This window comes from Ciceribacter sp. T2.26MG-112.2, from assembly GCF_900492205.1.
GTDB classification, from domain to species: Bacteria; Pseudomonadota; Alphaproteobacteria; order Rhizobiales; family Rhizobiaceae; genus Allorhizobium; species Allorhizobium naphthalenivorans_A.
The window spans coordinates 1-111,266 of the sequence record NZ_UEYQ01000009.1 but is presented as its reverse complement, the minus strand read 5'-3'; the positions used below and the strand labels follow the sequence as shown (position 1 = coordinate 111,266).

The 111,266-nt window shown below is 63.7% G+C and carries 110 protein-coding genes and 2 pseudogenes (1 of these 112 running past the window's edge); 64 read left to right on the top strand and 48 right to left on the bottom strand.

Annotation, left to right across the window (positions count from 1 at the left end; translation table 11 throughout):
- The 11 genes from DYZ14_RS14795 to DYZ14_RS14745 all read right to left on the bottom strand — a co-directional run.
- Window positions 1-1,238 carry the 5' portion of a glutamate--cysteine ligase gene (locus DYZ14_RS14795; protein WP_154721388.1) on the bottom strand. It extends 136 nt beyond the left edge of the window, so only the first 1,238 of its 1,374 coding nucleotides appear in the window; its start codon is at window positions 1,236-1,238; its stop codon lies off the left edge, out of view.
- Between the two features lie 165 nt (window positions 1,239-1,403).
- Window positions 1,404-2,141 carry a 16S rRNA (uracil(1498)-N(3))-methyltransferase gene (locus tag DYZ14_RS14790; protein WP_154721387.1) on the bottom strand — a complete coding sequence of 246 codons (738 nt, stop codon included), beginning with the start codon at window positions 2,139-2,141 and terminating at the stop codon, window positions 1,404-1,406.
- Window positions 2,142-2,154: 13 nt separating this feature from the next.
- Window positions 2,155-3,660, bottom strand: coding sequence for an inorganic phosphate transporter (locus DYZ14_RS14785; protein ID WP_154721386.1), 1,506 nt, complete (start codon window positions 3,658-3,660; stop codon window positions 2,155-2,157).
- Window positions 3,661-3,796: 136 nt separating this feature from the next.
- Window positions 3,797-4,306: an NUDIX hydrolase gene (locus DYZ14_RS14780; RefSeq protein WP_154721385.1), complete on the bottom strand. Its 510-nt coding sequence runs from the start codon at window positions 4,304-4,306 to the stop codon at window positions 3,797-3,799.
- A gap of 150 nt (window positions 4,307-4,456) precedes the next feature.
- On the bottom strand, window positions 4,457-5,212 hold the full coding sequence (locus tag DYZ14_RS14775) for an HAD-IIB family hydrolase (protein WP_232365559.1): 756 nt from the start codon (window positions 5,210-5,212) through the stop codon (window positions 4,457-4,459).
- Window positions 5,209-6,546, bottom strand: coding sequence for a glycosyltransferase family 4 protein (locus DYZ14_RS14770; RefSeq protein ID WP_154721383.1), 1,338 nt, complete (start codon window positions 6,544-6,546; stop codon window positions 5,209-5,211). The genes DYZ14_RS14775 and DYZ14_RS14770 overlap by 4 nt, the downstream gene beginning before the upstream one ends.
- Window positions 6,547-6,668: 122 nt before the next feature.
- Window positions 6,669-7,343 carry a LutC/YkgG family protein gene (locus DYZ14_RS14765; RefSeq protein ID WP_154721382.1) on the bottom strand — a complete coding sequence of 225 codons (675 nt, stop codon included), beginning with the start codon at window positions 7,341-7,343 and terminating at the stop codon, window positions 6,669-6,671.
- A 2-nt stretch (window positions 7,344-7,345) separates the two neighbouring features.
- Window positions 7,346-8,776, bottom strand: coding sequence for a LutB/LldF family L-lactate oxidation iron-sulfur protein (locus DYZ14_RS14760; protein ID WP_154721381.1), 1,431 nt, complete (start codon window positions 8,774-8,776; stop codon window positions 7,346-7,348).
- A 13-nt stretch (window positions 8,777-8,789) separates the two neighbouring features.
- Window positions 8,790-9,563 (bottom strand): (Fe-S)-binding protein, encoded by a 774-nt coding sequence (locus DYZ14_RS14755; protein WP_154721380.1) that lies wholly within the window; start codon window positions 9,561-9,563, stop codon window positions 8,790-8,792.
- Window positions 9,560-10,402 carry a FadR/GntR family transcriptional regulator gene (locus DYZ14_RS14750; protein ID WP_154721379.1) on the bottom strand — a complete coding sequence of 281 codons (843 nt, stop codon included), beginning with the start codon at window positions 10,400-10,402 and terminating at the stop codon, window positions 9,560-9,562. Before DYZ14_RS14750 ends, DYZ14_RS14755 begins: the two co-directional genes overlap by 4 nt.
- Before the next feature lie 125 nt (window positions 10,403-10,527).
- On the bottom strand, window positions 10,528-11,208 hold the full coding sequence (locus DYZ14_RS14745; protein WP_154721378.1) for a hypothetical protein: 681 nt from the start codon (window positions 11,206-11,208) through the stop codon (window positions 10,528-10,530).
- Window positions 11,209-11,509: 301 nt separating this feature from the next.
- Here DYZ14_RS14745 and DYZ14_RS14740 point away from each other — a divergent pair, with 301 nt between their 5' ends.
- A complete protein-coding gene (locus tag DYZ14_RS14740) occupies window positions 11,510-12,781 on the top strand; it encodes a DUF3422 family protein (RefSeq protein WP_154721377.1) in 1,272 nt (423 codons plus the stop codon).
- Here the strand turns inward: DYZ14_RS14740 and DYZ14_RS24405 are convergent.
- Both DYZ14_RS24405 and DYZ14_RS14730 read right to left on the bottom strand, forming a co-directional pair.
- Window positions 12,753-12,950: a type II toxin-antitoxin system RelE/ParE family toxin gene (locus DYZ14_RS24405; RefSeq protein WP_232365558.1), complete on the bottom strand. Its 198-nt coding sequence runs from the start codon at window positions 12,948-12,950 to the stop codon at window positions 12,753-12,755. The two genes, DYZ14_RS14740 and DYZ14_RS24405, sit on opposite strands and share 29 nt — an antisense overlap.
- A gap of 131 nt (window positions 12,951-13,081) precedes the next feature.
- Window positions 13,082-13,339 (bottom strand): ribbon-helix-helix domain-containing protein, encoded by a 258-nt coding sequence (locus DYZ14_RS14730; protein ID WP_154721376.1) that lies wholly within the window; start codon window positions 13,337-13,339, stop codon window positions 13,082-13,084.
- A gap of 142 nt (window positions 13,340-13,481) precedes the next feature.
- Here DYZ14_RS14730 and DYZ14_RS14725 point away from each other — a divergent pair, with 142 nt between their 5' ends.
- The gene (locus DYZ14_RS14725) at window positions 13,482-14,891 is read left to right on the top strand and encodes a DUF6880 family protein (protein ID WP_154721375.1); all 1,410 of its coding nucleotides are present in this window, start codon (window positions 13,482-13,484) and stop codon (window positions 14,889-14,891) included.
- Window positions 14,892-14,900: 9 nt separating this feature from the next.
- On the opposite strand, the gene DYZ14_RS14720 is transcribed toward DYZ14_RS14725, so the two are convergent.
- Entirely contained in the window at window positions 14,901-15,797 is an 897-nt protein-coding gene (locus DYZ14_RS14720) for a LysR family transcriptional regulator (protein WP_154721374.1), read from the bottom strand.
- 141 nt (window positions 15,798-15,938) lie between these two features.
- Here DYZ14_RS14720 and DYZ14_RS14715 point away from each other — a divergent pair, with 141 nt between their 5' ends.
- The 5 genes from DYZ14_RS14715 to DYZ14_RS14695 all read left to right on the top strand — a co-directional run bounded on the left by DYZ14_RS14715 (window position 15,939) and on the right by DYZ14_RS14695 (window position 20,932).
- Complete coding sequence (locus DYZ14_RS14715) at window positions 15,939-17,378, top strand: FAD-binding oxidoreductase (protein WP_154721373.1); 1,440 nt, start codon at window positions 15,939-15,941, stop codon at window positions 17,376-17,378.
- Complete coding sequence (gene glcE, locus DYZ14_RS14710) at window positions 17,375-18,595, top strand: glycolate oxidase subunit GlcE (protein ID WP_232365557.1); 1,221 nt, start codon at window positions 17,375-17,377, stop codon at window positions 18,593-18,595. Before DYZ14_RS14715 ends, glcE begins: the two co-directional genes overlap by 4 nt.
- Window positions 18,592-18,969 carry a DUF4870 family protein gene (locus tag DYZ14_RS14705; RefSeq protein ID WP_154721371.1) on the top strand — a complete coding sequence of 126 codons (378 nt, stop codon included), beginning with the start codon at window positions 18,592-18,594 and terminating at the stop codon, window positions 18,967-18,969. Before glcE ends, DYZ14_RS14705 begins: the two co-directional genes overlap by 4 nt.
- A gap of 57 nt (window positions 18,970-19,026) precedes the next feature.
- Window positions 19,027-20,328: a glycolate oxidase subunit GlcF gene (glcF, locus tag DYZ14_RS14700; RefSeq protein WP_154721370.1), complete on the top strand. Its 1,302-nt coding sequence runs from the start codon at window positions 19,027-19,029 to the stop codon at window positions 20,326-20,328.
- A 136-nt stretch (window positions 20,329-20,464) separates the two neighbouring features.
- The gene (locus DYZ14_RS14695) at window positions 20,465-20,932 is read left to right on the top strand and encodes a hypothetical protein (RefSeq protein ID WP_154721369.1); all 468 of its coding nucleotides are present in this window, start codon (window positions 20,465-20,467) and stop codon (window positions 20,930-20,932) included.
- Window positions 20,933-20,954: 22 nt separating this feature from the next.
- Here DYZ14_RS14695 and DYZ14_RS14690 read toward each other — a convergent pair whose 3' ends face one another.
- The 3 genes from DYZ14_RS14690 to DYZ14_RS14680 all read right to left on the bottom strand — a co-directional run bounded on the left by DYZ14_RS14690 (window position 20,955) and on the right by DYZ14_RS14680 (window position 23,399).
- Window positions 20,955-21,623, bottom strand: coding sequence for an outer membrane protein (locus tag DYZ14_RS14690; RefSeq protein ID WP_154721368.1), 669 nt, complete (start codon window positions 21,621-21,623; stop codon window positions 20,955-20,957).
- Window positions 21,624-21,821: 198 nt separating this feature from the next.
- Window positions 21,822-22,511 carry a L,D-transpeptidase gene (locus DYZ14_RS14685; RefSeq protein ID WP_115671599.1) on the bottom strand — a complete coding sequence of 230 codons (690 nt, stop codon included), beginning with the start codon at window positions 22,509-22,511 and terminating at the stop codon, window positions 21,822-21,824.
- A gap of 132 nt (window positions 22,512-22,643) precedes the next feature.
- Window positions 22,644-23,399, bottom strand: a complete 756-nt coding sequence (locus DYZ14_RS14680; protein WP_154721367.1) for a L,D-transpeptidase — start codon at window positions 23,397-23,399, stop codon at window positions 22,644-22,646.
- 207 nt (window positions 23,400-23,606) lie between these two features.
- Between DYZ14_RS14680 and DYZ14_RS14675 the strand changes: the two genes are divergently transcribed.
- Window positions 23,607-24,239 (top strand): DNA-3-methyladenine glycosylase I, encoded by a 633-nt coding sequence (locus DYZ14_RS14675; protein ID WP_154721366.1) that lies wholly within the window; start codon window positions 23,607-23,609, stop codon window positions 24,237-24,239.
- A 108-nt stretch (window positions 24,240-24,347) separates the two neighbouring features.
- Here the strand turns inward: DYZ14_RS14675 and DYZ14_RS14670 are convergent, their stop codons facing one another.
- Window positions 24,348-24,884: an RrF2 family transcriptional regulator gene (locus DYZ14_RS14670; RefSeq protein WP_154721365.1), complete on the bottom strand. Its 537-nt coding sequence runs from the start codon at window positions 24,882-24,884 to the stop codon at window positions 24,348-24,350.
- Window positions 24,885-25,076: 192 nt separating this feature from the next.
- On the opposite strand from DYZ14_RS14670, the gene cydD reads away from it, so the two are divergent.
- The 8 genes from cydD to DYZ14_RS14630 all read left to right on the top strand — a co-directional run bounded on the left by cydD (window position 25,077) and on the right by DYZ14_RS14630 (window position 34,886).
- Window positions 25,077-26,720, top strand: a complete 1,644-nt coding sequence (cydD, locus tag DYZ14_RS14665) for a thiol reductant ABC exporter subunit CydD (RefSeq protein ID WP_210209295.1) — start codon at window positions 25,077-25,079, stop codon at window positions 26,718-26,720.
- Window positions 26,717-28,378 carry a thiol reductant ABC exporter subunit CydC gene (gene cydC, locus DYZ14_RS14660; RefSeq protein WP_154721364.1) on the top strand — a complete coding sequence of 554 codons (1,662 nt, stop codon included), beginning with the start codon at window positions 26,717-26,719 and terminating at the stop codon, window positions 28,376-28,378. The genes cydD and cydC overlap by 4 nt, the downstream gene beginning before the upstream one ends.
- Window positions 28,379-28,494: 116 nt before the next feature.
- Window positions 28,495-30,096: a cytochrome ubiquinol oxidase subunit I gene (locus DYZ14_RS14655; RefSeq protein ID WP_154721363.1), complete on the top strand. Its 1,602-nt coding sequence runs from the start codon at window positions 28,495-28,497 to the stop codon at window positions 30,094-30,096.
- Between the two features lie 5 nt (window positions 30,097-30,101).
- The gene (cydB, locus tag DYZ14_RS14650; RefSeq protein ID WP_154721362.1) at window positions 30,102-31,253 is read left to right on the top strand and encodes a cytochrome d ubiquinol oxidase subunit II; all 1,152 of its coding nucleotides are present in this window, start codon (window positions 30,102-30,104) and stop codon (window positions 31,251-31,253) included.
- A 14-nt stretch (window positions 31,254-31,267) separates the two neighbouring features.
- A complete protein-coding gene (gene cydX, locus DYZ14_RS14645; protein WP_115671548.1) occupies window positions 31,268-31,390 on the top strand; it encodes a cytochrome bd-I oxidase subunit CydX in 123 nt (40 codons plus the stop codon).
- A gap of 517 nt (window positions 31,391-31,907) precedes the next feature.
- Entirely contained in the window at window positions 31,908-33,053 is a 1,146-nt protein-coding gene (locus DYZ14_RS14640) for an efflux RND transporter periplasmic adaptor subunit (protein WP_232365556.1), read from the top strand.
- Complete coding sequence (locus DYZ14_RS14635) at window positions 33,050-34,183, top strand: ABC transporter permease (RefSeq protein WP_154721361.1); 1,134 nt, start codon at window positions 33,050-33,052, stop codon at window positions 34,181-34,183. The genes DYZ14_RS14640 and DYZ14_RS14635 overlap by 4 nt, the downstream gene beginning before the upstream one ends.
- 1 nt (window position 34,184) lies before the next feature.
- Entirely contained in the window at window positions 34,185-34,886 is a 702-nt protein-coding gene (locus tag DYZ14_RS14630; protein ID WP_232365555.1) for an ABC transporter ATP-binding protein, read from the top strand.
- An 84-nt stretch (window positions 34,887-34,970) separates the two neighbouring features.
- On the opposite strand, the gene DYZ14_RS14625 is transcribed toward DYZ14_RS14630, so the two are convergent.
- From DYZ14_RS14625 to DYZ14_RS14610, 4 genes and pseudogenes are all read right to left on the bottom strand, one after another.
- A complete protein-coding gene (locus DYZ14_RS14625) occupies window positions 34,971-35,603 on the bottom strand; it encodes a class I SAM-dependent methyltransferase (RefSeq protein WP_154721360.1) in 633 nt (210 codons plus the stop codon).
- A 13-nt stretch (window positions 35,604-35,616) separates the two neighbouring features.
- On the bottom strand, window positions 35,617-36,408 hold the full coding sequence (locus DYZ14_RS14620; protein ID WP_154721359.1) for a sulfite exporter TauE/SafE family protein: 792 nt from the start codon (window positions 36,406-36,408) through the stop codon (window positions 35,617-35,619).
- Window positions 36,405-37,274 (bottom strand): annotated as a pseudogene (locus DYZ14_RS14615) (MBL fold metallo-hydrolase); the annotation flags it as partial. The pseudogene DYZ14_RS14615 and the gene DYZ14_RS14620, both read right to left, overlap by 4 nt.
- 141 nt (window positions 37,275-37,415) lie before the next feature.
- On the bottom strand, window positions 37,416-38,039 hold the full coding sequence (locus DYZ14_RS14610; protein WP_445292491.1) for a peroxiredoxin: 624 nt from the start codon (window positions 38,037-38,039) through the stop codon (window positions 37,416-37,418).
- Window positions 38,040-38,385: 346 nt separating this feature from the next.
- Between DYZ14_RS14610 and DYZ14_RS14605 the strand changes: the two genes are divergently transcribed.
- Window positions 38,386-39,306: a hydrogen peroxide-inducible genes activator gene (locus DYZ14_RS14605; protein ID WP_154721356.1), complete on the top strand. Its 921-nt coding sequence runs from the start codon at window positions 38,386-38,388 to the stop codon at window positions 39,304-39,306.
- 140 nt (window positions 39,307-39,446) lie between these two features.
- Here the strand turns inward: DYZ14_RS14605 and DYZ14_RS14600 are convergent, their stop codons facing one another.
- The 3 genes from DYZ14_RS14600 to DYZ14_RS14590 form a co-directional block, all read right to left on the bottom strand.
- The gene (locus DYZ14_RS14600) at window positions 39,447-40,115 is read right to left on the bottom strand and encodes a DNA-3-methyladenine glycosylase I (protein ID WP_154721408.1); all 669 of its coding nucleotides are present in this window, start codon (window positions 40,113-40,115) and stop codon (window positions 39,447-39,449) included.
- A 14-nt stretch (window positions 40,116-40,129) separates the two neighbouring features.
- Entirely contained in the window at window positions 40,130-40,837 is a 708-nt protein-coding gene (locus tag DYZ14_RS14595; protein WP_154721355.1) for an HAD family hydrolase, read from the bottom strand.
- Between the two features lie 71 nt (window positions 40,838-40,908).
- Window positions 40,909-41,916: a YeiH family protein gene (locus DYZ14_RS14590; RefSeq protein ID WP_232365554.1), complete on the bottom strand. Its 1,008-nt coding sequence runs from the start codon at window positions 41,914-41,916 to the stop codon at window positions 40,909-40,911.
- 103 nt (window positions 41,917-42,019) lie between these two features.
- On the opposite strand from DYZ14_RS14590, the gene DYZ14_RS14585 reads away from it, so the two are divergent.
- A complete protein-coding gene (locus DYZ14_RS14585; RefSeq protein ID WP_154721353.1) occupies window positions 42,020-42,925 on the top strand; it encodes a LysR family transcriptional regulator in 906 nt (301 codons plus the stop codon).
- 19 nt (window positions 42,926-42,944) lie between these two features.
- Here DYZ14_RS14585 and copM read toward each other — a convergent pair whose 3' ends face one another.
- The 4 genes from copM to DYZ14_RS14565 all read right to left on the bottom strand — a co-directional run bounded on the left by copM (window position 42,945) and on the right by DYZ14_RS14565 (window position 44,851).
- A complete protein-coding gene (gene copM, locus DYZ14_RS14580) occupies window positions 42,945-43,325 on the bottom strand; it encodes a CopM family metallochaperone (protein ID WP_154721352.1) in 381 nt (126 codons plus the stop codon).
- Window positions 43,326-43,396: 71 nt separating this feature from the next.
- Window positions 43,397-43,801, bottom strand: coding sequence for a hypothetical protein (locus tag DYZ14_RS14575; RefSeq protein WP_154721351.1), 405 nt, complete (start codon window positions 43,799-43,801; stop codon window positions 43,397-43,399).
- 66 nt (window positions 43,802-43,867) lie between these two features.
- On the bottom strand, window positions 43,868-44,623 hold the full coding sequence (locus DYZ14_RS14570; RefSeq protein WP_154721350.1) for a hypothetical protein: 756 nt from the start codon (window positions 44,621-44,623) through the stop codon (window positions 43,868-43,870).
- 33 nt (window positions 44,624-44,656) lie between these two features.
- Window positions 44,657-44,851 carry a hypothetical protein gene (locus DYZ14_RS14565; RefSeq protein WP_154721349.1) on the bottom strand — a complete coding sequence of 65 codons (195 nt, stop codon included), beginning with the start codon at window positions 44,849-44,851 and terminating at the stop codon, window positions 44,657-44,659.
- A 132-nt stretch (window positions 44,852-44,983) separates the two neighbouring features.
- Between DYZ14_RS14565 and hisS the strand changes: the two genes are divergently transcribed.
- The 4 genes from hisS to DYZ14_RS14545 all read left to right on the top strand — a co-directional run bounded on the left by hisS (window position 44,984) and on the right by DYZ14_RS14545 (window position 49,198).
- Complete coding sequence (gene hisS, locus DYZ14_RS14560; protein WP_154721348.1) at window positions 44,984-46,582, top strand: histidine--tRNA ligase; 1,599 nt, start codon at window positions 44,984-44,986, stop codon at window positions 46,580-46,582.
- A gap of 198 nt (window positions 46,583-46,780) precedes the next feature.
- Entirely contained in the window at window positions 46,781-47,902 is a 1,122-nt protein-coding gene (locus DYZ14_RS14555) for an ATP phosphoribosyltransferase regulatory subunit (protein WP_154721347.1), read from the top strand.
- Window positions 47,899-48,591 (top strand): ATP phosphoribosyltransferase, encoded by a 693-nt coding sequence (gene hisG / locus DYZ14_RS14550; RefSeq protein ID WP_154721346.1) that lies wholly within the window; start codon window positions 47,899-47,901, stop codon window positions 48,589-48,591. The genes DYZ14_RS14555 and hisG overlap by 4 nt, the downstream gene beginning before the upstream one ends.
- 7 nt (window positions 48,592-48,598) lie before the next feature.
- Window positions 48,599-49,198, top strand: coding sequence for a class I SAM-dependent DNA methyltransferase (locus DYZ14_RS14545; protein WP_154721345.1), 600 nt, complete (start codon window positions 48,599-48,601; stop codon window positions 49,196-49,198).
- 284 nt (window positions 49,199-49,482) lie between these two features.
- Here the strand turns inward: DYZ14_RS14545 and DYZ14_RS14540 are convergent, their stop codons facing one another.
- From DYZ14_RS14540 to groES, 4 genes are all read right to left on the bottom strand, one after another.
- Window positions 49,483-49,926: a DoxX family protein gene (locus tag DYZ14_RS14540; RefSeq protein ID WP_154721344.1), complete on the bottom strand. Its 444-nt coding sequence runs from the start codon at window positions 49,924-49,926 to the stop codon at window positions 49,483-49,485.
- A gap of 200 nt (window positions 49,927-50,126) precedes the next feature.
- Window positions 50,127-50,573 carry a hypothetical protein gene (locus tag DYZ14_RS14535; protein WP_154721343.1) on the bottom strand — a complete coding sequence of 149 codons (447 nt, stop codon included), beginning with the start codon at window positions 50,571-50,573 and terminating at the stop codon, window positions 50,127-50,129.
- An 864-nt stretch (window positions 50,574-51,437) separates the two neighbouring features.
- Complete coding sequence (groL, locus tag DYZ14_RS14530; RefSeq protein ID WP_154721342.1) at window positions 51,438-53,078, bottom strand: chaperonin GroEL; 1,641 nt, start codon at window positions 53,076-53,078, stop codon at window positions 51,438-51,440.
- Window positions 53,079-53,144: 66 nt separating this feature from the next.
- Window positions 53,145-53,441, bottom strand: coding sequence for a co-chaperone GroES (gene groES / locus DYZ14_RS14525; protein WP_154721341.1), 297 nt, complete (start codon window positions 53,439-53,441; stop codon window positions 53,145-53,147).
- 168 nt (window positions 53,442-53,609) lie between these two features.
- Here groES and chrA point away from each other — a divergent pair, with 168 nt between their 5' ends.
- The 9 genes from chrA to DYZ14_RS14480 all read left to right on the top strand — a co-directional run bounded on the left by chrA (window position 53,610) and on the right by DYZ14_RS14480 (window position 63,399).
- Complete coding sequence (chrA, locus tag DYZ14_RS14520) at window positions 53,610-54,998, top strand: chromate efflux transporter (protein WP_154721340.1); 1,389 nt, start codon at window positions 53,610-53,612, stop codon at window positions 54,996-54,998.
- 105 nt (window positions 54,999-55,103) lie between these two features.
- A complete protein-coding gene (locus tag DYZ14_RS14515) occupies window positions 55,104-55,952 on the top strand; it encodes a TIGR01459 family HAD-type hydrolase (protein WP_154721339.1) in 849 nt (282 codons plus the stop codon).
- Between the two features lie 14 nt (window positions 55,953-55,966).
- Window positions 55,967-56,947, top strand: coding sequence for a bifunctional riboflavin kinase/FAD synthetase (locus DYZ14_RS14510; protein WP_154721338.1), 981 nt, complete (start codon window positions 55,967-55,969; stop codon window positions 56,945-56,947).
- Window positions 56,948-57,120: 173 nt separating this feature from the next.
- A complete protein-coding gene (locus DYZ14_RS14505; protein ID WP_154721337.1) occupies window positions 57,121-57,537 on the top strand; it encodes a YeeE/YedE family protein in 417 nt (138 codons plus the stop codon).
- Between the two features lie 13 nt (window positions 57,538-57,550).
- Window positions 57,551-57,994 carry a YeeE/YedE family protein gene (locus tag DYZ14_RS14500; protein WP_154721336.1) on the top strand — a complete coding sequence of 148 codons (444 nt, stop codon included), beginning with the start codon at window positions 57,551-57,553 and terminating at the stop codon, window positions 57,992-57,994.
- Between the two features lie 230 nt (window positions 57,995-58,224).
- Window positions 58,225-61,194: an isoleucine--tRNA ligase gene (gene ileS, locus DYZ14_RS14495; RefSeq protein WP_154721335.1), complete on the top strand. Its 2,970-nt coding sequence runs from the start codon at window positions 58,225-58,227 to the stop codon at window positions 61,192-61,194.
- Between the two features lie 135 nt (window positions 61,195-61,329).
- Window positions 61,330-61,956, top strand: a complete 627-nt coding sequence (locus DYZ14_RS14490) for a hypothetical protein (protein ID WP_154721334.1) — start codon at window positions 61,330-61,332, stop codon at window positions 61,954-61,956.
- 86 nt (window positions 61,957-62,042) lie between these two features.
- Window positions 62,043-62,522, top strand: a complete 480-nt coding sequence (locus tag DYZ14_RS14485) for a GNAT family N-acetyltransferase (RefSeq protein ID WP_154721333.1) — start codon at window positions 62,043-62,045, stop codon at window positions 62,520-62,522.
- A 76-nt stretch (window positions 62,523-62,598) separates the two neighbouring features.
- Window positions 62,599-63,399: a GGDEF domain-containing protein gene (locus tag DYZ14_RS14480; protein ID WP_154721332.1), complete on the top strand. Its 801-nt coding sequence runs from the start codon at window positions 62,599-62,601 to the stop codon at window positions 63,397-63,399.
- Between the two features lie 7 nt (window positions 63,400-63,406).
- Here DYZ14_RS14480 and DYZ14_RS14475 read toward each other — a convergent pair whose 3' ends face one another.
- The gene (locus DYZ14_RS14475) at window positions 63,407-63,856 is read right to left on the bottom strand and encodes a nucleoside deaminase (protein WP_154721331.1); all 450 of its coding nucleotides are present in this window, start codon (window positions 63,854-63,856) and stop codon (window positions 63,407-63,409) included.
- A 70-nt stretch (window positions 63,857-63,926) separates the two neighbouring features.
- Between DYZ14_RS14475 and DYZ14_RS14470 the strand changes: the two genes are divergently transcribed.
- The 3 genes from DYZ14_RS14470 to DYZ14_RS14460 are packed head-to-tail and all read left to right on the top strand — an operon-like array spanning window position 63,927 to window position 67,450.
- A complete protein-coding gene (locus tag DYZ14_RS14470) occupies window positions 63,927-65,963 on the top strand; it encodes a pseudouridine synthase (protein ID WP_154721330.1) in 2,037 nt (678 codons plus the stop codon).
- Between the two features lie 6 nt (window positions 65,964-65,969).
- A complete protein-coding gene (rsmD, locus tag DYZ14_RS14465) occupies window positions 65,970-66,530 on the top strand; it encodes a 16S rRNA (guanine(966)-N(2))-methyltransferase RsmD (RefSeq protein WP_154721329.1) in 561 nt (186 codons plus the stop codon).
- A gap of 23 nt (window positions 66,531-66,553) precedes the next feature.
- The gene (locus tag DYZ14_RS14460; RefSeq protein WP_154721328.1) at window positions 66,554-67,450 is read left to right on the top strand and encodes a patatin-like phospholipase family protein; all 897 of its coding nucleotides are present in this window, start codon (window positions 66,554-66,556) and stop codon (window positions 67,448-67,450) included.
- A gap of 8 nt (window positions 67,451-67,458) precedes the next feature.
- Here DYZ14_RS14460 and DYZ14_RS14455 read toward each other — a convergent pair whose 3' ends face one another.
- Entirely contained in the window at window positions 67,459-69,270 is a 1,812-nt protein-coding gene (locus tag DYZ14_RS14455; RefSeq protein WP_154721327.1) for a monovalent cation:proton antiporter-2 (CPA2) family protein, read from the bottom strand.
- Window positions 69,271-69,378: 108 nt separating this feature from the next.
- Between DYZ14_RS14455 and DYZ14_RS14450 the strand changes: the two genes are divergently transcribed.
- The 6 genes from DYZ14_RS14450 (at window position 69,379) to lpxK (ending at window position 75,244) form a co-directional block, all read left to right on the top strand.
- A complete protein-coding gene (locus DYZ14_RS14450; protein WP_154721407.1) occupies window positions 69,379-70,725 on the top strand; it encodes a TldD/PmbA family protein in 1,347 nt (448 codons plus the stop codon).
- 39 nt (window positions 70,726-70,764) lie between these two features.
- Window positions 70,765-71,574: a 3'(2'),5'-bisphosphate nucleotidase CysQ gene (locus DYZ14_RS14445; protein ID WP_154721326.1), complete on the top strand. Its 810-nt coding sequence runs from the start codon at window positions 70,765-70,767 to the stop codon at window positions 71,572-71,574.
- 61 nt (window positions 71,575-71,635) lie between these two features.
- Window positions 71,636-71,884 (top strand): DUF4170 domain-containing protein, encoded by a 249-nt coding sequence (locus DYZ14_RS14440; RefSeq protein ID WP_115671516.1) that lies wholly within the window; start codon window positions 71,636-71,638, stop codon window positions 71,882-71,884.
- Window positions 71,885-72,041: 157 nt separating this feature from the next.
- The gene (gene waaA, locus DYZ14_RS14435; protein ID WP_154721325.1) at window positions 72,042-73,361 is read left to right on the top strand and encodes a lipid IV(A) 3-deoxy-D-manno-octulosonic acid transferase; all 1,320 of its coding nucleotides are present in this window, start codon (window positions 72,042-72,044) and stop codon (window positions 73,359-73,361) included.
- Between the two features lie 23 nt (window positions 73,362-73,384).
- Window positions 73,385-74,092 (top strand): HAD family hydrolase, encoded by a 708-nt coding sequence (locus tag DYZ14_RS14430; protein ID WP_154721324.1) that lies wholly within the window; start codon window positions 73,385-73,387, stop codon window positions 74,090-74,092.
- A gap of 114 nt (window positions 74,093-74,206) precedes the next feature.
- Window positions 74,207-75,244: a tetraacyldisaccharide 4'-kinase gene (gene lpxK / locus DYZ14_RS14425; RefSeq protein ID WP_154721323.1), complete on the top strand. Its 1,038-nt coding sequence runs from the start codon at window positions 74,207-74,209 to the stop codon at window positions 75,242-75,244.
- A gap of 16 nt (window positions 75,245-75,260) precedes the next feature.
- Here lpxK and DYZ14_RS14420 read toward each other — a convergent pair whose 3' ends face one another.
- Both DYZ14_RS14420 and mutL read right to left on the bottom strand, forming a co-directional pair.
- A complete protein-coding gene (locus DYZ14_RS14420) occupies window positions 75,261-75,488 on the bottom strand; it encodes a DUF2093 domain-containing protein (RefSeq protein ID WP_115671513.1) in 228 nt (75 codons plus the stop codon).
- A gap of 65 nt (window positions 75,489-75,553) precedes the next feature.
- Window positions 75,554-77,404, bottom strand: a complete 1,851-nt coding sequence (gene mutL / locus DYZ14_RS14415) for a DNA mismatch repair endonuclease MutL (RefSeq protein WP_154721322.1) — start codon at window positions 77,402-77,404, stop codon at window positions 75,554-75,556.
- A gap of 379 nt (window positions 77,405-77,783) precedes the next feature.
- Between mutL and DYZ14_RS14410 the strand changes: the two genes are divergently transcribed.
- Window positions 77,784-79,412: a response regulator gene (locus DYZ14_RS14410; protein ID WP_232365553.1), complete on the top strand. Its 1,629-nt coding sequence runs from the start codon at window positions 77,784-77,786 to the stop codon at window positions 79,410-79,412.
- Window positions 79,413-79,539: 127 nt separating this feature from the next.
- Window positions 79,540-80,901, top strand: a complete 1,362-nt coding sequence (locus DYZ14_RS14405; RefSeq protein WP_154721320.1) for a putative bifunctional diguanylate cyclase/phosphodiesterase — start codon at window positions 79,540-79,542, stop codon at window positions 80,899-80,901.
- Between the two features lie 95 nt (window positions 80,902-80,996).
- Here the strand turns inward: DYZ14_RS14405 and DYZ14_RS14400 are convergent, their stop codons facing one another.
- Together DYZ14_RS14400 and DYZ14_RS14395 are read right to left on the bottom strand one after the other, a co-directional pair.
- Window positions 80,997-81,605: a PRC-barrel domain-containing protein gene (locus DYZ14_RS14400; RefSeq protein ID WP_154721319.1), complete on the bottom strand. Its 609-nt coding sequence runs from the start codon at window positions 81,603-81,605 to the stop codon at window positions 80,997-80,999.
- Window positions 81,606-81,826: 221 nt separating this feature from the next.
- Window positions 81,827-82,714: an SMP-30/gluconolactonase/LRE family protein gene (locus DYZ14_RS14395; RefSeq protein ID WP_154721318.1), complete on the bottom strand. Its 888-nt coding sequence runs from the start codon at window positions 82,712-82,714 to the stop codon at window positions 81,827-81,829.
- 391 nt (window positions 82,715-83,105) lie between these two features.
- On the opposite strand from DYZ14_RS14395, the gene DYZ14_RS14390 reads away from it, so the two are divergent.
- Together DYZ14_RS14390 and DYZ14_RS14385 are read left to right on the top strand one after the other, a co-directional pair.
- On the top strand, window positions 83,106-83,843 hold the full coding sequence (locus DYZ14_RS14390; RefSeq protein WP_419178306.1) for a LuxR family transcriptional regulator: 738 nt from the start codon (window positions 83,106-83,108) through the stop codon (window positions 83,841-83,843).
- A gap of 492 nt (window positions 83,844-84,335) precedes the next feature.
- Entirely contained in the window at window positions 84,336-85,487 is a 1,152-nt protein-coding gene (locus DYZ14_RS14385) for an Mrp/NBP35 family ATP-binding protein (RefSeq protein WP_154721317.1), read from the top strand.
- A 71-nt stretch (window positions 85,488-85,558) separates the two neighbouring features.
- Here DYZ14_RS14385 and DYZ14_RS14380 read toward each other — a convergent pair whose 3' ends face one another.
- Window positions 85,559-86,278, bottom strand: a complete 720-nt coding sequence (locus DYZ14_RS14380) for an Hsp20/alpha crystallin family protein (RefSeq protein ID WP_154721316.1) — start codon at window positions 86,276-86,278, stop codon at window positions 85,559-85,561.
- A 15-nt stretch (window positions 86,279-86,293) separates the two neighbouring features.
- On the opposite strand from DYZ14_RS14380, the gene DYZ14_RS14375 reads away from it, so the two are divergent.
- From DYZ14_RS14375 to DYZ14_RS14340, 8 genes are all read left to right on the top strand, one after another.
- Entirely contained in the window at window positions 86,294-87,271 is a 978-nt protein-coding gene (locus DYZ14_RS14375) for a magnesium transporter CorA family protein (RefSeq protein WP_232365552.1), read from the top strand.
- A gap of 16 nt (window positions 87,272-87,287) precedes the next feature.
- Entirely contained in the window at window positions 87,288-89,189 is a 1,902-nt protein-coding gene (locus DYZ14_RS14370) for a potassium transporter Kup (protein WP_154721314.1), read from the top strand.
- A 168-nt stretch (window positions 89,190-89,357) separates the two neighbouring features.
- On the top strand, window positions 89,358-90,512 hold the full coding sequence (locus DYZ14_RS14365; RefSeq protein ID WP_195949958.1) for a cell wall hydrolase: 1,155 nt from the start codon (window positions 89,358-89,360) through the stop codon (window positions 90,510-90,512).
- A gap of 271 nt (window positions 90,513-90,783) precedes the next feature.
- Window positions 90,784-91,146 carry an AtpZ/AtpI family protein gene (locus tag DYZ14_RS14360; protein ID WP_154721312.1) on the top strand — a complete coding sequence of 121 codons (363 nt, stop codon included), beginning with the start codon at window positions 90,784-90,786 and terminating at the stop codon, window positions 91,144-91,146.
- Between the two features lie 69 nt (window positions 91,147-91,215).
- Window positions 91,216-91,968 carry a F0F1 ATP synthase subunit A gene (locus DYZ14_RS14355; RefSeq protein WP_154721311.1) on the top strand — a complete coding sequence of 251 codons (753 nt, stop codon included), beginning with the start codon at window positions 91,216-91,218 and terminating at the stop codon, window positions 91,966-91,968.
- Window positions 91,969-92,037: 69 nt separating this feature from the next.
- The gene (locus DYZ14_RS14350; RefSeq protein ID WP_006466154.1) at window positions 92,038-92,265 is read left to right on the top strand and encodes a F0F1 ATP synthase subunit C; all 228 of its coding nucleotides are present in this window, start codon (window positions 92,038-92,040) and stop codon (window positions 92,263-92,265) included.
- Window positions 92,266-92,346: 81 nt separating this feature from the next.
- Window positions 92,347-93,006 (top strand): F0F1 ATP synthase subunit B, encoded by a 660-nt coding sequence (locus DYZ14_RS14345; RefSeq protein ID WP_154721310.1) that lies wholly within the window; start codon window positions 92,347-92,349, stop codon window positions 93,004-93,006.
- 2 nt (window positions 93,007-93,008) lie between these two features.
- The gene (locus DYZ14_RS14340; RefSeq protein ID WP_154721309.1) at window positions 93,009-93,494 is read left to right on the top strand and encodes a F0F1 ATP synthase subunit B; all 486 of its coding nucleotides are present in this window, start codon (window positions 93,009-93,011) and stop codon (window positions 93,492-93,494) included.
- A gap of 200 nt (window positions 93,495-93,694) precedes the next feature.
- Here DYZ14_RS14340 and DYZ14_RS14335 read toward each other — a convergent pair whose 3' ends face one another.
- Together DYZ14_RS14335 and DYZ14_RS14330 are read right to left on the bottom strand one after the other, a co-directional pair.
- Window positions 93,695-94,366 (bottom strand): ribonuclease HII, encoded by a 672-nt coding sequence (locus DYZ14_RS14335; protein WP_154721308.1) that lies wholly within the window; start codon window positions 94,364-94,366, stop codon window positions 93,695-93,697.
- A 237-nt stretch (window positions 94,367-94,603) separates the two neighbouring features.
- Window positions 94,604-95,761 carry a PA0069 family radical SAM protein gene (locus DYZ14_RS14330; RefSeq protein ID WP_154721307.1) on the bottom strand — a complete coding sequence of 386 codons (1,158 nt, stop codon included), beginning with the start codon at window positions 95,759-95,761 and terminating at the stop codon, window positions 94,604-94,606.
- A 130-nt stretch (window positions 95,762-95,891) separates the two neighbouring features.
- Here DYZ14_RS14330 and DYZ14_RS14325 point away from each other — a divergent pair, with 130 nt between their 5' ends.
- Window positions 95,892-96,413, top strand: coding sequence for a glycosyl transferase (locus tag DYZ14_RS14325; protein WP_154721306.1), 522 nt, complete (start codon window positions 95,892-95,894; stop codon window positions 96,411-96,413).
- A gap of 72 nt (window positions 96,414-96,485) precedes the next feature.
- On the opposite strand, the gene DYZ14_RS14320 is transcribed toward DYZ14_RS14325, so the two are convergent.
- The 3 genes and pseudogenes from DYZ14_RS14320 to DYZ14_RS14310 form a co-directional block, all read right to left on the bottom strand.
- Window positions 96,486-97,376, bottom strand: a complete 891-nt coding sequence (locus DYZ14_RS14320) for a 4-(cytidine 5'-diphospho)-2-C-methyl-D-erythritol kinase (RefSeq protein WP_154721305.1) — start codon at window positions 97,374-97,376, stop codon at window positions 96,486-96,488.
- A 212-nt stretch (window positions 97,377-97,588) separates the two neighbouring features.
- Window positions 97,589-99,391, bottom strand: a pseudogene (locus tag DYZ14_RS14315) (tetratricopeptide repeat protein); the annotation flags it as partial.
- Window positions 99,392-99,514: 123 nt separating this feature from the next.
- The gene (locus DYZ14_RS14310) at window positions 99,515-100,531 is read right to left on the bottom strand and encodes a polyprenyl synthetase family protein (RefSeq protein WP_154721303.1); all 1,017 of its coding nucleotides are present in this window, start codon (window positions 100,529-100,531) and stop codon (window positions 99,515-99,517) included.
- A 107-nt stretch (window positions 100,532-100,638) separates the two neighbouring features.
- Here DYZ14_RS14310 and DYZ14_RS14305 point away from each other — a divergent pair, with 107 nt between their 5' ends.
- Both DYZ14_RS14305 and DYZ14_RS14300 read left to right on the top strand, forming a co-directional pair.
- Window positions 100,639-100,869: a putative signal transducing protein gene (locus tag DYZ14_RS14305; RefSeq protein ID WP_115671493.1), complete on the top strand. Its 231-nt coding sequence runs from the start codon at window positions 100,639-100,641 to the stop codon at window positions 100,867-100,869.
- A gap of 3 nt (window positions 100,870-100,872) precedes the next feature.
- Window positions 100,873-101,658, top strand: coding sequence for a tRNA1(Val) (adenine(37)-N6)-methyltransferase (locus tag DYZ14_RS14300; RefSeq protein ID WP_232365551.1), 786 nt, complete (start codon window positions 100,873-100,875; stop codon window positions 101,656-101,658).
- A gap of 19 nt (window positions 101,659-101,677) precedes the next feature.
- Here DYZ14_RS14300 and DYZ14_RS14295 read toward each other — a convergent pair whose 3' ends face one another.
- On the bottom strand, window positions 101,678-103,024 hold the full coding sequence (locus tag DYZ14_RS14295) for an Nramp family divalent metal transporter (RefSeq protein ID WP_154721302.1): 1,347 nt from the start codon (window positions 103,022-103,024) through the stop codon (window positions 101,678-101,680).
- A 176-nt stretch (window positions 103,025-103,200) separates the two neighbouring features.
- On the opposite strand from DYZ14_RS14295, the gene DYZ14_RS14290 reads away from it, so the two are divergent.
- The 4 genes from DYZ14_RS14290 to DYZ14_RS14275 all read left to right on the top strand — a co-directional run bounded on the left by DYZ14_RS14290 (window position 103,201) and on the right by DYZ14_RS14275 (window position 104,971).
- Window positions 103,201-104,067 carry a S49 family peptidase gene (locus DYZ14_RS14290; protein ID WP_154721301.1) on the top strand — a complete coding sequence of 289 codons (867 nt, stop codon included), beginning with the start codon at window positions 103,201-103,203 and terminating at the stop codon, window positions 104,065-104,067.
- 14 nt (window positions 104,068-104,081) lie between these two features.
- Window positions 104,082-104,276, top strand: a complete 195-nt coding sequence (locus DYZ14_RS14285; RefSeq protein WP_154721300.1) for a hypothetical protein — start codon at window positions 104,082-104,084, stop codon at window positions 104,274-104,276.
- A 63-nt stretch (window positions 104,277-104,339) separates the two neighbouring features.
- The gene (locus DYZ14_RS14280; RefSeq protein ID WP_154721299.1) at window positions 104,340-104,576 is read left to right on the top strand and encodes an AbrB/MazE/SpoVT family DNA-binding domain-containing protein; all 237 of its coding nucleotides are present in this window, start codon (window positions 104,340-104,342) and stop codon (window positions 104,574-104,576) included.
- The gene (locus tag DYZ14_RS14275) at window positions 104,573-104,971 is read left to right on the top strand and encodes a PIN domain-containing protein (RefSeq protein WP_154721298.1); all 399 of its coding nucleotides are present in this window, start codon (window positions 104,573-104,575) and stop codon (window positions 104,969-104,971) included. Before DYZ14_RS14280 ends, DYZ14_RS14275 begins: the two co-directional genes overlap by 4 nt.
- Window positions 104,972-105,000: 29 nt before the next feature.
- Here DYZ14_RS14275 and DYZ14_RS14270 read toward each other — a convergent pair whose 3' ends face one another.
- Window positions 105,001-105,234 (bottom strand): hypothetical protein, encoded by a 234-nt coding sequence (locus tag DYZ14_RS14270; RefSeq protein ID WP_210209294.1) that lies wholly within the window; start codon window positions 105,232-105,234, stop codon window positions 105,001-105,003.
- An 84-nt stretch (window positions 105,235-105,318) separates the two neighbouring features.
- A complete protein-coding gene (locus tag DYZ14_RS14265; protein ID WP_154721297.1) occupies window positions 105,319-105,594 on the bottom strand; it encodes a hypothetical protein in 276 nt (91 codons plus the stop codon).
- A gap of 181 nt (window positions 105,595-105,775) precedes the next feature.
- On the opposite strand from DYZ14_RS14265, the gene DYZ14_RS14260 reads away from it, so the two are divergent.
- From DYZ14_RS14260 to DYZ14_RS14240, 5 genes are all read left to right on the top strand, one after another.
- Window positions 105,776-106,708 carry a glycine--tRNA ligase subunit alpha gene (locus DYZ14_RS14260; RefSeq protein WP_115671590.1) on the top strand — a complete coding sequence of 311 codons (933 nt, stop codon included), beginning with the start codon at window positions 105,776-105,778 and terminating at the stop codon, window positions 106,706-106,708.
- Window positions 106,705-107,442, top strand: coding sequence for a DUF4328 domain-containing protein (locus DYZ14_RS14255; protein WP_154721296.1), 738 nt, complete (start codon window positions 106,705-106,707; stop codon window positions 107,440-107,442). The genes DYZ14_RS14260 and DYZ14_RS14255 overlap by 4 nt, the downstream gene beginning before the upstream one ends.
- Window positions 107,443-107,510: 68 nt before the next feature.
- Window positions 107,511-108,062: a LemA family protein gene (locus DYZ14_RS14250; RefSeq protein WP_154721295.1), complete on the top strand. Its 552-nt coding sequence runs from the start codon at window positions 107,511-107,513 to the stop codon at window positions 108,060-108,062.
- Between the two features lie 34 nt (window positions 108,063-108,096).
- Window positions 108,097-109,353, top strand: a complete 1,257-nt coding sequence (locus tag DYZ14_RS14245) for a 3-phosphoshikimate 1-carboxyvinyltransferase (RefSeq protein WP_154721294.1) — start codon at window positions 108,097-108,099, stop codon at window positions 109,351-109,353.
- 5 nt (window positions 109,354-109,358) lie between these two features.
- Window positions 109,359-111,266: DUF2207 domain-containing protein (locus DYZ14_RS14240; protein WP_154721293.1), on the top strand; the 1,908-nt coding region annotated here is incomplete at its 3' end.

Here is a 111,266-nt window from a genome sequence, read left to right as displayed (position 1 = left end):
TGGCCTTCGCCGTTGAGGCGGGCGCGGCTTTTGAGCCCCTGGCGTGACAGCGAGACCACGTCGCGGGCCACGTCGAGAAGCGAACGGCCGGCGATCTCGGCCTTGAGGCCCTGGGCCGGCACGGCATCGCGAAGTGCATTGACTTCGGCGAAGCTCCAGCCGGCAGTCATCTGGTCGGCGGCTTCGAGCGCAGCGTCGTCATACAGTAGGCCGACCCAGAAGGCGGGCAGCGCACAGATGCGCCGCCATGGCCCGCCGTCGGCGCCCCGCATTTCGAGGAAGCGCTTGAGCCGCACGTCGGGGAAGAGCGTCGAAAGATGATTGGTCCAGTCGCCCAGCGTCGGTTCCCAGGCCGTCACTTCGCCCTTCAGCGCGCCGGCCATGAACTGGCGGAACGTCACGTGGGTGCAGTCGTGATAGCGACCGTCGCGCACGATGAAATACATCGGCACATCGAGCGCCCATTCGACATAGTCGGCAAAGCCGAAATCGTCATCGAGCGTAAAGGGCAGGATGCCGGCACGGGCATTGTCCGTGTCGCGCCAGATCTCGCCGCGCCAGGACAGGAGACCGTTCGGCTTGCCCTCGGTGAAGGGCGAGGCGGCGAAGAGCGCGGTGGCAAGCGGCTGCAGCCGCATGCCGACCCGCATCTTGCGGCGCATGTCGGCTTCGGAGGAGAAGTCGAGGTTCACCTGAATGGTGCAGGTGCGGTACATCATGTCGAGGCCGTGGCTGCCGACCTTCGGCATGTAGCGCGTCATGATCTCATAGCGCGATTTCGGCATGCGCGGTGTCTCGGCGAGCGTCCATTTCGGGCTGCCGCCGATGCCGAGGAAGCGGATGCCCATCGGCTCGGCTACTTCGCGCACTGCCGCCAGATGCTGGTTCGATTCTCGGCAGGTGTCGTGCAGCGTCTCGAGCGGCGCGCCGGAAAGCTCGAACTGTCCGCCCGGTTCGATCGAGATGGCGCCCATGCCGTGGGCCTCGGCAAGCCCGATGATGTTTTCGCCGTCCATGATCGGCTCCCAGCCGGTCTTCTCCTGCATGCCGAGCAGCAGCGCGCGGATGCCGGCCTCGCCGAAATAGGGGACGGGGCTGTTGTCGGCGCGGAAGAAGGCGAACTTCTCGTGCTCGGTACCGATGCGGAACGCCTCTTTCGGCTTGCAGCCGCCTGCAAGGTAATCCGCCATTTGCGCGACGGAGGTGAGGGGCGTATCGTCGGTGGTATCACGAGCCATGGAAGAGACCTTGGTTGGCGTTGCCGGCACGCGCACCGGCCCATTGTGCAAGGTGATTGGACCGGATTTGGGGGCGGCGCAAGTGAAAAACTCTTAAACGCGGGTCAAAAAAACGCCACATGCGCAAGACCGACACCATTGTCTGAATGGACAGAATGAGAGCCTTCAGCGCCAGTCGCCGATCGCCGCCTGGACCACCGCAAGTGCTGCCACTGCGGCGGTATCCGCCCTGAGAATGCGCGGGCCGAGCGGTATCGGAGTGACGAAGGGAAGGGACCGCAGCAGGAGACGTTCCTCGTCGGAAAAGCCGCCCTCCGGCCCGACCAGCAGGGCCAGCTGTCGTTCCTCGATGCGCGACAAGGCTGGCAGGGGATTGTTCGTCTCGCTGTCCTCGTCGCAGAAGATGATGCACCGCTCCGCGGGCCAGCGCTCCAGCAAGTCTTTGAGCTTCTGCGGCGGCGCCACCTTCGGGATCGCCAGCACGCCGCATTGCTCCGCTGCCTCGATCGCATTGGCTTGCAGCCGCTCCAGGCTGGTGATCTTGCCCTGCACGTGCTGCGTCATCACCGGCTGCAGCAGGCCGGCCCCCATCTCGACCGCCTTCTGCACCAGATAGTCCATCCGGCCGACCTTGAGCGGCGCGAACAGGAAATGCAGGTCGCAGTCCTTGGGCTGTGGGCGGGTCTGCTCGATCGGCGTGAGCAGGATCTTCTTGCGGGTCGGAAAGGAAAGCGCCGTCTTCCATTCGCCGTCGCGGCCGTTGAACGCCAGGATCTCGGCGCCATCCTGCAGACGCAGCACATTGGCGAGGTAGTTGAACTGGTCCGCGCTGGCCTCGACCGCCGCATTCGGTCCGAGGTCAGTCTCGATGTAGAGCCTTTGCATCCGGTAGTTCGCGCGCATGTCCGTCTTGGCCTTAAAGGAAGAGCAAGTACATAGCCCAGTAGAGAAACGCCGCAAGTGCGGCCGAGGCCGGAACGGTAATGATCCAGGCGCCGACGATGGTCATGAAGTGCGAGCGGCGGACGAGATAGCGCCGGCGCAGCTCGTCGGGATTGCGCTCGCGCGTGTCCTCGATCTGCCAGTGGTCGGCCTTCATGCGCATATAGGCGATGCGCCGCTTCGAATTGCGCGTGTACCACTCGCGGAAAAAGCCGACGCCGAACACGGCCCCGACGGCGATATGCGTGGAACTGACCGGCAGGCCGAACCACGAGGCAATGATCACGGTCACGGCGGCGGAGAGAGCGACGCTGAAGGCGCGCATCGGATTGAGCTTGGTGATCTGCGAGCCGACCAGCCGGATCAGCTTGGGGCCGAACAGCAGGAGACCGGCGGAAATGCCGAGCGCACCGATGATCGTCACCCAGGTCGGTGCCGCGACGACCGTCCCGACCGTCTCCGCGCGCGCCGCCTGAACGATCGCGGCCAGCGGCCCGATCGCGTTGGCGACGTCGTTGGCGCCATGGGCGAAGGAGAGCAGCGCGGCCGAAAAGACCAGCGGAAGGCGAAACAGCTTGCGCAGCGACTGGTTGCGGTTTTCAAGCCCTTCCGACTGCCGCCGGATCAGCGGGACGCTGCCGATCCAGGTGAGGAGCCCGACCCCGAGACCGCTCAACATGGCCGTCGTCATGCCGACTTCGAACACCTGTCCGATGCCCTTCATGGTCAGGTAGCTGGTGAAGGCGCCGGCCATGACGGCGATCAGGACGGGAAGCCAGCGCCGCGCCGCCACGATCTTGTCGGGGCGATAGACGATGAAGTCCTTGATGAAATAGAGGATCAGGGCGGCAATCGCCCCGCCGAGCAGCGGCGACAGCATCCAGCTGGCGGTGATGCTCGCCATGATACTCCAGTTGACGGATGAAAGCCCGGCGGCCGCGATGCCGGCACCCATGACGGCGCCGACGATCGAATGGGTCGTCGATACGGGCGAGTTGGTCCAGGTGGCGAAGTTGAGCCAAAGCGAGGAGGCGAGCAGCGCCGCCATCATCGCCAACGAGAAGACTTGCGGATGGCTGACGATGTCGGGATCGAGGATGCCTTCCGAAATGGTATCGATGACGTCGCCGCCGGCGATCAGGGCGCCGGCGATCTCGAAGACGGCGGCGAGCATCAGTGCGACGGGCATGGAGATGGCCCGCGCCCCGACCGCCGCGCCGACATTGTTGGTCACGTCATTGGCGCCGATGTTCATCGCCATGTAGGCGCCGACGGCCGCTGCGGTGATGATCACGATCGCGCCCGGCTGGTTGCTGACGTAGAAGCTGGCAAACAGCGTGGCGAGGATGAGAAAGACCAATCCGATGCCGACCGGCAGCGCCCCGCGCCAGACCTGCTGCGCCGCGGCCTCGGCATAGGCGATCTTGTCCAGGTCCTTGTCGAGCGTCGGCTTGACCAGGGTCGGTGGCGGTTTTGCCATGACGGCAACGTCTCCTGCTGCGACAGGCGCGGCCGTCGAGCCAAGGGTTTTCGTGAACGGTAGGCGTTTGAAGCCAAATCCGTTTAGGGCCAATGGCCACGGCATTCAAGACGGAAGGATGCGAGGGCCGGTGGAACTAGGGGGATTCCGGCAATTGGCCGGGCGCGAGCGCGCCATTCAGCAATTTCTGGGCGAAGGCATGGAACAGCACCTTCAGTTCCGGCTCCTGCACCCGGGCGGCGGCCTCCTCGCAACTGACCCATTCCAGCCGACGGGTTCCCTTCTCCGGGAATTCCTTCAGCAGTTCCTTCACCTCCAGTGCGTGCACCTGGACGCGACAGGCGACCTTCAGCCCGTCGTTCATGCCCTTGTGGTAGGTGTAATAGCCGATCGGCTCGCGTGAGACATTGCCCTTGACGCCCGCCTCTTCGTAAGCCTCGCGCTCGGCGACCAGATGGGACTTCTTGCCCCGCATCGGCCACCCCTTCGGAATGACCCAGCGGCCGGTGTCCCGGCTGGTGACGAGCAGGACCTCCGGAGCGGCCTGTTTCTTGCGCTTGCGAAAGCACAGGGCCGCATATTGCTGGCGGGGTGGACGCCGCAGCATCAGTTGAACATCGGACGCGATCCGGCTCATGATTGTCAAGGTTGAAGACGCCTCCCACTTGCGTGTTGAATTAGACTACGCTGATTCGCGGCCGAGCCGACAGCTTATCCACGACAGCACCGCATTCCCGTCAATTTTGTGAGCCGGTTCGATTGCGTCAAGCATTTCGCCGGAAATTGTCAATATTGGTCAGGCCGAGCCCGGCTGATGGCCGAGCCAGTGGCGCAGGCCCTCGATCACCCCATCGGCTTCACGGCCGATTGCCTGGTAGACCCGATCGTCGGCGGCAAAGCGCAATCTCAGTTCGTCACGCCCGTTCGCCGGGATGATGCCACGCACCCCGTCGAGCACGAACATGTCGGTATCATTGCCGGTATCGCCGGCGACGACGATCTCATCCAGTCTGACACCGAGCTTGCGGCTGAGCCAGACAAGCGCATTGCCCTTGTCGGCATTGGCAGGGAGAATGTCGAGATCGCGGTCGCTCGAATAGACGATCTTGACCTGATGGCCGGCGACGACGATGCGTTCTTCGAGTTCTGCCAGTCGCTCTCGTGTGGCGTCGTGCAGATACCAGCTGGACTTGTGATCATGCTGATAGCGGTCAGGCTGCCGTTCCAATCCTGGAAAGTCGCTCACCAGGCCCGCTATGCCGGCCGCGTCGTAATCGCCGCCGATGAAGTCGGCATATTCGGCCTCCAATCCACCCGAGGCGTCAGTTGCCATCATCGTACCAACGCCGCCGATCAGCAGGTCGGCCGGCGGAAGACCTTCCTCATCGATGAACGACAGGATGTCATCGACCAGACGACCGCTATTATAGACCAGCAGCGGCCGGGTCCTGACGTCAAGCCCCTGCCAGAACGCCGCGAAACGCCGCGACGCGTCGCGATTGCCCGCGAGCGTCCCGTCAAGGTCGGAGGAGAACAGCCTGACCGGTTTCAATCGCCGTCGTTCCATGGTTCCGCCCAATCGGACTCTTCGAGCGCCTGTGCTACCGGCCGGCCTTCGACCAGCGCGACCAGTTGCTGCGCGATGCCGGTCCAGGTGAACAGGCTGCGGGCCTTGTGGGCCCCCATGCGCGACAGCCGGTCCCGCAAACGCGGATGGCGGAACGGCTTCATCATGGTGATGCCGAGATCCTCCTTGTCGAAGGGATCGGCATAGAGTGCGTGACGGCCGTAGCTGACCGCGCGGAACAGTCCCCCATGGATCGTGACAATGGTTGGTGTGCCGCTCGCCATGGCCTCGATCGCCGTCATGCCGAACGGCTCATAGCGGCTCGACAGCACGAAGAGATCGGCGGCGCGGTAGTAATCCGGCAGTTCCTCGTCCGCTATGAAGCCGGTGAATTCGACGCGGTCGGCAAGGCCGAGATCGGCGACCTGCCTCTTCAGCCCGTCGAGAATGCCCTGCTCCTGCGGGTCGAGGTTCTCGCCGCCGAGCGCGAGCCGCAGGCGGGCATCTGGCACACGGCTGGCCAGTACGGAAAAGCCGTCGATCAACAGGTCGTAGCCCTTGTTGGTGGCAAGCCGGCCGAGCGCCATCACCACCTTGCCCTCGAAGCCGAGCCGCTGGCGGATCATCTGGCGCGAGGCTTCCGATACGGGATAGAAACGGTTGTCGTCATAGCCGGGCGGGATCATGTGCACCCGATTGCGGCTGAGGCCATAGTCCTCGATCAGCATGTCGAGCTGGATCGGCGTCGTCGCGACCACCAGCTGGCAGCTGCGGTAGACGATCAGCTCGTGCTGGATGCGTTCCTTGAAGTTGAACTCCGCCTCGAACCGGTCGGCGCGCTCGGGATAGTCGGTTTCCATCTGCCGCTTCTTCCACAGCCCGAGCGAATGGGGCGTGTGGATGTGCGGAATGTTGAGCGCTTCCGACAGCCTCTGGCCGGCGACGCCCGCGTCCCAGTAGTGACTGTTGATGAAGAGATAGGAGAGGCCTTCCCGCTTGATATAGCGGAGAGCCTTCTCGTTCCACTCGTTGAGATGGCGATGCAGGTATTCCTTCGGGATGAAGTCCCGGCCGCCGCAGGGAATGCGGATGACCCTAACGTCGGCATCGACCTCGTCGATTTCCGGCTGGTCTTCGAACCGGCGCGTGAAGATGTCGACCTTGTGGCCGAGCTGGGCGAGTTTCTTCGCCAGTTCAAGGACATAAACGACCTGACCGCCGGTATCCGCCGCGCCGAGAGGCGGCTGGGCAGCCACATAGCCATGGGTGGAGACGAGCGCAATTCGCGGCGCTGCATACACGTCATTGTAGCTTGTCATATCGCTCACAATAGAAAAACGGTTCGGAAAATGCAAATCGCAAACGCGAAATTCCGAAGTTTGTTCCATTGTGAGGGCATTTTATTCCCGCCTTGTCTTGCGGCGAAGCATCTTCGATGCAGTCAGGGGTTGCCGGCAATGACAATGTGCAGCGCCCGTGGGCCGTGGGCGCCGAGCAGCAAGGTCTGTTCGATGTCGGCCGAGCGCGACGGCCCGGTGATGAAGTTGACCGTGCGCGGCATGGACCCGCCTTGCGCGGCGCGCAGCCTTGCCCAGATCGTCTCCATGTCGCCGGCGATCTCTTCGGCCCTGACGACGACGATGTGATGCTCGGGCAGGAAGTTGAGCGTCACCGGATTGTCTGGGCCGGACAGCAGCGCAAGCGTGCCGGTTTCGGCGACGGCGCCGAAGGCATGGCTGACGGCGGCAAGATCCTGGCCGTCGGAGGCGCCGTGACGGATCTCAAGGGTCGCCTCTGCGGTCCAGGGCGCCGTGGCAAGGCGCGGATCATTGCCGATGCGGATCGCGGCCGGCAGGTTGCGGCTCTTGAGGTAGGCCGATACCGAGGCGGGCAGCGCTGCGAGACCGTCGATGTGCTCCGTGGTCGCATTGTATTTTTCCGCCATGGCACGGAAAAGCGCGACCCGCTCGGGCGGCGGCAACTGGCCACGCGCGGGTATGATGCCCTTGGGCGCCTGCGCCAGACGCGCGGCGACGACGGAACGTCGGTCGTCGTCGTCGGTCGGCGCCTTCAGCGAGGCGCGGATCTTCGCAAGGATCGCGGATTTGCCGTTCATGGTCATGCTCCCGGCCGCTTCGCCTGGCGTGCCGCCCAGGCTTTCGTGAAGGTCTGCCCCTCGGGTGCGGGCAGGTCGCGATACTTCGTCCAGCCGCCGGCGAGCGGCAGCGCGGCGATCCGCTTGTTGGCGCCGCCGAACAGCGATAGCGTCGATGCGGCGAGCGTGGTCGCCATGCGGTAGAGCTTCGGCCGCTTGGCGAAGAAGGCCCAGACCGACAGCCCGTAGCGGGCAGAAGCCGGCGTCAGATGCCGCTCGAATTCCCGCTCGCGCCAATGGCGCATCATCTTCGGCAGCGGAATGCGCATCGGGCACACACTTTCGCAACGGCCGCAGAAGGTCGAGGCATTGGGCAGGTGAGCCGACTGCTCCACACCGAACAGCGATGGCGTCAATACCGCGCCCATCGGCCCCGGATAGACCGAGCCATAGGCATGGCCGCCGATAGCGTGGTAGACGGGACAGTGGTTCATGCAGGCGCCGCAGCGGATGCAGCGCAGCATTTCCTGGAACTCGGTGCCGAGCATCGAGGTGCGGCCGTTGTCGAGCAGGACCACATGGTATTCGTCCGGACCGTCCGGATCCTCCGCCCGCTTAGGGCCGGTCGAAAACGTCGTGTAGACCGACATGTCCTGGCCGGTCGCCGAGCGGGCGAGCAGGCGCAGGATCTGCGAACAGTCCTCCAGCGTCGGCACGATCTTTTCGATCGAGGCGACCACGACATGCACCTTGCCGAGCGTCTGGGTGAGATCGCCATTGCCCTCGTTGGTGACGATCACCGATGAGCCGGTCTCAGCAATCAGGAAGTTGGCGCCGGTGATACCGACATCGGCCTGGAAATAGCGCTTGCGCAGCACCTCGCGCGCTTCCGACAAAAGCGTTTCCGGTGCCGTCAGGTCACGATTGACGTCGAGATGGGTGTGGACCCGGCGAAAATCTTCCTCCACCTGTTCCTTGTTGAGATGCACGGCGGGCGCGATGATATGGCTCGGATGCTCGCCGCGCAGCTGGATGATGTATTCGCCAAGGTCCGTCTCGACCGGCTCCACACCGTTGGCCTCGAGGAATTCGTTGAGGTTGATCTCCTCGGTGATCATCGATTTGCCCTTGGTGACGGTCTTCGCCTTCACCCGCCGGCAGATGTCCATGACGATGCGGCGCGCATCCTCGGCGCTTTCGGCCCAATGCACATGCCCGCCGGCGGCGGTCACCTTCCGCTCATAGGCTTCCAGATAGAGGTCGAGATGGGCGAGCGTATGGTTCTTGATGTCACGGGCATTGTCGCGCAGGGCGTCGAATTCCGGTAGCGCCGCCGCCGCGGCCGCGCGCTTGGCGATGAAGCCCGTCTCGACATTCCGCAAGGCCTTTTGCAACTGCGGATCGATCAGCGCGCGAGCGGCGTTTTCCTTGAACTGGGGAGAGGTGAACTGCATGGCGCTCAATCCCTCACTTGGCCGAGCCGGCGATCGGTTTCGTATCGGTCATGCCGGCCAGCACCTCGGCGACATGGCGGACCTCGACGGTCGATCCCTCGCGCCTCAGCTTGCCGGCCATGTTCATCAGGCAGCCCATGTCGCCAGCGAGAAGCATGTCGGCACCGGTCTCCATAATGTTCGCCGTCTTCTTGGACACGATTGTGCCGGATATGTCGGAGTACTTGACGCAGAACGTGCCGCCGAAGCCGCAGCAGACGTCGCTGCCGGCCATTTCCTTGAGTTCCAGCCCATCCACCGTGGCCAGAAGCTTGCGCGGCTGCTTCTCCACGCCGAGTTCGCGAAGCCCCGAACAGCTGTCGTGATAGGTGACGCTGCCCTGGAAGGCCGCATCCACTCTGGGCACGAACATCACGTCGGTGAGGAAGGAAACGAGTTCGAACACCTTGTCCGAGAAGCGCCGACAGCGCTCTTCCCATTTGACGTCGCCCTTGAAGACTTCGGGATAGTGGTGCTTCAGCATGGCAGCGCATGAGCCGGACGGCGCCACGACATAGTCATAGCCCTCGAACAGTTCGATCACCTGGATCGCCAGTGCGCGTGTATCCTTGCGGTCGCCGGAATTATAGGCCGGCTGGCCGCAGCAGGTCTGCGCCATCGGAACATGCACCTCGCAGCCCGAATCCTCGATCAGCTTTGCGGCGGAAAAGCCGACGTTCGGGCGGAAGAGGTCGACCAGACAGGTGGCGAACAGGCCGACGCGCGGGCGCGATCGAGGTGCAGTCATCGGGATGTCTCCGTCTTGTCCAGGCCGCTGCCGCGGGAGGTTCGTGAACCTTGGGGATTGTTGTCGCGGCGAATGAGCCTAAGCTTCGCCACCCGGCCCCATTCGTCGGCGCGGGTCGCTTCGTCGACCGCCTGCATGACGAAATCGATATGCGCCTGGGCGGCACGCTTCGCTGCCTCGCCGTCGCCGGAAAGAATCGCATCGTGGATGGCGACATGCTGCTCCAGCAGGCGCTCGCGCGCATTGGCAAGCGCGAACACCGCCTTGCGGTTAAAGAAGATGCCCTCCGACAGCAGGCGATAACATGCCCGCAGGGTATGCAGGAGGATGATGTTGTGGGCCGCTTCGCCGATCGCGTTGTGAAACTCGACGTCGGCGGCGAGCTCCTCTTCCGGATTGCCGCCCTCATGCGCTTGTCTCATGTCGGCGATGATGCGGGTCAGCAGCGCCCGGTCGGTGTCGGTGGCGCGCTTGGCGGCAAGTTCAGCCGTCAGCCCTTCAAGTTCGCGGCGATATTCGAGATAGTCGCGCGTGGCCCGGGCATGGCGGGAGATGAGTTCGGTGATCGGCTTGGAAAATACCTGCCCGATAATGTCGGCGACATAAGTACCGCCGCCATGATGGGAAACCAGCAGGCCGCGGGCCTCGAGTTCCTTCAACGCCTCACGGAGAATCGGTCGCGACACGTCGAGATCCTGGGCGAGATCGCGTTCGCCCGGCAGCCGGTCTCCGTCGCGCAAGACGCCGTCGAGGATCAGCATTTCGATCTGCTGAACCACTTCGCTCGCGGTGCGGCTATGGCTGATCTGGGCGAAAAGCCCTTCGTCCTTGTCCGTCACGACGTCCTCCCTCGGCGGCCTTTTAGCAAGCCGTCGAGGGATTGGTCAATTAATTTGTCCAGTTGCGTTTCGTCAGTCGCGAAACGGGCGCGGTGCGCGGGGACGAGTAGCCCCGGTCGCCGCGATCAGCCGAACTTGAGGAACAGCTTGGAATAGGGAGCCTTGAGCCCGTCGATGGCAGCCTTGATCGCTGCGGCATCGCCGCTTTTGGAGGCGCCCTCCAGCTTCGCCACGCTCGCCTCGACGGCGCCGAGCAGTTCCTTATAGCTCGCATCGGCCTCCTTCGGCGGATGGGCGACCACGTCGCCGAGCAGGTATTTCAGGACGGCCGCCTCGGCATGCACGCCGGAAGCGTCCGCTGGGTCGAGCGCGATTACCTCCTCCATGCGGGCGTGATAGGCGTTCATCCGGTCGGAAAAGCTGTAGATGTCGTTGCGGATATGCAGGTCGCCGATCTGGTCGCGAATGCCTTCCAGCGTGTCGTGCGCCTTCGTAAGTTCTCCGGCCGCGACTTCGGCGGTCGCGGCTTCGGTGATCTTGGTCACGGCGGCCAGCGTTTCGGCATATTTGCCATCGTCCGCATAGTGCGGCGGCGCGGGCTCGGCGGCGATCGCGGACCAGGCCTTGGCGAATTTGCCCAGCGATGCCGTCGATTCCGGGGCCTTGCCCATATTGGTGGCGAAGAGGGCGGTTCGGTAGTCGCCATAGGCGGCGCGCAGTTTCGTTTCGAAGTCGCCGACCTCGCCGGCAAAGGCGGGCAGGCCGATCGCAAGCGCAAGCAGGGTTGCCGGAATAAGTCGCTTCATGGGGTTTCTCCATTGCTCGGCAGGCAGGACAGGTGCTGCCGATATCGTAATTGGCATCGACGCGCCGACCAGCCGCGTTGAGGATGGCGATTGCGTTCTCAAGAATCATTCTTGTCGACTCCGCGATCGCCAGCAATAGACAAATATCAGAATTGCTATGTTTTAATGAGTGACTTCTGGGTCCCGCTTTGCGAAATGCCGCAGACACGGGCCACCTCTACGCTTTGCGTCAACCGGCCCCCTGCCGCTTGCGCCGCGCATTTGCTAGGAAGGCAGCCATGATAAAAGGGAGACGGACTTGATGGGGAAGGGTAGTTTCGCATTTCCGGTGTCGCCGGAGCGGGCTCTGGCGCTGGGTGAGATCCATGCGCGGCCCTATGCGCTGGTGAAATCGGAACGCGTGATCGTGCAACTCGCCTTCATGATGGACGGCGGCTCTGCGGTGCATCACAGCGCGCTCGCCGAATTGTCGCGTGCTCGCGGCGTGACCGTGCCCGATCGCAATGCCCGTCACCACGCCATGCCCTGGGGCCAGGGAACGCTGCGCTGGGAGCGCCACACCGAATTTTCCACCTGGTTCTGGGACGGGCCGCTGCCCGATGCCTTCGGCGGTGAAATCCTCGTTCATCCCTTCGGCGACGGCTTTTCCGCGCCTGGTCCGCTGATGTCGGGCATCCGGCTGGAGATCCGCCGCGACGGTACCGAGATCGAGGCGGCGATGCAGCTCTTCGATCTGACCAGCCTCTGCTACAGCGACGTCAAGAACGGCCAGGCGACGGTGATGACCGATTTTCGCCAGGACGGCGACGGGTTGACGCGCATTCTCGTTGTCGACCGCAGCCTTTCCGAAGCCGGGCGTGGCGCGCTCGTCCAGCGCCTGCTCGACATCGAGACCTATCGCACGCTCGCCATGCTCGGCCTGCCGCTGGCACAGACACTCTCGCCGGACATACGTCGCATCGAGGACGGGCTGACCGCGGTGACCCAGAGCATGAAGGCCCATGCACGCGAGGAAGCCGACACCATGCTGGCCGAACTGACCCGGCTGGCCGCCGAATTGGAGGCCAATGCGGCGCTCAGCCTTTATCGCTTCGGTGCGAGCCGCGCCTATGACGGCATCGTGCGCGAGCGCGTCAAGGCGCTCGATGAAGCCCCGAAGCCGGGATACGAAATGCTGGGCGCCTTCCTTGAACGTCGCCTGGCGCCGGCCATGCGCACCTGCCAGTCGGTCGAGGAGCGGCTGGCCAACCTGTCGCGCAAGCTGTCGCGCGCCACCAGCCTCGTTCGAAGCTGGATCGACGTCGAACTCGAGCGCCAGAATTCGGCCCTGCTCGCCACCATGAACCGCCGCGCCGAGATGCAGTTGCGCCTGCAGCAGACGGTCGAAGGCCTCTCGGTCGCGGCGATCTCCTATTACATCGTCGGGCTGATCGGCTATGGCGCCAAGGCCATCAGCCACGATCTCCTGCCCGTCGATCCGGCGGTGATCACCGGGCTGTCCGTGCCGCTGGCAGTGCTGGGCGTCTGGTGGGTGGTGAGGCGGATCAGGAAGAGCCACGGCGAGGGGCATTGAAGTCCTGGCGGCTCGTCGCCGGATCGCGTGCGCCATCGACAACCCTGGCGATGTGGACATTTCCATCGTCTGCGATGAGATAGAGAACGAGCCAGCGGTCGCAGACGAGCATCCGGGCGTTGTCCGCAATGTCCTTGCGGGCTGGGCCGAGCATCGGATGGGTGGCCAACGCCGACTTCGCGTGGTGATCCGGTCCAGTTTGTCATCTGCGATTGCCGGACTTGCGGTTTCGGCAAGCCATAGCCAGATGTCTGACACATCGCTCCGGGCCCTTGATGACCAGAGGATGTGTACCATTGCCTAACCCTTGGATTGATACTGTCGACGTGCTTCGGCTTTCAATGCGGTCAGGTCGAGCGGTCTGAAATCTCCGCTCGTAACACCTTCCGTCCACGCAAGCTTCAGCGCTTCCGTCGAAAAAGCGTCCAGATTGTCGCGCTCCTGAAGGAGTGTCAGAGCCGCCGCCAGAACGTCGCCAGGCGAGGCGAACTCACCAGAAGCCACCTTCTTTTCGACGAAGTCCTCTAGCTCAGCGCTCAGCGATACGGTGACGGTCATTGGCGTACTCCTGGCGTGTAGATTAGAGCGTGATCGTGCGGAGTGCAATCTTGGCTCGCGTGCGCGCGAAATGCCCTTGCTCGCCTTCGCTGTCCGCCTGATATAAGCGATCGAAGACAATAAACGGCATAAGCGGAACGGAATGGCCCGGCAGAAGCGTGCGAAACTCGACAAAAAGGGCCTGAGCGGTCTTGGCCTCGACAAGCTGGTCGAGATCCTGCTGGAGGAAGCCTCGGCCAACAAGGCCCTGAAGGGCAGGCTGGAGGCGGCCTTGGCCGGCGAGGCGGGGCCGGCGGAAATGGCGCGGCTGATCGACCGCCGGCTGGATACGCACGAGCAGGCGAGGACGCGGATCAACAACGCCCGCGCCAAGGATCTCGCCATCGAGTTTTCCGGCCTGGTGCGTACCATTCTCTCGGAGTTGGGCGGGGTGGATGCGGCGGGCGGCGCCGAGCGCATTCTGCGGTTCCTCGCCCTGCGCTTTCCGATTTCGGCGCGGCTGGTGTCCGACAATGCCCGGCTGTGGAAGGTGTTCGATGAAGCCGAAACGGCGGCGGCCGAATTGATCCGCTCGGTTCCGGCGGAAGATCAGGCGTTGCTGGTGCCGCAGTTCGAAATGTTGCGCCGACGCGACCGGTATGGCGAGCATACGGGTTTCCTGCATAAACTGACCGGCGTGATCGGCGCGCCCGCCGCGACGGCCTGGAAGATCCTGCTCGCCGAGGCCATGCCGAAGGAGCCGGGCAAGCTCGGCGCGCTCGATCTCCTCCAGGCGATCGCGCTCCGCCAGGGCGACGTCGATGCCTATATGGCGCTCGAAGAGGGCAAGGCGGAGAACCGTCGAGATACGCTGACGGTCGCGGCCCTGCTGCACGGTGCGGGTCGCCATGAAGAGGCGTTGGAGTGGGTTCGCCGCCGCCCGACGGGTATGCGGCTTTTGCCGGTCGGCGGCGAGTTGACCTCCGTCGGTCCGGAATATGGCGCCCGGGAGCGCCGCATGCTGGAAGCCGAAATCCTCGACAAGCTGAAGCGGCGCGGTGATGCGCAGGAAATGCGCTGGCGGGAATTTGCCGAGACGCTCGATCCAGCCGTTCTGAGGCTCTACCTGTCGAAGCTCGACGATTTCGCCGAATTCGACGAAATGGACCGGGCATTCGCGTTGGTCGACGACGCCGAAGATATCTATGGCGCGCTCGATTTCTTCGTCACCTGGCCAAGGCTCGATCGCGCGGCGGCGCTTGTGCTGCGCCACAAGGACGACTGGGAAGGCCGCTATTATGAGGATCTGGCGCCGGCGGCCGAGGCCCTGTCCGACGATCAGCCGCTGGCCGCGACCGTGCTCTATCGTGTGCTGATCAGCGACATCCTGCGCCGCGGCATCGGCGTCGCCTATCCGCATGCGGCGCGCTACCTCGAGGAACTGGTCCGTCTTGTGCCGCATCTGCCGGCCGATGCGCGGCTGCAGCACCACGGCGACTTCGTCGCCGACCTGCGTCGCACCCATCCGAAGAAATTCGGTTTCTGGAGCAATGTGTCTGAAGCGCTGCGATGATCCGCAGGCTCAGCGCTCCCAATAGGGAACCGGCCCGTAAAGCTCGGCGAGGTAGTCGATGAACAGCCGCACCTTGGCCGGCAGGAACTGGCGGCTCGGATAGACAGCCGAGAGCGAGACATTGCGCGAGCCCTCATAGGCCGGCAATACCTGGACCAGTTTGCCCGCCTTCAATTCGGGGCCAATGTCCCAGGTCGAGCGCAAGGCGATGCCGAGGCCTCCGATCACCGCCTCGCGGATGACCTCGCTGGAATTGGTGATCAGCATGCCGTCGGGGCGAATGCTGAGCGTGCCCTGCGGTCCTTCCAGCTTCCAGGCATCGTAATTGTGCGCCGGAAGGCAGTGATGTCGTTTCAGGTCCTCGATCGTTTCCGGCATGCCGTGGACCCCGATATAGTCGGGCGAGGCGCAGAGGATGCGGCGCACAGGTGCCAGACGCCGCGCCACCAGCGTCGAATCCGTCAGTTCGGCAATGCGGATGGCCAGATCGAAGCCGCCGCCGACGATGTCTGTAAATTCGTCCGACAACACCAGATGGATGGTGAGATCCGGATGGGCTTCCATGAAGGTTTTAAGATGCGGCGCGATGTGCAGGCGGCCGAACGAGGTCGGCGCGGAGATCTTCAGTGTGCCGGCCACTTCCGACGAGCGCCCCGAAGCATAGGCCTCCGCCTCCTCCAACCCCGCAAGCACGGCGATCACCCGCTCGTGAAACCCCTGTCCGGCCTCGGTCAGCGAGATCTGCCGCGTGGTCCTTTGCAGGAGCCGCGTGCCGAGCCGGTCCTCCAGCCGCTTGATCCGCTTCGACACGACCGCCGGCGAGAGCCCCAGATCCCGCGCCGCCGTCGACATGCTGCCGACCGCAATCACCCGTACGAAGACTTCCAGATCGCCGAGATTGGTCATGGCCCAAATCCACTCTTTCCAATTTTGTCATAAGTCCATAGCATTTGCGCGACTTTGGTTGAAGTGGTAAAGAAACAATACCAATTGATGGCCGAGGCCACCCGGTGTATGCCGAAGGAGCCTGAGCCAGGGGAGGGAGCCATGTCCGAAGCCATCCAGTTTCTGGAGCCGAATGCCGCGATCCTGTCGCGCTGCAAGGAGATCCTCGCCGATCTCGCGGAGCTCGTGCCGGCTGAGCGTCTGGTGCAAGAGCCGAACGAACTCGTTCCCTTCGAGACCGACGGTTTCATCGCCTATCGCCGCCGGCCGCTCGCGGTCGTCCTGCCGGAAACCACGGCCCAGGTCGCGGCGGTGATGAAATACTGCAATAAATACGGCATTCCGGTCGTGCCGCGCGGCGCCGGCACCTCTTTGTCGGGTGGTGCCATCCCCCAGGAAGATGCGGTCGTGCTCGGCCTCTCGGCGATGACCAGGATCCTCGACATCGACTATGCCAATCGTTGCGCCACCGTCCAGGCGGGCGTCACCAACCTTTCCATTTCCGATGCCGTCGGCGGAGACGGCTTTTTCTACGCGCCCGATCCGAGTTCGCAGCTCGCCTGTACGATCGGCGGCAATATCGGCATGAACTCCGGCGGTGCTCACTGTCTGAAATATGGTGTCACCACCAACAACTTGCTCGGCGTCAAGCTGGTCCTGGTTGATGGTACTGTGATCGAGCTGGGCGGCAAGTTGCTCGACAGCGCCGGCTATGACCTCCTGGGCCTCGTCTGTGGCTCCGAAGGCCAGCTCGGCATCGTCACCGAAGCGACGGTCCGGCTGATCGCCAAGCCCGAGGGCGCGCGCCCCGTGCTGTTCGGCTTCGACAGCGCGGAATCCGCCGGCACTTGCGTCGCCGATGTCATCGGCGCCGGCATCGTTCCGGTCGCCATCGAATTCATGGACAAGCAGGCGATCGAGATCTGCGAGGCCTTCGCCCATGCCGGTTATCCGCTCGATGTCGAAGCCTTGCTGATCGTCGAGGTCGAGGGATCCGAGGCCGAGATGGAGGCCATGCTCGCCTCGATCGTCGAGATCGCCAAGCGGCACGGAGTGAAGACCGTGCGCGAAAGCCAATCGGCGATGGAATCGGCACTGATCTGGAAGGGCCGCAAATCGGCCTTCGGCGCGACGGGCCGCATCGCCGACTATATCTGCATGGACGGCACCGTGCCCCTGAGCCAGCTTGCCTATGTCTTGAAGAAGACCTCAGAGATCACCGACCGCTATGGCCTGCGCGTCGCCAACGTCTTCCACGCCGGCGACGGCAACATGCACCCGCTGATCCTCTACAACATCAACGATCCGGAAGATGCGGCAAAGGCGGAAGCCGCCGGCATGGAAATCCTCAAGCTCTGCGTCGATGCCGGCGGCTGCCTGACCGGCGAACACGGCGTCGGCATCGAGAAGCGCGACCTGATGCGCCACCAGTATGCCGAGGCCGATCTCGCCCAGCAGATGGCGGTCCGCGCCGCCTTCGATCCGAAATGGACGCTCAATCCTTCCAAGGTGTTTCCGCTCGACGGGAGGACGGCCGCGTGACCGCGTTTCTGCTTCCAGCAACAGAAGTCGAGGCCGTGGGCCTCATCCGCGAACATGCCGAACGCTCGGCGCCCCTCGCAATCTCGGGCGGCGGAACGCGTGCCGGTTTCGGCAATGCCCTGACCGCCAATGCGACGGCCCTCAGTTCGTCCGGCCTTTCCGGCATAGTCGCCTATAATCCGGCCGAGATGGTGCTCACCGCCCGCGCCGGCACGCCGGTTGCGGAGATTGAGGCCGCCGTTGCAGTCAACGGCCAGTCTCTCGCCTTCGAGCCGGCGGATCACCGAGGCATGATGGGTACGTCCGGTGAGCCGACCATCGGCGGCCTGTTTGCCGTCAATGCGTCGGGTCCGCGCCGCTTCACCGCCGGTGCCGCGCGCGATCATCTGCTCGGCGTGCGCTTCGTCAACGGCCATGGCGAAATCGTCAAGGCTGGCGGGCGGGTGATGAAGAACGTTACCGGCCTCGACCTAATCAAGGTCCTTGCGGGCTCCTACGGCACGCTAGGCTTCCTGACCGAAGTGACCTTCAAGGTCCTGCCGGCACCGAAGACGGCCGTTACCATCGTGTTGTCCGGGCTTGAGGACGAACAGGCGGTCCAGGCCATGGCGGCCGCCATGGCCATGTCTGTCGAGGTCTCGGGCGCCGCCCACCTGCCGGAGAGCGTGCGCGGCCGGTTCATCGGGGGCAGGCTGCCGGACGGTGCCGCGACCGTGCTGCGTCTCGAAGGGCTGGAGGCATCGGTCGGCGTGCGCGCTGAAAAGCTGGCATCCGCAATGTCGGCCTTCGGTCCTGTCTCGCGGCTGGAAAATGCCGATACGCTGTCGCTCTGGAGCGAAATCCGCGACGTCCACCCTTACGCAGACAGCACGATGCGGCCGCTCTGGCGCGTGTCCGTCGCCCCGTCCGAAGGCTGGAAGCTGGTCGCCGCCCTTCGCCTGGAAGCCGGCATCGACGCCTTTTATGACTGGCAGGGCGGGTTGGTCTGGATGCGCCTCGAAGGCGATCCGGAAGCCGAGCTGCTGCGGCGCTTCATCAAGGTGGCCGGTGGTGGCCATGCCACGCTGGTACGGGCGCCGGATGCTGTGCGGGCCCAGGTCCCGGCCTTCGAGCCGCAATCGCCGGCCGTCGCCTTGCTTTCGCAGCGGGTCAAGGAGAAGTTCGATCCGCGCGGCATCTTCAATCCCGGCCGCATGACAAGAGGAGACGCCGCATGAGCGATCCGATGATCTCCCCCGATCCGCGTAAGGCAGACAACTGGCTGGAGCCCGGCAAGCTGAACGTCCAGCTGGTCTACGCGCTCTATCTCTTGAGTTTCCTGATCGGCATCTCCGGCCTGATCGGTCTTGTCTTCGCCTATCTCAATCGCGGCAAGGCGGGTGGCTGGGTCGACAGCCATTACACCTATGCCATCCGCACCTTCTGGATTGCCCTGCTGTACGGCCTCGTCTCGGCCATCCTGTCGCTTGCCTTGATCGGCGTGCTGCTGGCCGCTGCCACCGTGGTCTGGGTCGTCGCCCGCTGCATCATCGGTCTGCAGAAGGCCACCGCCGGCGAACCGATCGCCAAGCCCGAGACCTGGTGGGTGTGAGCCTTCGAATTTCATGGCCGCGACGGAAATCGTGCGCCCCCCTTCGGGAGAACTGACGTGCAGACCAATTTCACCGCCGAACAGCTCGCCGATCCGCACGTCGCGGAGGCAGAGAGCATTCTTCGCAAATGCGTGCATTGCGGCTTCTGCACAGCCACCTGTCCGACCTATGTCACGCTCGGCAACGAGCTCGACAGCCCGCGCGGGCGCATCTACCTGATCAAGGACATGCTGGAGAACGGGCGGCCGGCCGACAAGCAGATCGTCACCCATATCGACCGCTGTCTCTCCTGCCTCGCCTGCATGACCACCTGTCCCTCGGGCGTTGACTACATGCATCTGGTCGATCATGCCCGCATCCATATCGAAAAGACCTACAAGCGGCCGCTGATGAACCGGCTGACGCGCGCCATTCTCGCGGTGACGCTGCCCTATCCGGCCCGCTTCCGCGCAGCACTTGGCCTTGCCCGTCTCGGGCGCCCCTTCGCTGGCCTTTTCAAGCGCATCCCGGCGCTGAAGCCGATGGGCGCCATGCTCGATCTCGCGCCACGCAGCATTCCGGCCGCCGGCGACAGTGCCCGTCCGGCGACCCATGCCCCGAAGGCCGAGAAGCGCGGTCGCGTGGCGATCCTTACCGGTTGCGCGCAGCCCGTGCTCGACCCCGGCATCAACGCCGCGACCATCCGGCTGTTGACCCGTTTCGGCGTCGAGGTGGTGGTGCCGCAAGGTGAGGGGTGCTGCGGCGCGCTGGTCCATCATATGGGCCGCGAGGGCCAGGCGCTCGACAGCGCGAGGCGGAATGTCGATGTCTGGACCCGCGAGATCGACAAGGGCGGGCTCGACGCGATCGTCATCACGGCGTCCGGCTGCGGCACGACCATCAAGGATTATGGTCACATGCTGCGGCTCGATCCGGCCTATGCGGAGAAGGCTAAGCGTGTGTCGGCGCTCGCCAAGGACGTCACCGAATACCTCTCCACGCTCGACTTGCCCGTGCAGGAGAAAAAGAACCTGACCGTGACCTATCACTCGGCCTGCTCGATGCAGCATGGCCAGAAGATCACCATGGCGCCGAAGATCCTCTTGAAGAATGCCGGTTTCACCGTGCGCGACCCGGCCGAGGGGCATCTGTGCTGCGGTTCTGCCGGCACCTACAACATCATGCAGCCGGAAATCTCGGAAAAGCTGAAAGCCCGCAAGGTGAAGAACCTCGAGGCGACGAAGCCGGACGTCATCGCCGCCGGCAATATCGGCTGCATGACGCAGATCGGTTCGGGCACGGCCGTTCCGATCGTCCACACGGTCGAACTGCTCGACTGGGCCTATGGCGGAGAGCGTCCCGCAAGGCTTGGCGTTTGATATTGCCTGGGTGAAAATTGGCCGGAAACGGCACAGTTCGCCGTCGAAGCTTCGGCTTATGGGTCGGAAAACTTTAAGACACTGCTGATAAAGTGCTTCCTGCAATAGGTCGGTCGGGCCTGCGAGGAGGAATTCGATGTCCGTCAGGGCAATCATTGCCGCCGTCTTGTCGACGGCAAGCGCCATGCCGGCGGCGGCGGCCGAACGCATTTACTGCGCGGCCTCAGACCCTATGGTCAAGATGTCGATCGAAAGTGCTTTTGCCGCCCGCGACGGCAAGCGGCTGGTCCATTTTCGCGGCATTACCGACATCAAGGACGACAAGACGCCACAAGCCTTTGCCAACCTCAAGCTGAATTCTGCCATGTTGAAGCAGGCCTGGATGGACGGCGACGAACTGCGTCTGCAGATCTACACCGACAATCGCGATGCAAGGCCGTTCCAGACCTTCGAAATGTCGATCGTCACCCGTTCCACGGCGAACAACCCGGACCGCTTTGCCGGCCGTTATGTCCTGACGGTCGAGAGCGCCCACGGAAAGACAAAGGCCCCGCGCGACATGGTCTTGTTGCACGAGGCCGCGATTTCCTGCGAGATCAAGTAGCCCGCGATCGGGCGCTATCGCGTTAGAAGTGGAAGCTGATGCCGGCGTTGACCGCATTGGTCATGATGTCGGTCTTGAGCGTCGCACCGCTGTCGATGTCGACGTCGACCCAAGAATAGTTGCCCTTGTATTCGACAAAGCCGGACCACCGGTCGGTGAACTCGTAGGCCACACCGACCTGTGCCTGAACGGTCGCGCCACCGAGCTGGTACTCGAAAGTCTCACCCGTGCCGCGCGTCACTTCGACATGCGGCACGTTGATGCCGGCGCCGGCGCCGATGTAGGGAACGAACTTGGTGCCTTCGATCGGCATGCGGTAGAGCGCGTTGAGCGTCAGAAGATTGATGCCGTCGGAAAACTCGAAGTGATCCCATCCGGCTTCTGCCAGCGTGTCGCTGTCGGCATAGACCTTCGCATGGGTGAAATCGAGCGAGACGCCGATGTTCGGCTGGCCGAGCTCTTCCATCCACCAGGTACCGCGCACGCCGTAATAGGGCGGCATTTCGAAGGAACGGCCGTCCCAGCCGGCGGTGAAGTCCGCTTGGTCGGAGACTTCGACATCGCTGTGCGGCGCCGTCTGGAAGCCGCCGTAGACGGAGATCGCCATTTCGGCCTGGGCCAGGGATGCCGACAGGCCGATGAAGCTGGCCGCGACAGCGGTGCTGAACAGGAGGCGAAGCTTGGAGTTCATGGGTAGGGTCCGCGAATCTGGTTATGTTTGATATGTATGTAAGCGATTTGCCGCGCCAAGTCTGTTTCCAATTTGCATCACCATGAGCGGAACGACCAAAGTCGGGGCCAATTCCTTGGCGATCGTCAAGTCGGGCGGCACGAAAATAGGCGCGGGAGGTCTCGCTTCCCGCGCCTATTTTCAAGGAGGTTGGATCAATCAGCCGCCGAACATGGTCCGCAGCAGGTCGATGCCCTTGTCCTGGAAGCTGACATCGCCCTGGCGGTTGCCCGGACCGACGACGATGACCTTGGAACCGACGCCCGCGCGATCATAGAGATGCTCGACGTCCTTGTTCATCATGCGGATACAGCCGGAAGACATGTTGAGGCCGATGGTCCAGGGCTGGTTGGTGCCGTGGATGCGGAAGATCGTGTCGCGGCCACCCTTGTAGAGATACATGGCGCGTGCGCCGAGCGGATTGTCGACGCCACCCTTCTGCACGACCGGCAGGATATGGCCCTTGGCGGCTTCGCGGCGGCGCATTTCGGCGGGTGGGCGCCATTCCGGCCATTCGGCCTTGCGGCCGATCTTGACCACGCCCGACCAGCCGAAGCCGTCGCGGCCGACGCCGACGCCGTAACGGGTCGCGCGGTTATTGCCCTCGACATAGTAGAGGAACTTGTTGTTGGTATCGATGATGATCGTGCCCGGCTTCTCGTCGGTGATCAGCCGCACGACGCGGCGCTTGAACTTTTCCGCGACCTGCTTCTTCTGCGGCTGGGCGACAAGCGTCACGTCGCTCAAGGCGGCGGGATGGTTGGCGCTCATCGTGCCGGCGATGGCGGGCACGGAAAAACTGCCGATGGCGATGGATGCGGCCGCCAGTGCGGCCAGATACGTCTTCATGATGAAATCCCCCAAAACGTAAGGGATGGGAGCCTAGCCGACTCCCATCCCGATGCAAGTGCTTAAGCAATGCCTCATTGAAAATTGATGAAATCGAACCGCCGGTCAGTCCGGCGGTACCTGCGGCATATGTCAAAGGACGATGACGCTCGTTCCGACATTGACGCGCTCGTAAAGGTCGACCACATCCTCGTTGCGCATGCGGATGCAGCCTGACGACACACCGCTGCCGATCGTCCATGGCGCATTGGTGCCATGGATGCGGTAAAGCGTCGAGCCGAGATACATGGCGCGCGCGCCGAGCGGATTTTCCGGTCCGCCTTCCATGCGGGCCGGGAGATAATGCCCCTTCGCCGCTTCCCTGGAAATCATCTCCTTCGGCGGGACCCAGTCGGGCCATTCGCGCTTGGCGGTGATCTTGTGCTTGCCGGCCCATTCGAAGCCCGGCTTGCCGACGCCCACGCCATAGCGGCGCGCCTGACCATTGCCGGTGACGAGATAGAGGAAGCGATTATTGGTGTCGATGACGATGGTGCCCGGCTTGTGCGGGCTATCGTAAGCAACCATCTGCGGCAAGAAGACCGGGTCGATCTGGCTGCGCACCGGCTTGTTGGGGCGAGCGGTGGCCGGCTGGACGAGCGTTGCCTGCGGCGCTCGCCGCTGGACCTGGCGCTGATAGGTGCGCATCTGCGGCTGTGCGGCGCGCGGCGCGTAGACGACCGGCCGCTGGGCGCCGCCGAGCTGCATCACCCAGGGGGCGGAAAGATCGGGGCTGACGATCACCGGCGGGCGGCTCTGGTAACGATCGTTCGCGCTGGCGGGCTGGACCGCGGGCAAGGCGACAGAAAGGCCGACAAGCGCGGCCAGGAAATAGGATTTCTCGAACATCGGACAACTCGCTACATGGGACCGAGGAGGCAAGCCCTTATTGGCTTTCATTGCGATCGTGCCAGCGCCGTCGCGACAATTGGTAAATGCCCGTTGATGAAAAGGCCGCAGACCCCGTAAACCTTTCATCAGGGTTAGCGCAGCGTTTGGAAAAATAGTGAACAAATGGTAAACGGACTTCCGCCAAGGTTAAGGGAATCATCGCGCATGGAAAAGACGGGGCTGATTCCCGGTGAGGATGGACTGGATCGCTGCTTCTGGCATGGCGGTCTTGACGACTACCGCCGCTATCACGACGAGGAATGGGGACGGCCGGTCACCGACGATCGCCGCCTGTTCGAGAAGATCTGCCTCGAGGGCTTCCAGTCAGGCCTGTCCTGGCTGACCATTCTTCGCAAGCGCGAGAATTTCCGCGCCGCCTTCGCCGGCTTCGATTTCCATAAAGTCGCCCTGTTCGACGATGCCGACATCGCGCGTTGTCTTTCGGACACCGGCATCGTGCGCCACCGCGGCAAGATCGTTTCGACGATCAACAATGCCCGGCATGCCGTCGATCTTGCAACCGAGTTCGGTTCGCTCGCGCGTTATTTCTGGAGCTTCGAGCCGAGCCCGCAGGAGCGTCCGCAGCGTATGGATTATGCGACACTCAGAGCCAATCCCACCTCGCCGACGTCCATTCGCCTGTCGAAGGATCTAAAGAAGCGCGGCTGGTCCTTCGTCGGCCCGACCACCGTCTATGCCTTCATGCAGGCCATGGGCCTGGTCAACGACCATATCGAGGGCTGCTGCTGCCGCGAGCCGGTGGAAGCGATGCGCGCGCAGTTCGTCCGGCCTGCTTGAACGGCGTATTTCCCGCTTGCCCTGAAGGCCCTCACGGCCGGCGTGGATGCGTGGTGCCTCACACCGAAAGGGCGACGCTGTCCTGCGACAATCCCGGGATTGTGCGCGTCACGACGTCTCGATGTCTTCTTGAAGGACTCGAGCGGTCCTTTCCGCCGAGGTCAGGCGCGGGACGGCCGCAGGTCTTTGTCCCATGCTGGAACATCTGGGCGGGGCTTGAAAATGCAGCAAGGCGGCAAGTCCGGCATTGCCCTCGACCAGATCGGACAGGCGCACCTTGTCGAGCGAAGCATAAAAAGCCTCCACCGCGTCGCGGATCGCATTGCGTAGCCAGCAGACTTCGACCAGAGGACAGGTGTTGGTGATACTGAAGCATTCCGCAAAGGGCAGATCGGCCTCGAAAACGCGGAAGACGGCGCCGATATTGATTTCCGAAGGCGCGCGCATCAGTTGCAGGCCGCCATGCCGCCCGCGGGTCGCGTCGATGAAATCGTGCTGGCCGAGGACACGGATCACCTGGCCAAGGTGGTTTTCCGAGGCGTTGCAGGCAGCGGCGATGTCGCTCTTGCGCACCGTGATTTGCGCATTGACGGCACAGAACATCAAAGTCCTGATGGCCAGATTGGTCCGTGTGGTGAGCCGCATTATTCAGTTTTCCGGTCAACGGGCGAACTTGCACTGCCTCTCTCTTACGACAGCGCGACAATTTGGAATTTGATCAAGATCAGCTACGCCGTTAGTCTCGGCCAAAACCTGCATCAAAAATCTCCCTTTAGGCTCGCCTTGTCCAGAACGAAGAAGATTGAAAGCGATCCCGCGCGCCGCAGGCTCGGTGCCATGGCACGGCAAGATGGCCGGCCCATGGCGGTGGCTGCGAGCTTCGCGGTCCTTTCGGCGCTTTTGTGGATTCCCCAGGCCTGGCTGGTCGCGCAGCTTCTGGCAGCGCTCGTGGAAACGCGCCCGCCGGCCCTTGCGCCGGTGCCGACCGTCCTGGCATTCGTCGGCCTCGGTCTTGCGCGCCACCTGGGCGAAGCCCTGGCCGGGCGAATGGCCTTTCATGTTGCACAGCGGATCGTCACACGCGAACGCACCGACCTGATCGCCCGGGAAAGCCTCACCTCGCCCTTTGGCGAGGGCCGGCAGACATCGGCGGCGCTTGCCACGCTCCTGGCCAGCAAGCTGGACGCCCTGATGCCGTTTGCAACACGCTATCGGCTGGCCGCAATCAAGGTGGCGATCGTGCCTGCCGCCCTGTTGATCGTCGTGACGTCGATCTCCTGGGTAGCCGGCCTCGTGCTTCTGGTCGCCGGTCCGCTCATTCCGGTCTTCATGGCACTGATCGGCATGGCCGCACGCGACGCCAGTGAAAAACACATGGTCGCGACCGGAACGCTCAATTCGGTCCTGCTGGAATGGCTGAACGCCGCCGCCGACATCCGCCTGCTGAACGCCGAGCAAAGAACGGTCGACCGGTTCCGCCAGTCGGCGGAGACCTTGCGCGCCAGGACGATGGAGGTACTTCGCATCGCCTTCCTTTCCTCGACGGTGCTCGAGCTCTTCTCCGCCATCGGCATTGCCATGGTCGCCGTCTATGTCGGCTTCAGCCTGCTCGGCACGTTCACCTTTGGGGCCTATACAACACCGCTGTCGATCGCCGAGGGCATCTTCATCCTGCTGCTCGTGCCGGATTTCTTCCAGCCGCTCAGGGACCTCGCTTCCGCCTGGCACGACAAGGCCGCCGCCCTTGCCGTGGCCGGCGAACTGGCCGAGCGCGAGAGAGAGCCGCGGCAGACGATTCTTGGCCGGGGCGGAAAGGCGCCGGCGGGTCTTTCGGGCAGCCTGACGGTCGCGACGACCGGATTGCGCTGTTCGACCGGCGGCCGGGAGATTGCTTTTCCGGACATACGCATCATGCCGGGGGAAAAAGTGGCGATCGTCGGGCCGAGCGGAGCCGGCAAGACGACCCTGATCGCCTTGCTTGCAGGCCTCGTCCGGCCATCGGGCGGCCAGATCGAGGTCGCCGGTCAGCCGCTCGACGATGACCATGCCGACGCCTGGAGAAGCATGATCGGTTTCGTCGGCCAGCATCCGCACATGCTCAATGCCAGCCTGCGCGCCAATATCTCCCTCGTGGACGGGCGGGCGGATGCTATCCGGCTCGAGGCGGCCCTTCATGCCGCCTCGGCCGAGGGGGTCGTAACGGCACTTCCGCGTGGCGTCGAAACCCGTCTCGGCGAAAACGGTAGCGGCGTCTCAGGCGGCGAGGCGCGGCGGTTGATGATCGCGCGCGCCATCTATGCCGACGCCCGGGTGATCTTCGCGGACGAGCCGACGGCGGATCTCGATGCCGCAACCGCTGATCGCGTGATCGGGGCCCTGGAGGCGGCAGGCCGGCAGGGGGCGACGCTGGTGATCGCGACCCACGACCCGCGCCTGATCGCGCGGCTTGATCGCGTCATTCGTCTGGGGGATGCCGCATGAAGGCGCTTTGGCGGGTTTTCCTGCGTGTCTGGCGCCGGCGCTTCGGCGCCCTTGCCATCGGTATCCTTTTGTCCGTCTCCGTTCTTGGCGCCGGCCTTGCGTTGCTGGGCCTGTCCGGCTGGTTCATCACCGCCGCCGGCATGGCGGGCCTTGCGGGCGCCGGCCTCACCTTCGACGTCTTTCGCCCCAGCGCCGGCGTCCGGTTTCTCGCCCTTGGCCGGGCCGCCGCCCGTTATGGCGAGCGGCTGGCGACCCATGACGCAACGCTGAAAGGGCTTGCCGAATTGCGCGTCGCACTGCTGAGCGCGATGTTGCAGAAGCCGGTCGTGCTGCTTGCGCGCCTGCGCGGTTCGGAGCGGCTCAATCACCTGACGATCGATGTCGATGCGCTCGACGGCGTCGCCTTGCGTCTCGTCATGCCGGCCATCGCCGCGACCCTGGTTCTGGCCGCCGCCCTTGTGTTGATCGGCTGGCTCGTCCTCCCCTCCGTCGCCTTTTGGGAGATCGGCAGCTATGTTTGCGGTCTGGGGGCGGCGCTCGTCTTTGCCGCGCGCTTTTCCCGGCAGCCGTCGCGCTTTGCTCAAAGGGCGATGCAGGCCTTGCGCATGCGGTTCATCGATATGATGCGCGGACAGACCGAGCTTGCCGTCGCCGGCCGGCTGGAAGACCATCGCCAGTCCATCCTCGATGCGCATCGCCGGCTGCAAAGGGCGCAGGCAAGGATCGATGCGGTCGAACGGGTCTCGGCCATTCTCCTCGGCCTTGCCGGCACGATCGCCGCCGGCGGTGGATTGCTGATCGGCGGGCTTGCGGTCGCCGACGGAACAATCGATCCGGCCAGTGCCGCGCTTGGTTTCTTCGCCGCGCTGGCGCTGGTCGAGACCGCGGCACCCCTGGCGCGAGGCATTGCCGAACTGGGCAAGATGACGGATGCCGCACGCCGGATCGAGGCCCAGTTCGACGATCCGGCTGGCCCCGCACCGGGAAACCCGATGGCGGCGTCTCCTCTTCCTGCCGACCATCCGCTGCTGAGTGTCTCGGACCTGGCCTGCCGACAGCAGAGCCGCGTCCTGTTCCAGGGCATCGCATTTTCCGTCCGCGCTCGCGAGACCCTTTCACTGGTCGGGCCGAGCGGTTCGGGCAAGACAACGCTTCTGAATGTCGTGCGCGGATTGATGACGCCGGCCCAAGGCTCGGTCATCGTCGAGGGCCGACCGCTCGATGCCCTTGGCGAGGCGGAGCGTGCCGCTTGCATCGGCTATCTGCCACAACGCACGGCGCTGGTCAGTGGTACGATCGCAGACAATCTGCGCGTCGCCGACCCCGCAGCCTCAAATGATATGCTCTGGCACAGCCTGAAGATTGCCTGCCTCGATAGGGTGGTCGAAGAAAGAGGGGGACTCGATTGCCAACTCGGCGAGGCCGGTCTCGGCCTGTCGGGCGGCGAAAGAAGACGGCTGGCGCTCGCCCGGATGTTGCTGCGCCGGCCTCGCATCATCCTTCTCGACGAGCCGACGGAAGGTCTCGACGAGGAAACGGCGCGGATGCTTCTCGAGCGCTTGCGTCAGGGTTTTCCCGAGGCGGCGATCCTGGTTGCGGCCCACCGCGACGCAGAGCGTGCCTGGGCCAATGGGGAGATCGCGATCGGTCATCGGTAAAGGTGCATACTTGATATACGATATTGATCCACATCAAGGACGATGTCGCTCGGTTGATACATATAAAAAATATTATGCGTCGTGGATGCATGTTTTAACCAACCGAGAGCAAGACCATGGAACTCGATATTGTCGAGCTGTCACGCCTGCAATTCGCGATGACGGCGATGTATCACTTTCTCTTCGTCCCCTTGACGCTCGGCCTTTCCATCATCATTGCGATCATGGAAACGGTCTATGTCATGACGGATCGTCCCATCTGGCGACAGATGACGAAATTCTGGGGCACCCTGTTCGGCATCAACTTCGTGCTGGGTGTGGCCACCGGCATCACCATGGAATTCCAGTTCGGCATGAACTGGAGCTATTACAGTCACTACGTCGGTGACATCTTCGGCGCGCCGCTCGCGGTCGAGGGGCTCATGGCCTTCTTCCTCGAGGCGACCTTCGTCGGGCTGTTCTTCTTCGGTTGGGACAAGCTCTCCAAGCGCGCGCACATGATCGTCACCTGGCTGGTGGCGATCGGCTCGAACTTCTCGGCGCTGTGGATCCTGATTGCCAATGGCTGGATGCAGAATCCGGTCGGCGCGCAGTTCAATCCGATGTCGATGCGCATGGAGATGACCTCTTTCTTCGACGTGGTCTTCAATGAAGTCGCCCAGGCCAAGTTCGTCCACACGGTGTCGGCCGGCTATGTCACGGCCTCGGTCTTCGTGCTCGGGGTGTCTGCCTGGTACCTGCTGAAGAACCGCCATACCGACCTTGCCCGCCGCTCGATCGCGGTTGCCGCCAGCTTCGGCCTGGCATCGGCCCTTTCGGTCGTCGTCCTCGGCGACGAATCCGGCTACTCGGTCACGCATTCGCAGAAGATGAAGCTCGCCGCGATCGAAGGCATGTGGGAAACGCTTCCCGCGCCGGCCTCCTTCACACTGGTTGGCTTTCCCGATCAGGAGGCCCGCGAGACGCATTATGCCCTGCATATCCCCTATGTCATGGGCCTGATCGGTACGCGTTCGCTCACCCACGAGATTCCCGGCATCGCCGATCTGGTCCAGCAGGCCGAAGAGCGGATCCGCTCCGGCCAGATCGCCTATGACGCGCTGATGACTTACCGCGCCGAAAAGGGCCAGGTTTCCGACGAAGTTCGCACAACTTTCGAGGCGCACAGCAAGGATCTCGGCTTCGCCCTGCTCCTGAAGCGCTATGTCGACGATCCGCGACTGGCGAGCGACGACCAGATCAAGATGGCTGCCAATAACACGGTTCCGACCGTCTGGCCGCTGTTCTGGGCGTTCCGCCTGATGGTGGCGCTCGGCTTCTCCTTCATCGCGGTCATGGCCTGGTTCTTCTGGATGGCATCTTTCCGCAGGATGCAGTTCCCCCGCCTGGCGCTGTGGCTCGCCGTCATCATCATCCCGACGCCGTGGATCGCCGCCGAACTCGGCTGGTTCGTCGCCGAATTCGGCCGTCAGCCCTGGACTGTGGACGGCGTCCTGCCGACCGCGCTGTCGGCCTCGCAACTGTCCGTCACCGATTTGGCGATTACGCTGGCCGGCTTCGTAATGTTCTACACCGTGCTCTTCGTCATCGAGATGGGGCTGATGCTCAAATATATCCGCAAGGGTCCGCACGTAGACGTGTCCGAGACCGATCAATGGCAGAAGCAGCATCGTGACCGGCTGAGTGCACCCTCGCCGTTTGCCCAACCCGCGGAGTAACGATCATGATCCTTCATCAATTCCTGGACTTCGAACTGCTGCGGGTCGTCTGGTGGCTGCTGCTCGGCGTGTTGCTCACCGGCTTTGCCCTGACCGATGGCTTTGACCTGGGCGTCGGTACCCTGCTTCCCTTCGTCGGCAAGACCGACGTGGAGCGCCGTGTCGCCATCAACACGATCGGTCCGGTCTGGGAAGGCAACCAGGTCTGGTTTATCCTCGGGGGCGGGGCGATCTTCGCCGCCTGGCCGCCGCTCTATGCCGTCAGCTTCTCCGGCTTCTATCTCGCCATGTTCGCGGTTCTGGCAGCCCTCATCTTGCGTCCGGTTGGCTTCAAGTATCGTTCGAAGCGCGACAGTGCCCTGTGGCGCTCCGCCTGGGACTGGGCGCTGTTCGTCGGCGGCGCCGTGCCGGCGCTGATCTTCGGCGTGGCCATGGGCAATGTCCTTCAAGGGGCCCCCTTCCGCTTCAACGAAGACTTGATGATCTTCTATGACGGCACCTTCTTCGGCCTGCTCAATCCCTTCGCGCTCCTTGCCGGCCTGGTCTCCATTGCCATGCTGACGATGCATGGTGCGGCCTGGCTTCAGCTGAAGTCGGAGGGGCCGGTTCAGATTCGGGCCCGCAAAATCGGCTCGGTCGCCGCTCTGGTGACCATCGTCGCCTATCTTCTGGCCGGTGTCTGGTTGGCAACGGGGATTTCCGGCTACGCGATCCCGGGAACCGTCGTCACCGACGGTCCGTCCAATCCGCTGCTCGGCGAGGTCATGCGTACGCCCTCCTGGTTTGCCGCCTATTCCGAGCGTCCATGGATCGCCGTGGCTCCGGTTCTCGGCGTCATCGGCGCGGTTCTGGCCTTCTTCGGCCTCAGGGCCGGTCGCGAAGTCTCGACGTTGCTCTACTCCAAGCTCGCGATCACCGGCATCATCTCATCGGTCGGGCTGACGATGTTCCCCTTCATCCTGCCGTCGTCGGTTGATCCCAAATCGTCGCTGACAGTGTGGAATTCCTCGTCCTCGCACCAGACGCTGTTCGTCATGCTGGTCATGGCCGTCATCTTCGTGCCGATCATCCTCGCCTACACCGCCTGGGTCTACAAGGTCCTGTGGGGCAAGGTGACCGAGGCCGATATCAATGCCGACAGCGGCACCGTTTACTGAAGGAGACAAGAACGATGTGGTATTTTGCCTGGCTCTTGGGCCTGCCGCTCGCCGCGATCTTTGCCGTCGTCAATGCCATGTGGCTGGAGATGCAGGAGGATCGCAGGATCATGAATCCAGCGGAAGGCGAACATTGAGGTGCATCCGGGGGGGGGGCTACAGCGGGGCTTGGATGATGCTTCGCAGTCCTCTAGTCCGCACTGCTCGGTCCCTGCTTCATCCCCCGGCTGGAGACTGACGCCAGCACGGGGCGGCAACCGCATGTGTTGCCGCCCCGTCGGCAATTCAGCCCTGCAACATTGAAGGATCCCATTGCCTGCGGGATTCGGCAAAACGATTCTCTCGACGCAACAGCGAAGGCCGGTCCGCCTCTGTCGATGACAGGGTGGGGCGGGCGCCGCCTGCCGAATGACGGGCTTTTCAGGAGTCCCAGCCGGTACCGCAAGAACGCGCCACGGATTTCGCAGAGCGAAAATTTTCCCATGACATTCTTCGCCATCGGACGTGACATAAGTCATATTGTAATAATACTATATTGCGATAGGTCGGTCCGGTTTGATCCGAAGCCCGACCTCCCGACCCAATCGGCCCCATCCCTGGATGGACTACAGTCCTTGTCACGCCTCACGCCGGAGTTGCTGCATGAAAGCTCGTTTGAAGTTCGCTCTGGGGGTCGTCCTGATCGGGACGGTCGCCGCGGGGGGCTACCTCTTCCTGCAGAACCGACCTTTGAAAGTCGAGGTCGTCAGGCCGTCGGAGACCGTCCCGATCAGGGTTTTCGGTCTCGGAACGGTGGAAGCCAGGGTGTTGTCGAAGATTGGCTTCGAGGTCCCGGGCACGTTGATCGAACTTCATGCGGATCACGGTGACACGGTCGCCAAGGGCACGGTGCTGGCCAAGCTGAATTCGGCGGAACAGGAAGCCCGCCTCGCGCAGGCAAAAGCCACCCGCCTGGCGGCAGAGATGTACGTCCTGAAGGCCAAGGCGAACGTATCGCGTGCCGAGGCAGTCTACGCGCAGCGACGCGATGACAGCGCACGCAAAAAGTCCCTCGCCAGCCGCAACGCCACGACGCAGCAGGAGGCGGAGGAGGCGCTGCGAGACGAAAAGGTCGCAGCAGCGGATTTGTCGGTTGCACAGAGCGAGGTCAATGTGTCCGAAGCGCAATTGACCGACGCCCAGGCCAAGGTGAGCTACGAAGAGACGATCCTGGAGCAGCACATCCTGCGCGCGCCGTATGATGCGGTGGTGATCGACCGACAGAGGGAAGTGGGGTCGGTCATCGGCTCGGGCGAGGTCATTTTCACGCTCATCGAGCCGGACAGCATCTGGACCCTCGCCTATGTCGACGAAGAACAGGCCGGTCCGCTCGAGGTGGGACAGCCGGCGGAAATCCGCCTGCGGTCGCTTCCGAACAGCGTCATAGAAGGACACATCGCTCGCATTGGCCTCGAAAGCGACCGCGCCAACGAGGAACGCAAGGTTTGGATCGTCTGCGAGGACTGTCCCACGCAACCTTATCTCGGAGAGCAGGCAGAAGTCTGGATCACCGTGAAAACGCTGTCGAAATCCCTGATGGTGCCGCAGAACGCCATCTACGAATTCGATGGCTCCTCAGGCAAAGCCTGGGTGATTGAAGACGGCGTGTTGCGGAAAAGGCCCCTGTCCTTCGGCACTCGTTCCGAGGACGCGCGTTACGAGATGACCGGCGGCTTGCCTGAGGGAGCCTCTGTCGTCACCTCCCGAGGACCCGGCCTGAAGGACGGGCGGTCCGCATCAGCATTGCCGGTCAAGCCATGAACCTTGCTTATCGCGATGTCCGCCACAATCTCTTCCGCTTCGTGCTGACCTGCCTTGGACTGAGCCTCCTCATGGCCGTGGTTCTCGCCATGATGGGAATTTACAATGGTGCCGTGATCGATGCCTTGACCATCGCCCGCGCGCCCAAAGTCGATGTATGGGTCGTCGAAGCCGAAACCAAAGGCCCGTTTGCGGAATCCTCTCGCATTCCCGGATCGACGCGCGAGGCGGTTGCCCGCCTGCAGGGTGTGGCGGACGCGGGCAGCGTCACCTACCAGAATGCCGATGGCGAGTATAATGGTACATCCCGCCGCCTCTACATCATCGGCTACGAGCCTTCGCGTCTCGGGGGACCGCAGGATCTTATCGCCGGTCGGCCGATCACACGGACCCATTTCGAAATGATCGCCGATACCCGCACGGGTCTGTCACTCGGCGACAGGGTTCGCCTGGGCCGCAACCATTTCGAGGTGGTCGGCCTTGTGCGCAATCACGTCAATTCGGGTGGGGATCCCGCAGTCTACATTTCTCTGCTCGACGCCCAGACGCTGCAATTCGAGATCGACCCTGCCGCGGTACGTGTCAAACGCGCCAAAGGGGAGGTGAGCGAAAGCCAGGATAGCGTGAATGCGGTGATTGCGCGACTTCATCCCCAAGCCGACCCGGAACAGGTAACGGCATCTGTCCGGCGATGGAAGCATCTGTCCGGCATGACGCAAGTCCAGGAGGAAACCCTCCTCACACGGTCGGTGATCGAAAGGCAACGCCGCCAGCTCGGCCTTTTCATGGCTATCCTCATGGCTGTGTCGGCGGTGGTGATCGCGCTGATCATCTACATGATGACCATCGAAAAGCTGAAACAGATCGCCACCCTGAAACTCATAGGCGCCCCGGACCGCACCATCGTTTGGCTGATCATGCAACAATCGCTCGCGCTCGGCGTCACCGGCTGGTTCTTCGGCCTCGGCATATTGTCCCTGGTCAAGGATTTCTTCCCCAGGCGCGTGGTTCTTGATGTCCCGGATGCCCTTGTGATGGGCGGCATCATCGCTCTGGTCTGCGTCGTTGCCAGTGGTCTCGGTATCCGCGCCGCGCTCAAGGCCGATCCGGCCACGGCCTTGGGAGGCTAGAATGATGACGGCAGAACAACGTGACATACTCGTCGAGGTCAGCAATGTTTCGAAGCATTTCGGTGAAGGCCAGGCCCGCGTCGATGCGCTGCGGAGTGTCAGTCTGAAAATTCACTCCGGCGAGGTCGTCGCCCTTCTCGGTCCCTCCGGCTCGGGAAAGACCACACTGCTCAATGCGATCGGCTGCATCATGGAGCCGACGAGCGGGCGGATCAGCCTCGATGGCGATGTGGTATTCGACGGCCGCTGGCTGAAGGATGATTTGAGACGGCTTCGGCTCGACAAGATCGGCTTTATTTTCCAGTTCCACAATCTCCTTCCCTTTCTCAATGCCGTCGACAATGTCGCGCTGGTGCTGGAACTGGCCGGACGTGATTCGTCCGAAGCGCGACGCGAAGCGGTGCGCCTGCTCGACTATCTCGAAGTCGGGCATCGTCGTGACGCAATGCCTGCGAAGCTCTCGGGCGGGGAGGCGCAACGGGTGGCGATTGCACGCGCTCTCGCCAACAAGCCGCGCATCATCCTGGCCGACGAGCCGACGGCGGCACTCGATTCCAAGCGCGCCGGCATCGTCATGGATCTCTTGCGCAAGCTCGCCGTGGACAATGATGCCTGCATCATCGCGGTGACCCATGACGAGAAGATCTTCAACCGCTTCGACCGCATCTTCTCGCTCAGGGATGGCGAGTTGATCCAGGATTGATTCGCGCTGCCTCGCCTGACACGCATGCCCTTAAGCGCGTCGGCGATATCGGTGTCCGCGCCATGGCGCAGAGATTGGCGGAATTTACGGGTCTGCCAATTCCGGTCTGCGGGCGACGATGTAGGGGTTCTGCGGATACTTGCCGAAGATCCGCTCTTCGGCAATCTCGAAGCCGGCCTGCACAATGGCCTGGCGAAGCTGGGAGACGGTCAGCGCGGTTGCTGCCGGAAACATGCCGACCACCCGCAGCAGTGAAAACAGGGCGCGGAGTCTCAATGGCATGTCGGCGAAGCACCAGGTCTTGGTGATCAGCAGGCCGCCGGGCTTCAGATTGGCGAAAATCCGGGCCAACGCGGCTGGGTGATCTTCTACCAGGTGCAGCACATTGAATGCACAAATCGCGTCGAACGGGCCGCCGTCGAAAGCACTGCCGGCGTCGGCGACAACGAAGCTGATGTTATCTCCCGCGGGCTTGGCCCGCGCGATGTCGATCATTTCCGAAGAGAAGTCGGTGGCCGTCCAGTGCGCGACACCGACGGCCAGTCGAATTGCGGTACCTCCGGTGCCACAACCGAGCTCAAGGACGCGGTCCGAAGGTTTGAGATGGGACGCAACATCGGCCAGCATGGCTTCGTAGGCGGCCACGTCCTTGAGCGGCCGCGCCGCGTAACGCCCGGCTATCCTGTTCCAGAACTTCTGCTGCTTGGAATGTGTCATATTGCGCCCGTCATCAAAGAGGTAAGGCCGCGGCGCTGTTCTTGTACAACACGTAGAGCGCCACGACGATGATCAGTGCCGCAAAGATCTGATTTAGCAGGTTCCGTTTCGTAGCAAGCCGGGTCGCAAGCAACATGCCGCCAAGGCCGCCGATCACGCCGCCGCCGATGAACTCGGCCGCGATCGGCCAGTCGATGAGGCCCGAGACGGCATAGTTGATCGCGGTCGCCAGGCCGAAGGTGCCGACCGCGAGCAATGACGAACCGACCGCACTGATCATCGGCATGCCGGTCGAAAGCATCAGACCGGGGACGATCAGAAAGCCACCGCCAATGCCGAAAAAGCCGGAGGCGGCGCCGGCGCCAAGCGCGACGGCGGCCGTCTTCCAGCAGGTGAGCCGATCCGTCTTGACGATGCTTGAGGTAAGCGTGGTCCGCGGCCTCAGCATCAGGGCGGCAACGGCCAGCATCAACAGTCCGAACAGAAAAAGCAGTTTTTGTCCATCGAACGCCTTGCCGAGGCTCGAGCCGGCCAGCGCCCCGACGGTGCCCGTCGCGGCAAAGACAATCGCGCAACGCCACCAGACATGCCCTTTGCGGGCATGGCCGATGAGATTGGCATAGGCATTGATCGACACGGCCAGGGCGCCGGTGCCGATCGCTATATGCGGCTGGGATATGCCGACGACATAAAGGAGCAGCGGCGTGGCGAGGATGGAGCCGCCGCCGCCGATCAGGCCGAGGGTGAACCCCACCAGCCCGCCCGAACCGATTGCCGCGATGGCCTGGGGAATGACATCGATCATTCCCAGGCCGCTCCCGACAAGGCATCCAGAGGGATCTTCAGGTAGCGCTTGCCATTGGCTTCCGGCTCCGGAAGGCGTCCGCCGCGGATGTTGACCTGCAGCGCATGCAGGATGAGCTTCGGCATGGGAAGGGTCTTGTCACGCTTGTTGCGCAGCGCGACGAAGGCGGCTTCATCCTTGCCGGCAATATGCGGATTGCTGCGCTTCTGTTCGGCGACGGTGGTTTCCCACAGCGGTTCGCGGCCGTCAGGCTGATAGTCGTGGCCGGTGAACAGGCGCGTCTCGTCGGGCAGGGACAGGATCTCCTGGATCGAGGCCCACAGTCGCTTGGCGCTGCCGCCGGGAAAATCAGCCCGCGCGGTGCCGCTGTCGGGCATGAACAGCGTGTCGTGCACGAAGGCCGCATCGCCGATCACATAGGTGATGGAAGCCAAGGTGTGACCGGGGGAAAACAATACCCTTCCTTGCAGTTCGCCGATCGAGAAACTGTCGCCGGCTGCGAACAGGCGGTCCCAGTGCGAACCGTCGGCGGGGAAGTCGGGCCAGTTGTAGATGCCTTTCCACAGCTCCTGCACATCGACGACATGCGCGCCGATTGCGGTTGGCGCGCCGGTCTTGCCCTTGAGATAATGGGCGGCGGAAAAATGGTCGGCATGCGGATGGGTGTCGAGGATCCATTCCACCGTCAGGCTTTTCTCGGCGACATAATCGAGCAGCGCATCGGCATTGTGGGTCGCGGTCGCTCCGGACTTCTCGTCATAGTCGAGCACCGGGTCGATGATGGCGCATTTGCCGGTTGCCGGGTCGCTGACGACATACTGGACGCTGAACGTGCGCTTGTCGAAGAAGCCTTTCACCTCGGGCTTTGCAGTCATGCTGGGTTCCTTCCCTGTTGAATGAATGATGTTTCCGCGATGCTCAACCCCACTCAAGGGAAGCGAGTTCCCTTACATCGGTCGGGGAGAGGCCGATGCCCCGGCGCCGGTCGGACGCCGGGGCAGCTTGGATCAGGCGAGGTTCTTGACGGTGAAGTACCAGTCGGTGGTTTCAAGGCCTTCAGAGAGGCGCTTTTCCACTTCTGCCACGGTCTTCGGTGAACTAACCAGGACCTTGTCGCCTGGCTGCCAGTTTTCCGGCGTAGCGACGCCGTGCTTGAGGCTGGTCTGCAGGGCCTTGACCAGGCGAAGCACCTCAGGGACGCTACGGCCGTTGGTCATCGGGTAGTAAATCATCGCGCGCAGGATGCCCTTGTCGTCGATGATGAAGGTGGCACGCACGGCCGAAGTGTCGGAGGCGCCGGGATGGATCATGCCGTAGGCCGTTGCCACCCGCATCGAGAGATCCTCGATGATTGGGAAGGTGATCTCGGTGCCGAACTTTTCCTTGATGTTCTGCACCCAGGCGAGATGGGAATAGATGCTGTCGATCGACAGACCGAGAAGTTCGCAATTCATCGCCTTGAATTCTTCAGAGGCGTTGGCGAAACCGATAAATTCCGTGGTGCAGACCGGCGTGAAGTCCGCCGGATGGGAGAATAGCACCAGCCATTTGCCCTTGTAGTCTTCCAGGCTGCGGTCGCCATGGGTCCTCTTGGCAGAAAAGGCCGGTGCCGGCTCGTTGATGCGCGGCATGGCCGCGACAGGTGCGGGGGCCGCCACCGCGATCGCGGGAGCAAGGGCCGGTGCGACGGCGGCCGGGGCCTGCTGTGTCGGGGTGATGGGGGTGGTTTCGGAGCAGCTCATGTCTTCATTCCTTCTTTGCTGGCGCGGCGGGCTGGGGTAAGCCTCGAGCCTTTATGATCGTTTTAGGCACTTTGAGCCTTGGGAGCGGTGACCCGACGGAGCCTCAATGTCGCTCCGCAGTGCCTCACGGGATTGGTCCAAGGGATAACCGATCCCGACGACAGATATATACGTTATTGCGAAGCAACGAAGAAATGAATTATATGGGCTACAGTGATCGAAGGAACCGATTTGTATGGTGCCGCTACCGAGCCTGAGACAGTTGCGCTATCTGGTGGCGCTTGCCGATACGCTGCATTTCGGCAAGGCAGCCGATGCCTGTGCCGTCACGCAATCCACGCTGAGTTCGGGTATCCGCGAACTTGAGGCGCTGCTCGGCGTACCGGTCGCCGAGCGGACCAAACGCTCGGTGCTGATTACTCCGCTCGGCCAGCAGGTGGTGGATCGGGCGCGGCGCCTGCTGCAGGATGCCGAAGCGATCGTCGAACTCGGAACCCATGCGGCCAGGCCCATGTCGCGCCTGATCGAGCTCGGCGTCATCCCGACAATCGGCCCCTTCCTCCTGCCGCGCCTCTTGCCGCAGATCAACGCCCGGTTTCCCGAACTGAAGCTCGCCCTGCGCGAGGACAGGACAGAGGCCCTGCTCGAGCGACTGGCCGACGGAAGGCTCGATCTCCTGCTGATGGCCCTTCCCTATGCAACAGAGGGCTGCGAGGTCTTTCCGCTGTTCTCCGACCCTTACGTTTTTGCCTGCGATGCGGCCAATGGCCACTCCACGTCCGACAGCATCGGGATCGACGAGATCGAGCGAGAGCCGCTGCTCCTGCTCGAACGCGACCATTGCCTGCACAGCCATGCCTTGCCGCTTCTGGAGAGCATGGCCGGCAAGGCGCAGAACAGCTTCTCCGCGACCAGCCTGCATACGCTGGTGGCCATGGTCGCCGAAGGCATGGGCACAACCTTGCTGCCGCAGCTTGCGGTGCGAGCGGGCATCCTGCAGTCGAGTTCCGTTTCGGCGATCCCGGTCGAGGGAGAGGCGGGCGCACGCATGATCAGCCTGGTGTGGCGCAAGCAGTCTTCGAGAGCGGAGGAGTTCCGCAGGCTGGGTTCATTCGTGAGGGATTGGGCGGCCGTTCAATTCGCCGATCGCAACTGACGCCGCCGCCACCTTCCGACAGCAGACCGGAATGGACCGGCCTGCGCGGTCTCCTGCTGTCCTGCGGGTAGGTGTCGCCGGAAGGGCGAACGGGGGGAACCGTTTCACTTCGTTATTGAACAAGGAGCGGACAGGCCGCCTCAATCGATGCTGAGCCCCAGAATCCGGCTGATCTCCGTCAGCGAGCGCCCGGATTGCGCCCGCCAGATGTTGAACGCGGCCTGTACGGCGGCCTTGTCCTTGGCCGAGGAGGGCTGTCTGTCGACCACGCCCTCGGCGATCAGCCGGTTCACCACGCTCTGCGACAGGATGAAGCTGTCGATCCCGGAAAAACGCAGGAAGTACTGACCGGTATTGCCGCCGAGCCGGGAGCCGCGCTTCTTCAGCAGGTCGAGAAGTCCCATATAATTGTCGGCCGGCCAGTCCGCGAAGAAGCGGGCGGCGCTGCCGTGCTCGCGCGCCAGTTCCGACAGAAAGACGGCGTTCTCCTGCACCGAGCGGATCTTCTGTCCGTGCCTGACGATGCGGCTGTCCGAGACCAGCCGTTCGAAATCCTCGTCATGCAACATGCTGCACCGGCCGATGTCGAAGCCGTCGAACGCCGCCTCGAAACCGGGCCACATGGCCTCGACGACCTTCCAGTTGAAGCCGGACTGGAAGATACATTTGGTCATGGTGGCGAGGAAACGATCGTCCGGCGTGGCGGCGATCTCGTCCCTGGCGTTCGGGTATTGCAGCGCCGCTTCCACCGCGGCGACCCCGCCCTTGCGATCAGCGGCAATTTGCCAGATCTCGTCGAACAAATGCATCTTCGACACCGCCTCTATCTGCCGATTTCGTCAAGGAGCGGAAGCAGTTCGCCGAGATGGGCGATCTCGCGGAAGCGCGGCGCCTCCGTCGGCTTTTCCACGCGCTCCAGAACCCAGGTGAGTTCGTGCGGCACGAACACGCCCCAGGCGCCGGTGGCGATCGCCGGCACGATGTCGGATTTCAACGAATTGCCGATCATCATCGCCTGCTCCGGCCCGTCCGCCGCCTTGCCGAAGATGCGGCGATAGGTCGTCGCCGACTTGTCCGAGACGATCTCCACCGCGTCGAAATAGTCGCCGAGCCCCGATTGGGCCAGCTTGCGCTCCTGGTCGAACAGGTCGCCCTTGGTGATCAGCACCAGGTAATAGTCGCCGGCCAGCGCTTCCAGCGTATCGCGGGCATGCGGCATGGTCTCGACCGGATGGCTGAGCAGATCCCGGCCGATCGACAGGATCTCGCCGATGATCTGCGTCGGCACGCGACCCTCGGTCACCTCCAGCGCCGTCTCGATCATCGACAGGGTGAAGCCCTTGATCCCGAAACCGTAATGCGAAAGGTTGCGCTTTTCCGCCTCGAGCAGGCGCTGCGATATGTGCTCGCCCTCGGCGAAATCTGCCAGCAGGCCACGGAAATGCTCTTCCGTCAGCCGGTAGAACTGTTCGTTCTGCCAGAGCGTGTCGTCGGCGTCGAAGCCGATCACGGTGAGGGGGCGGATGCTCATGCACGTCTCTCTCTTGCGACCACACCCTGGCAAAATAGCGCCTTCGTTGGGCGATGGCGAGGCCGCGGCGTTCAAACGATGCCGATCAGGGTGATCATCGCCATGCTGATGCAGCAGAGCGCGAGAAGCGAGCCGAGCGCCGCCATCACCACGCGGCCGCCGGCCTGCCTGAGGCTGCGCACGTCGACGGAGAGCCCGAGACCCGCCATGGCCACGGTGGTGAGCAGGCTGGAGGTCGAGGTGAGCAGCGCGACCGTGTCGGGCGCAAGCAGATCGGCCGACCGGAGCGCCGCCATGATGGCAAAGCCGACGATGAACCAGGGCAGCACATGGGCGAGGGACAAACGCCGGCCGCCTAGGCCCCGCGCAAGGCCGACGATGAAGAGCAGTGGACCGAGCATCAGCACGCGGATGAGCTTCACCAGCGTCCCGGTCTGCAGGCTGACCGCACCGATCGGTGCCGTCGCCGCGAGCACCTGCGGTACGGCATAGACGGTGAGCCCGGCAAAGACGCCGTATTGAACCGCCGAGAGATGGACCACGATGCTCATCAGCGGCATGGCCAGCACGGCGACCACGCCGAGCACGGCGGTAAAGGCGATCGAGGCCGCCACGTCCTCGGCACTGGCTTCGATCACGGGAGCCGACGCGGCAATGGCGGAGTTTCCGCAGATCGAATTGCCGAAGGCAATGAGGAAAGCGAGCCTGGGCGAAAGGCCGATAAGTCGGCCGATGGAAAAGCTGGTGGCGATCGACAGCAGCACGACCACGGCAATGCCGGCCACGAGCTGTGGTCCCGCCTCGCGAATGGCCGTGAAGCTGACCGAGGCACCAAGCGCGACGATCGCGCATTCCAGGAGAAAATGCGCTGAGAGAGTGATACCGGGGGTGAAGGCGGGCGACAGCCTGAACCCGGAGCGCAGGGCCGTGCCGATGACAATGGCGAGGACCAGGCTCTCGATCGGACGTGCGCCCGACAGTGCGAGTTCGGCTCTTTCGAGGAGCAGGCCGGCGACCGCGACCGCGCTGGAGAGGGCAAGGCCGGGAAGATATGAGATCAGGCGGGAGGAGGAGATCATGACGGCGGGGACCAGTGGGAGACGGTCTATTGTTCTCCGTGCAACCGTCGACTTCCATCGCATAATTGCGTATGAATCATTCGCTTCAAGTGAATGATTGGCCATGACATTCGAACAGCTATCCATTTTCGTCGCGGTCGCCGAACGCGAGCACCTGACCCGCGCCGCCGCCGCGATCGGCCTGACGCCGTCGGCAGTGAGCGCCGCGATCCGCACTCTCGAGGCCTATTATCGGGTGGCGCTGTTTCATCGTGTCGGCCGCCGCATCGAACTGACCGGGGAGGGCCGGCTGTTCCTCGACGAGGCGCGCGCGACGCTCGCCCGGGCGCGGGCCGCCGAACTGATGCTGTCGGAACTGGGCGGGTTGTCGCGTGGGCGACTTGCCGTCCATGCCAGCCAGACGGTGGCCAGCTATTGGCTGCCGCCCGTGCTGATGCGGTTTCACGCCGACTATCCGGGCGTCGAACTCGAACTGACCATCGGCAACACCCGCTCTGTCGCCCAGGCGGTGAACGCGGGGACCGCCGATATCGGCTTCGTCGAGGGAACGGTGCTGGATCCGGCCCTTGCCGTTGCCAAGGTGGCGGATGATGCGCTTCTGGTTGCAACGGCGCCCGACCATCCCTTTGCCGACGGGCGGGCGCTGTCGCCCCGTCAACTGGTCGAGGATACCGGCTGGGTGATGCGCGAAGTAGGTTCGGGAACCCGCTCGACCTTCGAGGAAACCCTGCGACGGCTCGGCGAAGATCCGGCGCGCCTGCGCACGGTGCTGACGCTGCCATCCAACGAAGCGGTGCTTTCGGCCGTGGTCGCCGGCCCCTGCGCGGCAGTCGTCTCGGGGATCGCCGCGGCCTGCAGGATGCGTGACGGTAATCTCGTCGCGGCGAATTTCGCTTTGCCGGCCCGGCAGTTCTCCATTCTGCGGCACAAGGAACGCCGCCCGAGCCGGGCGGCGTCCATGCTGGAGAAGATGAGCCGGGATGTGCCGTCAGTGGGGGTCAAGCGTTAGGCTTGGCCGTTCCGGCGGATCACTGGCCTTGCTTGGCCAGCCATCCCTTCATCATGGCGATCTCGCCTTCCTGGGCCTTGATGATCTCTTCGGCGAGTTTGCGGATTTCCGGATCCTTGCCGTATTGCAGCTGGATCTTCGCCATGTCGATCGCCCCCTGGTGATGGGCAATCATGCCGCGGACGAAATCGACATCGGTATCGCCGGAAAATTCTATCGCCATGTCGGCGTGCATTTTTGCGTTGGCCTCCGCGAAGGCCTTGCTGGACGGGCCCTGGTCGCCGACCGGTTGGCTCATGTCCATGGTCGCGGTGTGGCCTTCGTGGCTGGTGCTGTCCTGGGCCCAGGCAGCGGTCGAAAGCAGGACGGCGGATGCAGTGAAGAGTGCCTTGATAGTCATGGTTTTTCCTTTGTCTTTGAGACGGAATTCATGGTTTGGCGACAGGCGCCATTGAAAATGAATCGATGTCGTCAGACGCGGGGAGGGGGATCGAGAGGGGCGGTCGGCCAGGAGGACAAGGCGACGATGATCGCCGATGCTTCGGCAGCGCGCGGCTGCTTGCCGGAGGCGGCGATCTCGAGAGCGGCCGGCAGCGTCAGGCAGGCCGCGCAATGCGGCGTCCGGTCCGTCTTGCCAGGATGCGGGCAATCGGCATTGGCCGTGGCGGTTGCCGATATCCCCTTGGCCGCAGGCTGCATCGCGTGGCCATGCGGGGCGTGGCCCCTTGTTGCTGGCTCTGCAACCGCACTTGCGACGCTCATATCCCCCGAAGCCATCGCGGCTACGCCGGTCAGCGGCATGGCGCCATAGGCCAGCGCGGCGAGGACAAGGAGGGTGCGGATCAGCAGCGTCATGGCCTGGAAATTAAGCCGCATTTCGTCGAAAGCAAGGCCGGTCCGTCCGCCATGCCGGTTTCGTGATGTGATCTGTTCTGAACGGGGTCAGACCGCGATGACCTTGTGCAAAATGCGGTAGTCCCGGCTCTCCTCGCCGAGCGGCGCGACAGGCCAGTCCCATTCGGCCGCGTGCGAAGGAACAGCCACGCCATGCAGCAGGTCGCCCTCTTCGCTAAGCCGTCCGGTCCGGTCGATCACCGCATAGCCAATGTCGGTGACGAGGCAGGTCTGAACCGGAAGGGCGCCCAGTCCGTCGAGATGGGCGCGGATCAATCGCGGCAGCGTGTCGGCGGGCATGCCGTGTCCGCCCTCCTTTTCCAGTCGCCGCTTCGCGCCCTGTCCGATCTGCGACAGGAGATTGGCCGAAACGACGAAGTCGAGATAGGGCACCTGCCGCAGGAAGCCGAGCGGATCGGCCGCGCCGCCGGCTCTCAGGTCCTCATAGCCGGAAAGATCGCGCTCGATCAGCCGGACGTTCTTCAGCCCCTTCATGCCAAGCCAGGCCCTGACGTTCGCTAGATGGACGAGATCGACGAGAACGACCGTGTCGAAGGCGCGGGAGAGTTCGATGATCGGCACGTCGCGCAGCAGGCCCGAGCCGAGCACCACGGCGGTGCGGCGCTGCCGACACTTTGCCATCGCCGCAAGAACCGCCGCCTTGCTGTTCTCCTCATGCTCCCGCCAGTCGGCGGCACAGCGCCCGGCGCGCGACCAGAGATTGACGGACGAGCGCATGAAGGGACGGTGACCGGGCGCGGTCAGCGGCCAGGTCGCGGCATAGTTCAGGGCTTCGAGGATCATGGGCTACCGGTAGATTTGCGAGCGGTGGCGCATTCATGGCGCTCCTTCGCCGAGTTGTGTTTCCTCAGCCTTGCCCGCGTTTTTCTGTCGCAAACTTTCTTCGCGCGAAATCCGGGCGATGAGGACGTCCACCAGATAGGCCTCAAGACTCATGCCTGCCGCGGCCGCATGCCGCTCAAGTTCGGCATGCATTTCGTCCGGCATGTCGATCGTCAATTGCCTGTTCATCGGCCGACCCCTCGTTTGGCCAAGAATATACCACCCGTTCGCCCTGCCTTCCAGCCTTCGCCCTTGCCGCCAAAACCTTGATCCTCTAAGACACCGACACATTTGAAAACGAAGAAATCCGGTGCCCGCATCATGAGCGAAAAGACCAAGAAGCCGCAGAAACTGAGAGCCCGCCTGCCGCGCGGCTTCGTCGATCGCGAGGCGGCCGACATTCGTGCGGTCAACGAGATGACGGCGAAGATCCGCGAAGTCTACGAGCGCTACGGCTTCGACCCGGTCGAAACCCCGCTGTTCGAATATACCGATGCGCTCGGAAAATTCCTGCCCGATGCCGACCGGCCGAACGAGGGCGTCTTCTCGCTGATGGACGACGACGAGCAGTGGATGTCGCTGCGCTACGACCTCACGGCCCCGCTCGCCCGCCATGTGGCGGAGAACTTCCAGGAAATCCAGCTTCCCTATCGCACCTACCGCGCTGGCTATGTCTTCCGCAACGAAAAGCCCGGTCCGGGCCGCTTCCGCCAGTTCATGCAGTTCGACGCGGATTCCGTCGGCGCACCGGGCGTCCAGTCGGATGCCGAAATGTGCATGATGATGGCGGATACGATGGAAGCGCTTGGCATCAAGCGCGGCGACTACGTGATCCGGGTGAACAACCGCAAGGTTCTCGACGGGGTGATGGAGGCGATCGGTCTTGGTGGCGAGGAGAACGCCGGCCGCCGGCTGAACGTGCTGCGGGCGATTGATAAGCTGGATAAGTTTGGCGTCGAGGGCGTGAAGCTGCTGCTTGGTGCAGGACGCAAGGACGAGTCTGGCGACTTCACCAAAGGCGCGGGCTTGAATGACCAGCAAATCACAACGTTGTTGGCGTTGATTCTAACGAAGCCGGCGGTCGCGGCAGATCCGAAATCAGTCGGTGTTGACGCAGGATTTCAAGTTGAGATGATTTCACCGGAATTGGGTCTCTCGGCCAGCGAGATTGGCCAACTGGGGGCGGTTTCCACTGCGAAACTTGAGGAAGGGCTCGAAGAGCTGGTCACCATGCAGAAGCTATTTGTTTCAGCTGGTTATGAGGCGGATCGAATCAGAATCGATCAAAGCGTCGTCCGCGGCCTCGAATACTACACCGGCCCCGTTTACGAAGCCGAACTGACCTTCGACGTTACCAACGAGAAGGGCGAAAAGGTCGTCTTTGGCTCGGTCGGCGGCGGCGGGCGTTATGACGGTCTCGTCTCCCGCTTCATGGGCCAGCCGGTTCCGGCCACCGGTTTCTCCATCGGCGTCTCGCGCCTGATGACGGCGCTGAAGAACCTCGGCAAGCTCGGCGCGGACGAGGTCCTGGCGCCGGTGCTCGTCACCGTCATGGACGGCGATGTCGAGAGCATGGGCCGCTACCAGCGCTTCACGCAGGCGCTTCGCAACGAGGGCATCCGCGCCGAAATGTACCAGGGCAACTGGAAGAAGTTCGGCAACCAGCTGAAATATGCCGACCGCCGCGGCTCACCCATCGCCATCATCCAGGGCGGCGACGAGCGCGCCCAAGGCGTGGTGCAGATCAAGGACCTGATCGAGGGCAAGCGCCTCTCCGGCGAGATCACCGACAATGCCGAATGGCGCGAGGCCCGCGTCGCGCAGGACGTCGTGCCGGAAGCCGACCTCGTCGCCAAGGTCCGGGAAATCCTCGAGGCCCAGGCGGAAGACCGTCGGCGGGCGAAGCAGGCCGATGTCTGAGATTGCGGCTTTTCCCCTCCCCAACCCTCCCCACAAGGGGGAGGGGGCCGGTCGGCGCTTGCCGCGAATGTCGGGGATAACCTCCTCACTGAGCCTGGCTGGTGGAGCGGGGATTTGCCCCGAGTCCTCTCCCCCCTTGTGGGGGAGATGGGCGGCAGCCCAGAGGGGGTCTTTTTCCTCGACTGCCGGAGCCGCCCCATGCCGCTGATCAACATGCCCGACTTCGCCGGTACTCTGCTCGACGAATTTGCCGCCCGCGCGACGGAGAGGGTCGACACGCCGGTGATCCAGCCCGCCGAGCCGTTTCTCGACATGGCCGGCGAGGATCTGCGCCGCCGCATCTTTATGACCGAGAACGAGCGGGGAACAAGCCTCTGCCTGCGTCCCGAATTCACCATTCCCGTCTGCCTGCGCCATATCGAGACTGCGACCGGCACGCCGAAGCGCTATGCCTATCTCGGCGAGGTGTTTCGCCAGCGCCGCGACGGTGCCAATGAATTCTACCAGGCCGGCATCGAGGATCTCGGCGATACCGGCATTGCCAGCGCCGACGCCCGCGCCATCGGCGACGCCCACGCCATTCTTGCCCGACTGCTCCCCGGCCGCACGCTCGTCGTGACGCTCGGCGATCAGGCGGTGTTCGAGGCGGTGGTCAAGGCGCTCGGCCTGCCCGCCGGCTGGCAGAAGCGGCTGATTCAGGCCTTTGGCAATCCCGAACAGATCGACCAGCTTCTGAAGAAACTCGCCAGCCCCAACCCTGTGCAGGGCCTTGATCCCGACATTGTCGCAATGGTCTCGAGCGGCAATGAACGGGCGCTGATCGCCCGGATCGACGAGACCATGCAGGCGACCGGCTATTCCACCAATGCCAGCCGCTCGCCGGCCGAAATCGCCATGCGCCTGAAGGAAAAGCTGGAACTGGCCGAGACCCGGCTCGATGGCGCGGCCCTGCTGCTGCTGCGCGAGTTTCTCTCGCTCGAACTGCCGCTGTCGGAGGCCTCAGCCGCGCTCGCCGGCTTTGCCGATGCGGCTGGCCTCAAGCTCGGTCCGGCACTGTCGCGCTTTGACGAACGGGTCGCCGCCCTTGCCAATATCGGCCTCGATCTCTCCCGGATCAATTATCGTGCCGCCTTCGGCCGTCCGCTCGATTATTATACCGGCCTTGTCTACGAGATCGGTGTCGAGGATGTGCCTGCGGTGCTGGCCGGCGGCGGCCGCTTCGACCGGCTGCTGACCCTGCTCGGTGCGGAAAACCATATTCCGGCCGTCGGCTTTTCGCTCTGGCTCGACCGGATCGACACGGAAAGGGCGCGCACATGATCACAATCGGGCTGCCCTCCAAGGGCCGGATGAAGGACGATTGCCAGGCGATCTTCGAACGCGCCGGCATGAAGATCGTCGCCGTCGGCAATGACCGCTCCTATCGCGGTCGCGTCGAAGGCATGGACGATATCGAGATCGCCTTCCTGTCGGCCTCCGAAATCGCCCGCGAGATCGGCGCCGGCACGGTCGACTTCGGCGTGACCGGCGAAGACCTGATCCGCGAAGGGCTGGCGGAAGCCGACAAGCGCGTCGAGATCTGCGCCCGCCTCGGCTTCGGCCATGCCGACGTGGTCGTCGCCGTGCCGGAAATCTGGCTCGACGTCGATACCATGGCCGACCTTGGCGACGTCGCCGCCGATTTCCGCGCCCGCCACGGCCGCCGTCTGGCGATCGCGACGAAATACTGGCGCCTCACCCAGCAGTTCTTCTCCAGCCAGCACGGCATCCAGCTCTACCGCATCGTCGAAAGCCTCGGCGCGACGGAAGGGGCGCCCGCCGCCGGCCAGGCCGATATCATCGTCGATATCACCTCGACCGGCTCGACGCTCAGGGCCAATCACCTGAAGATCCTGTCCGACGGCGTCATCCTCAAGTCCGAGGCCGGCCTCGTGCGGGCCCGCAAGCCCGAGCACGAGGGCGATCCCCGGGTGGCCGAGATCGTCGCGGCGGTCCGCGCGGCCCTGTGAGGCGACCATGAGCGAAGCGGAGCGGGTGATCAGTCTCTACGAGCGCCACGCCCTCGCCTTCGACGGCATCCGCTCGAAACACCTGTTTGAAAAGCCTTGGCTCGATCGCTTTGCGGCAAACCTACCGACAGGGGCTTCCGTGCTCGACATCGGCTGCGGCTCCGGCGAACCGATGGCGGCCGACCTCATTCGCCGCGGCCTTGCCGTCACGGGCGTCGATTCCTCCGAAACGCTGATCGGCCTTTGCCGCGAGCGATTTCCCTTCGACGACTGGCGTGTGGCCGACATGCGGGGTCTCGCGCTTGGCCGGACCTTCGATGCCCTCCTCGCCTGGCACAGCTTTTTTCATCTGACGCCCAACGAGCAGCGAGCTATGTTTCCGCTCTTCGCCGCCCATGCGGCCGATGGCGCCATGCTGATGTTCACCTCGGGCCCGGGCAAAGGCGTGGCGATCGGCAGCTTCGAGGGCGAGCCGCTCTATCACGCGAGCCTTGGCCCTGAGGAATACCGGCGGCTTCTTGGGGAGAACGGTTTCACGGTGGTCGACCACGTCACTGACGATCCGGACTGCGGCGGCGCGACCATCTGGCTGGCCCGCAGGGACTGAGCGGGACGCACAAAAACCGCCGGGTCGCTCCGGCGGTCAACGGATGGCAGAGGTCAGCCTGTCCAAGAAATAACCGTCGCCATGATCGTTCCTGGCAAGGCGAGCGATATCCGTTCCGCTTCTCCCCGGCGGGGAGAAGGTGGCGCGTAGCGCCGGATGAGGGGGTGGCGAAGCCGCGCCACGGGTTCGGCTACCGAATTGCCGAGGAATGCTATCTCTATCTTTGCCAGCAAAAAAAACCGCCGGATCGCTCCGGCGGTTCTGGGGCAGGGAACTGAGTTCGTTCAGGCGGCGACGGCCACACCGCGGCGGGCGTCGAGCGAATAGGCGCCCGGGCCGAAGGCGGCGAGCAGGATGTAAGCGCCGGCCAGCGTGATGTTTTTCATCATCATGATCTGGTTGAGCACGCTCAGCCAGCCGTTTGCGGCAGCCGGGAAGTCCGGCACGTTGATGGCCGAGCCGTGGAAGACGACGCCGGTGAACACGCAGAACAGGGCGAGCAGCCAGCCGGTGATCTTGGTCTGGAAGCCGACGAGGACGAACAGGCCGGCGGCCAGCTCGAACAGGCCGGCGAGATAGGCGAGCGCGGTGGCGGCGGGCAGGCCGGCGCCGGTGATCATGCCGGCGGTACCGGCCGGGTCGATCAGTTTGCCATAGCCGGAATAGATGAAGATGAAGGAGAGAAGCACGCGGGCGATAAGGATGAGGGCATTGTTGCTGTTGGACATGGTTTGCTCCTGGGAGAGGGCTTGCGGGTCGGTCCCAAGCCCTGCGGTTTGAATTTCCTGGGAGCCTTGTCTCACCTCTTGTGCGTCCGCGATAGATGGACGAACCTTGACTGATCGTTCAGTAAAATGAAACGATGCTGCCGCGCCGCCGGCAGAACCGCCGGCCACGGGTCAAGGAAAGCTGATGCCGATGGGGGATGTCAGGAAAGGGCGCGCAGCGGCGAAGCGGCCGCCAGCTTGAAACGCGGAAAGACGAAGATGCCGAGCATGCTGCCGGCGCTTGTCTCCTCGAGCCCGTCCGATTCGCCGATGCAGAACACCGGCTGGCGGTGGCCGTTCGGCAGGGCGATCGTCGTCGAATAGCAGAAATGCGACGACGAGGTCGCAGCCTGCTCGAACAGTTCGAGGATATGGGCCCGATCATTGGCGTCGTAGCAGCGCATCATGCTCAGCAGGCCGCATTCCGGGTTCTTCAGCCCGTGCAGCAGGGTCGCGCGTTCGCCAAGCTTGATGACGCCGTTGGAGAGGTCGCCGACCCAGCCCTCCGAAACGGTCAACTGGGTGCAAATATCGCTGATGCTGTCATCAGCTTCGGGAAATCCCGCGCTGAACGATGCTGCAAGACTGGCTCTGGCAATCTTAAACAAGGCGGTCCCCCGGCATGTCCCGACATATACGTGTCGTCGCTCTTGAATGCGTTTATTCCCGGTCGCCGGACGGCGGCCGTCGTCTCCACTTGCTCGGCGATCCGGTCGAGGCCTCAAACGCGCCGTGGACGCACGCCATCGGATAGGGCGCCAAGTACAGTTAACTATATACTAACGTATGCTGTAGAGTAGGCGCTTCGCGCATAGGTTACAACCACCCCATTCCCCATTGATGTCCGGCTCGCTGGCCGTTTACCATTGGTGGTGCCACCCCCGTAGCGTTCACCCTGGCATTTCAATCATCCGCCGAACCGTTATAAATATTTCACGCGGTCCGCAATGCGATTTTTAGCGTTCCAGAATGTTTTTTGAATACCGCGAATATCTGACCTGCGAACCGATCCTCCCCCTATGGAACTAGGGGCAATCATTGCAGATAGCACGCTTGCCAAAAAGTGAGAACGCCTCATTTTGACCTGTAAGTTCTAAAAATCGCCGGGTCGACGCAATTTTGCGACACCCTGGACTTTCCTCGTCTTCCGCCGCCAAGCCTGGATCTAAGCAAAATGGAGCATAGCCGTTGCCGTGCCGGAGTAAATCGGAAGTTTCATTATCATCTCCGAATGTGCGTACGAACGGATGGGCGGAGGTGATTTGGGGTTGCGAAAACTGTCTCCTGGCACAAACAGAAAGGGCGGTCCGAAGACCGCCCTTCCAAGAAGACTGAACCGGTTGGATCAGTATGACAGGCTTTTCGCCTATCACATCATGTCCATGCCGCCCCTTCAGCGCGCTTGGCGCGCTGAAGCACTTTGAGTGCATGGGCGAAGCTTTATGACCATGGCTGCGATAGGCTGGCGCCTATCACATCATGTCCATGCCGCCCATGCCGCCCATGCCGCCCGGCATGCCGCCGGCTGCTTCCTTCTTCGGAAGTTCGGCGATCATGGCTTCGGTGGTGACCAGCAGGCCGGCAACCGAGGCTGCGTCCTGCAGGGCGGTGCGAACAACCTTGACCGGGTCGACGATACCCATGGCGATCATGTCGCCATATTCGCCGGTCTGGGCGTTGTAACCCCAGTTGTCCTGATCCTTTTCGAGGATCTTGCCAACGACGATGGAAGCTTCGTCACCGGCGTTCTCGGCGATCTGACGGGCCGGAGCCTGCAGGGCGCGACGAACGATGTTGATGCCGGCTTCCTGGTCCTGGTTGACACCCTTGACGGTGATCTTGACCGACGAACGGAGCAGGGCAACGCCGCCGCCCGGTACGATGCCTTCCTGAACGGCCGCACGGGTCGCGTTCAGCGCGTCGTCGATGCGGTCCTTCTTTTCCTTGACTTCGATTTCCGTCGAACCGCCGACGCGGATCACGGCAACGCCGCCGGCCAGCTTGGCCAGACGTTCCTGCAGCTTTTCGCGGTCGTAGTCAGAGGTGGTTTCTTCGATCTGGGCCTTGATCTGGGCAACGCGGCCTTCGATGTCCGACTTCTGGCCGGCACCGTCGACAACCGTGGTGTTTTCCTTGGTGATCGAGACCTTCTTGGCGCGGCCGAGCATGTCGAGCGTGACATTTTCGAGCTTGATGCCGAGATCTTCGGAGATGACGGTACCGCCGGTCAGGATGGCGATGTCTTCCAGCATGGCCTTGCGGCGATCGCCGAAGCCCGGAGCCTTGACGGCGGCGATCTTCAGGCCGCCACGCAGCTTGTTGACGACGAGCGTTGCAAGAGCTTCGCCTTCGACGTCTTCAGCGATGATGACGAGCGGCTTGCCCGACTGAACGACGGCTTCGAGAACCGGCAGCATGGCCTGGAGGTTCGAGAGCTTCTTTTCGTGCAGGAGGATGTAGGCGTCGTCGAGATCGGCGACCATCTTTTCCGGGTTGGTGACGAAGTAGGGCGACAGGTAGCCGCGGTCGAACTGCATGCCTTCGACGACTTCGAGTTCGGTTTCGGCGGTCTTGGCTTCTTCGACGGTGATGACGCCTTCGTTGCCGACCTTCTGCATCGCTTCAGCGATCTGCAGGCCGATCGAGGTTTCGCCGTTGGCGGAGATCGTGCCGACCTGGGCGACTTCTTCCGAGGTGTTGATCTTCTTGGCCTTGGCCTGGAGATCCTTGACCACTTCGGTGACAGCGAGGTCGATGCCGCGCTTCAGGTCCATGGGGTTCATGCCGGCTGCAACGGCCTTGGCGCCTTCGCGAACGATGGCCTGGGCCAGAACGGTCGCGGTCGTGGTGCCGTCACCGGCGATGTCATTGGTCTTCGAAGCGACTTCGCGGACCATCTGGGCGCCCATGTTCTCGAACTTGTCTTCCAGTTCGATTTCCTTGGCGACCGAAACGCCGTCCTTGGTGATGCGCGGAGCGCCGAAGGACTTGTCGATGATGACATTACGGCCCTTCGGACCGAGCGTTACCTTCACTGCGTCAGCGAGGATGTCGACGCCGCGCAGCATCTTTTCGCGCGCAGTACGGCCGAACTTGATTTCTTTAGGTGCCATTTTCAAAACTCCCGGGGCTTAGCCCATTGGTGAATTGTTGATTTTGGGAAGAGGTAACCGGCTTTATCAGCCGATGACGCCCATGATGTCGGCTTCCTTCATGATCAGAAGGTCTACGCCGTCGAGCTTGACTTCGGTGCCCGACCACTTGCCGAACAGGACGCGGTCGCCGACCTTGACGTCGAGCGGAACGACCTTGCCGTGGTCGTCGCGGACGCCCGAGCCGACAGCGACGATTTCGCCTTCAGCCGGCTTTTCCTTGGCGGTGTCGGGAATGATGATGCCGCCCTTGGTCTTTTCTTCGGCCTCGATACGGCGCACGACGACGCGGTCGTGAAGCGGACGGAAATTGGTGCTTGCCATTGTCTAATCCCTCGATCAAATGACATGAGCGGATCACGAAGGATCCGCGTGGATATTGTTAGCACTCCCCTCTGGTGAGTGCTAGCGAGCTGGAGATAAGGACGGGCCATGAGCGAGTCAAGCACGGCCTGTCGAAAATATTTCATGCGCCATCGTTAACACGGCCGCATGACAGAACATGTGACAGAGCGATTGCGCGGACTCACGGAAGATAAGGCACAAGGGGCGTTCTCCGAACTGGTGCGCGCCTTTGCCCATATCGGCCTCATGAGCTTCGGCGGCCCGGCAGCCCAGATCGCCCTGATGCACCGCATCTGCGTCGAGGAAAAGCGCTGGGTGTCCGAAGACCGGTTCTTGCACGCGCTCAATTTCTGCATGCTGCTGCCCGGCCCGGAAGCCCAACAGCTTGCGACCTATATCGGCTGGCTGACGCACGGCGTTCGCGGCGGAATGGCGGCCGGCCTGCTCTTCGTCCTGCCGGGGCTTGCCGTCATTCTCGGCCTGTCGACGCTCTATGCCTATTATCACGACGTCGGCTGGGTCGCCGGCCTGTTCTTCGGGCTGAAGGCGGCGATCCTGGCGATCGTCGTCGAGGCGGTGGTCAGGATCGGCCGCCGCGCCTTGAAGACGCGCTTCCATCGTCTCATTGCCCTTGCCGCCTTCCTCGCCCTGTTCGCTTTCGCTCTGCCTTTTCCACTCGTCGTGTTGGCGGCCGGGCTTGCCGGTCTGGCCGAGGCACGGGCGGTTGCGCGCGACGACACCCATGCCTCCGATCCTGGCGAGCCGGACCGGGCGGAACCGCGCCGCCTCGGCCGCTCGCTCGCCACGCTCGCCTTCTGGCTGATCGTCTGGCAGGCGCCGATCCTTCCGCTCTGGCTGCTTGCCGGCGAGGGCGGTCTTGCCGAGGTCTTCGCCTTCTTCTCCCGCATGGCGCTCGTCACCTTCGGCGGCGCCTATGCCGTTCTCGCCTATGTCGCGCAGGTGGCGGTCGATCAGTATCATTGGCTGAAACCCGGCGAGATGCTCGACGGCCTGGCGTTGGCCGAAACCACGCCCGGGCCGCTCGTGCTGGTGTTGTCCTATGTCGGTTTTCTCGCCGGCTTCCGCGATGCCGGCGGTCTGCCGCCTTTCCTCGGTGGTGTGCTCGGCGGGCTGCTCGCGGCCTGGGCGACCTTCGTCCCGAGCTTCGTCTGGATCTTCGCCGGCGCGCCCTATGTCGAGCGGCTGCGCGGCAATCGCATGATTACCGCAGCGCTTTCGGCGATCACCGCCGCCGTGGTCGGCGTCATCCTAAACCTTGCGGTCTGGTTTGCCCTGCACGTGCTGTTCGCGGAGGTCGGGCAGTGGTCCATCTGGCCGGTCGCGGCCGAGGCTCCGGGTGGAGCAGCCCCCGCCTTCTCCGTCTCCCTGCCGCTGCCCGACCCGACCACGCTTGATCCGGCCGCCCTGGTCCTGGCCTTCCTGTCGGCGGTGATGATCTTCGTTCTCAAGCAGGGCATGGGCCGCACCCTGCTGACGGCTGCCGCGCTCGGCCTGCTCTGGCGGTTGGCACTCTGAGCGCGGGCATCCCGGCAAATTTCCATCCGTGCCGGCAAAGGGCCTTGCCATCGGGGCATTCCTTTGCAATGTCAGCCCGTGCATTTTTACAGTCAGGAACAGCGAATGGCCGAGCGCATTTCCACCTTGAGCGATGTCACCGAGCGTTACGACGTCATCCTCTGTGACGTATGGGGCGTGCTGCACAACGGTATCGACGCCTTTCCTGCAGCCTCGGAAGTGCTGACGGCGGCCCGCGCCGCCGGCGTCTCAGTGGTTCTCATCACCAATTCGCCGCGCCGTTCGCAGGACGTCATCAACCAGTTGCGGATGATCGGCGTCGCCGACACGGCCTATGATAAGATTGTCACCTCGGGCGACGTGACCCGCACGCTGATCGCCGCCGGCCCGAAGAAGATCTTCTTCCTCGGTCCCGATCGTGACCTCAACCTGCTCGACGACCTCGACGTCGTTCGCGTGCCCGCCGAGGAGGCCGAGGCGATCGTCTGCACCGGCTTCTTCGATGACGAGACGCAAGTGCCGGAGGATTATCACGACATGCTGGCGGCCTTTGCCGCCCGTCAGGCGCCGCTGATCTGCGCCAATCCCGACCTCGTCGTCGAGCGCGGCCATCGCATCATCCCCTGCGCCGGTGCGGTCGCCGCCTATTACGAGCAGATCGGCGGCGCGACCCGCATCGCCGGCAAGCCGCACAGCCCGATCTACGAGGCCTCGCTCGCCGCCGCCGAAGCCCACAAGGGCCCGGTCGACAAGAGCCGCGTGCTGGCGATCGGCGACGGCATGCCGACCGACGTGCGCGGAGCGCTGGATGCCGGGCTCGACCTTCTCTACATTTCCGGCGGCATCCATGCCGCCGAATACACCGTCAACGGCAAGCCGGACGAGGCGATCCTCAATGCCTGGCTGAAGCGCGAGAATGCCGCTCCGAACTACTGGATGCAGAGGCTCGCCTGAGACGAGGACTGGCCATGACCGTCTTTCATCGCAACGAGAAGAAGAAGCCGCTGCCGGAAAAGCTGAAAGGCGGGGTGATCGCCATCGGCAATTTCGACGGCGTGCATCGCGGCCACCAGACCGTGCTCAACCGGGCGCTGAAACTGGCGAAGTCGCGTGGCGTTCCCGCCCTGGTGCTGACCTTTGAGCCGCATCCACGCACAGTCTTCAATCCCGACAAGCCGGTCTTCCGGCTGTCGCCGGCGCCGGTTCGCGCCCAGGTGCTCGAGGCCATGGGTTTCCACTCGGTCATCGAATATCCCTTCGACCGCGAATTCGCCTCCCGCTCGGCCGAGGAGTTCGTCCGCTCGATCCTGGTCGAGTGGCTCGGCGCCACCGAGGTCGTGACCGGCTTCGACTTTCATTTCGGCAAGGGCCGCGAGGGCGGCCCCGCCTTCCTGATGGAGGCCGGCAAGCGCAACGGCTTCGGCGTGACGCTGGTCGACGCCTTCCGCGACGAGGGTGCCGAGGTCGTCTCGTCGAGCCGCATCCGCCGGCTGCTTGCCGAGGGCAACGTGTCCGAAGCCGCCGGCCTGCTCGGTTATCGCTTCACCGTCGAGGCCGAGGTCATCAAGGGCCAGCAGCTCGGCCGCACGCTGGGCTATCCGACGGCCAATATGGCGCTTGCGCCGGAAGCGGAGCTGAAGCCCGGCATCTACGCGGTGCGCCTGCGCCGGCCGGACGGCAGCCTGCACGATGGCGTCGCGAGCTTCGGCTACCGTCCGACCGTCACCGACGATGGTGCGCCCCTGCTGGAAACCTTCGTCTTCGACTTCTCCGGCGATCTCTATGGCGAGCACTGTCGCGTGTCCTTCTTCGGCCACCTGCGCGACGAGCTGAAGTTCAGCGGGCTGGAACCGCTGGTCGCGCAGATCCGCAAGGACGAGGAAGAGGCGAGGGCGCTTCTTTCCGGCGTCCAGCCGCTCGGCGAACTGGATGCGAAGATCGCGTTCTGACGAGGCCCAGTTCCGCCGCCATTGTTCGCCACGCGGCTTAATCGCGCAAAAGCATTTCCCCTTCGCTCTGGCAAACATAACGTCATTGCTATGTCTCGCGCGCGCGCCGCGGTAGACTGCCTCCCGCTCCGACCTCCTCCTTTGGCAGAGACTCGTCCTAATCAGGAAATCCCATGACCGAATTCACGCCGCTTCTCTCCTTTGCCGGAGGCCTGCTCATCGGCCTTGCTGCCGTCCTGCTGATGGCGTTCTGGGGGCGGATTGCCGGCATGTCGGCGATCGTCATCGGCGTCTTTCCGCCGCTGGCGAGCGACTGGGCCTGGCGGGCGGCCTTTCTCGTCGGCGCCATCGGCGCCCCGGCACTGCTGGCTCTCTCCGGTTACGAGGCGAGCTTTTCCGTGCCGATCCCGCTCTCGGCCCTGATCGTCGGCGGCCTCGTCACCGGCCTCGGCGTTACCTTCGGCTCGGGTTGCACCTCCGGCCATGGCGTGTGCGGCATGGCGCGCCTTTCGCCGCGTTCGATCGCCGCGACCGCAAGCTTCATGGCCGGCGCCTTCGCCACCGTCTTCCTCGTCCGCCACGTGTTCTAGAAGGAGCCCGACGATGAAATATCTGAGCGCAGTCGCCATCGGCGCGATCTTCGGCATCGGCATCATTCTGGCCGGCATGGCCGACCCCGCCAAGGTCATGAACTTCTTCGACATCGCCGGCACCTGGGATCCGAGCCTCGCCTTCGTCATGGCCGGCGCTCTTCTGGTCACAGCGCCGGGCTATGTGCTGATCCAGCGCCGCCGCAAGCAGCCGGTGTTCGAAAAGGCCTTCCACATCCCGGCCAAGGGCCGCATCGATGCGCGGCTGATCGGCGGCTCGGTCCTGTTCGGCATCGGCTGGGGCATTGCCGGCTTTTGCCCAGGCGGCTCCATTCCCGCGCTCGGCCTTGGGCACCGCGAGGCCTATATCTTCCTCGCCGCCCTGGTGACGGGCATGCTTGCCGCCCGCTGGTTCCTCAAGGCCAATGTCTTCGGCCTCACCCAGCGCACCGCCTGATCATTTGCCGCGCCGCACCTCTTCCTTTTCGCCGCAAAACCCCTTAAACAACGCCCACAATGACCAGGGTTCGGCTGACCATATCCCTTCGAATTATGGGCCCGGCCTTCCGCGCGCTGTGAAAGCTGCCGGAGGGTCCGGGTTTTCGGCGTTTATCTGAACGCTCTCCGTCACCGCGATTTACACGACCAATGCGCGACCCGTTCCGGGCGCCCCTCGATGGCAAGATCATGACCGATACCACTGAAAAAGTAGACTATTCCTCCACCCTCTACCTGCCCCAGACCGAATTCCCGATGCGCGCCGGACTGCCGCAGAAGGAGCCGGAAATGGCAAGGAAGTGGAAGGACATGGAGCTCTACAAGAGACTTCGCGCTTCCGCTGCCGGCCGCGAGAAATTCGTCCTGCATGACGGCCCTCCCTATGCCAACGGCAACATCCACATCGGCCATGCGCTGAACAAGGTGCTGAAGGACGTCATCACCCGCTCGTTCCAGATGCGCGGCTATGATGCCAACTATGTGCCCGGCTGGGATTGCCACGGCCTGCCGATCGAATGGAAGATCGAGGAAGCCTATCGCGCCAGGGGCAAGGACAAGAACGAAGTCCCGGTCAACGAATTCCGCAAGGAATGCCGCGAATTCGCCCAAGGCTGGATCGACATCCAGTCGGAAGAATTCCGCCGTCTCGGCATCGAGGGCGATTTCGACCGCCCCTACACCACCATGAACTTCCACGCCGAAAGCCGCATCGCCGGCGAACTCCTGAAGCTCGCCATGTCCGGCCAGCTCTATCGCGGCTCCAAGCCGATCATGTGGTCGGTCGTCGAGCGCACCGCGCTGGCGGAAGCCGAGGTGGAGTATCACGAGGTCGAGAGCGACACGATCTGGGTGAAGTTCCCGGTCAAGTATCTGGTGGGTGGGGCCGGACCGGCGTGGGGTGGGATTGAACTCTCTAGTCCCCCGACCGATGAAGAGATGCATCATGTATTCCCTGGCGACTTCGTGGTGATCTGGACGACTACTCCTTGGACGATACCAGGTAACCGGGCGATCTCGTTCTCATCGCGTGTTCGATACGGGCTCTACAAGATAACAGCTGCTGAAAACTCATTTGGTCCTCGACCGGGCGAACGTGTGATTTTCGCCGACAATCTTGCGAAGGAGTGCTTCGCGAAGGCGAAGGTGGAAGCCGAACGATTGTACGATGTGCCAAGCCAGGTATTGGCAGGTCTACGTTGCGCCCACCCGTTGGCCGACTTGGGCTACACATTCGACGTTCCTCTGCTCGACGGCGACCACGTCACCGACGACGCCGGTACCGGCTTCGTGCACACCGCGCCCGGCCATGGCCGCGAGGACTTTGACATCTGGATGCACCATGCCCGCGAACTCGAGGCGCGCGGCATCTCGTCCAAGATCCCCTTCACCGTCGACGACGCCGGTTTCTACACCGAGGATGCGCCGGGCTTCGGTCCGTCAGCCGAGGGCGGTCCCGCTCGCGTCATTGACGACAACGGCAAGAAGGGCGATGCCAACAAGCGCGTCATGGATGCCCTGATCGCGGCGAACAACCTGTTTGCCCGCGGCCGCGTCAAGCATGACTATCCGCATTCCTGGCGCTCCAAGAAGCCGGTCATCTTCCGCAACACGCCGCAATGGTTCGTCTACATGGACAAGGACCTCGGCGACGGGACGACCCTGCGCTCTCGCGCCCTCTCGGCCATCGACGACACGCGTTTCGTGCCGGCCGCTGGGCAGAACCGCCTGCGCGCCATGATCGAAGGCCGCCCGGACTGGGTGCTGTCGCGTCAGCGCGCCTGGGGCGTGCCCATCTGCGTCTTCGCCGATGCCGCCGGCAATGTGCTGCAGGATGAAGAGGTCAACAAACGCATCCTCGAGGCCTTCGAGAAGGAAGGGGCGGACGCCTGGTTCGCCGAAGGCGCCAAGGAACGCTTCCTCGGCAATGCCCATGACGCCGAAAAGTGGCTGATGGTCACCGACATTCTCGACGTCTGGTTCGATTCAGGCTCGACCCACACCTTCACGCTCGAAGACCGCCCGGACCTGAAATGGCCGGCCGACGTCTATCTCGAAGGCTCGGACCAGCATCGCGGCTGGTTCCATTCCTCGCTCCTGGAAAGCTGCGCCACGCGTGGCCGGGCACCCTATAACGCCGTCGTCACCCATGGTTTCATCATGGACGAGAAGGGCGAGAAGATGTCGAAGTCCAAGGGCAATGTTACCGCGCCCCAGGACATCATGAAGGATGCCGGCGCCGACATCCTGCGCCTCTGGGTCATGTCGTCGGACTACGCGGAAGACCTTCGCGTCGGCAAGACCATCATCCAGACCAATATCGACGCCTACCGCAAGATCCGCAACACGATCCGCTGGATGCTCGGCACGCTCGCCCACGACACCGGCGAGGAGATTTCCTATGCAGATCTGCCGGAACTCGAAAAGCTCATGCTGCATCGCCTGGCCGAACTCGACCAGGTGGTGCGCAAGGCCTATGACGATTTCGACTTCAAGCGCATCACCCGCGCTCTGACCGATTTCGCCAATGTCGAGCTGTCGGCCTTCTACTTCGACATCCGCAAGGACACGCTCTATTGCGACGCGCCGTCGAGCCTGAAGCGCCGGTCCGCGCTGTTCGTCATCCGCAAGCTTTTCGACTGCCTCGTCCTGTGGTTCGCGCCGATGATGCCGTTCACCACCGAGGAAGCCTGGCTGTCGCGCGATCCGAATGCCGAGTCGGTCCATCTCGAACAGTTCCCGGCCATCCCGGCCGATTGGTCGAACAATGAGTTGGCCGAAAAGTGGAAAAAGGTCCGCACGGTGCGCCGTGCCGTCACCGGCGCGCTCGAAGTCGAGCGCAAGGACAAGCGTATCGGCTCGTCGCTTGAAGCGGCCCCCGTCGTGCATGTCGGCGATCCGGAGCTGCTGGCCGCGCTCGACGGTCTCGACTTTGCCGAGATCTGCATCACTTCGGGCATCGCAGTCGTCGGCGGAGAGGGCCCGGTCGAGGCCTTCCGTCTCGATGACGGCACCAGGGTCGCGGTCGAGCCGAAGCTTGCCGAAGGCACGAAATGCGCCCGCTCGTGGAAGATCACCAGCGATGTCGGTTCCGACCCGGACTATCCGGACGTCTCGGCGCGTGATGCCCAGGCCTTGCGCGAACTGGCCGCCCGCCATTAACGAAATGTTACCGGATGATTTGCGCTTTTGGCGGTCATCCGGTAAATGTGCCTGAAATTGGCCGAATTCTTCGCTCAGGCGAGTAAGGAAGACAGTCGGCGAAAGCATAACCAGCGGCGAGGCTCGAAGGCATTCATGAAATCGGCAGAATTGTTCAGAGTTGGCGTCGGTATGGCCGGCCTTTTGCTCGCATGCTCCGCACTGACCGGCTGCGTCGGCAGCCCCACCTACGGCACCGACAAGACCGCCATGGAGCAATTGGTCGACGACGTCGGCTCGGCCGTGTCGATCGGCTCGGACCCGAACAAGAACAAGGGCACCAAGTACAATCCGCGCCCGGCTCTGGTCATGCCGCCGGAAACCGCCAAGGCGGAGCTCGCCGCGCCGCAGCAGTCGCTGGCCGGCAAGGACAATCCGGAATGGCTGGAAAGCCCGGAAGAGGCGCGTGAGCGTCTCGTCGCCGAGGCTGACGCCAATGCCGACAATCCGCGCTACCGCTCACCGCTGCTCGCCGGCTACGGCACCAACGGCACGATGACCGAAACGCAAAAGTGGCAGGCCTTCCGCGACGCACGCCAGTTGCAGAAGGGCGCCTATCTCGACCAGCGCCGCTACCTTTCCGATCCGCCGGCCGAATACCGCAAGGCCGACGAAGCAGCCTTGACCGATCTCGGCGAGCCGGAATCCAAGAAGGAAAAGCGCCGCAAGAAGATGGCCAAGGCCGCCAACCAGAACAGGCACTGGTGGCAGCCGTTCCAGTAAGCCGACAGGCTTTCATCTTTCCGTGGACAGGGCAGGGCGCAAGCGGCCTGCCCTTTTTCATGCCCGCATGTTTCGAGGAAATCCCGATGAACTTCACTATCCGTAATGCGACGCCCGACGATGTCGCCACCATCCTGCGTTTCATCACCGAGCTCGCAGTGTTCGAGAAGGCCGGCCATGAGGTCGAGGCGACGGAGGACAGTCTCAAGACCTCGCTGTTCGGCGCCGGCGCCGTCACCGAGGCGGCGATCCTCGAGGCCGATGGCGTGCCGGCGGGTTTCGCGGTCTGGTTCTACAATTATTCGACCTGGCAGGCGAAGAACGGGCTCTACCTCGAGGACCTCTACGTCTCGCCCGACTATCGCGGGTCCGGGGCCGGCAAGCTTCTGCTGCGCCATCTGGCCCGGCGCGCCGTCGAAAAGGGCTGCGGCCGGTTCGAATGGAGCGTACTCGACTGGAACGAGCCGGCGATCCGCGTCTACGACGCGATCGGCGCCGAGCCGCAGACCGAGTGGATCCGCTACCGTCTCGCCGGCGACAAGCTGAAGGAATTCGCGGCGGGGTGAGCGCCCGCGCGTCTCCTGACCCGCGCCGGAGCCCAGCATCACGTTACGTTAACTGGCGATCGGCTAGCGTGCCGCCATGTTCGGCATCAGTAGAATTACATGGATCAAGTCGGCGGTGGCCATGGCGGCCTCCGTGGTCGTTTCCGTGTCCATCGTACTGCTTCTCGTGCCCTTGCTGGGTGGCCATCCGGATGGGCCCGGCTTCTGGATGAGCGTACTCTGCCCCATGGTGATCGGTGGACCGGCGAGTCTCTGGCAGTTCCACCAGAAGGACGTCATCCTGCGTCAGCGCGATGAACTGGCGCGCATGCATGTCGAACTGGAGGATATGCATGGCGAACTTCGGCGCCTGCATGAGGACCTGCGCTTCAAGGCGCGGCGTGATGCGCTGACCGGTGGCCTCAACCGGGAAGCGCTGTTTGCCGCACTGGGTCAGCTTGGCCCCGCACACCGCGGTCCGGCCGCCCTGCTCGTGGCCGACGCCGATCATTTCAAGCGCATCAACGATGCCTTCGGCCATCTCGTCGGCGACGAGGCCCTGCGCCGGATCGCGTCCTCAATCGCGCACGCGACAACCGGCCCAGATGTGTGGGGACGGATCGGCGGTGAGGAGTTCGTCATATTCCTGCAGCCGGCCGACGTGACGCGGGCGCGCGCCGTCGCTGACGCCCTGCGCCAGGCTGTGGCGGACGTCGATCTCGTGGTGGATGGTTGCCCTGTGCCGATCAGCGTGAGCATCGGTGTGGCTTCCATCATCGATGGCTTCGATCCGGTCGACGTCTTCCGTCGGGCGGACGAATATCTCTACCAGGCCAAAGCGGCCGGTCGCGATCGCATCGTCTTCGACGGCCGGGAGCTCGACCCGCTCGCGGCCTGAGCCCCCTTCACCGCCTGTTCTGGAAGAAATTCCGCAGCAAGGTGGCGGATTCCGTTTCCCCGATCCCTGAATAGACTTCGGGCGCGTGATGGCAGGTCGGCTGGGCGTAGAAGCGCACGCCGTTGTCCACCCCGCCGCCCTTCGGATCTTCCGCGCCATAATAGAGACGGCGGATGCGGGCGAAGGAAATGGCGGCCGCACACATGGTGCAGGGTTCGAGCGTGACATAGAGATCGGCGCCAGCAAGCCTCTCGTCGCCGATTGCCTCGGCAGCACGGCGGATCGCCAGGATTTCGGCGTGCGCGGTAACGTCGTTTTGCGCCCGCGTCTCGTTTCCGGCCCGCGCGACGATCCGGCCATCCGCCACCACGACCGCGCCGATCGGCACCTCGCCGCGTTCGCCGGCCATCTTCGCCTCATCGAGCGCCGCAACCATGAATCCGTCCGTCTGCGCCACGTCCACAACTTTCCTCTTAACCAAGGCGCCCTGACCTGCTAGGACAGCCCAAACCACAGGCAAACAGCAAATGACATTCAAAGACAAGTCCAGGCGCCCCGGACCGAAAACGTCCGACCGCGGCGGCAAGCCGCTCACCCGCAAGCCGAGCACGGCATCCGACAAGCCTGCGCCAAAGGCAGCCAAGCCGCAGGCCGCGATCGCCGCGGAAGATGGCGTAAAGCCGGAGCGCATTTCCAAGCTGCTCGCCCGCGCCGGCGTCGCCTCGCGGCGCGACATCGAGCGCATGGTCATGGAAGGCCGCGTCACGCTCAACGGCAAGGTGCTCGATACGCCCGTCGTCAACGCGACCTTTGCCGATACGATCGAGGTCGACGGCCAGCCGATCCGCGGCATCGAGCGCACACGTCTCTGGCTCTTTCACAAGCCAGCCGGCCTGGTGACCACCAATTCCGATCCTGAAGGCCGCCCGACGGTGTTCGAAAACCTGCCGGAAGAACTGCCGCGCGTCATGTCCATCGGCCGCCTCGACATCAACACCGAGGGTTTGCTGCTGCTCACCAATGACGGCGGCCTGGCCCGCGTGCTCGAACTGCCGACCACCGGCTGGCTGCGCCGTTACCGCGTGCGCGCCCATGGCGAGATCGACCAGCCGGCGCTCGACAAGCTGAAGGAAGGCATTGCCGTCGACGGCGTACTCTACGGCGCGATCGACGCGACGCTCGACCGCAAGCAGGGTCACAATGTCTGGATCACCATGGGCCTGCGCGAAGGCAAGAACCGCGAGATCAAGAACGTGCTCGGCGCGCTCGGTCTCGAGGTCAACCGCCTGATCCGCATTTCCTACGGCCCCTTCCAGCTCGGCGACCTGCCGGAGGGCAAGGTCGTCGAGGTGCGCGGCCGCATGCTGCGCGACCAGCTCGGACCCCGCCTGATCGACGAGGCGAAAGCCAATTTCGATGCGCCGATCTTCGACCATGGCGGCGTCGATGAGGAAGAGGAGGCCGCTCCCGCCAAGGCGCGGCCGGCGAAGTCCGAATGGGCGCGCGAGGAAAAGCCGCGCGCCGAAGGCCGGCGTGAGGGAAAGCCCGAAGACCGCCGCGAGCAGGCGCTCGGCCGTCTCGACACGCGTCGCGACGAACCGCGCGGCAAGCCGCAGGGCAAGCGCGCCGGCGACGATCGCGGCAAGGGTGGCTTCGGCGACAAGCGTGCCTCCGGCCCGCGTTCCGATCGCAGCGACAGCCGCGGCGATTTCGCCGACAAGCCGCAGCGCCGCACGCCGGGATCTTCGCGCACCGCCAATGTCTGGATGGCGCCCGGCGCCCGTCCTGTGTCGGAAAAGAAGGCTGGCGAGGCAGCCGCGGCCGAAAAGCGTCCGGCCCGTGCCCGCCCCGACGGCGGCACCGACAATCGCTATGGCCGGACCAAGGACGGCAAGCCGACCAAATCGTCCAACCGTTTCGATCCGGACCGCAAGGGCAAGTCCGATTTCGGCCGTCCCGATCCCGGTCCGCGCGTGCTGGTCAGCCGCACCCGCGACGAAGAGGGCGAATGGATCCGCGCGGAGGAGCCGGCGCGCCGCAATGACGAAGGTTTCGGCGGCAAGCGCGGCTTTGGCGACCGTCCCGATCGCGGTGACCGGTCCGAGCGTCCGGCGCGCACCGGCGACCGTCCTCGCAGCGACCGCCCGCGCGGCGACGGCCCCCGCGAGGGTCGCCCCTACGAGGCACGCGCGCGTGACGACCGCCCGCGTGGCGACCGACCCTTTGGCGACAAGCCGCGAGGCCCGCGCAGCAATGACGAGCGTCCGCGCAGCGACCGCCCGCGCGGCGACGGCCCCCGCGAGGGTCGCCCCTACGAGGCACGCGCGCGTGACGACCGCACGCGTGGCGACCGACCCTTTGGCGACAAGCCGCGCGCGCCTCGCAGCGACAACCGCCCGGCAGGCGACCGTCCGTTTGGCGACAAGCCCAGGGGCAGCAAGCCCTTCGGCGCCAAGCCCGGCGCAAAACCCGGCGGGTCCAAGCCGTTTTCCGGCAAGCCCGGCGGCCGTCCCGGTGGCGGCAAGCCTTCGGGCAGCCGCGGTCCTGCAAAGGGCAAGAGGTAAGCGGCGATGCGGATCGTCGGCGGTGAGTTTCGCGGCCGTGTCCTGGCCGCGCCGAAATCCAACACCATCCGGCCGACCACCGACCGGACGCGCGAGAGCCTGTTCAACATTCTTGCGCATGCCCATCCGGGCGTGCTCGATGCCACCCGTATGCTCGATCTCTTCGCCGGCACGGGGGCTGTCGGCATAGAGGCGCTGTCGCGCGGCGCCAAGTCCGCCCTGTTCGTCGAAAACAGCGTCGAGGGCCGCAGCCTGCTATGGGAAAACATCGACGCGCTCGGCCTGCATGGCCGCGCTCGCATCCTGCGCCGGGATGCGACGGATCTCGGCCCGGCCTCCAATATCGAACCGTTCGACCTGGTGTTTGCCGACCCGCCCTACGGCAAGGGGCTTGGCGAGAAGGCGCTCTTTGCCGCCCATGCCGGTGGCTGGCTGAAGCCTGGCGCCGTTACGATCCTCGAAGAGCGGGCCGATGTCGAGGTCATGGTGGACCCGGTGTTCAAGTTCATCGAGGACCGCAGCTTCGGTGACACGAAAATGTACTTCTTTTCCTATAGGCCTGCCTGACGTCCCTCGCGCAAGAGCCCTCCATGTCAGCCAAGTTAGAAGAGAATGCCCTGACCCTTGCGCCTCCGCCGCTTGCCCGCTCTTCCGGCGGGCCGCGTATCGGCCTGGCGCTCGGCGCCGGCGGGGCGCGCGGCTTCGCCCAGATCCCGGTGATCGAGGCCTTCGATGAACTGGGCATCAAGCCGGCGGCGATCGCCGGATCGTCGATGGGGGCCATTCTCGGGGCCGGCATGGCCGCCGGCATGACGGGCCGGGAGATCCGTGACTACGCCATCGACACCATCGGCCACCGCGCAAACGTTGCCAATCGCCTGTGGAATCTCGGGCCGTCTACCATGCGCGATGCACTGGGCGGCTTCAAGCTCGGCCAGTTCAACCTCGAGCGCATCCTGCGGGCCTTTCTGCCCAAAGAGATTCCGGGCGATTTCGCCGGGCTGGCGATCCCGTTCAAGGTGATCACGACGGATTATTACGGCCAGTGCGAAGTGGTCTGCGAGACCGGCGATCTCTACGAGGCGCTCGCGGCATCCGCCGCCATTCCGGCGCTGTTCATGCCGATCCAGCGCGACGGCCGGCTGATGATCGACGGCGGCATCTTCAATCCGGTGCCCTATGACCACCTCGCCGATGTCGCCGACATCGTCGTCGGCGTCGATGTGATCGGCGGGCCGGACAGTGCCGGCAGCTATGTGCCAAACCGGATCGACAGCCTGTTCGGCGCGACGCAGCTGCTGATGCAGGCGAACATCGCGCTGAAGATGAAGCTCAAGCAGCCGGACATTTTCCTGCGTCCCGACGTCAATGCCTTCCGGGTGCTGGATTTTCTGAAAGCCCGCCAGATCATCGAGGCCAACGAGGTGCTGAAGGACCAGTTCAAGCGCGAACTGGAACTGCGGATCGAGGATTTCATCCGCCGCTGAAGCTCGCCTCAGGCGCCGTCCTGGTCGGCATCGACGGGGTCGGGCTCGGAAAGGGCCGTTGCCCGTTTCGGCTTGACCAGCGGCTCGGGGCGGACCGGGCGGTTATGCAGCATGTGGCGGCCGGCGTGCAGGCCTTCCGCAACCTGGATCTTCAGCCGCTCCTCGTCGCGGCGGCGAATGTCCTCGCCGATCGCATAGGCCTCGTCCTCGCTGACGCCCAGGGCCTCGATCGTCCGACGGCCGAACAAAAGCCCGGACTCCAGCGTCTCGCGCAGCTCGTATTCGACGTCGCGCTTTCTGAGCGAAATGCTGTGGACCCGGTCGTAAGCCCGCACGAACAGCCGCGCATCGGGATATTCGGCCCGGATCATGTCGACGATCCGGTCGGTGATCTCGCGTTTCTGGGTGCAGACCGCGATGACCTTCGCCCGTTCGATACCCGCGGCGCGCAGCACGTCGAGACGTCCGCCGTCGCCGAAATAGATGCGGAAGCCGAAGGATGCGGCCTGGCGGATGCGATCCGCCGAATCGTCGATGATGGTCACGTCGCGGCCGCTGGCGAGCAGGATCTGAGCGGCGATCTGGGCAAAGCGGGAGAAGCCGATGATCAGCACATCGGAGCCGGCGCCCTCGAAATCCTCCTCGATCTCCTCGCGCGTCTCCTCGCTGATCAGGCGGCGGGTGATGATCGAGCCGAACGGCATCAACGCCATGGAAAGCGTGACGATGGCAATCAGCAGCGACGAGGTGGCGGTGCTGATCAGTCCGCCGACGGCGGCCGTGGTGAACAGCACGAAACCGAACTCGCCACCCTGCGGCAGCAGCAGCGCAATGCGTATCGCATCGTCGTGGCCGGAGCCCGTTGTCCGACAGAGGCCGTAGAGAATGCTCGCCTTGATCGCCATCAGGGCCGGGACGGCGATCAGGACGACGGCGAGATTGTTCCAGATGACGTCGAGTTGCATGGAAAGCCCGACCGCCATGAAGAACAGTGCCAGCAACAGGCCGCGGAATGGTTCGATGTCGGCCTCGAGCTCGTGCCGGTAGGAGGATTCCGCCAGCATTACCCCTGAGAGGAAGGCGCCCATGGCCATGGACAGGCCGACCGCGTGCATCAGCATGGCCGACCCGAGGACGACGAAGAGGGCAGCGGCAATCATCACCTCGCGCGCGCCGGTGCGGGCGATCACCTGGAACAGCGGGGTCAACAGGAAACGCCCGGCCATGATCGTCGCCAGGATGGCGGCGATCGATATGGCAATGTCGACGAGCGCGGATTGACCGTCTCCTTCGGTGTTTCCGCCAAGGATCGACACCATGGCAAGCAGGGGGACGATCGCGATGTCCTGCAAGAGCAGGATCGAAAAGGCGCGCTGTCCGTGCCGGCTGTTCAATTCATTGTTGTCGTTGAGGATCTGCAGCGCGAAAGCGGTCGATGACAGCGCAAGGCCGAAGCCGGCCACCAACCCTCCGCGCCAATCCGTGATGCCTGCCATGACGCAGGCGCCGGTCAGTACCAGGCCGGTCAGCACCACCTGTCCGGTGCCCAGCCCGAATATGTCATGGCGCATGTGCCAGAGCCGCGTCGGCTTCAGTTCCAGCCCGATGATGAACAGCAGGAACACCACCCCGAGCTCGGCCACGGCGAGAATGTCTCCGCTGCCGGTAATGAGATGGGCGATCGGACCGATCACGACGCCGGCGGCCAGATAGCCGAGCACCGTGCTCAGTCCGAGCTTGCGGAAGACCGGTGCCGCGACGATGGCGCCGCCGAGCAACAGCAGCGTTTCGGCGAAAAGCGCCTCGGCTCCGGTCGACAATCTGTGGCTCTCCTGCGTTTGTGATCGCCTATGGCCGGTGAATCACCGGGCGACCCTTGATGCCTTTCGTAATGCACAATAAATGGAGCGGGAATGAAAGGCCAAATCATGTCCAGCCAGATCGATTCCGCCAGCCTCCTCTCCCGTGCCGAGGAACTCGTCGCGCTTGCGCTCAAAGCCGGCGCCGAAAGCGCCGACGCCGTGGTCGTCCGTTCCCGCTCGACCTCGGTCAGCGTCCGTCTCGGCAAGGTCGAGCAGACCGATGCCTCCGAGGGTGACGATTTTTCGCTGAGGGTCTTCATCGGCAAGCAGGTCGCCAGCGTTTCGGCCAATCCCGGCTTCGATCTCAAGGTTCTGGCCGAACGCGCCGTCGCGATGGCGAAGGTCTCGCCGGAGGATCCCTATGCGGGCCTTGCCGACGCATCCGATCTCGCCCGCTCGGTCATCGATCTCGATCTGTTCGACCCGACTGAAGTGTCGAGCGACATGCTGCGCGAGGCGGCCCTTGCGATGGAAGCCGCAGCCCTTGGGGTGGACGGCGTCAGCAATTCGGCAGGCGCCGGCGCCTCCGCCGGCATGGGCGGCATAGTGCTCGTCACCTCGCACGGCTTTTCCGGCAGCTACATGGCCTCGCGCTTCAGCCGTTCGGTCGGCGTGATCGCCGGCGAGGGTACGCGCATGGAGCGCGACCACGATTTCGACAGCCGCCTCTATTTCGCCGAACTCGATACGCCGGAAGCCATCGGCCGCCGCGCCGGCGAGCGCGTCGTCAGGCGGATCAACCCGCGCCAGGTGCCGACCGACAAGGACGTCACCGTCGTCTTCGATCCGCGCGTCGCGCGCGGCTTCGTCGGCCACATCGCCGGTGCCATCAATGGCGCCTCGGTGGCCCGCAAGACGTCTTTCCTGCGCGACCGCATGGGCGAGCAGGTGCTTAAAGCCGGACTGAACATTACCGATGATCCGCTGAAAATTCGCGGCTCCGCCTCGCGGCCGTTCGACGGCGAAGGCGTGCGCGGCGAGAAGCTGACGATGATCGAGGACGGCGTGCTGAAGCACTGGTTCCTCTCGTCCTCGGCCGCCCGCGAACTCGGTCTGCACACCAATGGCCGCGGCGCGCGCGGCGGCACCTCGGTTTCGCCCACCTCCACCAACTTGGCGCTCGAGCCCGGAACGATCTCGGCCGAGGATCTGATCCGCCAGGTCGGCAACGGCTTTTACGTCACCGAACTGATCGGCCAGGGCGTCGACATGATCACCGGCGAATACAGCCGCGGCGCGACCGGGTTCTGGATCGAGAATGGCGAACTCACTTTTCCGGTCTCCGAGGTGACGATCGCCTCGAACCTCAAGGACATGTTCATGCGCGTCACGCCGGCAAGCGACATCGACCGCAAGTTCGGCGTCGCCGCCCCGACGATCGCCATCGAGGGCATGACCCTTGCCGGACGCTGACGGGTGGGCGAGCGAAGCGGCGGGCCGAAAGAGGCGGACATGACGGGCAAGAAGACTTTCGACTGGCAGGCGGACATGACGCTGATCGCCACGGCCGCACGTGAGGCCGGCGCGGTGGCGCTCAGCTATTTCGGCCAGTCGCCGGAAGTCTGGTGGAAGAACGAGGGCCATTCGCCGGTCAGCGCCGCCGACTATGCCGCTAACCGCTGTCTCGAGGATCAGTTGCGCACGGCTCGCCCGACCTATGGCTGGCTGTCGGAAGAGACCGACGACGACCCGGCGCGGCTGGACTGCGAGACGCTCTTCGTCGTCGACCCGATCGACGGCACGCGGGCCTTCATCAACGGCCGCAGGACCTGGTGCGTCAGCGTCGCGGTGGTGCATCAGGGCAGGCCGGTGGCCGGCGTTCTGGTGGCGCCCGCGCTCGACGAGGAATTTGCCGCCTGCGGCGATGGCCCGGCATTGAAGAACGGCCGGCCGATCACCGTGGCGCCGCATCGGCCGGATGAACGCCTGCGCGTTGCCACCCCGCAGGACATCGTCTCCGCCTTCGATGCTGTGATCCGCGCCCGCATCGAGCGGGTCGAGCACATTCCCTCGCTCGCCTATCGGCTGGCCATGGTCGCCGAGGGCCGGATCGACGCCACGCTGGTCAAGCGCAATTCCCATGACTGGGATCTCGCCGCCGCCGACCTCATCCTCGAACGGGCCGGCGGCCGGCTTGTCGACCTTGCCGGCGAACGGCTTTGCTACAATCGGGCTGAGGTGAGCCATGGCGAGCTTTGCGCCGCCACCGACGGCGAATTGCCGGACCTGCTGAAACACCTGCTTCTCCTGCCGCGCGGTTGACCTTTTGCGCGAAATCGAGCAGAGGAAGGTGGGAGATAATCCGAATTGAGAGAAACCGAGAATGACGGAATCCAGCGATAAGAAGCAGCTTCTTCACCTCGTCTTCGGAGGCGAATTGTCGAGCCTGGAAGACGTTCAGTTCCGCGACCTGAATGCGCTCGACATCGTCGGCATGTTCCCCGACTATGCAAGCGCGCTCGCCGCCTGGAAGGCCAAGGCGCAGCAGACGGTCGACAATGCCCATATGCGCTATTTCATCGTGCACATGCACCGCCTGCTCACCCCGGGCGGCAAGACCATCGAGAGCTGAAGACTTTTTTCGGCAACGGCCTGTGGACGAAGTCCCGCGCCGTTGCCGCCTGTCACTTTTAAAACGTAGTTTTGAAGCATCTGACTATTGCGTAGCCACACCCCGGAAAGGGCGAAATGGCGTCCATGATGAACAGAAACGGTCCCGCACAATGGCGATGAGCGATGGTCTTGCATCGTTGATCATAGCCTCCTACGGCTGGGCAGGCATTGCCGCCTATCCGCTGACGGGGCCTTTGCTTGCCTTGCGCGCCGCCAAGGGCAAGGAAGATCGTGCCCGCCGCCTGGAGCGCTACGGCTACCCGTCGATCGACAGGCCTGCCGGCCCGCTGGTCTGGATGCACGCTGCCAGCGTCGGCGAGACGCTCGCCATCGTCCCCCTGATGCGGGAACTGCGTCGCCGCGACATCAACGTATTGTTGACCACCGGTACCGTCACCTCGGCCGAGCTCGCCCGCTTCCGTCTCGACGGCGAGATCCTGCATCAATATGTGCCGCTCGACGTGAAGCCGGCAGTGCGGCGCTTCCTCGCCTATTGGCGGCCGGATGTGGCGATCTCGGTGGAATCGGAAATCTGGCCGACCACGCTGATGGAACTGCACAAGCGTCACATCCCGCAAATCCTCGTCAATGCACGGATCTCCGATCGTTCCTTCGACCGCTGGCGGCGCCATGCGTCGATCGCCGAGGCGCTGTTCTCCAAGCTGGCGCTGGTGATCGCCCAATCCGATCTCGACGCTGAGCGGTTCCGCGACCTCGGTGCCTGGCCGGTCAACGTCTCCGGCAATATCAAGGTCGACGGTGATGCGCCGCCCTGCGACGAGGCGGTGCTGGAGCGCTACCGTCAGCAGATCGGCCCGCGCAAGACTTGGGCGGCGATCTCCACCTTCGAAGGCGAGGAGAAGATCGGCTGTATGGTCCATCGTGCGCTGAAAGCCCATACCGGCCTCTTGTCGATCGTCGTTCCGCGCCATCCCGAGCGCGCTGACGAGATCGAGGCGATGATGATCGAAAAGGGGCTGAAAGTCGCGCGTCGCACCCGCGAGGACGTCATTACCCCGGATATCGACGTGTTCTTGGGCGACACGATCGGTGAGATGGGCCTTTACCTCCGCCTGACCGAGATCGCTTTCGTCGGGCGTTCGCTCACCGGAGAGGGTGGGCAGAATCCGCTGGAACCCGCGATGCTGGGTTGCGCCGTCCTGTCCGGACCCAAGGTCGGAAATTTCCGCGAGAGTTACCAGCGCCTGGTGCGCAACGGCAGTGCGCGCATCGTCCGCGACGCCGAAATGCTGGCCAAAGCCGTGCACTTCCTGACGACCAATGACCTCGCCCGTCACAAGATGATCGATGCCGGCATGGAGAGTATCCAGGAGATGCGCGGTGCGCTGATGGCGACGGTCAAGGGCCTGGAGCCCTATATCAATCCGCTGACCGTCCAGGCCCGGCTCGAGCCGCGCGCGGCCGGCCGCGCCTGATGATGTCGGAGGACCACCGCGTCATGACTTCGCCCTCGGACATTGCCGGCATCCTTTTCGACAAGGACGGCACCCTTCTCGATTTCGACGCGAGCTGGGCGCCGGTCAATCGCAAGCTGGCCCAGATCGCCGCTGTCGGCGATAGCGAACTTGCCGACCGGCTGCTGGTCGCCTGCGGCATGGACCCGGTGTCCGGCCATCTCGTGCCCGATAGCCTGCTGGCAGCCGGCAACAGCCGCGAGATCGGCGAGGGGCTGATCGCCGCCGGGGCGCCCTTCGACCTGGAAGCACTCGTGCCCCTCATCGATGATCTTTTTGCCGGTGCCGCCGAGCTTTCCGTCCCGGTGACCGAACTCGAGCCATTGTTCGCCCGGCTGCGCCGGCGGGGCCTGAGAATCGGCATCGCCTCCAGCGACAATGAGCGATCGATCCGGGTTACGGTCCAGCGCTTCGGCATTGGCGACTATGTCGATTTCGTCGCCGGCTATGACAGCGGCCACGGCTCCAAGCCCGGCCCTGGCATGGTCTTGGGCTTCTGTGCCGAGACCGGGCTTGCGCCGCATCAGGTGGCAGTGGTCGGCGACAACAATCACGACCTTCACATGGGCCGCAATGCCGGGGTGGGCCTCAAAGTCGCGGTGCTTTCCGGCACCGGGTCGCGCCAGTCGCTCGAAGAGGCCTGCGACATTCTTCTCAACGACATCACCGAGCTCGAGGCTGCCCTCAGCTGACCGACCTGTCCCGGAATGGCACGCTCGACTTGACGAAGGCCATGCGGTCTGGCTCTGTTGCCGCAAGTGCAAAGCCGTGGCACAAAGCCCGCGGATAAAGGAAAACGGTAAGACATGGTATCGGAAGCGCCGCCGTTCTGGTGGATGGAGCCCGACTGGCGTGCCTGGAGCCTGGCGCCGCTTTCCTTCCTTTACGGCCGGATCGCGGGCTATCGGATGGGGCGAAAGCGCCGCCATGCGCCGCCGGTCCCGGTGATCTGCGTCGGCAACTTTACCGTCGGCGGCGCCGGCAAGACCCCGACCGCCTTGACGATCGCCCGCGCCGCCAAGGCGAAAGGGCTGAAACCCGGCTTTCTCAGTCGTGGCTATGGCGGTTCGCTCGACATCACCACCGTGGTCGATCCCGAGCACCACCGCGCCGTCGATGTCGGAGACGAGCCGCTGCTGCTCGCGCGCGAGGCGCGGACCGTTATCTCAAGACGCCGGGTCGCCGGTGCCGAACGCCTGGTCAAGGAAGGCGTCGACCTCATCATTATGGACGATGGCTTTCAAAGCGCACGGCTGGCCGTCGATTTCGCCCTGGTGGTGATCGATACCGGTCGCGGCGTCGGCAACGGCCATATCGTGCCGGGCGGCCCCGTGCGTGCCCCGATCGCCGTGCAGATGCGGCATCTCGACGCCATCCTCAAGGTCGGCGACGGCAATGCCGCCGACCGGCTCGTGCGTCAGGCGGCAAGGGCGGGCAAGCAGGTCATGGTGGCCAAGCTTCGGCCGCAAGGCGATGCCGGACTTGCCGGCCGCCGCGTGCTCGCCTTTGCCGGCATTGCCGATCCGGGAAAATTCTACCGCACGCTGGAATCGATCGGCGCCAAGATTGCCGCGACGCGCGACTTTCCCGACCATCACCATCTGAGCGACGATGAGATCGACGACCTGATCGCCCATGCCGAGGCAAGTGGCCTGATCCTTGCGACCACTGCCAAGGACATGGTGCGGCTGATCGGTGGTCATGGACGTTCGGAGGAATTGCGGCGGCGGGTGAGCGTCGTCGATGTGGAGATGGCCTTCGACGATCCCCAGGCGCCGGGCTTCATCGTCGATCGTGCCGTCGAGGCCTGCCGGGCGCGGCGGCTGAAGGGGCCTGCGCGCTGAGGGAAAATTTGCCCGATCAGCGCTTCTGGTTGGGAAGGGCGCCGGCCCGCTTTTCCGCTTCGAGAGAGGCGGCGGCGTCGATGTAAGGTTCCTGCCGCGCGACGCTCCAGTATTTCAGCTCGTCGATCATGATCGGCTGGCCGGTGATCGCGCAGGTGACGTAGGAGCCCGGCGACAGGATCTGGAAGTCCGCGTCGAGGTAGCGGATCTTGGCTTCCCGGCTTCCGCCTTCGAAACGGTTCATCTGGCGAGGTCTCCTGCGTGTAACGAAACTGCCATAGCGCGCCATCGTCGCGATTTCCAGCCTTTTCAGCTTCGCCCGAACAGCCGCTCGATGTCGGAGAGCTTGAGTTCGACATAAGTCGGCCGGCCGTGATTGCACTGGCCCGAGCCCGGCGTCTCCTCCATCTGCCGCAGAAGCGCGTTCATCTCCTCGACGCGCAGTTGCCGCCCGGAGCGCACCGATCCATGACAGGCCATGGTGGCGGCGACATGCTCCAGCTTGCCGGAAAGCCCCAGCGCCGTGTCCCACTCGGCAATCTCGTCGGCGAGTTCGCGGATCAGGCCCGGCACGTCCATCTCGCCCAGCATGGCCGGGGTCTCGCGCACCGCGATCGCGCCGGGCCCGAACCGCTCGATGGCGAGCCCCAGTTGTTCGAGCGACGTGGCATGCACCATGAGGCGGTCGCAGTCTTCCTCCGGCAGGTCGACGATTTCCGGGATCAGCAGGCCCTGCGACGGCAGGCGCCGGCCGGAAAGCGCCTTGCGCATCTGCTCGAACACCAGCCGCTCATGGGCGGCGTGCTGGTCGACGATCACGAGCCCGTCCCTGGTCTGCGAGACGATGTAATTGGCATGGACCTGGGCGCGGGCGGCCCCGAGCGGGTAGGCGACCGGTTCCGCCGACGCCCCCGGTGCCCCCGGCGCTTGCCCAGCGCCAGGACCTTCGCTGCGGGCCGCAGGCATCGCCGTTTCGCCGAAGGACGCCTGCGCCGCCTCGCCGAATCCCGGTCGATAGTCGGTATTGCCCGTCTCCTGTGAATGGGGGGCGGCGAAGGGCCGGTAGGGCGACGACTGGAAACTCCAATTGCCGCCGGATGTCGCGGCAGCCGTCGGGCGGAAACCGGGCCTGAAGGCGCGCAGCATTCCCTCCGCCCCGGTGGTCGAGGCACGGTCGCCTTCGCGCTTCAAAGCCTCGCGGATGGCGCCGACGATCAGGCCGCGCACGAGACCCGGATCGCGGAACCGCACATCCGATTTTGCCGGATGCACATTGACGTCGACCAGCGCCGGATCGAGTGTCAGCGCCAGCACCGCGACCGGATAGCGGCCCTGCGGCATGGTCTCGGCATAGGCGCCGCGGATCGCCGAGAGGATCTGCTTGTCCTGCACCGGCCGACCGTTGACGAAGGCATATTGATGGGCGGAATTGCCGCGATGGAAGGTCGGCAGGCCGGCAAAGCCGCCAAGGTGCACATCCTCGCGTTCCGCATCGAGCGCGATCGCATTGTCGCGGAACTCTGCGCCGAGCACCTGGGCTATGCGCGCCAGATGATCGTCGCCGGTCGCCGGCAGTTCCAGCGTCGAGCGGTCGCTGCCCGACAGCACGAAGCGGATCGCCGGAAAGGCGATCGCCATGCGCTTCACCACTTCGGTGATCGCGGCAGCCTCGGCCTTTTCGGTCTTGAGAAATTTCAGCCGGGCCGGGGTGGCGAAGAACAGGTCGCGCACTTCGACCGTCGTGCCCGGATTGGCGGCGGCCGGCCGAACGGGGGAGACCTTGCCGCCGGCGACCACGATCTCGGCTCCTTCCGAACTGCCGGCCCTTCGGCTGGCGATGCTGAGCCTGGCGACCGAGCCGATCGACGGCAGCGCCTCGCCGCGAAAGCCGAGCGAGCGGATGTCGAACAGCGTGTCGCTGATCTTCGAGGTGCAGTGGCGGCGGATGGCAAGCTCGAGATCCTCCGCCTCCATGCCAGAGCCGTTGTCGGCGACCCTGAGCAGGCTCTTGCCGCCGCCGGCCGTGGCGATCTCGATGCGCGTGGCGCCTGCGTCGATGGCGTTCTCGATCAATTCCTTCGCCGCGCTCGCGGGTCGTTCGATGACCTCGCCGGCGGCGATCTGGTTGATGAGTGTTTCGGAGAGTTGCTTGATGGTCATTTGACCATTTTCGAGGATTCGGCGCTGCGAGGGAAGCGGTAACTGCACCGGTTGCGCGAAAGCGGGACAACTGGCATGCGCCATTAAGATCGCCTTAAGCTTGAGCCGATAGTTTCAACGCAGACTTGAAATGTTCTCCGGCAATGCTGCCTAGCCAGCAGGGGGAGGGGCGGTGCCGAAACGTCCTTCATTCCGCCCCACGCCAATTCAAGGCTTCCTTCGGCATGTCCGGTTGCGTTGCGTAAAACATAGTAGCTTCGGCCGGGTCGCCCAGCACCCCGGCATTTTTCGAAGCGACATCGTAGATGCGTAGCACCAGTATTGGTGACGACAGGCCAAAAGGGGATGATGGATGGTGAGCGGGGTATCGGATGCATCGTTGCAGACGACCATGCTCGACGCCGTCTCGGAAGCCTTGGCCGTGGCTTTCATCGTCTACGATCGCAACGATGAGTTGATCTATGCAAGCCGCCTGATCCGCAACTACTTCCCCGTTCCCCCGCAGTATTTTACGCCCGGCACGCGGCTGCGCGACTATCTCGGGGCACTCTATGACGCCGGCTGGCGCGGCGCGGCGACGGCCGGTCGCGACGATGCGGCGCAGAGCAGGGACGAGTGGATCGCCGAGCATATTTCCGCCCATTGGCGCGAACGCTCCGAAGTCCAGCAATGCGATGGCCAGAGCCGCTGGACCCGGCTCACCAAGCGCAGGCTCGCCTCCGGTCACGGTATCTGCGTCATCACCGATATCACCGAGCAGAAGAAGCGCGAGGAGCAATGGCGCGCCGACATCGAGCGCGTGCAACTGACCGAGGAGATCCTCGACAACCTGGCACAGCCGGTCTTCGTCCAGGATCGCAGTCTCGGCATGGTCGCGGTCAACAAGGCCTTCTGCCGCTTCATGGATATTTCGGCCGAAAGCGTGTTGGCGGGACCACTGGCAGGCGCATTTGCCGACGATATTGCCGAGCGGCTGACCAGCGTTTCCCGGCATGTCCTGGAGACCGGGACGCCTTCGGCGACGGCGGTCGAGCTTCAGCCCGGCGCGGGCATGGTGCGGCGGGTCGTCCTGCGCAGTCTGCGCGTCGGCAAGCCCGGCCGCTATTTCGTCGTCACCAGCTTCGACGACATGGCGCAGGCTCCAGCCGATGACGGAGACCATGCGACGCTCTCGTCGGTTTCAGGAACAACCTATCCGCCGGAAGACGCCCGTACGCGTGCCGAGCACAATGCCGCCCCCCAGGGTCGCAAGGCCCTGCTCGTCACCGGCGACACCGATTTCGAGGCAAAGAGCCTCAAGACGCTGCAGCGCCTCGGGCTCGACGCCTGCTGCGTGCGCGATGCGGCCGAGCAGGAAGCCTTTCTCAGCGTCGCCCGCTCGGTCGGCGTCAGGATCGATCTGATCCTGGTCGACACGCAGATGGACGTCAAATGCCTGGAAGTGGCAGACGCCTACGGCATCGGCACCATCACGCTGGACGGCTTCCAGCTCGATACCGAACTCGCCTTTCACGTGATGGAAAAGCTGGCCGGGCTGGAGCCGGAGGGAGCTGCCGATGATTGGCAGATCAATGCCGCGGAAGCCGAACGCAATCCTCCCCTCGAGCATCAGGCGGCGCCGTTCGTCCTGGTCGCCGAGGATAACGACATCAACCAGATCGTCTTCGCGCAGATCCTCGAGGGGCTGGGCTATGCCTATCGGATCGCCGCCGACGGCGAGGAAGTCGTGCGACTGTGCGACGAGTTGAAGCCCGACATCGTGCTGATGGACGTCACGCTCCCGGTCGTCAACGGCTTCGAGGCATGCCGTCGCATCCGCGAGATGGAACGCGGCACAGGGCGCACCACGCCGGTGATCGGCGTCCTGGTTCAGGCTTTCGAGCGTGATCGTGACGAGTGTTTCGCAGCGGGAATGAACGACGTGATCCTGAAGCCGCTGAGCCCGGATGCCGTCGAGGTGATGCTGACCCGCGCCATTCCGGCCAAAAAGGGCGCCGCTGCCCTTTGAGCGTGCTGTCAACCCCCCAAATAATGGGTCGGGTGGGCGACGCAACTCTGCGGAAACTCTATTATTTTTTAATGTTTGGCTTTCATCCTCACGAATGAGTGAAGAGGATTCTTTCCAGGATGCGCCGATGGGCCCTGCCGGACCAACATTGCCTCAGGTGAGCCAGAACGAGCTTCAGGCGATGGCCTATACCGATCAGCTGACCGGCCTCGGCAACCGGTACCGGCTGCGCGACAAGGTTCGACTGCTGGCCGGCGAGCGCGCGGCCGATCCTGCGCCCTTCACGGTCGCCATAGTCAATCTCGACGGCTTCAAGCCCATCAACGATCTGTTCGGCTCGGTCGCCGGCGACGAGATCCTTTGCCAGGTGGCGCATCGGCTGAAGGCCTGCGTTCCCGATGGCGCCACCGTCACCCGTCACGACGGCGACGAATTCGCCATCATCCTGCCGCTGGTGTTCGAGCGGCTTGGTGCGGAGCGCACCGGCCAGATGATCAAGGATGTGCTGTCGGCGCCCTATGATCTGGGCGATCGCAATGTCCGTCTCTCCGCTTCGCTTGGTTTCGCCGTCTATCCGTTCGCCGGCGCCGATTTCGAAGAGCTGATGAAGAGCGCCGAAACGGCGCTCTACCGGTCCAAGCGCCGCGGCCGCGGCCAGATCACCGTCTATTCGCGCGAGATCGCGCAGGAAATGAAGCGCGCCACGCAGCTCGAGCAGGCGCTGCGCAATGCCATCATCACTGATAATGTCGACGTTCATTTCCAGCCGATCGTCTCGCTCGCCGACAATCGCGTCCTCGGCTTCGAGGCGCTGGCCCGCTGGAACGACCCGGATCTCGGCTTCGTCTCGCCCGCCATTTTCGTGCCGCTCGCCGAGGAGCGGGGCTTCATCGACATGCTGTCGGAGACCCTGTTGCGCAAGGCGGCGGAGGCGACGCTCGCCTGGCCGCGCGAACTCTTCCTGTCGTTCAACCTGTCCTCGGCCCAGCTGATGGACCCGCGCACGGCCTCCAACACGCTGTCGATCCTGTCGGCCGTCGGTTTCGATCCGCGCCGCCTCGAACTGGAGATCACCGAGACCGCGGTAATGACCTCGGCCGACACGGCACGCCGCATCATCAACGATCTGCGCCAGGCGGGCATCCGCATTTCCCTAGACGACTTCGGCACCGGCCAGTCCAGTCTCGGCCGTCTGCGCGACTTCACGTTCGACAAGGTCAAGATCGACCGCGCCTTCGTCTCGGCGATCAGCACCGACCGCACGTCGGAGCACATCATCAAGGCGATCGTCACCATGTGTGAAGGGCTCGATCTCGAAGTGGTGGCAGAGGGCATCGAAACCGCATCCGAAGCCGAAAAGCTGCGCCGTCTGGGCTGCGGCATGGGGCAGGGCTACTATTTCGGCAGGCCGGCGGACGCCGCAGCAACGCTGCGTTATCTCGATACGCACCACCATGAATTCGCTCTCGTCGAGCGAGCCAGCGCCTGAAACGATACAGGCGCCTCAGGCCCCGTTCCAGACAAGCAAAAAGGGCGATGCCGAAGCATCGCCCTCGAAGGGATCAACACGTCCCTCGTTCCAGGTTACTTGGTAACCGTCGACGAGGTGGTGGTGTTGTCGGTCGGGGTCATGGTCGAACCCGCGTCAGCCTGGGCGTCGAGCTTCTTGAACTCCGGAGCGCCCTTCAGCGTTTCGGCGGTTTCCATGGTCGTCAGGCGAAGTTCGTCAGCATCGTCTGCGTCACGGGTGACCGTGATCTTGCTCATCGGAACGGCGACATCCTTTTCGCCGATGCCGAGGAAGCCGCCGACACCGATCACTGCAGCGACGATGCCGCCCTTTTCTTCAATGATCAGGTCGTTGATCTCGCCGATCGATTCATCGCCCGAGGTATAGACCGACTGACCGATGAAGTTGTTGGCGCTGAGCTGGCTTTCGCTCTGCTCGGTCAGATAGGTATCGGTCGTGGCAGCCATGTTGGAGTTGGCGGCGGCCGGATCGGACGGCGTCGTTGCGGCAGCATTCGGCGCCGTGTCGGTCATCGGAGCGACGACCGGAGCCTCGGTGCCGGTAGCGGCCGGAGCCTCGGTACCTGCTGCCGGGGCGGTCGCATCCTGGGCATAGGCGAGCGGAGCGATTGCGGTCGAGCCGAGCAGAACAGCGGCGGCGAAAGCGTTGAGGGTCTTTTTCATGGTGGACCTACCTTTCCTCTGAGATGGTCTTGCGAAAGACGCGATCGGCTTGGCCCTTGGGATGGGCGGAGCCGATCACGCCGGTTCGAGAGGAAAATGCGTGTCGTCCCTATTCGTTCCCACGCTCTTGCCGGTAATATTTTCATCCTGGCAGGGAACAATTTTGCGTGTCGGGGTAGATCTGCGACAAGGGGCCGGCGGATACCGCCGGCTCGAATTCATCAGAGCTTGAAGGCGGGCTCGATGCGGCCTTCGACGGTTGCGCCCAACTCGAACGTTGCGCCCGCCAGAGGATCGGCAGCGCGTCCGGTGTCGTCGAGGCCCTCCCAGCAGGAGGTGACGATCAGCCGATCGGCATTGCGTCCGATGAAGGCCGGGCAGGTCACGCGCTGCGCCGGCAGGTCGTAGCGGGCCAGGTGGCGGCCCTGCGGATCATATCGGTCCACCCCGCCGCCGCCCCAGCGCGCATTCCAGATATCGCCCCTGGCGTCGCAGACCGAGCCGTCGAACACGCCCGGCCGGTCACGCCCATCGATGAACAGGCTGGCATCGCCGGTCGGAAGGCCGGTCGCGGCGTCCAATGGAACACGCATCAGCGTGTTGACCTTGGAATCGACGAAATAGCCGGTGGCCCCGTCGGGCGAGAAGCAGATCGAATTGGCAATGCTGACCTTGTCGAAAAGCTTGGTCACGGTCTGGTTGGCGACATGGTAGATCGCGCCGGCGCCGGTTGCGGCATCCTTGCCCATCGTGCCGATCCACAGTGCGCCGGAAGGATGCACGCGCCCGTCATTGGAACGATTGCCGAGGCTCGACGGCTCCAGTTCGCAATAGGGGCTGAATGCACCGGAGGCCACCTCGCGCAGGAACAGGCCCTGGTCGGACGCGACGAGATGGCGGTGACCATCGATCCGGGCGATCACGCTGCCCATGAAGGGCAGGGCCTGCGTGATGACTGACCCGGTGGCGAAGTCCCGCTGCCGCAGGCTCTGGCCGAGAATATCGAACCACCAGAGGCAGTCGAGTTCGGGATCGTAAAGCGGGCCCTCTCCGAGTGCCAGCTTCGTCTCGTCGAGGACCTTCCCTCCAAACGGATGGTGTGACGTCACTTGTCTTCTCCCATGGGCGTGTCGATGCAAATGGTTTTCGGACCCCGTATTGACAGGGGTTTACCGTAAAATAAAGTTAGTTGCTGGACTGCGATCCATTTCTGCGGCTATTGTCCACTGCGTCGGCAGGCTGGATTCGTAGGCAATCCGTCAGGCTGGTCTGGCGCAGTCGATACAAACCTTCCATTCCGTGTCAAAACGACTGGTCGCATCAATCAGAAGCGGTGTGGGGAAGAACATAATTGACGATTGTCATGCGTGGTCGGGTGCGTTTCTAGGGGGGCGGACAAGCTGCGCAAAAAATCCGCCTTTGGTTCCACCGGAGGCCGGGATCTTGTGCAGCCTGGGATTGTCGCCTGTTGATTCTGGGGCCTTGCGAAGAAACTGTACAATGAATGTGATGCACACTGACGGCGCCGACCGTATCGCGGACTACGTCGCCGAGATCGCCGGATTCAAGACCCAGTTCGATGTCTTCCGTTTCATGAAGCGGTTGACGGAGCACTATGGTGCGCGCGCGTTCATGGTGCTGAACCTGCCGGCGGCGACATCGCTTGATCTGTCGAGCAATTCCATCATCACCAATTGGCCGGCCGACCTCATCTCCGAATACGACCAGACCGCGCTGCTGGCCTCGAGCCCGATCCTGACGCGCCTGCGGCTCGCCACCGCGCCGTTCACCTTCAATATCGACCATGTCGCCAAGCAGCGCGACGCGCGCACGACGGATATCTCGAAGTCGATGTTCGAGCGCTACCGCATGCCGCGCGGCGCCTATTTTCCCGTCCATGACGCTTCCGGAATGCGCGGTGCGGTGTCGTTCGCTGGTGACAGGCCCGAGTTCACGGCCGCCGAGATGATCGAGCTGATGTATCTCTCGGTTCATGTCTACAATCGACTGGCCGAGATCCGCGAACTCGACAACCGCGCGACGGACATGCTGACCGAGCGGGAGATCGACTGCCTGAACTGGACGGCCGCCGGCAAGACCAGCGTCGAGATCGCCGAGATTCTCGGCCTGTCCGAGCACACCATCAACCATTACCTCAACCGCGCCACCAAGAAGCTCGACACCGTGAACCGCACGCAGGCGGTCGCCAAGGCGCTGAGGCTCGGACTGATCAAGTAGGGTGGGTCCGCCCGGCTTACTCCGGCGTTCGGATCTTCGCTCCCTATTCCGCCGGCCGGTATGGACTGCCTCAAATTTGTTCTTGCCGCGATTGGTCCGCACAAAACACGGGCAGGCCGGCCGCAGCCTGCCATGGCACTTGATCCATCCATCCCGTTATCTCCTTGAAATCCGGCATGAATAGGCGGCATCACCAGACTGGCACGCTTTCTGCATGGATAGAAGCAAGTCCAGAGGGGACGTTGCAAGTCACCTGAAAAGGGTGCGGCAAGGGAAGCCGTCGTCAAGAATGCCCGCCACTCCGGGCATGATTTGGCGGCGGTCTTCTTTTTTCAACAACTTTCGGTTTTCTTCAGCCCGCAACCTGCCGCCCGGACCTTCCGCCGCAGGTTGGCCTGCCCATGCGCGTGCTTTTCCGGTTGGCGAACCGGGTCCGGTCCACTATCTAGGGCACAGCCGGCTCCCTTCGGAGCGGAACGCTGAGAGGGTGGAATGCGCGCAGTCACGAGAGATGAGGTTCTGGAGACGCTGAAGACCGTTCGAGGTCCGGGTTTCGAACGCGACGTGGTCGCTCTCGGCATGGTTTCCGACGTCTTCATCTCGGACGGCAAGGTGTATTTCTCCATCACCGTGCCCGCCGAGCGCGCCGACGAACTCGAACCGCTGCGCCAGGCTGCCGAACGCGCGGTCAAGGCAATGCCCGGCGTCAAGGGCGCGCTGGTCAGCCTGACCGCCGAGCGCAAGGCGGGCGCGGCACCCGCAGCCAGGCCGCAGCCTGCCGCGCACGGCCACGCCCATTCGCATGCCCAGGCCCAGGCGCCGTCCGGCCAGCGCCCGGCCAGGCAGACCATTCCCGGCATCGGCGCGATCATCGCGGTCGCCTCCGGCAAGGGCGGCGTCGGCAAGTCGACGACGGCGGTGAACCTCGCTTTGGCGATGAAGGCCAACGGCCTCAAGGTCGGCATCCTGGATGCCGATGTCTACGGCCCCTCCCTGCCGCGGCTTATGGGGATCACCGGCCGTCCGCAGCAGATCGAGAACCGCATCATCGTGCCGATGGAAAATTACGGTATCAAGGTCATGTCCATGGGCTTCCTGGTCGATGAGGGCACGGCGATGATCTGGCGCGGACCGATGGTGCAGTCGGCGCTGATGCAGATGCTGCGCGAAGTCGCCTGGGGCGACCTCGACGTGCTGGTGGTCGACATGCCGCCGGGCACCGGCGACGCACAATTGACCATGGCCCAGCAGGTGCCGCTGTCGGGCGCCGTGATCGTCTCCACCCCGCAGGACCTGGCCCTGATCGACGCCCGCAAGGGCCTCAACATGTTCAACAAGGTCGAGGTTCCTGTTCTCGGCATCGTCGAGAACATGAGCTATTTCATCGCCCCCGATACCGGAAACCGCTACGACATCTTCGGCCATGGCGGGGCGCGGGCCGAGGCCGACAAGATCGGTGTGCCCTTCCTCGGTGAAGTGCCGTTGACGATCGCCATTCGCGAGACGTCGGATGCCGGAACGCCGGTTGTCGTCTCCGATCCGGAGGGTCCTCAGGCCAAAGTCTATCGCGAGATTGCCGAGAAGGTGTGGAACGAGGTTCAGGCCCGCTCCGGCCGCACCGCGCCTTCGATCGTCTTCGAGTAGGAATGACCGGGCAGCGGGAAATCAACCGCCGCCCCAGGCGAACAGGGGCGGCGGGATAGCGCGACCTGTTGTTATTTTTCGATCGCGATCTTGCGTTCGGCCGGAGCCGTGTTCGGCTTCTTGGGCATGGTGACGGTCAGCACGCCTTTGTCGAACTTGGCGGCGACCGCAGCCTCGTCGACACTCGAAGGCAGGCGCATCGACCGCTGGAAGCTGCCATAGCGCCGTTCGACGACATGGTAATTGTCCTTGTCGTCCTTCTTTTCCATCTTCTTCTCGCCCTTCAGGCACAGCACGCCGTTCTGAATGGAGATGTCGATGTCGTTTTCGGCAATGCCGGGAAGTTCGGCGGTCAGCACGATATTGTCGTCCTTCTCGACGACGTCGATCGATGGCGCCAGAAAACCTTCGCCTTCGGATGCTGAGAGCAACTTGTTCTTGCCGAAGAAGTTTTCGACGACCTGATCCATTTCCTTGCGCAAATCGGCGAAGGGATTGTCGGACCAGAGGCTCGGAAGAATACTTGGTGACTTGTCTGCCATGATTTCCTCCACGAAGTTAACATTCCGATGGTCGGAACAGAGGCGATAGTAGGGCAAAGCGACTGCCGCGCCTTGATGCAAGTCAACTTTGGCGTTTGGTGGGAGCGAGTTGCGCGCGGTTCGACTCTGGGTAAAAGGGAGCCCCGGGGGTGGCCGGACGCTTGCCGCACCAAGGCTCTTGCATTTTTCTCCGGCGAGGTGTTTGGTCGCCCTCCAGTGATCAGCTTCCGCCGGGAAACGGCGTGCCATGAGAGTGTTTCGAATTTGATCAGGGCGTATCGACCCGACGGCACGGCGGAGATCATCTCTGCGAGCGATCCGCGAACCAGTCTCGACCCCGCCATCCTGTGGCTCGACCTCGTCAATCCGGACCGGGGCGAGGAGGCGCTGGCCGAGCGACTGCTCGGCGTGCCCCTGCCGACGCGCGAGGATCTCAAGGATATCGAGCCGTCGAGTCGGCTTTATGTCGAAGACAGCGTCGTCTTCATGACCAGTTCCCTGGTCTATCATGTCGAGACCGACCTGCCGGAACTCACCGACGTCGCCTTCATTCTTAGCGGCAACCGTCTCATCACCATCCGATACGCCGAACCGCGTGCCTTCGCCTTGTTCAGCGCGGCGCTCTTGCGGGTTCCCGGCTGCTACCAGACCGGCGCGGAAATGTTGGGACGCCTGCTCGAGACCGTCGTCGATCGAACGGCGGAAGTGCTGGAGATCGGCTTGGCGCGCCTTGATGCGCTGTCGGCCGAGGTCTTCGTCGACCGAAAAGCGGCCAAGCGCCGGCCGCCGCGCTTCCTTGAGGACAAGCTGATCGACATTGCCAGTCATCATCGCCTGGTGAGCAAGACGCGCGACAGCCTGATGTCGCTGTCGCGCCTGGTCACCTTCCTGCGCTCGCAGCCGCTGGTCCGCAAGGACCGGGAGGCGGATGAACTGTGCCGCATCGTCGCCCATGACATCCAGTCGCTGTCCGAGCATGCCGGCTTCGTATCGAACAATATCACCTTCCTGCTCGACGCCTCGCTCGGCCTGATCAGCGTCGAGCAGAACGCCATCATCAAGATATTCTCGATCGCCTCTGTCGTGTTCCTGCCGCCGACCCTGGTCGCCTCGATCTACGGGATGAACTTCCAGTTCATGCCGGAACTCCACTGGCCGTTCGGTTACGCGCTGGCGCTCGTCGCCATGCTGCTGTCGGCGATCATTCCATTCCTCTTCTTCCGCTGGAAAGGCTGGCTCTGAGAAGCCAGGTGTCCCCATGACCCAGGAAATCAGCGAAGTACCGGCAGCGCCCAAGGACTTCCGCACTCTGTTCTGGCTCGGCCTCGGCTCGGTCGGCGTCGTCTATGGCGATATCGGCACGAGCCCGCTTTACGCCTTCCGCGAAGCGTTGAAGCCGATCGCCGAAGGGGGCATCGAACGCGAGGAGATCATCGGCCTGATCTCGCTCATCATCTGGACGCTCACCATCATCGTGACGCTCAAATACGTGCTCTTCCTGCTCAGGGCCGACAATGACGGTGAAGGCGGAACGCTGTCGCTTCTGGCACTTCTGTCGAAGAAGGTCGGAGGTCATGGCTCGGTGCTGATGATCCTCGGGCTTGTCGGTGCCGCGCTGTTCCTCGGGGATTCGATGATTACCCCGGCTCTCTCCGTTCTCTCGGCGGTCGAAGGCTTGAAGCTCGTGACGCCCGACCTCGAACGCTTCATCGTGCCGATCTCCGCCGGCATCCTGATCGGAATCTTCGCGGTCCAGTCGCACGGAACGGGCGCCGTCGCCAAGTTCTTCGGACCGATCACGGCCGTATGGTTCGCGGTCATGGCCATCGGCGGCATCGTCCATATCGCCGACGACTTCGGCATCCTTGCCGCTTTCAATCCGTGGCATGCGGTGACTTTCCTCCTGCGCGAGGGCTTCCTCGGGATCGTCGTGCTCGGCGCCGTCTTCCTGACCGTGACCGGGGCCGAGGCGCTCTATGCCGACCTCGGTCATTTCGGCCGCAGGCCGATCCAGTGGGCGTGGTTCATGCTGGTCTTTCCGGCCCTGGTGCTCAACTATCTCGGGCAGGGTGCCCTGGTGATGAAGCATCCGGAAGCCGCGTCCGATCCGTTTTTCCTGATGTTTCCGGAATGGGCGCTGCTGCCGGTCGTCATCCTGGCGACGGCCGCCACCATCATCGCCAGCCAGGCGGTGATCACCGGCGCGTTCTCGCTGGTGCGCCAGGCGATCCATCTCGGCTTCCTGCCGCGCATGCAGATCCTCTTTACCTCGGAAACCCATACCGGGCAGATCTACCTGCCGACGGTGAATGCGCTCCTGCTTCTGGGTGTCCTCGCGCTCGTCGTTCTGTTCCAGAGTTCCGAGGCACTGGCGACCGCCTATGGCATTTCGGTGACGGGGGCGATGGTGGTGACCACCATCATGGCCTTCAGCTTCGTTCGCACCCGGTGGAACTGGAGTGCCACCACGTCGATCGTCCTGCTGCTGCCGCTCTTCGTCCTCGAACTCGTCTTCCTCGGCGCGAACATGCTCAAGGTGCACGACGGCGGCTATGTGCCGGTCCTGTTCGCCGGCGGCTTCACCGTGGTGATGTGGACATGGCGCCGCGGCACGGCGATCCTGTTTGCCAAGACCCGCCATGCCGACGTGCCGCTTGGCTCGTTCATCGCCTCGATCGAGAAGAAGAGCGAGCACGCGCCCGTCAGTGTGGCCGGAACGGCGATCTTCCTCACCAGCGATCCGCAGACCGCGCCAGCGGCTCTCCTGCACAATCTCAAGCACAACCATGTCATCCACCAGCGCAACATCATCCTCACCATCAAGACGGTGAACCGGCCAAGGGCGACCGAGGAGGAGCGCTTCCTAGTGGAGCAGCTGTCCGATCGCTTCTCGCGTGTCGAGATCCGCTTCGGCTTCATGGAAAACCAGAATGTCTCGAAGGCGCTGGCCAACCTGCGGCGCGGCGGCCTGAAGTTCGACATCATGTCGACCTCCTTCTATCTCGGCCGGCGCAAGCTGGTTCCGGATGCGAAATCCGGCATGCCCTACTGGCAGGATCGCCTCTACATCACGCTCGCCAACACCGCGACCGACCCGTCGGACTATTTCCGCCTGCCGGCCAATCGGGTGGTCGAGCTGGGCTCTCATGTCATTATCTAGCGGCATTGCCCCGCAATGATCCGAAAGCCGCCGTGTCCCGGCGGCTTTTTTGTGCCTGCCGCGTCACGCTTGACACGCCCATTAACCAAGCATCAAGGTTAATGCCGGATATTTCTCTAATATAGCCGTGGTAACGTATGGAGTACCGGTTTGCGTTCGAGAAGCCGTTTGCTGAAGCTGTCCGCCGCCCGTGTGGAGAAGTGGACTTCGCCCGTGGTCTTTGGCCTCGTGTCATGGCTCGCCTTTCCCTCGATCGCCGCCCAGGCCGACCTCGCCGGGCTGATTACCGGCACCGACCGGGGCAGCAGCAACTGGCGCATGGTGCTGACCACATCGCCCGTCGGGTCTATCCATCAGGCGCAACTCGCCTTTGCCGACAACCAGGCCTCGTCCGCGCTCAACAAGGACAGCGGCATCCTGCTTCCCGACGGCCGCAAGATCGCCTTTGACGGCGGCAAGACCGAAGCCGACCCGCTGCCGGACGAAGACCGGGTGACCCGCAGCCTGAAGAAGGGCAGGGTGATCGCCGTCGAGGCGATGCAGCCGCCCAAGGCCTTCACCGCTGGCTCGGTCCTGAAGCGCACATCCTCTCTTTTGACGCCGAAGAGGAAAGCCACCGAGCTGACCGCTTTCGTCCGTTCCAAGGCCAAGCCGGTCGAACTCGCGGCCTTCTATTTCAAGAAACAGGAACCGGCGGCCGACATCGGCGTGCCGCCCATGCTCGCCTCGCTCGTCACCAATCGCCACGCCGACGTGCTGGCGACGGCCTATGCGCCGCCCGAACCGGATTTCGCCAGCGTTTCGCCGTTCGACGCACTTTTGACGAAGAAGCCGGAGGCGGGTCGGTTCGTGCCGAAGATCGGGCCGCAAGACCACGCGTGGGCAGCCAGCGTCCTCCCGCCCTCGGTGTTTTCCGCCAGCGAGCAGCAGTGCCTGGCGTCCGGTATCTACTTCGAAGCGCGCGGCGAATCGGTCAAGGGCCAGGCGGCGGTCGCCCAGGTCATCCTCAACCGCGTCCGCAATCCGGCCTATCCCGCGACAATCTGCGGCGTCGTCTACCAGAACGAGGCTTGGCGCAACCGCTGCCAGTTCTCCTTCGCCTGCGACAATATCAAGGACCGGGTGAACTCCCAGCATCACTGGAAGGTCGCCCGCGAAGTGGCGCTTGCCGTCACTGCCGGCAAGATCTGGCTGAAGGAAGTGGGCTCATCCACCCATTATCATGCCGTCTACGTCCGTCCGGGCTGGGCCCGCACGATGAAGAAGGTCGGCCGGATCGGCCTGCACGTCTTCTATCGCACCTATGGCGGCGGCTGGAGCTGATCCCCAGCCAAAAGACCGCATTGCCTGCGACCATTGGCGGGGTTTTGCCGCCAAGTGGCCCCCAAAAATCGGCAGTTTCAACTTAAGTATATGATTTTCCCCGGTTAATTTGTGGTGAAACTTGCCCTTGGTATGCCTTGACTATAGGGGCTCTCAAAATTATGGTGCGCGCGACTTCAAGACGGGCTGGAAGGGTTCAAATCCTGCCGTATCTACATTGCTGTCGGGCCGGATCGGTCCGGAGAAACGCAGAACGGATAGCGAGGCGAACATGACGGAAAACCGTAAAGAGGGTCTGGAAGAGCGTCGCAGGCGCCTGGCTGCCGAACTGGCGGTCAAGGGCGTCGAGACGAGGGGCGAGAAGGCCGCCGACGAGCGGGCCGAGCAAAACCGCAAGGGTTATGCACAGGCCATGAAGCTCTCGAGCGAATTCATCTCCGCCGTCGTCGTCGGTGCGATCCTGGGCTATCTTTTCGACCGTTTTGTCGGTACTGCGCCCTGGGGCATGATCGTGCTTCTGTTGCTCGGGTTCTGTGCCGGTGTTTTGAACGTGCTGAGGGCTGCGGGTAAGGTGGCATCGCCCCACCCGGCGGACCGCGGCACGGAAGCGGAGAATGAGCGCGACGCCGGCTGATCAGGGCTGCGACGTGCGAAACAGTCAGAACGCCCCCATGGGCGGGCTAAAAGCGAAAGAGACCAGACGGTGGCAAACGATCCGACTCATCAGTTCCAGATCCAGAAGATTGTTCCGATCGAGATCGGCGGGATTGATTTTTCGTTCACCAATGCTTCGCTGTTCATGGTCGCGACGGTCGCCTGCGCGTCCGCCTTCCTCTATTTCTCGACCTCGAGCCGCGGTCTGATCCCGACCCGCGCCCAGTCGGTCGCCGAGATGTCCTATGAGTTCATTGCCTCTATGCTGCGCGAAGGCGCCGGCAGCCATGGCATGAAGTTCTTCCCCATGGTCTTCTCGCTGTTCATGTTCGTGCTGACCGCCAACCTGCTCGGCATGGTGCCCTACTTCTTCACCATCACCAGCCAGATCATCGTCACCTTCGCGCTGGCGATCTTCGTCATCGGCACCGTTCTGGTTTACGGCTTCCTCAAGCACGGCTTCGGCTTCCTCAAGCTGTTCGTGCCCTCGGGTGTGCCGGCGGCGCTGCTCTTGCTCGTCGTGCCGATCGAAGTGATTTCCTTCCTGTCGCGCCCGATCTCGCTTTCCATTCGTCTGTTCGCCAACATGCTGGCCGGACACATCACGCTCAAGGTGTTCGCGGGCTTCGTCGCCTCGCTTGGAACCATGGGCGCGCTGGGCATTGGCGGCGCCATTCTGCCCCTGATCATGACCGTCGCTCTGACGGGTCTCGAGTTCCTCGTCGCCTTCCTGCAGGCTTATGTCTTCGCGGTACTGACTTGCATGTACCTCAACGACGCCATACACCCGGGCGGGCACTAAGGATCACCGACATTGACGCCATTCGGTGTCAGTCATCTGCCGCAACAAACATCTCGAAGGAGTTCATTCATGGAAGCGGAAGCAGCAAAGTACATCGGCGCAGGTTTGGCTTGCTTTGGCATGGCCGGCACGGCTCTGGGCCTCGGCAACATCTTCGGCAACTACCTGTCCGGCGCACTGCGCAACCCGTCTGCCGCTGACAGCCAGTTCGGCCGTCTGGTATTCGGCTTCGCCGTTACGGAAGCTCTGGGCATCTTCTCGCTGCTCATCGCTCTCCTCCTCCTGTTCGCCGTCTGATATCGGCCAGGTTTCTGGGTCACGGCGCGCCCCTGAGGCGGCCGTGATCCTTCGCATTTGAGAATACACCTGGAGGTGAGCATGTTCGTGACCCCCGCCTATGCGCAGGAAAACCCGGCGCCGGGCCAGACTCCCGCGGAAGCAGCCCCTGCACAGGGCCAGGTTCATACGGAAGAAGCACCCGCACACGGCGAAGTTCATACCGAGACCGGCGTTGCCCAAGACGCGGGGCATGGCGGTGGCGTTTTCCCGCCGTTCGACCAGTCGACCTACGCCTCCCAGCTGCTGTGGCTGGTGATCACGTTCGGTCTTTTCTACGTGCTCATGCAGAAGGTCATCGTGCCGCGCGTCGGTGGCATCCTGGAAAACCGGCACGACCGGATTGCCCAGGATCTCGACGAGGCCGCCCGGCTGAAGGGCGAAGCCGATACCGCGATTGAAACATACGAGCGCGAGCTTGCCGCTGCCAGGGCCAAGGCCGGGCAGATCGCCGCAACCGCGCGCGACAGCGCCAAGGCCAAGGCCGACGCCGAGCGGACCGCCATCGAGGCGGAACTCGCCGGCAAGGTCGCAGCCGCCGAGGCCCGCATCGCCGAGATCAAGGCGAAGGCCTTCGCCGAGGTCGACACCATCGCCGTGGATACGGTCGGCTCCATCGTCGAGCAGCTGATCGGCGCCAAGGCGACAGCCGCCGACATCAAGGCTGCCGTCAGCGGCGCCGCCGCAAAGCAGGGGGCTTGATCATGCACTTCGACGCAACATTCTTCGCCTTCGTCGGTCTGGTCCTGTTCCTGGCTCTGGTCGTCTATCTCAAGGTTCCGGCCATGATGGCGAAGTCGCTTGACGCCCGCGCCGACAAGATCCGTGACGAGCTGGCCGAAGCCAAGCGCCTGCGCGAGGAAGCCCAGCACGTCCTGGCCGAATACCAGCGCAAGCGTAAGGAAGCCGAGGCGGAAGCCGCCGGCATCGTTGCCGCCGCTGAACGCGAGGCAGCCATGCTGACGGCGGAAGCCAAGCAGAAGACCGAGGAGTTCGTGGCGCGCCGCAATGCGCTCTCCGAGCAGAAGATCAAGCAGGCCGAGACGGAAGCCGTCAACGCCGTGCGCTCGGCGGCCGTCGACTTGGCGATTGCCGCAGCCGAAGCGGTACTGGCCAAGAAGACCGATGCCGCCGTGCAGGACAGCCTGTTCAAGGGGTCGCTTGGCGAGGTCAAGGCACGTCTCAACTGAGCTTGCCGAATATTGTGAATTGGAAGGAGCCGGGTGGAGACGCCCGGCTTTTTCTTTGCTTGTGCCCGGCGAGCAAGGGTTCCTTCGTCCCGATGGCCGTCCACCTGGCAGGCCTTGGGCGGCATCGATCGGCAAGGCGCGGCGACAGGCGGGTGGTGGCCCGACCGGGCCGGCTCCGCCCCGCCCGGGGCGGCAATGGCCTATTCGCAAATCTCTTCGCCATCGCGGCGCAAGGGCCTGAAACTCATCCGGTGAAGAAGGCAGGGCCCGTGGATCGCGATCGCGGTGCGGTGGCGCTCGGTGCCGTAACCGGCATGGCTGTCGAAGCCGTAGGCGGGAAAGGAAAGCCCGGCACGCGTCATCATCCGGTCGCGCGTCACCTTGGCGATGATCGAGGCGGCGGCGATCGACAGCGAGCGCGAATCGCCCTTGACCACGGCCTTGCCCGTGCAGATCAGCCCATCCGGCACATCCCGGCCGTCGGCGAGCACATGCAGCGGTGAAAGCGCAAGCCCGGCTACGGCCCGACGCATCGCGTCGAGGCTGGCCTTGCGAATATCGCGCGCATCGATGTGGCGGGGCGATGACGAGGCGATCGAAACTGTGGCCACGGCAAGGATCTCGTCGAACAGGCGCTCCCGGTGCGCCGCGGTCAGCTTCTTCGAATCGTTGAGGCCGGCGGGAATATTGCCCTCGTCCAGAATGACCGCCGCCGCCACGACCGGGCCGGCGAGCGGTCCTCGCCCAGCCTCGTCCGTGCCGGCCACCGGAAACCAGCCGCGCCGCGCCGCCAGTCTCTCGAACTCGAAATCGGGTCCGGCGGGCAGGTCGGCAAAAAAACTCGGAGAATCGGGTGGCGTGCGAGATTTCATGCGGCAGAAATCGCACGCGCACCCGATCTCCTGCAAGTCCCCGGCATCGACGGCGCGCAGGGGAAGCGAACCGCCGAAGCGGCAGCCAGGGACTTTTCTTCCGGCACGAGGCGGCGGACCGCACCGGAAAAGGCGAGGGGGCGGCCAAGCGCCCCATAAGGCGCGAGCGAGAAACAAGCCCGCCCGCAAAAAATCACCGATCGGAAGGGCGCGCCCGCCGCCGCATCCCGATGGCTGTCACAGCAGCGACAACTGCACGCCGCTGCCGTCCGGCGGCACGAACAGGTCGTCGCGCAGATGCATGCCGCGGCGAACCATGCCGAGGCGTTTGGTCGTCATCTCGAAGCGCCGGCTGATCTGCCAGGCATAGGGACCGGCGCCCTTCATTCGCTTGCCGAATTCGGCGTCATAGTCCTTGCCGCCACGCATCGAGCGCACCAGCGACATGACGTGGCGATAGCGGTCCGGATAATGCTGCAGCAGCCAATCGCGAAACAGCGGGCTCACTTCCAGCGGCAGGCGCAGCAGCACGTAACCCGCCTCGTTGGCCCCTGCCGCCTTGGCCGAATCCAGGATGCGCTCGATTTCATGGTCGTTGAGCGCCGGAATGACCGGAGCCACCAGAACGCCGGTCGGCACCCCGGCGCCCGAAAGCGCCCTGATCGCCTCCAGCCGCCTGGATGGGGTCGAGGCGCGCGGCTCCATGCTGCGGGCGAGCTTGCGGTCGAGCGTGGTGACCGAGATCGCCACCTTGGCCAGGCCGCGCGATGCCATCGAGGACAGGATGTCGAGGTCCCGCAGGATCAGCGCCGACTTGGTGACAATCGCCACAGGATGATTGGCCTTATTCAAAACCTCGAGGATCTGCCGCATGATGCGCCATTCCCGCTCGATCGGCTGGTAGGGGTCGGTATTGGTGCCGATGGCGATGGTGCGCGGCTTGTAGCCCGGCTTGGCGAGCTCCCGTTCCAGAAGCTTCGGCGCATCCGGCTTGGCGAACAGTTTGGCCTCGAAGTCGAGACCGGCGGACAGCCCCATATAGCTGTGGGTCGGCCGCGCGAAGCAATAGATGCAGCCGTGCTCGCAGCCGCGATAGGGATTGATCGAGCGGTCGAACGGAATGTCGGGCGAGTCGTTGCGGGTGATGACGCTGCGTGGCCGCTCGACCTGCACTTCGGTGCGGAAGGGCGGCATGTCCTCCAGGCTTTCCCATCCGTCGTCGAAGGCGACGCGCTCATGCGGCTCGAAACGGCCGGACGGGTTCATCCCCGCACCGCGTCCGCGCCGCCGGTCGACCTCGATCCGCAGACCCGAGGCGGCAACCACTGCATCGGCAATATCGGCCGTATTGGCAGGCTGGAAGGCAGCCTGCGCCACAAGGGACAGCTCGTTCATGTTTGCTCCTCGCGGGGTGGATATCCCCGGTTCGATGATTAAATTCCTACCGCGGAAAAGAGAACAATGCAAGAACAAAATGCAGAAGGAGCCGGTGGCAATCGTTTGTGCAATGCGATAAAGATGAGCAATGTTGACAGTGATGATGGAATGCAGGGATCAGGAGCCGGAGCTTGCCCAGACGCTCTCAGTCCTGGTGGCCGGCGCGGTGGAGGGCCTGGTGAGCGACGTGGTCGTACTCGATCACGGTTCGTCGGATGGCTCTTCGCGTGTCGCGGACGCGGCCGGCTGCCGCTTCTATACGCGATGGGACATCAGGGATGTGCTGGGCGCGGCGCGCGGCGACTGGCTGCTCTTGGTCGAGCCCGGGGCACGGCCGCTCAGCGGCTGGATCGACGCGATCGGGGAATATGTCAGCATCCACACGTCGGCGGCCCGCCTTTCCCCGTCGCGCGGCCACAGGCGGCCCTTCCTTCAACGGATCGGCAGATCCAGGCCGCCGCTGGAGGACGGCCTGCTGCTTCCCAAGCGCCAGGCCATTGCTTTGGCAAAGCAGGGCATGCGCCTGGACCAGTTGGTGCCGGGGATAAAGCCGCGACGGCTCTCCTGCGAGATCGTGCCGGCCTGGGTCGCACGGCAAGGCCGGCATTGACGCTGCAAGGCATCGCAACTGCGCTCATCGCCGCAACGCTTGCCGAGCGGTGAGTCCGCCTGTCGTCGCCGTTCAGCCGCCTTGGGTTTCGCTCGCCTGGACATACCAGTCGGGGCGCCGCCGGGCGAGTTCGCCAGCCGCAGCGCCGGCCGCTTCTACATCATCGAAAATGCCGAAGCAGGTGGCGCCCGATCCGGACATCCGCACCAGTCGGGCGCCGACATCGTGCAACTGGCCGGAAATTTCCGCGATTTCAGGCAGCAGCGCGCGGGCCGGAGGCTCCAGATCGTTGCGCAGCCCGGACAGGAAGGCGAGCCACTCAGCCGGCTCGGCGGAACGCGGCAGCGTTCCGATCGGAGGATGATCCTTGTGCGTCAGGCGGCGGAATATCTCCGGGGTCGATACCGCCTTCAGCGGATTGGCGAGCACTAGGGCAAAGCGCGGCATGGTGTCCAGCCTGTCGATCTGCTCGCCGATGCCGCGCGCCCTGAGCGGCCGGCTTTCCAGGCACATCGGCACGTCGGCCCCGAGCTTCAGCCCGGTCGTGGAAAGCACGTCTGAAGAGAGCGTGCCTCCCCAGAGCCGCAGGAGACCGCGAAGGGTCGCCGCCGCGTCGGCCGATCCGCCGCCGATCCCCGAAGCGACGGGCAGGTTCTTTTCAAGCATGATGGCAACCGGTCCGGCTGACTGGCCCTCGGCCGCGAGCGCTTCCCGCAGCAGGTCGCGGGCCTTCAGGACGAGATTGCCGTCCTTGCCCTCGGCTTCGGCCGAAAGCAGCGGGCCGAAGCGGCCGCCAAGGTTGAACGAATCGCGTTCCGCTGCTGAAAAAGTCAGCCGGTCACCATGGCCGGCAAAGGCGACGATGCTGTCGAGCAGATGGTATCCATCGGCCCGCTGCCCGGTGACGTGCAGCGCCAGATTGATCTTCGCCGGCGCCGCCTCGATCATCGTCTCGCCCGACATGGCGTTCAGTCGCCCGCCGTCGGCATCTTCAACTGCTGGCCGGGAAAGATCCGGTCGGGATTGCGCTTCAGGCTCGGATTGGCATTGATCAGGTCGATGAAGCGCTGGCCGTCGCCGAAAGCCTCCGTGGCGATGTTCCACAGCGAATCGCCGGACTTGACGGTATAGCTGTCGCCTTCGGCGGCCGCGGCGGTCGTTCCCTTTTCCGCGTCGGTCATCACAGGCGGCTTGGCCGCCTCTCCGCCCTTTGCGGCGACTTCCGGCGCCGTCTCCGGCAGGCCATCCTTGAGCTTTGCTTCGATCTTCGGGATTTCCGCCAGGTCCGGCTTGGAAATCAGCGCCCGCTTCCACTGGTAGGTGGCTTCCAGCTTGCGCCCGACGCGCCAATAGGCGTCGCCCAGATGGTCGTTGATGGTCGCATCTCCGGCCCTGAGCTCGATCGCCCGTTCCAGTTCCCGCACCGCTTCGTCGAACCGGCCGAGGCGATAATAGGCCCAGCCGAGCGAATCGACGATGTAGCCGTCGTCCGGGCGAAGCTCGACCGCCTTGCGGATCATGTCGAGGCCTTCCTCCAGATTGCGGTTCATATCGACCCAGGAATAGCCGAGATAGTTGAGAACCTGCGGCTGGTCCGGATTGAGCTCCAGCGCCTTGCGGAAATTCGGCTCCGCCTGGTCCCATTTCTTCAGCCGCTCATAGGCGATGCCGCGCTGGAAGAAGATAGACCAATAGCCCTTGGCCGGGTTCGGGCCGATGATTTCGACGGCCTTGTCGTAGTTCTCCGCCATGGCGGGATAGTCCTTGGCATCCGACAGGACGCTGCCGAAGGCGAGATAGCTGCGAATGTCGGACGGATCGGAATCGATCAGCGACTTCAGATGCTGGCGTGCCTCATCGACCTTGCCCGTCTGAGCCAGCGTAAGACCCAGCTGCAACTCGGAAAGACGGCGCATCGGCGAAGTGGGCGGCACCTGGCTGTAGAACTGGATGGCACGCTCCGTCTGCTTGGCATTTTCGGCAATGCCGCCGAGCAGGATCAGCGTGTCGGCGCTGGTCGGGTCGAGCGCGCGGGCCAGTTGCAGATAGAGCATGACCGTGTCTTCCGCGCCATCGCGGTTGAGCGCGCCGCCGATCGAGAACAGCACGCCGGCAGCGCCTTGGGCAGCCGTTGGCGCCAGCAATTCCGGTTTTTCCCCGGCATCGACCCGTTCGCGCAGCGCCTTGAACGGCGCGAAATTGGAGATCATTTCGTCGCCGAGCGAAATCGCGTCGAGCGCCTTCTGCTTGTTGCCCTCGCGGGCCTCGAGCGTGGCGAGCGAAATGACGGCGCGGGTAAAGGTATCGGGTGCCGTGGCTGCCCCGGACTTGTCGGTCAGGGCGTCGGTGAAATTGCGTCGGGCCGCATCGGCGTCGCCGATCATCGCAGCGATGGCGCCGGCATTGTAGTTCTGGAAAATCCCGTACCAGTCCGGACCCTCGAGCCCCTCGACCAGGGTCAGCGCTTCCTTGCCCTGACCGGCGCCAGCCTTGGTCCAGGCGACGAGAAGCTGGTTCATCAGCCGGTCAAGGTCGTTTGGCCCACTGTAGTTGAGGATCTTCTCTGCTCCGGCGAAATCGCCCTTGCGCATCGCTTCCAGAGCGCGGGCGACAGCAGTGACACGTTCGACAGCTTCGTCGCTCTTCAGCTCCTCGGCCAGAGCCACGCCTTCGTCGAAATCGCCGTTCATGAACAGCGCGATCATCAGCCGTTCCTGGATGTCGAGTTCATTGGGCGAGTAGGACAGCGCCTTCTTGTAGAGCGCGATGGCATTCTCGTAGTCGCGGTCGGCATCGGCCGTGCGTGCGGCCAGCAAGGCTCCGGAAAAACTGTCTACGCTTTCGACGTCGAAGCTCTCGACTTGCGCGGGCTTCGCCTCATCGGCGGTCTGGGCATGAACGAGGCTGGTGGGAAGAACGCCAACTAGGAAGGCGAGCGCCGTACCGGCGAGCAGACGGATGGCAAGTCTTTGCCGCATGAAAGAGCCTTTCAAGAATCGATGACCAGCCGCCACGGGCTGTTGATACCCCAGAATGCGGGAATGTAACCTGCACAGAATGGCTTTTTTGAAGCAGCCTCGCAAGGAGACACCCCGCCCGTCTCAGTTGACGCGGGCGATGCAGAAGTCGATGACATCCATCAGCGCCGACTTCCATTCCGTCTCCGGCAGGGGTGCCAGTGCGTCGCGAGCAATCGTGCCGTAATGCAGGGCGCGGGCGATCGTATCGTTGAGCGCCCCGTATTTGGTGATCAGGCCGAGCGCCTTTTCCAGCCGCGCATCGTCGTTCTGTCCCTTCTCGATCGCATCGCGCCAGAATTCACGCTCTTCCTTCGTGCCGCGCCGATAGGCGAGGATGACGGGAAGGGTGATCTTGCCTTCGCGAAAATCGTCGCCGACATTCTTGCCCAGATCGGCCGCCTTGCCGCCGTAGTCGAGCGCATCGTCGACCAGCTGGAAGGCAAGGCCAAGGTTCATGCCGTAGGATTTCAGCGCATTTCGGCCGGCCTTGTCGGCGCCGGCGATAATCGGCCCGACTTCGGCCGCGGCGGCAAACAGCGCTGCCGTCTTGGCGCGGATCACCGAAAGATAGTCGTCCTCGGTCGTCTCCATGTTCTTGGCGACCGAAAGCTGCAGCACTTCGCCCTCCGCGATCACCGAGGCGGCGGCCGAGAGCACGTCGAGCGCTTCCAGCGATCCGACCTCGACCATCATGCGGAAGGCCTGGCCGAGCAGGAAGTCACCGACCAGAACGCTCGCCTGGTTGCCCCAGATCATCCGGGCGGTCGACTTGCCGCGCCGAAGATCGCTCTCGTCGACCACGTCGTCGTGCAGCAGGGTCGCGGTGTGCATGAACTCGACGCTGGTCGCCAGTTTCACGTCGCCTTCGCCGCGATAGTCGAACAGCGCCGCAGACGCGAGCGTCAGCATCGGGCGAAGCCGCTTGCCGCCGGACGAGATCAGGTGATTGGCCACTTCCGGGATCATCTGCACGTCGGAGCCGGCCTTCGAAAGGATGAGCTGGTTGACCCTTTCCATGCCCGGCTTGGTCAGGTCCACCAGAGGCTGGATGGATGCCTGTTTGTTTTTGCTTTCCTCAAGCGGTATGACTACGCCCAACGCACCGGACTCCTATTGCATTCTCGGCGCGACAATAAAAAGCGGTCGCATGATGGGCAAGCCCGAATCGGCCGCCTAGGCCTTTTTAGCGAGGGTTTTGAGGCGCAATGCACGAGATTATCCGCACCAACGATGCCGTTCTCCTGTCCTTTGCCCAAAGCCTGATGAAAGACGCCGGGATTTCCTGCATGATCGCCGATCAGGCGATGAGCATTCTCGAAGGCTCGCTCGGCATGCTGCCGCGCCGCCTGCTGGTCGAAAGTGACCGGGCGGAGGAGGCGCGCCGCATCCTCACCGACGCGGGCCTGGGCGACGAACTGCGCGATATCGAGGACTGATCCGTGCCCGCCGCCGATCCCGCCATTGAAACCGTCGACGCCTTTCACCGTGGTCGCTTCCACCTGGTCCAGCCCAAGGGCAGGGGGCATCGCGCAGGCATGGATGCCATGTTGCTGGCCTCGCTGGTCGACGCCACGGGCCGCGTCAGTGTCGCAGATCTCGGCGCCGGCGCCGGCGCCGCCGGCCTGGCGGTTGCCGCCCGGCTGGAAAAGGCGGAAGTCACCCTGGTCGAGCGCTCGCCCGAGATGATCGCCTATGCGGCCAAAAGCCTGGCGCTTCAAGAAAATGCAGCACTTGCGCGGCGCGTGTCCCTTGTCGAGGCGGACGTCACATTGACGGGCCGGGCCCGCGTCGCCGCCGGCCTTGCCGATGATGTGTTCGACCATGTGATCATGAATCCGCCCTTCAACGATGCCGGTGATCGCAGGACCCCGGATGCGCTGAAGGCCGAGGCCCATGCAATGACCGAAGGACTGTTCGACAGCTGGATCCGCACGGCCGGCGCCATCATGGTGCCGGGTGGGCAATTGTCGCTCATCGCCCGTCCGCAATCGATCGGAGAGATCATCGATGCCTGCGGCCGCCGCTTTGGCGGGCTCGAGATGACGCCGGTTTATCCCCGGTCGGGCGAGAATGCGGTGCGCATCCTTGTGACGGCGATCAAGGGCTCGCGCGCAAGGCTCAACCTCCGTTCCCCGCTGCTGATGCACGACGATCCGGAAAGCCACAAGTTTTCGGCCTTCGTCGATGATCTGAATAACGGCCGCCTTGCCTATCGACGGAAGTAACTTGGCGCGACTTTGTGCCTCATGCGGTGATGAAGTCGATGACGAGTTTCATGTTGAGCAGGATGATGACGACGGCGATCAAAGTGGCCAGGCCGGACAGCCAGCGAGGCGAGACCAGTACGCCCATCTTTGCGCGGCTGGCGGTCATCGTCACCAGGGGGATGACGGCGAAGGGCAGTTGAAGGCTGAGAACGACCTGGCTGAGAATCAGCAACTCGGCGGTCCCTCTCTCACCAAACCAGATCGTGACGATGGCGGCTGGAATGATGGCAAGCCCGCGCGTGATGAGCCGCCGGATCCACGGACTGACCCGCAGGTTGACGAAGCCTTCCATGACGATCTGCCCCGCCAGCGTCGCCGTCGCCGTCGAATTCAGGCCGCTGCATAGGAGTGCCACGCCGAACAGTATCGGCGCCACCGTGCTGCCGAGCAAAGGCGAAAGCAGCGCATGCGCATCGCCGAGCTCGGCGACACTCTGATGGCCGCGTCCATGGAAGGCAGCGGCGGCGAGGATGAGGATCGAGGCGTTGACCAGAAAAGCGAAGAACAAGGCCAGGGTGGAATCGAAGGTCGCGAAGGTGAGCGCCTCGCGCTTGGCCTTGACGCTGGAGTGAATCTGCCGGGTCTGGACGATGCCCGAATGAAGGTAGAGATTGTGGGGCATGACCGTCGCACCGATGATGCCTATAGCGATATAGAGCATTTCGGGGTCCAGGAAGATCTGGGTTGACGGCAGGAAGCCTGTAGCGACGCCGCCCCAGTCGGGATCTGCGAGCATAAGCTGGATGGCAAAGCTTGCCGCGATGATGACGGTCAGCGTGATCACGAAGGCCTCGACCCATCTGAAACCAAGGCGCTGCAACAAGAGGATTATGAAAACATCCGCCGCCGTGATGAGGACGCCGATCTCCAGCGGTATGCCAAAGATCAACTGTATGCCGATCGCGGTACCGATCACTTCGGCGATGTCGGTGGCGACGATGGCGATCTCCGCCAGCAGCCAGAGAACTATGCTGACCGGTCTTGGATAGGCATCGCGGCAGGCCTGCGCGAGGTCTCGTCCCGAGGCGATCGCAAGCCGTGCGGCCAGGGACTGCAGGAGAATGGCCATGACGCTTGAGATCAGGATGGTGACCAGAAGGGCGTAGCCGAAACGCGAGCCGCCGGCGAGCGAGGTGGCCCAATTGCCAGGATCCATGTAGCCGACGGCGACAAGATAGCCCGGCCCCAGGAAGGCGATTGCGCGGCGCCAGTAGGGGCTGCTGGTCTTGGCCGATATTGACGCATGCACGTCCGACAGGCTCGGCTCCCCGCGCTCGCTGGTCCAGCCGGGAAGGTTCTTGTCTTCGTCCTGCGCGTCAATCATGGTCCGGCTTGCTGCTCTGGTTTTTTAATGCGAATAATTCGCAAGAAGGCTATGCTCTATTGCGCCGCAGCGCAAGGGCTTGAGGCCGCTACCGCACGCAGATCTGCGTCAGGCCATTGTGTTTGCGCGCGCAATACATACATCAGCGTTCCAGGAAGATGCAGCAGGAGATGTGAATGGCCGGTGTTCTCAAGCGTTTGGTACCGAAGCGGTTCCGCAATGACGGGCTGGTGATCCCGGTCGTGCGCCTGCACGGCGCGATCATGAGCGGCGGCAGCCGTTTCAAGCAGCAACTCAACCTGGCAAGCGTCGCACCGGCACTGGAGAAGGCATTTTCAAAGAAGGGCAGCCCCGCCGTCGTGTTGTCGATTAATTCGCCCGGCGGCTCCCCGGTACAGTCGCGGATGATTTTCGACCGCATCCGGGCGCTGGCCGAGGAAAAGAACAAGCGCGTTCTGGTCTTCGTCGAGGATGTCGCGGCTTCCGGCGGTTACATGATCGCCTTGGCGGGAGACGAAATCTTCGCCGATGCCACCTCGATCGTCGGCTCGATCGGCGTCGTCTCCGGCGGCTTCGGCTTCCCAGAACTCTTGAAGAAGATCGGCGTCGAGCGCCGCGTCTATACCGCCGGCGAAAACAAGGTGATCCTTGATCCGTTCCAGCCGGAGAAGGAAAGCGACATCGACTATCTGAAGTCGCTGCAGGTCGAGATCCATGAGATCTTCATCGACATGGTGAAGTCCCGTCGCGGCAGCGCGCTGGCCGACCATGCGGACATTTTTTCCGGCCTGTTCTGGACCGGCCGGCGCGGCCTCGAACTCGGCCTCGTCGACAGTCTCGGCGACATGCGCGCGGAGATCAAGAAGCGCTATGGCGGGGATGCCAAGCTGGAACTGGTCTCGGGCGCCAAGGATTTCTTCGGACGCAAGCTGCCCGGCGTCGGCGCAAAAGGCGCCGGCATGGAGCAGATGGCGGCAGCCGCCGTGTCGGGGCTTGCCGAGACGCTGGAAGAAAAGGCATTGTGGAGCCGTTACGGGCTCTGACAGCGTGAGGAAACATGTCGCGGATCATCTTTTTCGTCATTCTGATCGGCGGCGCCTATTTCCTCTATCGCCGCTTCGTGTCCGATGCCGAGAAGCTTCAGGCGAAATCGAAGGCTGCCGAGAGGGAGCGCCAAACCGGCGCCATGGGCACGCTGGTCAAGGACGAGGTGACCGGAGAGTATCGGGTGAAGCGCGAGGAGGAGGAGTGAGGATCTCGTTGTCCGCCAGGCCGCAATGATATACATTGTTGCGGGTTTATCCTGGAGGTCCTGATGCAGGTCGCTAAATGGGGTAACAGCCTCGCCATCCGCATACCGTCGGCAGTGGCCGAAGCTCTCGATCTAAAGGCCGGCGATGAGATCAATGTTCGTGTGAGCGATGACAGGACATTCGACATCGAACGCGATGACAGCCGTGAGCAGGCGCTCGCGCGCATCCGCGGTTCGAAGATCAAACTGCCTGCCGACTGGAAATTTGATCGGGAGGCGGCCAACGAGCGACGGAAATGAAGCCGCCGCTCCTCGACACGAACATCCTGATCTACGCCTTCACCGACGACCCGCGCGCGGTGAAAGCGCAGGAATGTCTCGCGAAGCCGTTCATTCTGTCGACGCAAGCACTGAACGAGTTCAGCAATGTTGCCCTCCGCAAGCTCGGAATGACCGTCGCCGATGTGCGTTCGGCGATCAGTGATATCTGCCTCCTCGCGGAGGAGGTGCTTTCTCTGGACCGCGACACGCACGGCCTCGCACTGGATATCGTTGAACGATATAGTCTCTCTCTCTATGACAGTCTCATGCTGGCAGCGGCCTGTCGGGCCGGTTGCGACATTTTCCTCACTGAGGACATGCAACATGGCTTGACCATCGATCGAGGTCCGCAGATCGTCAATCCGTTCGTCTGAGAAGGCCAAAGCAGGAGCGAGCGCGGCTCCTAATTCCGCTCCGCCACGCGGCTTGACCAGTCGGCTCCGCCATAGGTGATCGCAATGATCAGCACGGTTCGGTGATCGTCGTCGACGGTGAAGCAGATGACGCCCTTGCCCGCGGGCGGGGATGGCGCGCAGATTTGGACGAATGTCGCGGCGCAAAGTGCCGATGTGGGGAAAATCTTCGAACTGTCTGGTCGCTTGTCTGAACTCGGCCATCTTGCTTCGAGATACGTCATATCCAGCATAATCGCCGACCAGACGTGTAATCTCCATCAGGTCGCGTCGCACAAGAGGGTGACGATCGACCTTGTAACGCACAGCTAACCCTTGGCGAGCTTTGTTTGAATATAGGCTTCGATATCGTCGAACATCGTATCGCCCTCCATCGAAATCCACTGGTCGCGCGGCAGTTCCATCCGGCGGTTGATCTCGTCAGCCATCGCGGAAACTGGATCCTGTTCGCTCTCGGCGGCCCTCATCTGCTCGAGGCCCGCCTCGATCACACTGGAGATCGACGGATACTGTCCTTCCGCCACCAGCTTTGCAGCGTAGCGCAAATGGTCTTCCGAAAGGGCGATCGTGGTCTTGATGGTCATGGGGCTCTCCCGCAGCGAGAACAAAAATAGCATTTGTCCTTGCTGCAAACAATGTCGCGGCAAGAGCGCATCCGTCACGCATGACTTGACCGTCCGCCCCCGGCATGGCACCAGACGGACCATCCTCGAAGACAAGTTCCGGACGACAGATCCCATGACCGAGACCAGCCTCGCCCCGCATATGGACCCCAAGCGCTCGTTCCAGGCCCTGATCCTGACGCTGCACAACTATTGGGCCGACAAGGGCTGCGCCGTTCTCCAGCCCTATGACATGGAAGTGGGCGCCGGTACCTTCCACCCGGCGACCACGCTGCGCGCGCTCGGCCCCAAGCCGTGGAAGGCCGCCTATGTCCAGCCGTCCCGCCGCCCGTCCGATGGCCGCTACGGCGAAAACCCGAACCGTCTTCAGCATTACTACCAGTATCAGGTCATCCTGAAGCCGAACCCGTCGAACCTGCAGGAGCTCTATCTCGGCTCGCTCGCCGCGATCGGCCTCGACCCGCTACTGCACGATATCCGCTTCGTCGAGGACGATTGGGAAAGCCCGACGCTGGGCGCCTGGGGCCTTGGCTGGGAGTGCTGGTGCGACGGCATGGAAGTCTCGCAGTTCACCTACTTCCAGCAGGTTTGCGGCATCGAATGCTCGCCGGTCGCAGGCGAGCTGACCTATGGCCTCGAGCGGCTGGCCATGTATGTCCAGGGCGTCGACAACGTCTACGACCTCAACTTCAACGGTCGCGAGGGCGAGGAGAAGATCTCCTATGGCGAGGTCTTCCTGCAGGCCGAGCAGGAATATTCGCGGCACAATTTCGAATTCGCCAATACCGAAATGCTGCACCGGCATTTCATCGACGCCGAGAAGGAATGTCAGGCGCTGCTTTCGGCCGGCGCTCCTGGCGAGAACGACAACCAGCGCCTGCACAAATGCGTCTTCCCGGCCTATGACCAGTGCATCAAGGCCTCCCACGTCTTCAACCTCCTGGACGCCCGCGGCGTCATTTCCGTCACCGAGCGGCAGAGCTATATCCTGCGTGTCCGCACCCTGGCCAAGGCCTGCGGCGAAGCCTTCCTGCTGACCGATGCCGGCGGGGTGAATTTCGGCAAGGCCGCATGAGCCAAAGCCGGATCATTCCGGCGAAGTCCCTGGCCGGCGGCCTGGCATGGGCTCGCCGCGCCTGGACCGTGACGGCCTGCGCGAGCGGCGCCATGCTGGCCCTGACGGCAGGGTTCTATCTCTATCTCGCCTTCGTCAGCTATGTGGTCGAAAAGACCGGCTCCGCCTTCCGTACCGGTGCCGAGAGCCCGCTCTTCCAGATGGTGCTCGCCGTCTCGGGCCCCTTCGACCTCTGCCTGGCCCTACTCCAGCTCCTCACCATCCTGTTCTTCCTGCGCTGGATCTGGCTCTCCGTGAAGCTGGCGCGTGCCATACGGCGGGACAGTGTCCGCTATACCCCTTGGGTGGCAGTCCTGGGCTTCCTCGTACCGATCGCCAATCTGTGGGTGACGATCTTTACCCTCAAGGACATCGAGGCGTTTTCCGCCGGCCAGGAGGAGCGGCCCCCCCCGGCCTTTCCATGGTATCCGACCGGCATGGTCCTCTCCGGCGTGCTTGTCCTTGGCCTTTGGCGGATCGTCAGCGCCGCGCCGCTCGATGGCTTCTCCGATCCGGCCGCCAGCCAGAGGCTGATGCAGATCGCCGCGTTCGGCGCTATCGCCCATCTGGTCCTGCTGATGCTGACCCATGCCTATATGCACCTGGTCTTGCCCGGACAGGAACTCGCCTTGCGCGAGCTTGCCGAAGCCGAGGGGCCGACATCACCCCCCGAGGAAGGTACTGCGGCCCCATGATCCGCTGATGACTTTCCTTAAGCGAACGCCTAAGGTCCGCCTATCCTAGCATCGGCCGGAGCATTGCCATGTATATCACGCTTGCTGTTCTCGTTATCGTCGCCCTCTATGCCGTGATGGTCTACAACGGCCTGGTCAAATCCAGGCAGATGACCGAGGAAGCCTGGTCCGGCATCGATGTCCAGCTGAAGCGCCGCGCCGACCTCATCCCCAACCTCATTGAGACCGTGAAGGGCTATGCCGCCCACGAGAAATCGACCTTCGAGGAAGTGGTCGAACTGAGGAACCGCGCCCAGGCCGTGCCGGCCGGCGATGTCGCAGGCCGGGCGGCGGCGGAAGGGCTTCTCGGCCAGGCGCTCGGCAGGATCGTCGCTCTGGCAGAAGCCTATCCGGAACTCAAGGCCAACGAGAACTTCATGGAACTGCATCGTTCGCTCGATGCGATCGAAGGCGAAATCCAGATGTCGCGACGCTACTATAACGGTGCAGCGCGCGACCTGAACGTGAAGGTCGACAGCTTCCCGTCCAACCTCGTCGCCAGCCAGTTCGGTTTTTCCAAGGCCGGCTATTTCGAGATCGCCAACGACGCCGATCGTGCGGTCCCCACGGTGAAATTCTAAGCGCGGTCGCGTTCCGTCCGCTTCGAGACACAGCATGAAAACCGAAAAACTGACCATCCTTCCGCCGGGCCGTCCGCTTTCCGGGCGCGTCAGCCCGCCGGGTTCCAAATCGATCACCAATCGCGCCCTGCTTCTAGCCGGCCTGGCCAAAGGAACGAGCCGGTTGACCGGTGCGCTGAAAAGCGACGACACCCGTTATATGGCGGAGGCCCTGCGGGCCATGGGCGTGACCGTGGAAGAGCCCGACGCCACCACCTTCATCGTCACCGGCACGGGTGAACTCAAGCCCCCCGCAGCGCCGCTCTTCCTCGGCAATGCCGGAACCGCCACGCGCTTTCTCACAGCCGCGCTGGCGCTTGGTCATGGCCGTTACGTGGTGGATGGCGACGAGCATATGCGCAAGCGGCCGATCAAGCCGCTGGTCGAGGCCCTCAAATCGCTCGGCGTGACGATCGAGGCGCCGACCGGCTGCCCGCCGGTGACCATTGATGCGACGGGCGTGTTCAAGAGCAACCGGGTCGTGATCGATGCCGGCTTGTCCAGCCAATATGTTTCGGCGCTGCAGATGGCCGCAGCCTGCGGGTCGGAGCCCTTCACGATCGAGCTTGCCGGCGCCGATATCGGCGCGCGCGGCTATATCGACCTGACGCTCGCCGCCATGCGGGCCTTCGGCGCCAAGGTCTCCCAGCCGACGGCCGCCTCCTGGCAGATCGAGCCCACCGGCTACACCGCGACCGACTTCCACATCGAGCCCGACGCCTCGGCCGCCACCTATCTCTGGGGCGCCGAGGTCCTGACCGGCGGCGCGATCGACATCGGCACGCCCTCCGACCAGTTCACCCAGCCGGATGCCAAGGCCCACGACGTCATCGCCGCTTTTCCGCACATGCCGGCCGTCATCGACGGCTCGCAGATGCAGGACGCCATCCCGACGATTGCCGTGCTCGCCGCCTTCAACGAGACGCCGGTGCGCTTCGTCGGCATCGCCAATCTGCGGGTCAAGGAATGCGACCGTATCCGCGCGCTGTCGACCGGGCTCAACAATATCCGCCCCGGCCTTGCGGTCGAGGAGGGCGAAGATCTGATCGTCCATTCAGATCCCTCGCTTGCCGGCCAGAGCCTTGCCGCCGAGATCGACACGTTCGCCGATCATCGCATCGCCATGAGCTTTGCGTTGGCAGGCCTTAAGATCCACGACATCACCATTCTCGACCCCGGCTGCGTCGCCAAGACCTATCCCGGCTACTGGGATGCGCTGGCCTCGCTCGGTGTCCGGTTCAGCCAAGGATAGCCAAGATGAACAAGATGCTCGGCCTCCTGACAGCAGTCCTCGTCCTTCTTGCTGCGGCCGGGCAGGCTTCGGCTGCGGAGGTCATCCGCGACTATCACGCCGACATCGTGGTCGCGCCGGATGCGACGCTCAGCGTGACCGAAACGATCACCGTTCGCGCCGAGGGCCAGGAAATCAAGCGCGGCATCTTCCGCGACTTTCCGCTCTATGCCGAAGACGCGGAAGGTCGGCGCATCGAGGTCGATTTCGATCTCGTTTCGGTCGAGCGCGACGGCGAGCCCGAGGACTATCACACCGAGAGCATTTCAGGCGGTATTCGCATCTATGCCGGTTCCGCCGAGGTCCTGCTCGATCCGGGCGACTACACTTATACCATCACCTATAAGACCGGTCGGCAGATCCGCTATTTCGACGACCATGACGAACTCTACTGGAACGTCACCGGCAATGGCTGGCGGTTTCCGATCCTCGAAGCCTCCGCCAATGTTGTCCTGCCGAATGGCGTAAGACCGACCCAGACGGCCTACTACACCGGCTATCAGGGCTCGACGGAAACCAATGCCCGTTATCAGCAGACACCTGACGGAGCTTATTTCGAGACGACCGAGCGGCTTGGCATCGGCAACGGCTTGACCATCGTTGTCGGCCTGCCGAAGGGCGCCGTCTCTGCTCCCTCGAGCGAGCGGGCCACTTGGTGGTGGCTGCGCGACAATATCAACTCCATTTTAGGGCTGGGCGGCCTCGGCCTCGTCTTCCTCTACTACCTGCGCTCCTGGATCGCGGTCGGCCGCGACCCGGAAGCGGGCGTCATGGTGCCGCGCTGGGATGCACCCGACGGCATCTCGCCGGCGCTGGTCAACTATATCGACAACAAAGGCTTTTCCGGCGAGGGCTGGACGGCGCTGTCAGCCTCGCTGATCGATCTCGCGGTCAAGGGCTATGTCGTGCTCGACGATCTGGAACGCTCGATCACGGTCCACCGCACGGAAAAGCCGGTTAGCGGGAAGCTGCCCGCCGGGCAGGCGAGCCTGATCGCCGCGCTCGGTGAGCCAGGCGACAGTCTCACCATCGACAAGGCGAACGGCAAGCGGGTTCAGTCGGTCGGAACCAAGTTCCGCAAGGCGATCGAGAAGGAACATCGCGGCAAGTACTATCAGGCCAATACCGGCTATATTTTCGGCGGTGTCGCGCTCAGCGTCGCCTCGCTCGCCGCCCTGCTGATCTTCGGCTCGCTGACCGAAGACACGATCGGCCTGATGTTCGCCCCGATCATGATCGGCATCTTTCTCGCGATCTTCGCCGTCCGGCTCGGAAAGGGCGCGCGGCGGGGTGCGCCGCTGGTCGTACGCATCATCTCGATCATCGGCCTGGCGATCATCGGTTTCGTCGCGCTCGGCATGGCGGCCTTCACGCTTCTGGCGATCTTCATCGACTTTTCCGAGATCCATCAATTGCCGGCGCTGGTCGGCGTCGGCGGCATCGTGCTGCTCAACGGGTTGTTCTTCGTCCTGATGGGCGCACCAACCCCCACCGGCCGCAAGCTGATGGACGGCATCGAGGGCCTGCGCACCTACCTGACGCTGGCCGAGAAGGACCGGCTCAACATGCAGGGAGCGCCAAAGATGTCACCGCAGCATTTCGAGACATTGCTGCCCTATGCGGTGGCGCTCGGCGTGGAAAAACCCTGGACGCGCACCTTCGAGACCTGGCTCGCCTCGGCCGCCGCCGGAGCGGCTGCCGCAAGCTACCAGCCGGCCTGGTATCACGGCAGCCATCCCGGCGATTTCGGTGGCCGCATCGGCGGCTTCACGAGCTCCATGGCCTCGACCATCGCCTCCACCATCCCCGAGCCGCCTAAGAGCTCGTCCTCCGGCTTTTCCTCCGGCGGCGGCCGAGGCGAGCCAGGTCTCGAA

Bases quoted from the DNA above. Each gene is read 5' to 3' on its own strand.
- DYZ14_RS14790 (WP_154721387.1), bottom strand. From the start codon at position 2,141: ATGCGCGCGAACTACCGGATGCAAAGGCTCTACATCGAGACTGACCTC.
- DYZ14_RS14785 (WP_154721386.1), bottom strand. From the start codon at position 3,660: ATGGCAAAACCGCCACCGACCCTGGTCAAGCCGACGCTCGACAAGGAC.
- DYZ14_RS14770 (WP_154721383.1), bottom strand. From the start codon at position 6,546: ATGACAAGCTACAATGACGTGTATGCAGCGCCGCGAATTGCGCTCGTC.
- DYZ14_RS14765 (WP_154721382.1), bottom strand. From the start codon at position 7,343: ATGAACGGCAAATCCGCGATCCTTGCGAAGATCCGCGCCTCGCTGAAG.
- DYZ14_RS14760 (WP_154721381.1), bottom strand. From the start codon at position 8,776: ATGCAGTTCACCTCTCCCCAGTTCAAGGAAAACGCCGCTCGCGCGCTG.
- DYZ14_RS14755 (WP_154721380.1), bottom strand. From the start codon at position 9,563: ATGACTGCACCTCGATCGCGCCCGCGCGTCGGCCTGTTCGCCACCTGT.
- DYZ14_RS14745 (WP_154721378.1), bottom strand. From the start codon at position 11,208: ATGAAGCGACTTATTCCGGCAACCCTGCTTGCGCTTGCGATCGGCCTG.
- DYZ14_RS14740 (WP_154721377.1), top strand. From the start codon at position 11,510: ATGGGGAAGGGTAGTTTCGCATTTCCGGTGTCGCCGGAGCGGGCTCTG.
- DYZ14_RS14730 (WP_154721376.1), bottom strand. From the start codon at position 13,339: ATGACCGTCACCGTATCGCTGAGCGCTGAGCTAGAGGACTTCGTCGAA.
- DYZ14_RS14725 (WP_154721375.1), top strand. From the start codon at position 13,482: ATGGCCCGGCAGAAGCGTGCGAAACTCGACAAAAAGGGCCTGAGCGGT.
- DYZ14_RS14720 (WP_154721374.1), bottom strand. From the start codon at position 15,797: ATGACCAATCTCGGCGATCTGGAAGTCTTCGTACGGGTGATTGCGGTC.
- DYZ14_RS14715 (WP_154721373.1), top strand. From the start codon at position 15,939: ATGTCCGAAGCCATCCAGTTTCTGGAGCCGAATGCCGCGATCCTGTCG.
- DYZ14_RS14705 (WP_154721371.1), top strand. From the start codon at position 18,592: ATGAGCGATCCGATGATCTCCCCCGATCCGCGTAAGGCAGACAACTGG.
- DYZ14_RS14695 (WP_154721369.1), top strand. From the start codon at position 20,465: ATGTCCGTCAGGGCAATCATTGCCGCCGTCTTGTCGACGGCAAGCGCC.
- DYZ14_RS14690 (WP_154721368.1), bottom strand. From the start codon at position 21,623: ATGAACTCCAAGCTTCGCCTCCTGTTCAGCACCGCTGTCGCGGCCAGC.
- DYZ14_RS14685 (WP_115671599.1), bottom strand. From the start codon at position 22,511: ATGAAGACGTATCTGGCCGCACTGGCGGCCGCATCCATCGCCATCGGC.
- DYZ14_RS14680 (WP_154721367.1), bottom strand. From the start codon at position 23,399: ATGTTCGAGAAATCCTATTTCCTGGCCGCGCTTGTCGGCCTTTCTGTC.
- DYZ14_RS14675 (WP_154721366.1), top strand. From the start codon at position 23,607: ATGGAAAAGACGGGGCTGATTCCCGGTGAGGATGGACTGGATCGCTGC.
- DYZ14_RS14670 (WP_154721365.1), bottom strand. From the start codon at position 24,884: ATGCGGCTCACCACACGGACCAATCTGGCCATCAGGACTTTGATGTTC.
- cydD (WP_210209295.1), top strand. From the start codon at position 25,077: ATGGCACGGCAAGATGGCCGGCCCATGGCGGTGGCTGCGAGCTTCGCG.
- cydC (WP_154721364.1), top strand. From the start codon at position 26,717: ATGAAGGCGCTTTGGCGGGTTTTCCTGCGTGTCTGGCGCCGGCGCTTC.
- DYZ14_RS14655 (WP_154721363.1), top strand. From the start codon at position 28,495: ATGGAACTCGATATTGTCGAGCTGTCACGCCTGCAATTCGCGATGACG.
- cydB (WP_154721362.1), top strand. From the start codon at position 30,102: ATGATCCTTCATCAATTCCTGGACTTCGAACTGCTGCGGGTCGTCTGG.
- cydX (WP_115671548.1), top strand. From the start codon at position 31,268: ATGTGGTATTTTGCCTGGCTCTTGGGCCTGCCGCTCGCCGCGATCTTT.
- DYZ14_RS14635 (WP_154721361.1), top strand. From the start codon at position 33,050: ATGAACCTTGCTTATCGCGATGTCCGCCACAATCTCTTCCGCTTCGTG.
- DYZ14_RS14630 (WP_232365555.1), top strand. From the start codon at position 34,185: ATGATGACGGCAGAACAACGTGACATACTCGTCGAGGTCAGCAATGTT.
- DYZ14_RS14625 (WP_154721360.1), bottom strand. From the start codon at position 35,603: ATGACACATTCCAAGCAGCAGAAGTTCTGGAACAGGATAGCCGGGCGT.
- DYZ14_RS14620 (WP_154721359.1), bottom strand. From the start codon at position 36,408: ATGATCGATGTCATTCCCCAGGCCATCGCGGCAATCGGTTCGGGCGGG.
- DYZ14_RS14610 (WP_445292491.1), bottom strand. From the start codon at position 38,039: ATGCCGCGCATCAACGAGCCGGCACCGGCCTTTTCTGCCAAGAGGACC.
- DYZ14_RS14605 (WP_154721356.1), top strand. From the start codon at position 38,386: ATGGTGCCGCTACCGAGCCTGAGACAGTTGCGCTATCTGGTGGCGCTT.
- DYZ14_RS14600 (WP_154721408.1), bottom strand. From the start codon at position 40,115: ATGCATTTGTTCGACGAGATCTGGCAAATTGCCGCTGATCGCAAGGGC.
- DYZ14_RS14595 (WP_154721355.1), bottom strand. From the start codon at position 40,837: ATGAGCATCCGCCCCCTCACCGTGATCGGCTTCGACGCCGACGACACG.
- DYZ14_RS14590 (WP_232365554.1), bottom strand. From the start codon at position 41,916: ATGATCTCCTCCTCCCGCCTGATCTCATATCTTCCCGGCCTTGCCCTC.
- DYZ14_RS14585 (WP_154721353.1), top strand. From the start codon at position 42,020: ATGACATTCGAACAGCTATCCATTTTCGTCGCGGTCGCCGAACGCGAG.
- copM (WP_154721352.1), bottom strand. From the start codon at position 43,325: ATGACTATCAAGGCACTCTTCACTGCATCCGCCGTCCTGCTTTCGACC.
- DYZ14_RS14575 (WP_154721351.1), bottom strand. From the start codon at position 43,801: ATGCGGCTTAATTTCCAGGCCATGACGCTGCTGATCCGCACCCTCCTT.
- DYZ14_RS14570 (WP_154721350.1), bottom strand. From the start codon at position 44,623: ATGATCCTCGAAGCCCTGAACTATGCCGCGACCTGGCCGCTGACCGCG.
- DYZ14_RS14565 (WP_154721349.1), bottom strand. From the start codon at position 44,851: ATGAACAGGCAATTGACGATCGACATGCCGGACGAAATGCATGCCGAA.
- hisS (WP_154721348.1), top strand. From the start codon at position 44,984: ATGAGCGAAAAGACCAAGAAGCCGCAGAAACTGAGAGCCCGCCTGCCG.
- DYZ14_RS14555 (WP_154721347.1), top strand. From the start codon at position 46,781: ATGCCGCTGATCAACATGCCCGACTTCGCCGGTACTCTGCTCGACGAA.
- hisG (WP_154721346.1), top strand. From the start codon at position 47,899: ATGATCACAATCGGGCTGCCCTCCAAGGGCCGGATGAAGGACGATTGC.
- DYZ14_RS14545 (WP_154721345.1), top strand. From the start codon at position 48,599: ATGAGCGAAGCGGAGCGGGTGATCAGTCTCTACGAGCGCCACGCCCTC.
- DYZ14_RS14540 (WP_154721344.1), bottom strand. From the start codon at position 49,926: ATGTCCAACAGCAACAATGCCCTCATCCTTATCGCCCGCGTGCTTCTC.
- groL (WP_154721342.1), bottom strand. From the start codon at position 53,078: ATGGCACCTAAAGAAATCAAGTTCGGCCGTACTGCGCGCGAAAAGATG.
- groES (WP_154721341.1), bottom strand. From the start codon at position 53,441: ATGGCAAGCACCAATTTCCGTCCGCTTCACGACCGCGTCGTCGTGCGC.
- chrA (WP_154721340.1), top strand. From the start codon at position 53,610: ATGACAGAACATGTGACAGAGCGATTGCGCGGACTCACGGAAGATAAG.
- DYZ14_RS14515 (WP_154721339.1), top strand. From the start codon at position 55,104: ATGGCCGAGCGCATTTCCACCTTGAGCGATGTCACCGAGCGTTACGAC.
- DYZ14_RS14510 (WP_154721338.1), top strand. From the start codon at position 55,967: ATGACCGTCTTTCATCGCAACGAGAAGAAGAAGCCGCTGCCGGAAAAG.
- DYZ14_RS14505 (WP_154721337.1), top strand. From the start codon at position 57,121: ATGACCGAATTCACGCCGCTTCTCTCCTTTGCCGGAGGCCTGCTCATC.
- DYZ14_RS14500 (WP_154721336.1), top strand. From the start codon at position 57,551: ATGAAATATCTGAGCGCAGTCGCCATCGGCGCGATCTTCGGCATCGGC.
- ileS (WP_154721335.1), top strand. From the start codon at position 58,225: ATGACCGATACCACTGAAAAAGTAGACTATTCCTCCACCCTCTACCTG.
- DYZ14_RS14490 (WP_154721334.1), top strand. From the start codon at position 61,330: ATGAAATCGGCAGAATTGTTCAGAGTTGGCGTCGGTATGGCCGGCCTT.
- DYZ14_RS14485 (WP_154721333.1), top strand. From the start codon at position 62,043: ATGAACTTCACTATCCGTAATGCGACGCCCGACGATGTCGCCACCATC.
- DYZ14_RS14480 (WP_154721332.1), top strand. From the start codon at position 62,599: ATGTTCGGCATCAGTAGAATTACATGGATCAAGTCGGCGGTGGCCATG.
- DYZ14_RS14470 (WP_154721330.1), top strand. From the start codon at position 63,927: ATGACATTCAAAGACAAGTCCAGGCGCCCCGGACCGAAAACGTCCGAC.
- rsmD (WP_154721329.1), top strand. From the start codon at position 65,970: ATGCGGATCGTCGGCGGTGAGTTTCGCGGCCGTGTCCTGGCCGCGCCG.
- DYZ14_RS14460 (WP_154721328.1), top strand. From the start codon at position 66,554: ATGTCAGCCAAGTTAGAAGAGAATGCCCTGACCCTTGCGCCTCCGCCG.
- DYZ14_RS14450 (WP_154721407.1), top strand. From the start codon at position 69,379: ATGTCCAGCCAGATCGATTCCGCCAGCCTCCTCTCCCGTGCCGAGGAA.
- DYZ14_RS14445 (WP_154721326.1), top strand. From the start codon at position 70,765: ATGACGGGCAAGAAGACTTTCGACTGGCAGGCGGACATGACGCTGATC.
- DYZ14_RS14440 (WP_115671516.1), top strand. From the start codon at position 71,636: ATGACGGAATCCAGCGATAAGAAGCAGCTTCTTCACCTCGTCTTCGGA.
- waaA (WP_154721325.1), top strand. From the start codon at position 72,042: ATGAGCGATGGTCTTGCATCGTTGATCATAGCCTCCTACGGCTGGGCA.
- DYZ14_RS14430 (WP_154721324.1), top strand. From the start codon at position 73,385: ATGACTTCGCCCTCGGACATTGCCGGCATCCTTTTCGACAAGGACGGC.
- lpxK (WP_154721323.1), top strand. From the start codon at position 74,207: ATGGTATCGGAAGCGCCGCCGTTCTGGTGGATGGAGCCCGACTGGCGT.
- DYZ14_RS14420 (WP_115671513.1), bottom strand. From the start codon at position 75,488: ATGAACCGTTTCGAAGGCGGAAGCCGGGAAGCCAAGATCCGCTACCTC.
- mutL (WP_154721322.1), bottom strand. From the start codon at position 77,404: ATGACCATCAAGCAACTCTCCGAAACACTCATCAACCAGATCGCCGCC.
- DYZ14_RS14405 (WP_154721320.1), top strand. From the start codon at position 79,540: ATGGGCCCTGCCGGACCAACATTGCCTCAGGTGAGCCAGAACGAGCTT.
- DYZ14_RS14400 (WP_154721319.1), bottom strand. From the start codon at position 81,605: ATGAAAAAGACCCTCAACGCTTTCGCCGCCGCTGTTCTGCTCGGCTCG.
- DYZ14_RS14390 (WP_419178306.1), top strand. From the start codon at position 83,106: ATGAATGTGATGCACACTGACGGCGCCGACCGTATCGCGGACTACGTC.
- DYZ14_RS14385 (WP_154721317.1), top strand. From the start codon at position 84,336: ATGCGCGCAGTCACGAGAGATGAGGTTCTGGAGACGCTGAAGACCGTT.
- DYZ14_RS14380 (WP_154721316.1), bottom strand. From the start codon at position 86,278: ATGGCACGCCGTTTCCCGGCGGAAGCTGATCACTGGAGGGCGACCAAA.
- DYZ14_RS14370 (WP_154721314.1), top strand. From the start codon at position 87,288: ATGACCCAGGAAATCAGCGAAGTACCGGCAGCGCCCAAGGACTTCCGC.
- DYZ14_RS14360 (WP_154721312.1), top strand. From the start codon at position 90,784: ATGACGGAAAACCGTAAAGAGGGTCTGGAAGAGCGTCGCAGGCGCCTG.
- DYZ14_RS14350 (WP_006466154.1), top strand. From the start codon at position 92,038: ATGGAAGCGGAAGCAGCAAAGTACATCGGCGCAGGTTTGGCTTGCTTT.
- DYZ14_RS14345 (WP_154721310.1), top strand. From the start codon at position 92,347: ATGTTCGTGACCCCCGCCTATGCGCAGGAAAACCCGGCGCCGGGCCAG.
- DYZ14_RS14340 (WP_154721309.1), top strand. From the start codon at position 93,009: ATGCACTTCGACGCAACATTCTTCGCCTTCGTCGGTCTGGTCCTGTTC.
- DYZ14_RS14335 (WP_154721308.1), bottom strand. From the start codon at position 94,366: ATGAAATCTCGCACGCCACCCGATTCTCCGAGTTTTTTTGCCGACCTG.
- DYZ14_RS14330 (WP_154721307.1), bottom strand. From the start codon at position 95,761: ATGAACGAGCTGTCCCTTGTGGCGCAGGCTGCCTTCCAGCCTGCCAAT.
- DYZ14_RS14325 (WP_154721306.1), top strand. From the start codon at position 95,892: ATGTTGACAGTGATGATGGAATGCAGGGATCAGGAGCCGGAGCTTGCC.
- DYZ14_RS14320 (WP_154721305.1), bottom strand. From the start codon at position 97,376: ATGTCGGGCGAGACGATGATCGAGGCGGCGCCGGCGAAGATCAATCTG.
- DYZ14_RS14305 (WP_115671493.1), top strand. From the start codon at position 100,639: ATGCACGAGATTATCCGCACCAACGATGCCGTTCTCCTGTCCTTTGCC.
- DYZ14_RS14295 (WP_154721302.1), bottom strand. From the start codon at position 103,024: ATGATTGACGCGCAGGACGAAGACAAGAACCTTCCCGGCTGGACCAGC.
- DYZ14_RS14290 (WP_154721301.1), top strand. From the start codon at position 103,201: ATGGCCGGTGTTCTCAAGCGTTTGGTACCGAAGCGGTTCCGCAATGAC.
- DYZ14_RS14285 (WP_154721300.1), top strand. From the start codon at position 104,082: ATGTCGCGGATCATCTTTTTCGTCATTCTGATCGGCGGCGCCTATTTC.
- DYZ14_RS14280 (WP_154721299.1), top strand. From the start codon at position 104,340: ATGCAGGTCGCTAAATGGGGTAACAGCCTCGCCATCCGCATACCGTCG.
- DYZ14_RS14275 (WP_154721298.1), top strand. From the start codon at position 104,573: ATGAAGCCGCCGCTCCTCGACACGAACATCCTGATCTACGCCTTCACC.
- DYZ14_RS14270 (WP_210209294.1), bottom strand. From the start codon at position 105,234: ATGACGTATCTCGAAGCAAGATGGCCGAGTTCAGACAAGCGACCAGAC.
- DYZ14_RS14265 (WP_154721297.1), bottom strand. From the start codon at position 105,594: ATGACCATCAAGACCACGATCGCCCTTTCGGAAGACCATTTGCGCTAC.
- DYZ14_RS14260 (WP_115671590.1), top strand. From the start codon at position 105,776: ATGGACCCCAAGCGCTCGTTCCAGGCCCTGATCCTGACGCTGCACAAC.
- DYZ14_RS14255 (WP_154721296.1), top strand. From the start codon at position 106,705: ATGAGCCAAAGCCGGATCATTCCGGCGAAGTCCCTGGCCGGCGGCCTG.
- DYZ14_RS14250 (WP_154721295.1), top strand. From the start codon at position 107,511: ATGTATATCACGCTTGCTGTTCTCGTTATCGTCGCCCTCTATGCCGTG.
- DYZ14_RS14245 (WP_154721294.1), top strand. From the start codon at position 108,097: ATGAAAACCGAAAAACTGACCATCCTTCCGCCGGGCCGTCCGCTTTCC.